We start from the raw sequence: 113,235 nt of genomic DNA, 5'->3' as shown, positions 1-113,235 counted from the left end.
TCTGATCCTGAGTGAAGCCCATCAAGTCGTAATCCTGGCTGCCGTTGTGCAGGTACACCTCGGCGCGGTAGTAACGTGCGCGCGGCTCATCAGCGCTTTCAGCAGACACCGTGTCACTCGCCGCCGCCAGATAACCGTCCAGGCTCACTTCGTAGACAAAAGGGTTGCCCTCTTCCATCTCGATCCGTACGCCCATGCAGCGTTTCGACTTGCCCAGCAACGTCTGCACATCCAGACCCTGAGCACGCAATTGCACAGCCGCATCTTCCAGCGCCGGGCTGACTTGCTTGTCCATGAAACGCTGAACGATCGACTGGCTCGGTTGCAGATCCAGCTGGGTCAGGCGCTCGCTGAAACCACGACGACCACGCGCCGCCAGCTCCGCTTGCTCCTGTTCGATTTGCACGTCCTGGCGCATGGCCTTGTGCAAGCCAAACATGAAGAACACCAGCACCACAGAGAACGGCAGACCGGCCAGTACCACCATGGTTTGCATGGCTTCGAAGTTACCGGCGAACAGCAGACCGATGGTCACCAGAGTGATCACTGCCGACCAGAAAATCCGCAGCCAGTGCGGTGCATCTTCGTCAACGTTGCCGCCCTTGCACGAAAGGTTGGCCATCATCACCGCGCCGGAGTCCGCCGGGGTCAGGAACAGCACGAAACCGACAAAGATCGACACGCCGATCACGATCTTCGACGCCGGGTAATGCTCAAGCAACTGGTAGATCGCCATTGACGGCTGTTCCAGCGCCGTCTTCCCCAGTTCCACCGCCCCATGGTTCATCACCAGGTCCAGGGCCGAGTTACCGAAGATCGACAGCCATGCCAGGGTGAAGCCCAGCGGAATCAGGAGCACGCCGGCCACCAGTTCACGCACCGTGCGACCACGGGAAATACGCGCGATGAACATGCCTACGAATGGTGCCCAGGAAATCCACCAGGCCCAGTAGAACAGAGTCCACAGGCCCAACCAGCGGTCGGACTTCTCACTGTCGCCTTCATACACATAGAGATCAAAAGTCTTCAGCACCGCACCGTTCAGGTAGTCGCCGATGTTCTGCACAAAGCCGTTGAGCAGGTGCAGGGTCGGACCAAACAACAGCACGAAAATCAGCAGACCGCTGAACAGCACGATGTTCAGGTTGGACAGACGACGAATGCCGTTTTCCACGCCAGACACGGCGGCGATAGTCGCCACGGTGCTCATCACGATGATCACGATCAGCAGGTTGGTATTGCTGTGTTCCATGCCGAACAGGTTTTCCAGCCCCGACGACACTTGCAGCGAACCGATCCCCAGGTTCGTCACCAGCCCCAGCAGGGTCACGAACATGCCGAAGCCGTCCACCGCATGACCGGCCGCGCCTTTGACCCAACGCTCGCCGACCAGCGGATACAACGCCGACCGCAACGCCAGCGGCTGGTTATGACGGTAAGCAAAGTACGCCACGGCCAAGCCGACCAGTGCGTAGATCGCCCAACCATGCAGGCCCCAATGCAGGAATGTCAGTTGCACCGCCTGACGGGCCGCAAGGTTGCTGCCGGCCACGCCTTCCGGCGGATTGAAATAGTGGTCCAGCGGCTCGGAAGCACCGAAGTACAACAACGAGATGCCGATACCCGACGAGAACAGCATCCCCGCCCAAGCGCCGTAGCTGAAATCCGGGGTGTCGTCCTTGCTGCCCAGTTTGAGTTTGCCGTAGGACGAAAACGCCAGGCCAACCACAAAAACCAGATAAGCGGCGATCACCACCATGTAGTACCAGCCGAAGCTGCGGGACAACCAGGCCTGGGCAATGCCGAGCATTCTGCCGGCCTCTTGCGGGGCGATGATCAGAATGGCGGTCAACAGCAGAATCAGCGCGGTAGAGGTGTAGAACACCCAACCGTTGACCGTCACCTTCTCGGGTGGGGTCTTTATTAGAGAGGCAGAACTCATGGCACAGATGCTCCGGCAGTGCGAGAGAAGAACACAAGGCAACGCGGTACCCGACCAATCGGTTAGTTGGCAGCCGACCGGCGGGTGATATAAAGACACCCCGAAAAAAGCCCGAAACCCTTGGAACGCCAGTGCGTATAGGTTTCGAGCAGATTGGGATGTCGGTTTATCGCCGTTTACACGTAGGAAAAATCTGTAGGTCGCGACGAATTGTCGCAGATCTTATTCTTTGTTGATTGAACGTTCAATCAAAACAAAATAGACTGGCCCTCGATCCGGTAGCCGTTTTTCGTCCACCGGAAGGCCTAAGGAGATGTGCAAGATGCCCAAGGTCGGTATGCAACCCATCCGCCGTCAGCAATTGATCGAAGCCACGTTGCAGGCTGTCGATCAAGTCGGCATGGGGGACGCCAGCATTGCGCTGATCGCCCGTTTGGCCGGTGTCTCGAATGGCATCATCAGTCACTACTTTCAGGACAAGAACGGCCTGATCGCCGCCACGGCGCAGTATCTGATGAGTGTCCTCAGCGAGAACGTCACCGCGCGCCGTCAGGCGCTGGAGGACACCAGCCCACGGGCTCACCTCCAGGTGATTATCGAAGGCAACTTCGACGCCAGCCAAGTCAATGTCCCGGCAATGAAAACCTGGCTGGCCTTCTGGGCCGCCAGCATGCACCACCCGTCATTGCACAGGTTGCAGCGGATCAACGATCACCGTCTGTATTCCAACCTGTGCTGCCAGTTCCGCCGTGTGTTGCCGCTCGATGATGCGCGCACCGCCGCCCGCGGCCTGGCAGCCCTCATTGACGGTTTGTGGTTGCGCGGCGCGCTGTCGGGAGATGCTTTCGACACCGGGCAGGCGCACCAGATCGCTTACGAATACATGGATTTTCAACTGGCCAAACAGGTGAGTTAGAGCACACATAAAACCGCTCAGCCCCTGAACCGCTACCGACCGCGATGCCAATGCTATACGGCACGCCCGGTGGTCAACGCCAACCACTTATGCACTTGCGAGGACTTTATGGCCCGTTTCGAACTGCAAAAACTCTACATCGATGGCGGCTACAGTGACGCCAGCAGCGACGCCACCTTCGAAGCCATCAACCCGGCTAACGGTGAAGTCCTCGCAACCGTACAGCGTGCGACCAAGGAAGACGTTGAGCGCGCTGTGGTCAGCGCCGAAAAGGGTCAGAAAATCTGGGCCGCGATGACCGCCATGGAGCGTTCGCGCATCCTGCGTCGCGCCGTTGACATCCTGCGCGAGCGCAACGATGAACTGGCCGCCCTGGAAACCCTGGACACCGGCAAGGCGTACTCCGAAACCCGTTACGTCGACATCGTCACCGGCGCTGACGTGCTGGAGTACTACGCAGGTCTGGTGCCAGCCATCGAAGGCGAGCAGATTCCGCTGCGCACCACGTCTTTCATTTACACCCGTCGCGAGCCGCTGGGCGTCGTGGCCGGTATCGGCGCCTGGAACTATCCGATCCAGATCGCTTTGTGGAAATCCGCACCTGCCCTGGCGGCCGGTAACGCGATGATCTTCAAGCCAAGCGAAGTCACTTCTTTGACCACCCTGAAACTGGCCGAGATCTACACCGAAGCTGGCGTTCCGGCTGGCGTGTTCAACGTTCTGACCGGCAGTGGCCGTGAAGTCGGCACCTGGCTGACCGAACACCCACGCATCGAAAAAATCTCCTTCACCGGCGGCACCGACACCGGCAAGAAGGTCATGGCCAGCGCTTCCGCCTCGTCCCTGAAAGACGTGACCATGGAACTGGGCGGCAAATCCCCGCTGATCATTTTCGACGACGCCGACCTGGATCGCGCCGCCGACACCGCGATGATGGCCAACTTCTACAGCTCCGGTCAGGTCTGCACCAACGGCACTCGCGTGTTCGTCCCGAGCCACCTGAAAGCAGCTTTCGAAGCCAAGATCGTTGAGCGCGTTGCACGCATTCGCGTCGGCAACCCGCAAGACGAAAACACCAACTTCGGTCCTCTGGTCAGCTTCGCCCACATGGAAAGCGTGCTGGGTTACATCGCCAAAGGTAAGGAAGAAGGCGCTCGCCTGCTGTGCGGCGGCGATCGTCTGACCGACGGCGAATTCGCCAAAGGCGCGTTCGTGGCACCGACCGTGTTCACCGATTGCACCGACGAGATGACCATCGTTCGCGAAGAAATCTTCGGCCCGGTGATGAGCATCCTGGCTTACGAAACCGAAGAAGAAGTGATCCGTCGCGCCAACGACACCGAGTTCGGTTTGGCGGCTGGCGTTGTCACCAAGGACCTGAACCGCGCTCACCGTGTGATCCATCAACTGGAAGCCGGTATCTGCTGGATCAACGCCTGGGGCGAGTCCGACGCCAAGATGCCGGTCGGCGGCTACAAGCAGTCGGGTGTTGGCCGTGAGAACGGCATCAGCTCGCTGAACAACTTCACCCGCATCAAATCGGTACAGGTCGAGTTGGGCGATTACGCCTCGGTGTTCTAAGACCCGGGTTTTGTATTGCTCGCGAAGCCGTCTTCGCGGGCAAGCCTCGCTCCTACAGGTTTTGCGTCGTACACAAAACCTGCGGTAAACCTCGATCCTGTAGGAGCGAGGCTTGCCCGCGAATGAGTGCGCAGCACTCTCCAGGCCAGACCTGACCAACTTCAAAGAGGGTGCATTCAATGTCCCAAGAATTCGACTACATCATCATCGGTGCCGGCTCGGCCGGTAACACCCTGGCGACCCGTCTGACTGAAGACGAAGGCGTCACCGTTCTGCTGCTCGAAGCGGGCGGCCCGGATTACCGTCTCGACTTCCGCACACAAATGCCGGCCGCCCTGGCGTTCCCGCTGCAAGGTCGTCGCTACAACTGGGCGTATGAAACCGATCCAGAGCCACACATGGACGGCCGCCGGATGGAATGCGGTCGCGGCAAGGGCCTCGGTGGCTCGTCGCTGATCAACGGCATGTGCTATATCCGCGGCAACGCGATGGACTACGACGGCTGGGCCAAACTTCCCGGCCTGGAAGACTGGACCTACCTCGACTGCCTGCCGTATTTCCGCAAGGCGGAAACCCGTGACATCGGCCCGAACGACTACCACGGTGGCGACGGTCCGGTCAGCGTGACCACGCCGAAAGCCGGCAACAACCCGCTGTTCCACGCGATGGTTGAAGCAGGCGTGCAAGCCGGTTACCCGCGCACCGAAGACCTGAACGGCTATCAGCAAGAAGGCTTCGGCCCAATGGACCGCACCGTGACGCCGAACGGCCGTCGCGCCAGCACCGCGCGCGGTTACCTGGACGTCGCCAAGAAGCGCTCGACCCTGACCATCGTCACCCACGCCCTGACCGACAAGATCCTGTTCGAAGGCAAGCGTGCGATCGGCGTGCGTTACCTGATCGGCGCCGCTGAAGAGCGTGTTGAAGCCCGCGCCCGCAAGGAAGTGCTGCTGTGCTCCGGCGCGATCGCCTCGCCGCAGATCCTGCAACGCTCCGGCGTTGGCCCGGCGGAATTGCTGAAGAAACTCGACATTCCGGTGGTCCACGACCTGCCGGGCGTCGGCGAAAACCTGCAGGATCACCTCGAGCTGTACCTGCAATACGCCTGCACCCAACCGGTCTCGCTGTACCCTTCGCTGCTGCTGCACAACCAACCGGCCATCGGTGCCGAGTGGCTGTTCAACGGCACCGGTATCGGCGCCAGCAACCAGTTCGAGGCCGGTGGTTTCATTCGCACCCGTCCGGACTTCGAATGGCCGAACATTCAGTACCACTTCCTGCCGGTAGCGATTAACTACAACGGCAGCAACGGTGTGAAAGAACACGGCTTCCAGGCGCACATGGGCTCGATGCGTTCCCCGAGCCGCGGTCGCATCCAGGCCAAGTCCAAGGACCCGCGCCAATACCCGAGCATCCTCTTCAACTACATGGCCACCGAGCAGGACTGGCAGGAATTCCGCGACGGCATCCGCCTGACCCGTGAAATCATGCAACAGCCAGCGCTGGACGCCTTCCGTGGTCGGGAAATCAGCCCGGGCATCGACGTGCAAACCGATGAACAGCTGGACAAGTTCATCCGCGAGCACGCCGAAACCGCGTTCCACCCGTCCTGCTCGTGCAAGATGGGCACCGACGAAATGGCCGTGGTCGATGGCGAAGGTCGTGTGCATGGCATGCAAGCCCTGCGCGTGGTCGATGCCTCGATCATGCCGATCATCACCACCGGCAACCTGAACGCGCCAACGATCATGATGGCCGAGAAAATCGCCGACAAGATCCGCGGTCGCAAGCCATTGCCACGTAGCAAGGCTGCCTATTACGTGGCCGGTGATGCACCGGTGCGTGGCAAGCCGTTGCGGGATGTGAGCCTGACGACGCAGTAAGACCGTTACACCGAGGCGCACCTATCGCGGGCAAGCCCGCCCCTACAGGGAATCGCATCCCCTCTGTAGGAGCGAGCCTTGCCCGCGAAGGGGCCCGACCAACCAACACACAATATCCTGACCCACCCAGGTAATCCCTCCGACTCTGCTCCGCCCTTGATCTACCCCCCGCCCAAGCCTAATCTAGCGCCACGCAAACACTTCACCCCCTCGCAATACCGATACATCGCAACTCCATACCAAGGAGGTTCCCGAATGTTCGATTTCCACCCCCAGCTCAAGCAGCGCTTCGCTGCGTTGCGCACGGGCGCTGAATTCTTTTCGCTGCGTTATGTGCGCGAGTCCGGCCAGTACCTGTCGGTGCGCAAGAACGTCGCCGAACCGCCGAGCCTGAGCCGCGACGAAGGTGCGATGCTGACCGTTCGGGTCAACGGCGTCGAAGCCTATGCCGCCACCAACGACCTGTCCCAATCCGGCCTGCAAGCCGCGCTGGAGAAAGCCGAGCAACAAGCCCGTCGACTCAAGCCTCACGCCCTCCTCGACCTGCGCGAGCAAGCCGTCTCCAGCGACCGCGCCGACTATTTCTCGCCCGACTTCGACCAGCCCTTTCCGTCCCTGAGCGATTGCTACCAATTGCTCGGCGCCGAATCCGCCGCCGTGCCCAAGGACGAGCGGCTGGTGAACTGGCAGGCGAGCATCGGCATCACCAACGTCGAGCAAATCTACCTCAACAGCGCCGGCGCCGAATTGCGTCAGACCCAGCGTTTCGTTTACCCGAGCATGGACGTCACTGCCTACGACGGCAGCGACAGCCAGACTCGCACTCTGGGCCGCGAGAATTTCGGCCAGCAGGGTGGCTTTGATGTGATCCGCCGTTGCGGCTTGGTCGGTGCCGGCCCGAAAATCGCCGATCAGGCATTGCAATTGTTGCTGGCGCCGAACACTCCGCAAGGCCCGCGCGATCTGTTGCTGATGCCCGACCAAATGATGCTGCAGATCCACGAGTCCATCGGCCACCCGCTGGAGCTGGACCGCATCCTGGGCGATGAGCGCAATTACGCCGGCACCAGTTTCGTCAAGGCAGAAGACTTCGGCAGCCTGCAATACGGCTCCGAACTGCTCAACGTGACGTTCGATCCGGACATCCCCGAACAGCTCGCCAGCTATGGGCATGACGACGACGGCAGCGCCGCCAGCAAGCAATTTCTGATCAAGGAAGGTTTACTGCTGCGGCCATTGGGCGGCGCACTCTCGCAATTTCGCGCCGGCATGGATGGCGTTGCCAACAGCCGCGCCTGCGGCTGGAACCGTCCGCCGATCGACCGTATGGCCAATCTCAATATCGAGCCAGGCGATCAACCGCTGGAGCAGATGATCGGCAATATCGAGCACGGCATTTTGATGAGCACCAACCGTTCGTGGTCCATCGACGATGCGCGCAACAAGTTCCAGTTCGGTTGCGAATGGGGCCAGTTGATCGAAAACGGCGAACTCAAGGGCGTGGTGAAGAACCCGAATTACCGGGCGATTTCCGCACAATTCTGGAAAAGCCTCAGCGCTGTCGGCGATGCCAACACCGTCAAAGTGCTAGGCACGCCGAACTGCGGCAAGGGCGAACCGAACCAGGTGATCCGCGTCGGCCATGCGTCGCCGGCCTGTGTGTTCAGCAATGTTGATGTGTTTGGAGGAGACGCCTGATGAGTACTTCCACGAGCACTTCAAATAGCCAGGCCGAGTCATTCAAGGACCTGGTCAATTGGCTGCGCGATGCACTGCGCACGCCGGAGCAATTCACCCTCAGCTACGCCGCCGAGTCGTCAGCCTTCGTGCGCTTCAACCACGCCAAGGTTCGTCAAGCCGGGCAGGTGCAGCAGGCGAGTGTCAGGTTCAAACTGATTAACGATGGTCGTCATGCGGATCTGAATATCACCCTGTCGGGCGACGCCGAAATCGACCTTCAGCGTCTGGCCGAAGGTCTGCAACAGTTGCGCGAAACCCTGCCACTGTTGCCTCAGGATCCGTATCTGCTGCTTAACCAGAACGACTGGCAAAACAACAACGTGCAGGAGCATCCGCTGCCGGACACCGAGCAAGTGGTTGCTGAAATCACCCAGGCTGCCGAGGGGCTGGACCTGGTCGGTTTCTATGCCGCAGGTCCCATCAGCCGTGGTTTTGCCAGTTCAGCGGGCGCGTTCGGCTGGCATCAGGCCAACAGTTTCAACTTCGACTTCAGCCTGTTCCATGAAAACGGTCAGGCAGTGAAAGCCAGCTACGCCGGGCACGACTGGAACAGCGAAGGGTTTGCCAGGCGCTTCCAGCAGGCCCGCGAGCAATTGGCATTCCTCGGGCGGCCGTTGCGCACGTTGGCGCCCGGCGAGTACCGCGCCTACCTGGCGCCGGCAGCGCTGGAAGAAATCATGGGCATGCTCAGCTGGGGCGGGTTTTCGGCGCAGGCGATTGCCAGTAAACAGAGCCCGTTGCAGAAGTTCTACGCCAGCGAAGCCTGCTTCAGCCCCAACGTATGGTTGAGTGAGCAGGTCAGCGGCTCCTTGAGCCCGGCGTTTTCCGACGAAGGTTATCCTCGCGATGATCTGGGGTTGATCGCCAAAGGCATGGCCAATGCCCGACTGATCAATTCCCGTAGCGCCGCCGAATACGACCTCACTGCCAATGGCGCCAGCAGCCATGAATACCCGACGGCGCTGGTCATGAAAGGCGGCAACCTGGAGCAGGCAGACATCCTCAAGCGCCTCGGCACCGGGCTCTACATCAGCAACCTGTGGTACCTGAACTACTCCGACCAACCGGCGGCGCGCCTGACCGGCATGACCCGGTTTGCGACCTTCTGGGTCGAGAACGGCGAGATTCAGGCACCGGTCAGCACCATGCGTTTCGATGACAGCGTCTACAGCCTGCTTGGTTCACAGCTGGAAGCGTTGACCGAGGAACGCGAGCTGATGTTATCGGCCAGCACCTATAGTCAGCGGGCGACTGCTTCGGCGTTATTGCCGGGCGCGCTCGTCAGTCGACTGACGTTGACGCTCTGACACAGATCGTTCCCACGCTCTGCGTGGGAACGCCGCCCGGGACGCTCCGCGTCCCATTGCAGGCGTGACGCAGAGCGTCACAGGATGCATTTCCACGCGGAGCGTGGGAACGATCATCTCCGCCAACAAGAGGTCCCATGCCCAACCGCCCACCTCTCGACGCTGTCACCGCCCGCTGGGTACCGTGGGTTGTGGCCATTGCCTTCTTCATGCAGTCCCTCGACGGGACGATCCTCAACACCGCCCTGCCCGCCATGGCCCGGGACTTGGCCGAAGACCCGCTGCGCATGCAGGGCGTGATCATCGCCTACATGCTCACCGTCGCCTTGTTGATCCCCGCCTCTGGCTGGATCGCCGACCGCTTCGGCACCCGGAAAATCTTCTTCGGCGCGATCCTCCTGTTCAGCTTCGGCTCATTGCTCTGCGCCTTGTCCAACACCTTGAGCATGCTCATCGGCGCCCGGGTGATCCAGGGACTGGGCGGTGCCTTAATGCTGCCGGTCGGACGATTGGTGGTGCTGCGCGCGTATCCGCGTTCGGAGCTGGTGCGGATCATGGGGTTCATTACCATTCCCGGCCTGCTCGGCCCGCTGATCGGCCCGACCATGGGCGGCTGGATGGTGCAATACCTGACCTGGCACTGGATCTTCCTGATCAACCTGCCGGTGGGTGTCCTCGGTTGCTACGCGGTATGGAAATTCATTCCCGACCTGCGCGGCAGTGAGCGCACCCGCTTCGATAGCCTGGGCTTTTTGCTGTTCGGCGCGGCGATGGTATTGATCACCATCGCCATGGAAGGCCTCGGCGAACTGCACATGCCACACTTGCGGGTGATGTTGCTGCTGTTTGGCGGCATGGCGTGTCTGGCGGCGTATTGGCTGAGGGCCGGGCACATCGACAATCCGCTGTTTGCGCCATCGCTGTTCAAGACCCGAACCTTCGCCGTGGGCATCCTCGGCAACCTGTTCGCTCGCCTCGGCAGCGGCGCATTGCCATTTCTGGTGCCATTGCTGTTGCAAGTGGCGCTGGGTTACTCGCCGTCACAGGCCGGGATGAGCATGCTGCCCCTGGCGGCGGCGGCGATGGTTGCGAAGTCGGTGGCGCGGCCGTTGATCGAACGTTTCGGCTACCGCACCGTGCTGACCGGCAACACATTGGCTCTGGGGATCATGCTGGCAAGCATGGGCCTGGTCAGCGAGCAGACGCCGTATTGGCTGCTGCTGGCTCAGTTGGCGGTTCTGGGGGCGATCAACTCCTTGCAGTTCACCGCGATGAACACCGTCACCCTGATCGATCTCGACGACGCCAGCGCTAGCAGCGGCAACAGTTTGCTGTCGGTGGTCGCGCAATTGTCCTTGAGCCTCGGTGTGGCCTGCGCCGGCGCCCTGCTCGGCGGCTTCACGGCGGAGATCGGCAATGACGGCGTAGACACGGTCCTGGGCGCGTTCCAGCTGACGTTTGTGACAGTCGGAATCATGGCGATGCTGGCTGCAACGATCTTCTCGCAACTTTCACCCAAGGATGGCCGACGGATGGTCAGCCGCGAGCACGACATAGAGCACTGACTTGTAGCAGCTGCCGAGGCACGAGGCTGCGTTGGGCTGCTCAGCGGCCCCCGGGGGCGGTCCTGCGGACACGCAACGCAGCCTCGTGCCTCGGCAGCTGCTACACGCTATTCGTCCAGAATTTGCAGGTGGAGAGCCCGAGACTGATACACTGCGCGACATTTTGTTTTGCAGGCCAGTCCCGTGACCACCATCGCCACCGCTTTTAATACTTTGCCGCTGTCCGCCGCCATGCTGGCTAACCTCGACTCCCTCGGTTATGCCCAGATGACGCCGATCCAGGCGCAAAGCTTGCCGGTGATCCTCAAGGGGATGGACCTGATCGCCCAGGCCAAGACCGGCAGCGGCAAGACCGCCGCCTTCGGTATCGGCCTGTTGAACCCGATCAATCCGCGCTACTTCGGTTGCCAGGCCCTGGTCATTTGCCCGACTCGCGAGTTGGCTGACCAGGTCGCCAAGGAAATCCGTCGTCTGGCCCGTGCCGAAGACAACATCAAGGTGCTGACCCTGTGTGGCGGCGTGTCCTTCGGCCCGCAGATCGGCTCGCTGGAGCACGGCGCGCATATCATCGTCGGCACCCCGGGGCGTATCCAGCAGCACCTGCGCAAGGGTTCGCTGGTGCTTCATGGCCTGAACACCCTGATCCTCGACGAAGCCGACCGCATGCTCGACATGGGTTTCTACGATTCCATCGAAGAAATCATCATGCAGGCTCCGGAGCGTCGCCAGACCCTGCTGTTTTCCGCCACTTACCCGGTGGGTATCAAGCAGCTGGCGTCGAAGTTCATGCGCAACCCGCAGCAGGTGAAAGCCGAGGCTTTCCACGACGATACGCAGATCGAACAACGCTTCTACGAGATCTCCCCGGAAGAGCGCATGAGCGCTGTGACCAAGGTGCTCGGCCACTTCCGTCCAGCGTCTTGCGTAGCGTTCTGCTTCACCAAGCAGCAGGTTCAGGAAACCGTCGATCATCTGACCGCTAAAGGCATTTCTGCGGTCGGCCTGCACGGCGATCTGGAACAGCGTGACCGCGACCAGGTATTGGCCATGTTCGCCAACCGCAGTACTTCGGTATTGGTCGCCACCGATGTCGCCGCTCGCGGCCTGGACATCGATGCGCTGGACATGGTGATCAACGTCGAACTGGCCCGTGATTCGGAAATTCACATTCACCGTGTTGGCCGTACCGGTCGCGCCGGTGAGAAAGGCATCGCGATCAGTCTGGTTGCACCGTCCGAAGCGCACCGCGCCCAGGCCATCGAGCAGTTGCAGAAGTCGCCGTTGAGCTGGGATCAGCTGGACAGCCTCACGTCCCAGGGCGGTGGTCCGCTATTGCCGGTGATGAGCACGCTGTGCATTGGCGCCGGTCGTAAAGACAAGGTTCGCCCGGGCGACATTCTCGGCGCACTGACCGGCGATGCCGGCATTCCGGGCGCTCAGGTCGGCAAGATTGCGATTTTCGACTTCCAGGCTTACGTGGCCGTGGAACGCGGGATCGCCAAGCAAGCCTTGCAGCGCTTGAACGACGGCAAGATCAAAGGCCGCTCGTTGCGCGTGCGCATCCTGTAAGAACACCACCGCCCCGTAGGAGCGAGGCTTGCCCGCGAAGAACGATAACTCGGTCTACCTGATTCACCGTGTAATCGTTCTTCGCGGGCAAGCCTCGCTCCTACAGGGTCTGGGTTAGCCCTGAGATTTGTGTGAGGACACTGTTTTGCGCTCTACCGAAGTCGTGATCATTGGCGCTGGCGCCGCAGGGTTGATGTGTGCGCTGACCGCCGCCGGGCGCGGGCGCAAAGTGATGTTGCTTGATCACGCGAACAAGGCCGGCAAGAAAATCCTCATGTCGGGCGGCGGCCGCTGCAATTTCACCAACATGTACACCGAGCCGAGCAACTTCCTGTCGCAGAACGCCCACTTCTGCAAATCCGCGCTGGCGCGATACACCCAGTGGGATTTCATTGGCATGGTCGCCAAGCACGGCGTGCCGTACCACGAGAAGAAACTCGGCCAGTTGTTCTGCGATAACAAATCCAGCGACATCCTCGAAATGCTGCTCAACGAGTGCGATCAAGTCGGCGTCAGCCTGCACCTGGACACCTCGATCCAGACGATCGAAAAACTCGAAAGCGGTTACCTGCTGGACACGACGCTGGGGCAAATCACCTGCGAATCGCTGGTAATCGCCACCGGCGGCCTGTCGATTCCGACCCTCGGCGCCACCGGTTTCGGCTATCAGGTAGCCAAGCAATTCGGCCACGACCTGCTGCCGACCCGCGCCGGTCTCGTGCCGCTCACCATCACCGATCAGCTCAAGGAGCTTTGCACCGAGCTGTCCGGTACGTCGGTGGACTGCCTGGTGAGCTGCAACGACCAGAGTTTCCGCGAGAACATCCTGTTTACCCACCGCGGCCTCAGCGGACCGGCGATCTTGCAGATTTCGTCGTTCTGGGAATCCGGCGACACGGTGGAAATCAACCTGATGCCGGATCACGACGTGCCGAACTGGCTGCAACAGCAGCAGGCCGAACGCCCGAATAGCGAGTTGAAAACCTTGCTCGGTGAAATCTTCACCAAGAAGATGGCCAATCTGTTGGCGGACAACTGGTTCGTCTCCAAACCGATGAAGCAGTACACCCACGCCGAACTGGCGGACATCGCCGAAAAACTGGCGAGCTGGAAAGTCGTGCCGGCCGGCACTGAAGGCTACCGCACTGCGGAAGTGACCCTCGGCGGTGTAGATACGCGCGAGGTGTCGTCCAAGACCATGGAATCGCTGAAAAGCCCTGGCCTGTATTTCATCGGCGAGGTGCTCGACGTCACCGGGCATCTCGGTGGTTTCAATTTCCAGTGGGCCTGGGCTTCCGGTTACGCCGCCGCGCAGTACGTCTGATCGACCGCGTTATCGTTCTTCGCGGGCAAGCCTCGCTCCTACAGGTTCCCGGTGTTCGCGAATAATACTGTGGACCAGGAGCGAGGCTTGCCCGCGAAGGCGTCCTGACAGGCAACACAGAACGAGGAAGGAACAGATTTTGCTGTCAGATGTGATCGGCGCCATTGCGTCGGCGTCATTAGTGGCTCAATTTAGCGTCATTGCCTCGGAAGGCCTTCGCACTTCATGTCATCGACCACATTTCGGCAATCTCTGCGCCGCCTCTGGGCGCTGGATAAATTCAGTTACAGCGTGCGGGTATTCATCGCCCTGACCGGCACCATGGCGCTGTGTTGGTACCTGGACGAGATGGGGCTGCTGATCCCGTTGTTCCTGGGGATCATCGCCAGCGCCCTGGCTGAAACCGACGACAGTTGGCAGGGGCGCCTCAACGCACTCGCAGTGACGCTAGTGTGTTTTATGGTCGCCGCCCTGTCCGTCGAGCTGCTCTTCCCCTATCCCATCCTCTTTATCATCGCCTTTGCACTGGCCAGCTTTTGCCTGACCATGCTCGGCGCGCTGGGCGAACGTTACGGCGCGATTGCTTCGGCGACGCTGATTCTGTCGGTCTACACAATGATCGGCGTGGACCAGCGCGGCGGCGCGGTCACTGATTTCTGGCACGAGCCGGTGCTGCTGGTGGCCGGTGCGGCGTGGTATGGCTTGCTCTCGGTGCTGTGGCAGGCAATGTTTTCCAACCAACCGGTACAGCAAAGCCTGGCGCGGTTGTTCCGCGAACTGGGATATTACCTGAAACTCAAATCGTCGCTGTTCGAACCGATCCGGCAGATGGACGTGGAAGCACAGCGGCTGGAACTGGCACAGCAGAACGGTCGGGTGGTGGCGGCCTTGAACGCCGCCAAGGAAATCATTCTGCATCGGGTCGGCGACGGTCGGCCGGGCGTAAAAGTCAGCCGTTATCTGAAGCTGTACTTCCTCGCCCAGGACATCCACGAGCGCGCCAGTTCCTCACACTACCCCTATAACGCGCTGGCCGAAGCGTTCTTCCACAGCGACGTGCTGTTCCGCTGTCAGCGCCTGCTGCGCCAGCAAGGCAAGGCCTGCCGCGCGCTGGCCGAATCGATCCAGATGCGCCAGCCGTTTACCTATGACGCAAGCTTCGCCGGGGCCCTGAGCGACCTGCATGCATCCCTCGAACACCTGCGCATCCAGAGCAATCCGGCCTGGCGCGGTCTGTTGCGTTCGTTGCGAGCGCTGGCTGCCAACCTCGGCACTCTCGACCGATTGCTCAGCGACGCCAGCAACCCCGATACGCTGGCAGACGCCTCCGACAGCAGCCTGCTGGACCGTTCACCGCGTAGCCTCAAAGACGTCTGGATACGCTTGCGCACGCAGCTGACGCCGACCTCGTTACTGTTCCGCCATGCCCTGCGCCTGCCCCTTGCGTTGAGCATCGGCTACGGCATGGTGCATTTGATCCACCCGTCGCAAGGTTACTGGATCATCCTCACCACGCTGTTTGTCTGCCAGCCGAACTACGGCGCCACTCGCCGCAAACTCGGGCAGCGGATCATCGGCACCGCCATCGGCCTGACCGTGGCCTGGGCGTTGTTCGATCTGTTTCCAAACCCGCTGGTGCAGTCGAGCTTCGCCATCCTTGCCGGGGTGGTGTTCTTTACCAACCGCACCACTCGCTACACTCTGGCGACTGCCGCGATCACGCTTCTGGTGCTGTTCTGCTTCAACCAGGTGGGCGACGGTTATGGGCTGCTTCTGCCACGACTGTTCGATACCTTGCTCGGTAGTCTGATCGCCGGTCTGGCGGTATTCCTGTTTTTGCCGGACTGGCAGGGTCGACGCCTGAACAAAGTGCTGGCCAACACCCTGACCTGCAACAGCATTTACCTGCGCCAGATCATGCAGCAATACGCCGCCGGTAAAAGTGACGACCTGGCTTATCGCCTGGCCCGACGCAACGCGCACAACGCCGATGCCGCGTTGTCGACAACGCTGGCCAACATGCTGATGGAGCCGGGGCATTTTCGTAAGGAAGCCGATGTTGGTTTCCGTTTCCTGGTGCTGTCACACACTTTGCTCAGCTATTTGTCGGGGCTGGGGGCACACCGCGAAACCCAACTACCGTCGGACGTGCGCGAGCATTTGATCGACAGCGCCGGCGTGAACCTGGCTGCCAGCCTTGACGAAATCGCTCAAGGCCTGGCGAGCAAACAGCCGATTGCTATTCAGAGTGATGAGGAAGAGGCCCTGGCCAATGGGCTTGAGCAGATGCCGGATGAGATCGATGAAGGCCAGCGGTTGGTGCAGACGCAACTGGCGTTGATCTGTCGGCAACTGGGGCCGTTGCGGACGCTGGCGGCGCATCTCATTAAAGACACTAGCGAAGCCTGAGATTTGTAGCGACTGGGCCGGCCTCTTCGCGGGCAAGCCTCGCTCCTACAGATTCAATGTCGGCCACGGGATTTGTGCCCGACACTAAATCTGTAGGAGCGAGGCTTGCCCGCGAAGGCGTCAGTTCAGACACCGCAAGCCTTTCAGATCACATCCCATGCTGCTTGAGCAATTTCTCATAACTCCCATCGGCCTTCATCGCCGCAATTTCACGGTCGAAGCCGGCGACGATCTGTTCATGCTGCGGGTTCTTCAGGCTCACCAGAATATGCAGGCTATTCTCGCTCAACGGCTTGGGCAAAAACTCCACGGCGTTGCGTACCTTGGATGACTCCCGAGCGAGGTAATAGCGGGCGACGAACTCGTCTTCCAGAGTCAGTTTGACCCGGTCGGCCGCAACCATCCGCACGGCCATGGCAAAGTTATGCACCGGGACTTTCTGCAACGACATATCGTCATCGAATGCTTGCGAATAGGCATAACCGCGAACCACCGCTATCGGGTAAGTGTGCAGTTGTTGCAGGTTGCTGAATTCGATCGGCGTGTCCTTGCGCTTGAGAAAGCGCACACGATTGAGCAGGTACTCACCGGAAAACTGCCCCAGTTTCGTGCGCTCGTCGGTGTACCAGGCGTTAACCAACACGTCATAACGCCCCTCGCCTATTCCAAACAAGGCCCGCGCCCATGGCACCTGCTCAAAATCGCTGGCATAACCGGCCCGGGCCAGCGCGGTACTGACGATGTCGGTGGCTAACCCCCCCTTGACCAGGGTGGCGTCAGTAAAGGGGGGCCAGGCATCGGCGACCAGACGCAACTTTTGCGCCGCCACGCTCTGTGTCAGCAACAGCAATCCAATCAAAGCAAACGCTCGATGCAATCGCGGCATGCCAGAAAAATCCTCAGGAGGGCGAACTGCCGGTGTGTTTTTCAGTAAAACTCCAGGGCCCTTTTCCGGCGAAAACCAGGTCCTGACATTAGTTCGTTTTGACCGCTGCACAGACTTCACGCAGATTACACAAAGAAGACAATCTCGCGAGAAATGAATGATGGCATTTTGGCCTTTGTCACAGATTTCTCTGCCATCAAGACATCCCGCGTCAGGACGCTTAGTATCGGAGCAACGTTGTTCAAGGAGTCTGAAGATGACAATCGATTGGGTCTGCAAACATCACAGCGATCTGGGTAAAGAGCAGCTGTATGCCATTTTGCAGTTGCGCGCCGAGGTGTTCGTCGTCGAGCAGAAATGCCTTTATCAGGACATCGATGGCCAGGACCTGGAAGGTGACACCTGCCATTTGATGGGCTGGGACGGGGATAGGCTGGTGGCTTACCTGCGATTGCTCGACCCGGAGTTACAGGGCGGCGACGTGGTGATAGGCCGAGTGATCATTGCTCCCGCTGCACGCGGCACCGGGCTTGGGCATGAAATGATGAGCCAGGCGTTGAAACAGGCCGCCAAACGCTGGCCTGAAGTGCCGATCTACCTCTCGGCCCAGGCGCATTTGCAGGGGTATTACGGGCGGTACGGGTTTGTGGTGGTGGGTGAGGAATATCTGGAGGATGACATTCCGCATATCGGGATGCGTCGTTCTTGAAGGCCTCATCGCGGGCAAGCCTAGCTCCTACGGGGGTTGTGTTGGTTCACGCGATTGCGGCTGGACACAAATCCTGTAGGAGCGAGGCTTGCCCGCGAAGGCGTCAGCCCTGTCACTGCAGGAATTCAGGGATATTCCAGCACCGCTTTGATCTGCCGCAGATTACGCTCGATCCACTCCCGATCAATCGCCCCCCACTCGCGAATCCGATAGCACCCCGCATGGTTGCGCGCACCTTCTTCCTGTTCGAATTCACAAACGATATCCAGATCCGCCAATGCCGAAATGGTGTCCTGGGCCGTGCGCCGGGGCATGCCGGTGACTTCGGTCAGCGCCGGGACGCTGCTGGCCAGCCCGCTGTCGATCAGGTACGCCACGTATAGTCGGCGGTAGAAGCTGCTCTTGGTCTTGCTTACATCCATCTGAATATCCCCGATCACTTGATCCTTCAGTGCATATCCCGCCAAGTCAGGTACACCCGCAGATCGAACTCCACCTGGTGATACCCCGGCAACATGTGTTCGCACAGCTTGTAGAACGCCTTGTTGTGATCCGACTCCTTGAAGTGCGCCAACTCATGCACCACGATCATTTTCAGAAACTCGGAAGGCGCTTCCTTGAACAGCGAGGCGACACGAATTTCTTTCTTGGCCTTGAGCTTGCCGCCCTGCACCCGCGAGATCGTGGTGTGCAGGCCGAGCGCGCGGTGAGTCAGGTCCAGACGGTTATCGAACAACACCTTGTCGATGGCCGGGGCGTTACGCAGGTATTCCTGCTTGAGGTCCAGGGCATAGGTGTATAGCGCCTTGTCGCTCTGCACCCCGTGCTTTTCCGGATACCGCTGGTTCAGGTAATCGCCCAGCCGACCTTCGGCGATCAGCTGGCGCACCTGGTCCTGCAATGTAGCGGGATAGGCCTGGAGGTATTTCAACGCGGTCATTGGGGCGGCAACACGAGTCACGAAAAGGTCGCCAGTGTAACGAATTCAACTCGTCAGCGCGCTCCAGTCGAACGGTTCAACAAAGTGACGGGTGTCTTCGGCCATCAACGGCCGCGCGACCAGAAACCCCTGCACATACTGGCAACCGTTGGCTTGCAGCCATTCATATTGCGCCACCGTCTCCACCCCTTCGGCGATGACCAGCAGACCGAACTGCTTGCACAAATCGATGACACTGCGCGCCAGCGCCGCATCCCTTTCGGACCCTGGCAACCGAGCGATCAAATGCCGGTCGAGTTTGAGCGTGTCCAGTTCCAGGTCTCGCAAGTGCGCCAGCGAACAAGCCCCGGAGCCAAAATCATCCAGTGCCACCCGCACTCCCAAATTGCGCAGCAAACGCAGCTGCTTGCGGGTTTCATCGGCGTTAAGCATCAAGGCCTCTTCCGTGACCTCGACTTCCAGCTGCCGCGGCTTCAAACCATGGCGCTCCAGCACCTGACGCAGCTCGGTGACCAGGTTGGGCAAACCGAACTGCGTGCTGCTCAAACTGACACCCAGCACCAGATCTTCGGCAAACAAGGTTTCCCAGGCTTTTCGTTGTTTGGCCCCGCGATGATAAATCCAGCTGCCCAGGCGACTGATCAATCGCGCCTCTTCCAGCAACGGCAAAAACAGCCCCGGCGGCACATCGCCGACACTCGGATGCTGCCAGCGCAGCAACGCCTCGAACCCGCGAATCTGCCCGTCGGCAATGGCCACCTGAGGCTGATACACCAGGTTGAAATCACGGTTCTCGATGGCCGTGCGCACGCTTTCTTCGAGCATCAGCCGCGAGCGCGCCCGGCCGTTCATTTCATGATCGTAGAAACGATATTGCTGACGCCCGGCGCGTTTGGCTTCGTACATGGCGATGTCGGACGCCCGCATCAACCCGTCGAGATTAGCCCCGCAATCGGGGTAAGTGGCAATGCCGATGCTGGCGCCCAAGGCAATGTCCATGCCTTCGATTTGCTGACAGATCGACACTCGCTCGATGAGCTTTTCGGCAATCTTCGCCGCCTGCTCGGGGAGTTCAAGATCCAGCAGCGCGGTAAACTCATCGCCGCCCATCCGCGCCAGAATATCGAAGGGCCGCAGACACGCCTTCAGCTGCTCGGACACCCATCGCAGTACCCGGTCGCCGGCATCGTGGCCGAGGGAATCATTGACCCGCTTGAAGCCGTCGAGGTCCAGGTACAACAGCACCCACGTACTGTCGGAGCGCTCGCCACGCAGAAGCAAGTTTTCAACGGTCTGGTAGAAACCCCGACGATTGAGCAGCCCGGTCAGCGGATCGGTCACCGCCTGGAACTCAAGCTGCTGATGCAGATGGCGCACCACCGACATATCAAGCACCGTCACCACCATGGCATGTTGTTCGGCGGGTAACGGCGCGCAGGACAACGCCACCGGCACTTGCTGGCCCGGCGCCGTACGCAGCAACGCATCGTGCAGGCGCAGGGTTTCACCGCGCTTGTAGCCGGCAAACAATTCGGAGTCGGCCCAGATCGGGATGTGCGGTTTTTGCAGGAAATCGAGAAACTCTTTGCCTTGCAGCTCGTGCACCGTGGCATTGAGCAGGCGAGACATCGCCGGGTTGGCAAAGCGAATCAACCCGTTCTCGCCCACCACCAGAATGCCTTCGGCGGCGTTATCCAGCACCGAGGCATTGAAGGCACGGGCGATTTCCAGGTCATGACTCAACTGCTGCAGAGCGCGGCGATTACGCTGGTGTTCGAGCAGGGCCTGGACTTTGGGTTTGAGGATTTGCGGGTCGAACGGTTTGAACAGGTAATCCACCGCGCCACTGGCGTAGCCCTTGATCACGGCGTCCTGGGATTGTTCGTTGGCGGTAAGGAAAATGATTGGCGTGAGGCGGGTTCGCTGGCTGCCACGCATCAAGCGCGCCACTTCGAAACCGTCCATACCGGGCATCTGCACATCCAGCAGCACCAGGTCGACATCGTGCTCGAGTAACAAGCCGAGCGCTTCGAAACCGGAAGCCGCGGTAATGACCTGCCAGTCCTGGCGCTGTAACAACGCGCGCATGCTGATCAGATTTTCGGGGTAATCATCAACAACTAAAAGGATTGAGTTGCCTTCAGCTGGCGTAGGTCGTGCGCATTCCATGCTGCATCTCTTGTTCGGGATGTCAGGCCGGCCGTTTGTTAAAACCGGTCACATATTGCGACTTCACTCTAGACCCGGATCCACGAAAGCAGAAGCTGCCAGTGTGCCATCACCCAGGCAAAGTTTCAGAAGCCGACTAACGGTCAGTCCTACAGGCCACGGAAACCGGGAAAGATGGCATTTCGACAGGATGTTGGCGTCAACCATCTGCCAGACGGGCATTAACAAAGATGTCTTCTACGCTTATAAAGTCCCCCCCGAAGGCGCGGGCTAGAGCTTCTGGCACGTGCGTGCAGCAAAAAAAAAACGTGGAAGCTGAATATGATCGATCTCGCAACCTGGAACCTCAGTGTTCCTGTCGGCAGTCCGCCGTATACCGTCGAAACAACCAAACTGGTAGACGGCTTCAAGGATCAATACTTCCACTCCGACACCGGCACCTTGTTTTTCTGGACCCCGGTAACCGGCACCCGCACTGAAAACGCAATCTACCCTCGCACCGAACTGCGCGAAACCTACAGCAATGGCACGCTGAAAAACTGGTACTACCCCGACGCAGATAACTTTCTGCGTGCGACCCTTACGGTCAGCAAGGTACCCAGCACGGGCAAGATCGTCATTGGTCAGATCCATGCCTACAAAAGCCAGAAGCCCATGGTGAAGCTCGAGTATCAATACAAGGACTCCAGCGAAACCGGAAACATCGTCGCCAAAGTCCGCATGCACCCCGACGACGACACCGCCCGGGTCATCACCATCGCCACTGGCGTGAAACTCGATCGGGAATTTTCCTACCTCATCCACCTCAGCCCTGGCGGCGCATTGGGCATCAGCGCGGCGGGTTACCAGTGGGACACCGACATCAGCGCGATGTGGCGTGATAAACCGCTGTACTTCAAGGCCGGTGTCTATGTGCAGGACAATACCGGGTACACCAGTGAAGGCGGAGAAGTGACGTTCAGCAAGCTGGATATCGATCACGATACCTAAGGCGACTCGATCCTCTGTAGCAGCTGCCGAGGCTGCGTTCGGCCGCGAAGCGGTCGCAGTCCGGCGCATACGTTTTAGCTGAAAAAACGCGGAGTCTGATTTTGCGACTGCTGCGCAGCCGAACGCAGCCACGCAGGCTCGGCAGCTGCTACAGGGCAAAGAACGATCCAGGCATCTGCAAAACTCGTAGCCATTCACTGCTCACAGAAAAAATCATCGCCCATAAAAAACCCGCATCGCTGCGGGTTTTTTATTGCCACTCAAACACTAAAGGCTCAATTCACCTTAGCGTTCAACTCACCCTTCAGATAACGCTGATACATCGCTTCCAACGAGATCGGCTTGATCTTCGAAGCATTACCGGCAGTACCAAACGCTTCATAGCGAGCAATACACACATCACGCATCGCCGTCACAGTCGCACCGAAGAACTTACGCGGATCGAACTCGCTCGGGTTGGTAGCCATCAGGCGACGCATCGCACCGGTGGAGGCCAGGCGCAGGTCAGTGTCGATGTTGACCTTACGCACGCCGTGCTTGATGCCTTCGACGATTTCTTCAACCGGTACGCCGTAGGTTTCTTTGATGTCGCCGCCGTACTGGTTGATGATCGCCAGCCACTCTTGCGGAACCGAAGACGAACCGTGCATTACCAAGTGGGTGTTCGGAATGCGTTTGTGGATTTCTTTGATGCGGTCGATGGCCAGCACATCGCCGGTAGGCGGCTTGGTGAACTTGTAGGCTCCGTGGCTGGTGCCGATGGCGATGGCCAGGGCATCGACTTGGGTGCGTTTGACGAAGTCAGCGGCTTCTTCCGGGTCGGTCAGCATTTGGCTGTGATCCAGAACGCCTTCGGCGCCGATGCCGTCTTCTTCACCGGCCATGCCGGTTTCCAGCGAACCCAGGCAACCCAGCTCGCCTTCTACCGAAACGCCGCAGGCGTGAGCCATGGCTACGGTTTGTTGGGTAACGCGGACGTTGTAGTCGTAGTCAGTCGGGGTCTTACCATCTTCGCCGAGGGAACCGTCCATCATTACCGAGCTGAAGCCCAGTTGGATCGAGCGCTGGCAGACGTCAGGGCTGGTGCCGTGGTCCTGGTGCATGCACACCGGGATGTGCGGGAATTCTTCGATTGCCGCCAGGATCAGGTGACGCAGGAACGGTGCACCGGCGTATTTGCGAGCACCGGCCGAAGCCTGGACGATCACCGGGGAGTCAGTCTTGTCAGCGGCTTCCATGATGGCGCGCATCTGCTCAAGGTTGTTGACGTTGAAGGCTGGAACGCCGTAGCCGAACTCGGCTGCGTGGTCCAGCATCTGGCGCATGCTGATAAGTGCCATTGTGTGTGTCTCTCCCGGTTGAGGGTCGTTAATCGTGCCAGCCTGCCGTAGCGGCGGCGGCTATTCAAGTTATTGCAGATCGGGGGTTGGCCCGGGCTGCGAATTCGGTGTTGCATCAATCTCTACGAGCTGTCGATTTCCTGTAGGAGCGAAGCTTGCTCGCGAAAGCGGTTTAACTGACAACACATTAGTTGAATGTGATGACCTCTTCGCGAGCAAGCTTCGCTCCTACAGGTTTGGCGCAAGCCTTCAATTACTCGGTTTTACAACCGCGGCCGATCAAATCATTGGTGGCGACCCAGTACACCAGGCCTTCCTCACCTTTTACGTGAAACGCCAGCATGTCGTTGCTGTACAGCGAACCTTCGGCGCCCGGTTCAAGCTTCAAGCGGTAAACCTGATCGGCACCGCCCAGGCGAACGTCGACTTCCTTGCGGTTGATGTCAGTGTAGCGCCAGAGCACTTTGGCCTGACTGTCGCAGGTCCAGGTGGTCCAGGTGGTCCAGCTGTCCGCTGGCTCGGCAGCGTTGAACAGGTTCAGATTGGTGCAACCTGCCAGCAATGCCAGTGCCGCAACGGCGATAAAGCGTTTCATCCGTGTTCCTCGACTGACAGCGCACGCCGCCTGCCTTGAGTAAAGAGTCAGACCCCTCAAGGGCAACCATGTTCCTTGGCCGGGGTTTGTGTCTCGTACTTGTCCAGGCCATCCGGCCCGGAACGCTTGTTGATCACCGGGTTGGTTTCCGCCTGCCAATCGGCCTGGTAGCAGCCTTTTCCTGGCGCACGCGGCTCGGGTTCCGGCGTGGCTTTCGGGTTACTCCCGCAAGCCGCCAGCGAACCCGCGACGATCAACAGCGCTAAGGTCTTGACCATGTAAACACTCCTTTGCCCGGCCAAATGGACGGCCTCAGGCCTTGGCCCGGCTTTCCAGGACTTCAACGGCCGGCAGCACTTTGCCTTCGACGAACTCGAGGAACGCGCCGCCGCCGGTAGAAATGTAGGAGATCTGCTCGGCAACGCCATATTTATCGATGGCCGCCAGGGTATCGCCACCGCCAGCGATGGAGAACGCCGAGCTTTCAGCGATGGCCTGGGCCAGCACTTTGGTGCCGTTACCGAACTGGTCGAATTCAAACACGCCCACCGGGCCGTTCCACAGAATGGTCTTGGACGACTTCAGCAGCTCGGCGAAATTCGCCGCGGTCTGTGGGCCGATGTCCAGGATCATGTCGTCTGCGGCCACGTCGGCAATCAGCTTGACGGTCGCGGTGGCGCTTTCAGCGAATTCCTTGGCAACCACCACGTCCACCGGCAATGGCACGCTGACCTTGGCGGCGATTTCACGGGCGGTGTCCAGCAGGTCCGGTTCGTACAAGGATTTGCCGACCGGGTGACCGGCAGCAGCCAGGAAGGTGTTGGCGATGCCGCCACCGACGATCAGTTGGTTGCAGATCTGGCTCAAGCTGTTCAGTACGTCGAGTTTGGTCGACACTTTGGAGCCGGCAACGATAGCGGCCATTGGCTGAGCCGGGGCGCCCAGTGCTTTGCCCAGTGCGTCCAATTCGGCAGCAAGCAACGGGCCAGCAGCGGCGACTTTGGCGAACTTGGCCACGCCATGGGTCGAACCCTCGGCGCGGTGAGCGGTGCCGAAGGCGTCCATCACAAACACGTCGCACAGGGCGGCGTATTGCTTGGCCAGTTCGTCAGCGTTCTTTTTCTCGCCCTTGTTGAAGCGCACGTTTTCGAACAGAACGATGTCGCCGGCTTTCACGTCGACGCCGCCCAGGTAATCGGACACCAGCGGCACTTCGCGGCCCAGCGCCTTGCTCAAGTAGTCGGCGACTGGCTTGAGGCTGTTCTCGGCCGAGAACTCGCCTTCGGTCGGACGGCCAAGGTGCGAGCAGACCATCACGGCCGCGCCTTTTTCCAGAGCCAGCTTGATGGTCGGCAGCGAAGCCAGGATTCGCGCATCGCTAGTGACAACACCGTCCTTGACTGGGACGTTGAGGTCTTCGCGGATCAGTACGCGCTTACCTTGCAGATCGAGGTCGGTCATCTTCAACACGGTCATGGGTCGCAATTCCTGGATAGCTGTTTTAGAGAGCAGGTTTTGGTTGTGGTGCAGCTGTTTGCAAATAGTGTTCTGCAACGTCCAGCATTCGATTGGCAAAACCCCATTCGTTGTCGAACCAGGCCAGGATGTTTACCAGCCGTGGGCCGGAAACTCGGGTCTGGCTGGCATCGACGATGGCCGAATGTGGGTCATGATTGAAATCACAACTGGCGTGAGGCAACTCGGTGTAGGCCAGAAGGCCTTTGAGCGGGCCATGGGTGGCGGCCTCGCGCAGAATCCGGTTGACCTCGGTGGCGTCGGTATCGCTTACGGTCTGCATCGTAATGTCGAGGCAGGACACGTTAACCGTTGGCACCCGCACGGCTTTGGCCTGAATTCGCCCGGCAAGTTCCGGCAGCAGGCGTTCAATGCCTCGCGCCAGACCAGTGGACACCGGAATCACCGACTGGAACGCCGAACGGGTGCGGCGCAGGTCTTCATGGTGATACGCGTCGATCACCGGCTGATCGTTCATCGCCGAGTGGATGGTGGTGATCGACACATATTCCAGACCAATGGCCTGATCCAGCAGGCGCAACAGCGGCACGCCGCAGTTGGTGGTGCAGGAGGCGTTGGATACCAGCAGCTCGTCGCCGGTCAGGCAATTCTGGTTCACTCCGTAGACGATGGTGGCGTCGACATCCGCCTCGCTGGCCATCGGCTGGGAAAACAGCACCCGTGGCGCACCAGCGTCGAGGAAACGCTGGCCATCCTGACGGGTGTGGTAAGCGCCGGAGCACTCCAGCACCAGATCGACGCCCAGTGATGCCCAATCGATGCCTTCGGGGGTGGCACTGCGCAGGACCTTCACGCAGTCGCCATTAATATGCAGACAATCGCCCTCGACCCTCACTTCGCCGGGAAAGCGCCCGTGAGTGGAGTCAAAGCGTGTCAGGTATTCGATGCTGGCCATGTCGGCCAGATCGTTGATCGCGACAATTTCAAACCCGGCCGTCGAGCCTCGCTCAAACAACGCACGCAAGACGCAACGACCAATCCGGCCGTAGCCGTTGAGTGCAACTTTGTAAGGACGCGGTTGAGGCATGGGGGTTCTCGATTAGGCGCAAGTACGACACAACCCTTGTAGGAGCTGGCTTGCCAGCGAAGAGGCCATCAGGTTCAACATTGCCGTCGACTGAACAGATGCCTTCGCTGGCAAGCCAGCTCCTACAGGGGACCGCGGTGGTCGTGAAACCACCGCGTCGTGCTTAGTCTTCCAGCAGCTCTTCAGCCTGACCCAGGATGTTTTCCAGGGTGAAGCCGAACTCTTCGAACAAGGCAGGCGCAGGCGCCGACTCGCCGTAGGTGGTCATGCCGATCACGCGACCTTCCAGGCCCACGTACTTGTACCAGTAGTCCGCGTGGGCGGCCTCGATGGCGATACGCGCGCTGACCTGCAATGGCAGAACCGCTTGCTTGTAGCCAGCGTCCTGGGCTTCGAAGACGCTGGTGCACGGCATCGAAACAACGCGCACCTTGCGGCCTTGCTCGGTCAGTTTGTCGAAGGCTTGAACGGCCAGGCCGACTTCCGAACCGGTGGCGATCAGGATCAGCTCAGGCTCGCCTGCGCAATCTTTCAGCACGTAGCCGCCGCGATTGATGCACTCGATCTGCACGGCATCACGGGTTTGGTGCTGCAGGTTCTGACGGGAGAAGATCAGTGCCGATGGACCGTCGTCACGCTCCAGAGCGCATTTCCAGGCCACTGCCGATTCAACGGCATCGGCTGGACGCCAGGTATCGAGGTTCGGCGTGCAGCGCAGGCTGGCCAGTTGCTCGATCGGCTGGTGAGTCGGGCCGTCTTCGCCCAGACCGATGGAGTCGTGGGTGAACACATAGATGATGCGTTTCTTCATCAATGCCGACATGCGCACCGCGTTGCGGGCGTATTCCATGAACATCAGGAAAGTCGCGCCGTAAGGCACCAGGCCGCCGTGCAGGGCGACGCCGTTCATGATCGCACTCATGCCGAACTCGCGAACGCCGTAGTACATGTAATTGCCGCTGGCGTCTTCGGCGGTGACGCCTTTGCAACCTTTCCACAGGGTCAGGTTGGAACCGGCCAAGTCAGCCGAACCGCCGAGCAGTTCCGGCAGCAGCGGGCCGAATGCATTCAGGGCGTTCTGGCTGGCTTTACGGCTGGCGATGGTTTCGCCCTTGGCCGCGACTTCAGCGATATACGCCGAGGCTTTTTCAGCGAAGTCAGTCGGCAGATCACCGCTCAGACGACGAACCAGTTCGTTGGCCAGCTCCGGGAAAGCAGCGGAGTAAGCAGCGAAACGCTGATCCCACTCGGCTTCGGCAGCGCGACCGGCTTCCTTGGCATCCCACTCGGCATAAATGTTGGCCGGGATTTCGAACGGGCCGTGGTTCCACTTCAGTGCTTCACGGGTCAGGGCGATTTCCGCGTCACCCAGCGGGGCGCCGTGGCAGTCTTCCTTGCCTTGCTTGTTCGGCGAACCGAAGCCGATGGTGGTCTTGCAGCAGATCAGCGTCGGCTGCTCGCTTTTGCGCGCTGTTTCGATGGCGATCTTGATTTCTTCCGGGTCGTGACCGTCAACGTTACGGATCACTTGCCAGTTGTAGGACTCGAAACGCTTTGGCGTGTCGTCGGTGAACCAGCCTTCGACTTCGCCGTCGATGGAGATGCCGTTGTCATCGTAGAAGGCGATCAGTTTGCCCAGGCCCAGTGTACCGGCCAGGGAGCTGACTTCGTGGGAAATGCCTTCCATCATGCAGCCATCACCCAGGAACACGTAGGTGTGGTGATCGACGACGTTATGGCCGGGACGGTTGAACTGCGCCGCCAGGACTTTTTCTGCCAGGGCGAAACCCACGGCATTGGCCAGGCCTTGGCCCAGTGGACCGGTGGTGGTTTCGACGCCTGGGGTGTAACCGAATTCCGGGTGACCCGGGGTGCGGCTGTGCAGCTGGCGGAAGTTTTTCAGGTCATCGATCGACAGGTCGTAGCCGGTCAGGTGCAGCAGCGAGTAGATCAGCATCGAACCGTGACCGTTGGACAGCACGAAGCGGTCACGGTCGGCGAACGATGGATTGCTCGGGTTGTGCTTCAGGTAGTCACGCCAAAGTACTTCGGCGATATCCGCCATACCCATAGGGGCACCGGGATGGCCGCTGTTGGCTTTTTGCACGGCATCCATGCTGAGGGCACGAATGGCGTTGGCACGCTCACGACGGCTGGGCATCGCTGTTCTCCTGCGGATATTGAATCGAGAGTGAATAAAACGAAACGGAAAAAAGGCGAGCATTTTCCCTCACCGACCGCCCTCGGGGCAATGACAGATAGTCATCCGAAGACTTTTTTCCAATCGATAACGACGTATTCGACGGGTGAAACCTTTCCGCCGTTCGTTTGCTGACTGAACCTAACGCTGAGAAGTGCCATCTATCGAGCAATATCAAAACTTTTTGATATTGCTCTTGCGGTGATTTCTGAGCGTCACTAGACTGCTGGCCTTATGAATTTACGCGCACCTTCCATTCGACATGACGATTGCGATGAGCTGGCGGCCTTGTGCAAGGCCGGCGGCGATCCTCTGCGGCTGAATGTATTGCGCGCGCTGGCCAACGATTCGTTCGGCGTACTGGAACTGGCGCAGATCTTCAGCATTGGTCAGTCCGGCATGAGTCATCACCTCAAGGTTTTGGCCCAAGCCGATCTGGTGGCGACCCGCCGTGAAGGCAATGCGATTTTCTATCGTCGCGCCCTGCCCCACACCGATCTGTTAGGCGGCAAGCTGCACGCCGCGCTGCTGGAAGAAGTGGACAACCTGACCCTGCCGACTGACGTTCAGTCGCGGATCGGTCAGGTCCATGGACAACGGGCGGCGGCCAGCCAGGACTTTTTCTCACGGGTTGCGGAGAAGTTTCGCGCCCAGCAAGACTTGATCGCCGGCCTGCCGCAATATCGCGAAAGCGTGGTGGCACTGCTCGACAAGCTGAGTTTCGGCCCTGGCGCCACAGCCATCGAAGTGGGTCCCGGCGATGGCGGCTTTCTGCCGGAACTGGCGCGTCGTTTTGCTCAAGTCACGGCGCTGGACAACAGCCCGGCGATGCTCGATCTGGCCCGCCAGGTCTGTGAACGTGAAACGCTGGCTAACGTCAGCCTGCAATTGGCCGATGCATTGAACGGTGTAAACCTCAAGGCTGATTGCGTTGTACTGAACATGGTACTGCACCATTTCGCCGCACCGGCCGAAGCGCTCAAGCACATGGCCGACTTGCTGCAACCAGGCGGCAGCCTGCTCGTGACAGACTTATGTAGCCACAATCAGAGTTGGGCCAGGGAGGCCTGCGGTGATCTCTGGTTGGGGTTTGAACAGGACGATCTGGCCCGCTGGGCCACCGCTGCGGGACTCGTTCCCGGGGAAAGTCTCTATGTAGGCTTACGTAATGGTTTCCAGATTCAGGTCCGCCATTTTCAGCGACCGGCTGGCGACACTCACCATCGGTAAATTCAGGAAAAAATCGAGATGAGCGAATACTCCCTCTTCACCTCCGAGTCAGTGTCCGAAGGGCATCCGGACAAAATCGCCGACCAGATTTCCGATGCGGTGCTGGACGCCATCATTGCTGAAGACAAGCTCGCCCGCGTGGCGTGCGAAACGCTGGTGAAAACCGGCGTGGCAATCATCGCAGGTGAAGTCACCACGTCGGCCTGGGTCGATCTGGAAGACATCGTCCGTAACGTGATTCTCGACATCGGCTACAACAGCTCCAATGTCGGCTTCGACGGTGCAACTTGCGGCGTGATGAACATCATCGGCAAGCAGTCCCCTGACATCAACCAAGGCGTTGATCGTGCCAAGCCTGAAGACCAGGGCGCCGGCGACCAAGGCCTGATGTTCGGCTACGCCAGCAACGAAACCGACGTGCTGATGCCAGCACCTATCACCTTCTCGCACCAGTTGGTTCAACGTCAGGCGGAAGCCCGTAAATCCGGCCTTCTGCCTTGGCTGCGCCCGGACGCCAAGTCGCAAGTGACTTGCCGTTACGAAGGCGGCAAGGTTGTCGGTATCGACGCCGTTGTACTGTCGACCCAGCACAACCCTGAAGTGTCCTATAAAGACCTGCGCGAAGGCGTGATGGAGCTGATCGTCAAGCACGTACTGCCTGCCGAGTTGCTGTCCAAGGACACCCAGTTCCACATCAACCCGACCGGCCAATTCATCATCGGTGGCCCGGTTGGCGACTGCGGCCTGACCGGTCGCAAGATCATCGTCGACAGCTACGGCGGCATGGCCCGTCACGGCGGCGGCGCGTTCTCCGGCAAGGATCCATCGAAGGTTGACCGTTCGGCGGCCTACGCCGGTCGTTACGTGGCCAAGAACATTGTCGCTGCCGGCCTGGCCGAGCGCTGCGAGATTCAGGTTTCCTACGCGATCGGTGTTGCCCAGCCTACGTCGATTTCGTTGAACACCTTCGGCACCGGCAAAATCAGCGACGACAAGATCGTCAAACTGGTTCGCGAAGTGTTTGACCTGCGTCCATACGCGATCACCACCATGCTCGACCTGCTGCACCCGATGTACCAGGAAACCGCTGCGTACGGCCACTTCGGTCGCACTCCGGCAACCAAGACTGTGGGCGACGATACGTTCACCACCTTCACTTGGGAAAAAACCGACCGCGCCGATGATCTGCGCGTCGCGGCTGGCCTGTAAGACTGTTCCTGCGGCACCCAAAGCCCCGCCCGGTTCGCCGTGCGGGGCTTTTTATTGCCCGTGTCTTTTGCAGGAGCGACACACACTGAAAAACAGTCAGCCTCGTCATTGTAGAAATCCGTCCTAGCCTTCAAGCATCCCACTGAGCAAGGACGCTCTCGATGCTGCCCGACCTGCGCCTGTTTTTTTCCTTCCTGCTGACCTTCGCCTGTCTGACTACCAATGCCGCCGAATGCCCCGACTGGCCGCCCGCCCGCGCACAGGAAGAAATCACCACACTGCAACTGCAAATCGATCGTTGGGACGACAGCTACCACCGTGAAGGCCAATCGCTGATCGCCGATGAACTCTACGATCAGTCCCGCGCGCGAATGACCGAATGGCGCGAGTGTTTTGATTCAGGGTCCTCTGCCGAACCATTGCGTACGGCCGGCGGCACGCTTGCCCACCCCATCGCCCATACCGGCCTGGAAAAACTGCGCGACGGGCGCGCCGTCGAAACCTGGCTAAAAGATCGGGGAGATATCTGGATTCAGCCCAAAGTCGACGGCGTGGCGGTAACGTTGATCTACCGCAACGGCTGGCTGCACCGGGCGATCAGTCGAGGGGACGGGGTAAACGGCCAGGACTGGACTGCCTCGGCGCGCCAGATCGCCGCCATCCCTCAAAAGCTTTCGCAGCCATTGGATCTGTTGTTGCAAGGCGAACTCTATTGGCGCCTGACTGAGCACATACAAGCCCAGGCCGGCAGCCTCAATGCCCGCGCCACGGTGGCCGGGTTGATGGCGCGTAAAGCGCTGAGCCCTGAGCAAGCCGCCGGTATCGGGCTGTTTGTCTGGGACTGGCCGCAAGGCCCGAAAAGCCTGCCGGCCCGCGTGGCTACTCTGGATGAGTTGGGATTCCCGAGCACGGCGCCCTACAGTCAGCCGATCGAGGAATTTGCCGATGCCGAACGCTGGCGCGACCACTGGTATCGCTCGCCCCTGCCCTTTGCCAGCGATGGGGTCGTCTTGCGTCAGAGCCAACGCCCACCGGCCGAGCGCTGGCAGGCGAAAGCGCCTTACTGGAGCGTCGCCTGGAAATACCCTTTTGCCCAAGCGCTGGCCGAAGTTCGCAAGGTCCACTTCAAGATCGGGCGGACCGGCCGGATCACACCCGTGCTGGATCTGGCACCGGTGATACTCGATGACCGGCAAATCAAGCGCGTGAGTGTCAGCTCCCTGCAACGCTGGGAAGCGCTGGATATTCGCCCGGGCGATCAGGTCGCCATCAGCCTGGCGGGACTGACCATCCCCAGACTCGATGGTGTCGTATTGCGCAGCACCGAACGTCCTGATTTGAACGTACCACTGGCAGCAGACTTTCATCCGTTAAGCTGCTGGCAACCGACACCAGGATGCGAAAGCCAATTCCTCGCACGCCTGAGCTGGCTCAGCGGCAAACAAGGGCTGGCCTTGCCTCACGTCGGGCCGGGCACTTGGGAGAAACTGCTCAAGGCTGAACGCCTTGGTAACCTGCTCGATTGGTTGACCCTCGATGAGCAAGAGCTTGCTACCATTGACGGCTTCGGCGAGCGCAGCAGTGCTCGTCTTTTGAACAGCTTCAACAGCGCCCGGCAACGCCCGTTCGCTCGCTGGCTGAAAGCCCTGGGCTTGCCACCGACCGGCCAGGCACGTCTCGCCGATTCATGGCAGGCGCTGGCGCAACGAAACACCGAACAATGGCAGGCCGAAGCCGGCATTGGCCCGGGACGCGCAGCGCAATTGAGCGCATTTTTCCGCGACCCGCAGGTCCTGGCCTTGAGTGAGACATTACGTGTTGCCGGAATTGAGGGTTTCTAGCTGCCAGCCCTGCCTGAGAACCGGGAACCCAAAGGGGCCGATGCGCTCAAACAGCCCATCGCTACATCGAATTTTTCACCTGGAGCTTTTATGAAACTTCTTTCACCGCTCGCCTTGTTGACCCTGTGCAGCGTGATGGCCGCTCCATTGATGGCCGCCGAAGACGCACCTGGCCTGACCGGCTGCGCCGCCAAAAAACAAGGCATCATCAACCAGATCGAACTGGCCAAGTCCCGCGGCAACGCCGATCAACAGGCGGGTCTGGAAACCGCCCTGAGCGAAGTCACCGCCCATTGCACCGACGCCTCCTTGAAGAAGGAACGGGAAAACAAGGTGCTCGATGCCAAGCACGAAGTCAGCGTACGTCAGGCCGATCTCGACAAGGCGATGAAAAAAGGCGACGCCGAGAAAATCAACAAGCGCAAAGAAAAACTGGCGCAATCGCGCAAGGAATTGCAGGAAGCACTGGATGAGCTGGACAAGTAGGAGCTGGCTTGCCAGCGAAGCTTCTGGCGGTCTCAAGAACCATTCGCTGGCAAGCCACGGTCAATGATCCCGAAACTCCTTATGGCACGCACTACAGGCATCTTCGACTTTCTGCACCGCCGGCCCCAGATTGCCGATCTTGTAGGGTTGAACCTGGCTGGCGATCACCAGTTCACCGGTGGCACCCTCAAGGGTGCGGGCCATCTCCTGGAAACGTGCCTGCTTCTGCCAGACATCATCCTTGGCGCTGGTGTGATCCTCTTCGCGTACCTGCGGGAAGTGTTTCCACGGTTCATGGGACAAAGTGTCGAGCTTCACGGCACCATCAGCGAATTTCGGACCATCGAATGGAATACGCCCACGCAACATGCCGCCCAGGTCTTCGCCGGTCTTGAGCATCTGCTTGAAGATCGCCTTGCGCTGACCCAGCGGCGAATTCGGATCGACACCGCCGCAGGCGGACAAGGTCAGGCAGGCCAGCAATAAAACAAAAAGTCTTTTAAGAGTCATGGTGGCTTCAGGTCACTGGAAACGGCGGCCAGTATCCTCGCGTCACCGGCAAAGACCAATAGCCCTATTATCAATACGGGTTGTTTGAGCGCATGGAGCACTCAGGCAACCGACAAAGGAATTACTCCATGAACAGCCGTTTCAAGGCATGGCGTCACAATCTGGCCTGGACCCTACCGATGGTGGCCGTGCTGACAGGTTGCACCGGCGGCGACAGCAGCAAACCAAAAACCCACGCCCTGGCGACCTACTCCAGCGCCACCTGGGAAGCGCTTCCGGCGGTGTCCGACAACGACCTCGTCGCCGGCTTCGGCTCGTGGCGCAGCGCCTGCACCCGACTCAAGGCCGACCCGGTCTGGGGCGGCACCTGTGCGGCTTCCGCCAATGTGCAGCCAAACGCCAATGACATCCGCGGTTTCCTCAAACAGAACCTGGACGTCTATGGCCTGCGTGCCGCCAATGACAACCCCAACGGTCTGATCACTGGCTACTACGAACCGGTGTACCCCGGCAGCCTGACTCAAACCGAAGACGCCAACATCCCGGTCTACGGTGTGCCAGAGGACATGATCATCGTCTCGCTGGACAGTATCTACCCGGAACTCAAAGGCAAGCGCCTGCGCGGACGACTCGAAGGTCGCGTGCTCAAGCCATATGACGATGCGGCAACCATTGAAACCAAAGGCGTGAAAGCGCCGGTAATTGCCTGGCTGACCGACCCGATGAACCTGCAGTTCCTGCAAATCCAGGGCTCAGGTCGTATCCGGCTTGATGACGGTCGCCAATTGCGTATCGGTTACGCCGATCAGAACGGCCATCCCTATCGCCCTATCGGCCGCTGGCTGGTGGACCAGGGTGAACTGAAGAAAGAAGACGTGACCATGGGCGCTATCAGCACCTGGGCCAAGGCCAATCCGACGCGCATTCCCGAACTGCTCGGTAGCAATCCCAGCTACGTGTTCTTCACCCGCAACCCCGACAGCAATGAAGGGCCGCGCGGTTCGCTGAATGTACCGCTGACCGCAGGTTATAGCGCGGCGGTGGACCGCAAGGTGATTCCGCTCGGCAGCCTGTTGTGGTTATCGACCACGCGCCCGGACGGCAGCGCATTGGTACGCCCGGTGGCGGCTCAAGATACTGGTGGCGCAATTGCCGGCGAGGTCCGCGCGGACCTGTTCTGGGGCACGGGCGATGCGGCCGGGCAATTGGCCGGCGACATGAAACAGCAGGGTCAGATCTGGATGCTGTGGCCTAAAGGGGCGGCGTTGCCGCAAGTGCCGCAGGTGGCTGACAAACTTTAAAAGCAAAAGATCGCAGGCTTCGCCAGCTCCTGCATTGACCGCGTTCGTCGCGATATCGCGGATGAACATCGATCCCTGTAGGAGCTGCCGAAGGCTGCGATCTTTTGATCTTGCTTTCTTAAACAGACACAACAAAGAAACTGACGATCAACCCCATGCCAATGGCCCACACCAGCGACCGCAGAATCGCCCAGTCCGCCAGATAGCAAATGATGTACAGCAGCCGACTGGTGATAAATAACACCGCCAGCACATTGATCGTCACCAGATCGGCATTACCGGCCAGGTGCGCGACGATTACCGCTGCAGCAAACGCCGGTGTCACTTCGAAGCTATTCAACTGCGCCGAATGCGCACGCCTGGCCACCCCTTCGAGCGAATCCAGAAACGCCCGCGGGTCGTGATTCTGTTTCAGCCCGAACTTGCCGCCGCTGAACTTGGCGACGCCTGTGCACAAGTAAGGCAAGCAGATCGCAATCAAAATGCACCACAGAGCAACCGTCATAACGCAGTCCCTTTTTCAAGTTATAGAGAATCGAATTCCATCAGGGGTGACTAAAACTTCATCACCAACATGCCGATCAGCACCAACCCACAGGCCAAGAGCCGGGGCCTGCCGAAAGGTTCTTTCAGGTAGCGCATACCGAACAGCACCACCAGAATCACACTGATTTCGCGCAGCGCCGCCGCTTCGGCAATCGAGCCGATCTGCATGGCCCACAGCACCAGAGCGTAGCTGAACAGCACGCAAAACCCGACCGCCAACCCCAACCGCCACTGCTCGCGCCAGAACAGCATGAACGCCGGGCGCTTGCGCACCATCGCCAACAATGGGAACGGCCAGGCGCTGAACAAGGTGACCCACATCAGGTAATCCAGCAGATGGGACCAGCGCCGCAAGGCTTGGCCATCGATGAAGGTGTAGCAACCGATGCACAGTCCGATCAGCGCCACCACCGGCAGCATTGACCACGGCAGACGCACCCCGCCACCGCCCTGCCAAAGCAGGCACAACATGCCGAACGGGATCAGCAAAATCCCGAAGATCTGCTGAGCCGTCAGCACTTCCCCGGCGAAGATCAGCGTCAGTGCCAGTACCACCAGCGGCGACAGGCCGCGCATCAAGGGATAGACCAGACCCAGATCGCCGACCCGATAGGCCTGGATCAGCAGGTAGCGATAGAGCAACTCAAATGCCGCTGAAGCAAGAATCCACGGCCACATTTCCAGTGGCGGCAGCGCCACGAAGGGCAGCATCAGGGCGACAAACAGCAGGGCCACGCTGTCCATGCAGGCCACTACCAACAGCCGCTCCGCGCTGAATTTGATCAGGGTATTCCACGCCGCGTGCAACAGCGCCGCCACCAACACCAGAACCGTCGCAAGCACGGCACACTCCTTTTTGTTGCCCGCCTCTTCCTTGTAGGAGCACGGCTTGCCGGCGATATCGTTCTGGAGATCGCCATCGCCGGCAAGCCGTGCTCCTACCCAAAGCGGGGCAGAGAATTGATTCACCATATTTCCGCAGCTGTTTATACTGCAAGCGACCACGCCGCACTCAGTTGCGCACAGACTAATTCCAATAATTCCTGCCTCTGCCCGCTCTCACCGAGAACGGTCGTCGGCCTGCGTATGCCTGATCAAAGCGTCAAGACTACCGACAGAGACCTTGCGCATGCCACTCGCCTTGCTTGCACTGGCCGTTGCCGCCTTCGGCATCGGCACCACTGAATTCGTCATCATGGGCTTGCTGCCCGATGTCGCCCGCGACCTCGCCGTGAGCATTCCTCATGCGGGCTTGCTCATCACCGGTTATGCCCTGGGGGTGGTATTTGGTGCTCCGATCCTCGCGGTCGGTACCGCCAATATGCCGCGCAAAGCCACGCTGTTGGGCATGACGCTGATGTTCATTCTCGGCAATATCCTCTGCGCCCTGGCGCCGAACTACGCCACTTTGATGGCCGCGCGGGTGATCACCGCGCTGTGCCATGGTGCGTTCTTCGGCATCGGCTCGGTGGTCGCTGCCGGTTTGGTGGCACCGAACAAACGAGCCCAAGCCATTGCCATGATGTTCACCGGTCTGACGCTGGCCAACGTGCTGGGCGTTCCATTGGGCACCGCGCTCGGGCAATACGCCGGCTGGCGTTCGACATTTTGGGCCGTGTCGGTGATCGGCGTGATTGCGGCCATCGCGCAGTGGGTCTGGCTGCCCAAGGAAATCCCCATGGACAAGGCCAACCTGGCCAGCGAGTTCAAAGTGCTGGGCAAGGTCAACGTGCTGATGGCGCTGGGCATGAGCGTGCTGGCGTCCACCAGTCTGTTCAGCGTGTTCACCTATATCGCACCGATTCTGCAAGACATCACCGGTGTCAGCCCGCATGGCGTGACGATCATGTTGCTGTTGTTCGGGGTCGGTCTGACGGCGGGCAGCATGCTTGGCGGCCGATTGGCGGACAGTCGTTTGCTGCCTTCTCTGGTGGGTATGGCCCTGGCCGTGGTCGTCGTGCTGGCCGCTTTCAGTCAGACCAGTCACTCAGTGATCCCGGCAGCGATCACACTGGTGTTGTGGGGAATCTTCGCGTTCGCGCTGTGCCCGATCCTGCAATTGCTGATCATCGATCAGGCCCATGAAGCGCCGAACCTTGGGTCGACGTTGAATCAAAGCGCATTCAATCTCGGCAACGCAGCGGGGGCATGGATTGGTGGGCTGGTTGTGGCCAGTGGCGAGGACCTGGCGGATTTGCCATGGACCGGCGCACTGATCAGCGGGTTGACGGTACTGACGGCGCTGTTTTTCATCTACCTGCAACGTCGCAGTGCCGCTGCGATTGATGTGGCCGGCTGACACTGCTGTGTCATAGCAAACAGCCGAAGAGAAAAGCGGAATTGAATGCCCAGACAAATTGGACGCAAGCTGTATGACGTTTCCTCAAACCTTTACACCAACCCTATGATGTTCACCTGAAAGGTTTATTCCAGAGCCTTTCAGTCATGCCCCGTCGCCTTTCACAGCAGTTTCGGGCATTTGTCCCAAGCCATTACCCAGTGTTCTCGAGTCCCCCTCGACTCTCCTAAAGTGCAGCTTCCACATTAGCTCTCAAAGGAAGAGACACTCATGCTCAGCATATCCGCGCCCCAAACATCTTCAGTGCGCCAATCGAGCAACTCGGAAAATGCCATTCGAGGCCCATCGTCAGGCCCTGCTGACCATGATTGGGGCGATTTCACGACGGGCTCCAAGCACATCGGTCAAGGTCCGTCCGAAACCCTGGTGCAATCATTAACCGAGCGAGAGATGACAATCCGCCGCTATGACGATGGCGTAGTTGAAATAGACCTCAAGCGTCCCGACATCGACCGCTTGGTCCTCAGCGGCGGGGGGGCCAAGGGCGTGGCGTTCTCAGGGATGGTGAAAGCACTGGAGCAGCATCAGACGCTGGACAAGATCCGAAGTATCTTCGGCTCATCAGCCGGCGCAATTTCGGCAGCTTTTCTGGCCAGCGGCATGGGCCATGCAGACTTCGACAAGATGTCGGACGAGACCAACCTCGTTTCCCTGCTCGACAGTCACAACAAGGTTGTGGGACCGATTCAGCACGTCAGTTCCGTCATCGGCAAAGGCATCGCGAAAATCCCGGGAAAGACTGGCACCATCGGACGACTGCTGTTCGATCTGATGCCTCGCCTCCAGTCCAAAGCCGTGCCGCTGGAAGAACTGCTTCACGAGAAAATGGTCGAGTCGATTCAATCACGCTTCACCCAGGCCCTTCACGACCCACAACGACAGCTTTCGCAGGCGACCAAGGACTGTGTAGAAAAAATAAACACCAACGGTTATGTGACATTTGGTGATCTGGCGACGCTGAGCAAAGACATGCCTGAAATAAAGCAACTGCATATTACCGGAACGGCCATGTTCGACGAACGTCCCCAAATGGTAGTGTTCAACGCCAGCCTGACCCCGGAGATGGACGTGGCTCGCGCCGCCCATATTTCAGGTTCGTTGCCCGTCGTTTTCCAAAAGCCCTCGGAACAAGGATTGCCCTTTCAGACTGACGAGGAGCGAACTTCCTTCCAGGACGGCGGAATCATGCTCAACACACCAGTCGTGGACCTTTACGAGCCTCAATTCCCAATGAGCCCAATTTCCGAAAGCGATCAGTTGATCCTCAAGTTCGAGAGCGGGAATGGCGGCAATAAAAAAGATCGTGGAACGCTGACCTCAGCACTGGCCGACAAATTTGTCGGCGTGAGCTATGCAGCTCGGGATGCACAGGAAGCGAGCGGCATCAAAGCCTTTGAAAAGCAGACAATCATCGTTCCATTGAAGACTGAAAAAGGTGATTTTACGGGCACGTTGAACGGCACCGTCAACTTCAGCATGCCGTTAGAACACAAAAACAACCTGCAACAGAAACTGGACATTGAGGTGAGTGAATACCTCAAACGTCATGAAAGCAGCGAGACGTATACATTCAACTCAATCGGCGGCGCACTACTGGCCCTCGATGATCGAATGTTCGACGCTGCAGCGAATGAGCTGCAAAACGATCCGGCTTGTGCAGAAGTCATCAACTTCCGCCAGCAAGCTCAACAGACAATGGCGAATTTAAGCCAGGCCCTGATCGAGGCGAAAGCCACAAGCCCCGACAAGTTGGACCTTACTGCTCCACTGAAAGATGCCATCAACCGTTTTGATCAACTCGACAATACGCCGGGCAAGATTGAATGGCTGGCGAAAAAGCTCAACCATGGAAACGTTCCGAATTACATGGAGCTGCTTCAAGTGGTTAAACGCATTGACGCGGAGACTGCGGGGCCAAAATCCGTTGTGCTGACTAAAGCGATCGAGGAAATGGGTGTCCGCGACATCAAAACCAAGAGCGAAAACTTCATTCGCGAAGTGATCTACCCCTCCTTATACCGTCTCGACCAGCCTGATTCGAACGTCAAAGTGCTGACAAGGGCAATCTCCGATTTGCGAGAGTCGAAGAACCCCGCGGACTTCAACGCTGTACTCAATCGGATCGCCGACTCATACGTCTCGCGCAACTTCCCGAATTCGTCGCGCCCCTTCAAATCGACCACGGTCGATCAAGCGCGGGCATGGCTGATTCCTGACCGATAAACACACATTGCAGAATGAATCGGGTAAGCAACTACCAATGCCTTGCCCGACTTTACTGTTTAGCGCTTGGGTGATTCCGGCCCAGCCTTGCTGCCATCGTCTTTCGGTACGCCGCTTTCACTGCGAATCTGCGCATGACTGATCAACGCGAAAATAAAACTGCCACCAATGATGTTTCCCACCAGCGTGGGGCCTGCGAATACCAGCCAGAAATCCCTCCACGGCAACTCGCCGGCAAACACCAGGTACGAAACCTCGACCGATCCGACCACGATGTGAGTGAAATCTCCCAGGGCCATGAAATAGGTGATGAGGATGATGATCCACATCTTGGCGCTTTCCATGGATGGGATCATCCAGACCATGGTGGCGATCATCCAGCCGGAGATGATGCCTTTGGCGAACATTTTGCTGGCATCGTTCTCCATGACCTTGCGCCCGATGTCGAGGAAGGCCAGATCGGTCTTTGTGTCGAAAATCGGCAAGTGCAGCATCACATACGCCACCAGTAAAGTGCCGCAGAGGTTGCCCACCAGCACTACCGACCACAGCCGAAACAACCGACCGAAATTACCCAGCGTAGGCTTGCTCATGATCGGCAGCACGGCAGTCAGGGTGTTTTCGGTGAAGAGTTGCTGACGGGCGAGAATCACTGCGAGAAAACCTGCGCAGTAGCCGAAACTGGCGATCACCTTGAAGCCTTCGCCGTCCGGCAGACGCGCGTTGAGCAGCCCCATGCCCATCAGTGACAAACCCATGGTCAAACCCGCAGCCAGGGCTGACCACCACAGCGCCGCGACGCTACGCTCGAGTTCCTTATCGCCTTGGGTGCGAATGATTTCGTGCAGCACCGCCGCGCGCGGTGGCTGGTTCTTGTCGACCTCGCGCTGCTCTTGCGCCGAGAGGTCCGGGGTCTTGCCGTCTTTGGGCGTGTCCATAAAGCTCCTGAACCGGTGGCGTGTCGTTTAATTACGACACGCGGGGTTCGGAGCTGTTCACTCGCCATAGGGCGGCAATCACCCGCCGATGGCATCATCCTTGAACTGGTCTTTGACGTACCTGATCTCGGTCCGGCCATGCGGCGCGGGCAGGCCGTCTTCACCGAGGTTCACGAAGACCATCTTCTCCACCGTCAGGATGCTCTTGCGGGTGATTTTGTTGCGCACTTCGCAAGTCAGCGTGATCGAGGTGCGACCGAACTCGGTGGCGGTGATGCCCAGCTCGATGATGTCGCCCTGGCGCGAGGCACTGACAAAGTTGATTTCGGAAATGTACTTGGTGACCACGCGCTGATTACCCAGCTGGACAATGGCGTAGATCGCCGCTTCTTCGTCGATCCAGCGCAACAGGCTGCCGCCGAACAGTGTGCCGTTGGGGTTGAGGTCTTCGGGTTTTACCCATTTGCGGGTGTGGAAATTCATGTTCACTCCTGACCGTCTTGCCGATTGATGCCGGGCATCATGGCAGAGCCCGCCCCAAGCCTCTATTAAGCATCGACTATGGTCTCGATTACCGTTCGGACGTTGACCAACAGAAACACTTTGGAAGTATCGTCTACACGGCTATAATCGCCACCGTTTCAAAACGGTCATCTTCGGTTGCTACCGTTTTCCCGCCACCTGTCCGAGGGGCGCTGCAGCAGGTTCGACCTGTCAGGCTCGGATGGGGCGTTGCCTGGCCACGGCCAGACACTAAACGCACAACGGCGCCCATTCGCATACATTACGAATGGAGGCTCTTCATGAGCGCTGTTATCACGCCTGTAGATTTTAACGATTACAAAGTCGCCGACATGTCCCTGGCTGCCTGGGGCCGTCGTGAAACCATCATCGCCGAATCCGAAATGCCAGCCCTGATGGGTCTGCGCCGCAAATACTCCGCCGAGCAACCGCTCAAAGGCGCGAAGATTCTCGGCTGCATCCACATGACCATTCAGACTGCCGTGCTGATCGAAACCCTGGTAGCCCTGGGTGCCGAAGTGCGTTGGTCGTCCTGCAACATTTTCTCGACTCAGGACCAGGCCGCTGCCGCTATCGCTGCTGCCGGTATCCCGGTTTTCGCCTGGAAAGGCGAGACTGAAGAAGAGTACGAGTGGTGCCTGGAGCAAACCATCCTCAAGGATGGCGCGCCTTGGGATGCCAACATGATCCTCGATGACGGCGGCGACCTGACCGAGCTGCTGCACAAGAAATACCCGGCGATCCTGGACCGCGTCCACGGCGTCACCGAAGAAACCACCACCGGCGTTCACCGTCTGCTGGACATGCTGGCCAAGGGCGAGCTGAAAATCCCGGCCATCAACGTCAACGACTCGGTGACCAAGAGCAAGAACGACAACAAGTACGGCTGCCGTCACAGCCTGAACGACGCGATCAAGCGCGGCACCGACCACCTGCTGTCCGGCAAGCAAGCGCTGGTCATCGGTTACGGTGACGTGGGCAAGGGCTCGGCCCAGTCCCTGCGTCAGGAAGGCATGATCGTTAAAGTCTCCGAAGTCGACCCGATCTGCGCCATGCAAGCCTGCATGGACGGTTTCGAACTGGTTTCGCCGTTCATCGACGGTATCAACAACGGTACCGAAGCGAGCATCGACAAAGCGCTGCTGGGCAAGATCGACCTGATCGTGACCACCACCGGCAACGTTAATGTTTGCGACGCAAACATGCTCAAAGCCCTGAAGAAGCGCGCTGTGGTCTGCAACATCGGTCACTTCGACAACGAAATCGACACCGCTTTCATGCGCAAGAACTGGGCATGGGAAGAAGTGAAGCCACAGGTTCACAAGGTTCACCGCACAGGTGCAGGCAGCTTCGACGCTCAGAACGACGACTACCTGATCCTGCTGGCCGAAGGCCGTCTGGTTAACCTGGGTAACGCCACTGGCCACCCAAGCCGCATCATGGACGGCTCGTTCGCCAACCAGGTGCTGGCTCAAATCTTCCTGTTCGGCCAGAAGTATGCCGACCTGTCGCCAGCCCAGAAAGCCGAGCGCCTGACCGTTGAAGTACTGCCGAAGAAACTCGACGAAGAAGTGGCCCTGGAAATGGTTCGCGGTTTCGGTGGCGTGGTCACTCAACTGACCAAGCAACAGGCTGACTACATCGGCGTGACCGTCGAAGGCCCGTTCAAGCCGCACGCTTACCGCTACTGATCGGTCCTGCTGTCCGCTCCCCATCGGAGCGGACTTATGCAGGAACCACGCGCGCTCTCTAGGAGCGAAGCTTGCTCGCGAACGCTCGACCACGGTGCTGCTGAAACACCGCGGCGCCAGTTTCGCGAGCAAGCTTCGCTCCTACAGAGAACGTAGCGTCCTGCAAGGCTTATACGCTTCCAAGGATATGACCATGTCCCAAGACCGTCGCTACAGCTTCGAGTTCTTCCCTACGAAGACCGATGCTGGGCATGAAAAACTGATCGCCACTGCCCGTCAGCTGGCGACCTACAATCCCGACTTCTTCTCCTGCACCTACGGCGCTGGCGGTTCGACCCGTGATCGCACCCTCAACACCGTGTTGCAGCTTGAAAGCGAAGTCAAAGTCCCTGCCGCACCGCATTTATCTTGTGTGGGCGACAGCAAGGACGATATTCGTGGCCTGCTGAGCCAGTACAAGGCAGCCGGCATCAAGCGTATCGTTGCGCTTCGCGGTGACCTGCCCTCAGGCATGGGCATGGCCAGCGGCGAGATGCGTCATGCCAATGACCTGGTTGAATTCATTCGTGAAGAAACCGGCGATCATTTCCACATCGAAGTCGCCGCTTACCCGGAAATGCATCCGCAAGCACGCAATTTCGAAGACGATCTCAACAACTTCGTGCGCAAGGCCAACGCCGGTGCCAGCAGTGCGATCACCCAGTATTTCTTCAACGCCGACAGCTATTTCTACTTTGTCGAGCGTATACGGGCGAAAGGTGTGAACATCCCGATCGTGCCGGGGATCATGCCGATCACCAACTACAGCAAGCTGGCGCGATTCTCTGACGCTTGCGGTGCGGAAATCCCGCGCTGGATCCGCAAGCAACTGGAAGCCTACGGCGACGACACCCAGAGCATCCAAGGCTTTGGTGAGCAAGTCATCACCGAGATGTGCGAACGCCTGCTGCAAGGTGGCGCTCCAGGGCTGCATTTCTACACGCTGAACCAGGCTGAGCCGAGTCTGGCGGTGTGGAATAACCTGAAGTTGCCGCGTTAAAAGTCGTTAAAGCAAGATCAAAAGATCGCAGCCTTCGGCATCTCCTACAAAGGTACGTATCCCCCTGTAGGAAATGTCGAAGGCTGCGATCTTTTGCTTTCCGGCGCCCCTTTATTGTGCAGCCATATCCTGAATCAGAGCTTCTGGATCCGGTTTCTGGCTCTTTATGATTTCTCGTCGTAATCTCAAGCCATGCCCTTGATCGTCCAGTTACTGACCGTGCTTCTATTCACTTGCCTGAGCTTCACCGCTCGGGGCGAGAAGTTGCGTATTGTCACCGAACCCTGGGCACCTTATGTGTATGAGGAAAACGGTAAGTCTCTGGGACTCGACTACGAAGCCACGGCCATCGTCTTCAAACGTCTGGGAATCGACGTGGAATGGCAGTTTCTGCCATGGAAACGCTGCCTGTCGATGCTTGAGCAAGGCCAGGCGGATGGCGTGCTGGATATTTTCCACAGCGATGAACGCGACGCGACCCTGCTCTACCCCAGCGAACCGCTCTCGCAAGTCGAATTCGTGATGTTCTACGCCAACGAGCGACCGTATCCGTTTCGCACGCTGGACGATCTGAAAGGCCTGACCATTGGCACCTCGCCGGGCTATCTGTACAGCAAGGACTTCAGCGAATCGACGCTGTTCACCCAAGAGTCGGCGCCCACCCATGAAGCCAACTTCGGCAAACTGGTGCGCGGCCGCATTGACCTGCTGATCACTGATCGCCGGGTCGGCCAGTACTTGCTCGATCAACTGAACATCCGCGACAAGATCACCGAGAACCCGATCATCATCAGCCAGCAGAGCCAGTTTCTGGCGGTGCGCCGCAATGCCGGGATGGATTTGTTGGTGCAGCGTTTCGGTGCCGAGCTCAAACGCTTCAAGCGCGAGCCGGCCTATGCAGAACTGAGCGCCCGCTATGGCGCCGGCCCGATTACCGAAGCACGGGCCGCCAGCGCCACCGCAACCGGCGGAAAAACCGTTGAGCAGCAGGAAAGCGGCGCGCAGTGATTGCTCTGTTATACTCCGGCCTTCCCGCCAGGCTCACGCCCGGACGCTCGGACTCGTTCAAGGCATCTCGACCCCGCTACAGCGCAGCTTTTCAGCCCGCGCGAGCGCTCCAGACGAGCCTTCGAGGCCCAGCAGGACCGGACGGGATTGCGTCCTCTTAAACGCGATTCGCGCCAGGCAAGACTCCCATTGGGCCAAGCCCTAACTAAAACAGGATTACTCATGTCCTTTGCTTCCCTCGGTCTCTCCGAGGCTTTAGTCCGCGCCATCGAGGCAGCGGGCTATACCGAGCCTACTCCGGTGCAACAGCGGGCCATTCCCGCCGTGTTGCAAGGTCGCGACCTGATGGTTGCGGCACAGACAGGTACTGGTAAAACCGGCGGCTTTGCCCTTCCGATTCTGGAGCGGTTGTTCCCCAACGGTCACCCGGACAAATCCCAGCGTCACGGCCCGCGCCAACCGCGCGTACTGGTCCTGACCCCTACTCGCGAACTCGCGGCCCAGGTGCACGAGAGCTTCAAGGTCTATGCCCGTGACCTGAAGTTCGTCAGCGCCTGCATCTTCGGCGGCGTCGGCATGAACCCACAGGTTCAGGCCATGTCCCGCGGTGTCGACGTGCTGGTAGCCTGCCCAGGTCGCCTGCTCGACCTCGCCGGCCAAGGCAGCGTCGACCTGTCCCACGTGGAAATCCTCGTGCTGGACGAAGCCGACCGCATGCTCGACATGGGCTTTGTCCATGACGTGAAGAAGGTTCTGGCCCGCCTGCCAGCCAAACGGCAAAACCTGCTGTTCTCGGCGACGTTCTCCAAGGACATCACCGACCTCGCCGGCAAGCTGCTGCACAACCCGGAACGCATCGAAGTCACGCCGCCGAACACCACGGTCGAGCGGATCGAACAGCGCGTATTCCGCCTGGCTGCCAGCCACAAGCGCTCGTTGCTCGCGCACCTGATCACCGCCGGTGCCTGGGAACAGGTGCTGGTGTTCACCCGCACCAAACACGGCGCCAACCGTCTGGCCGAGTACCTGGACAAACACGGCCTCACCGCCGTCGCGATCCACGGCAACAAGAGCCAGAACGCCCGCACCAAAGCCTTGGCCGATTTCAAGGCCGGGGAAGTACGCATTCTGGTCGCCACCGACATCGCCGCTCGCGGCCTGGACATCGACCAATTGCCTCACGTGGTCAACTTCGAATTGCCGAACGTCGACGAAGATTACGTGCACCGTATCGGTCGTACCGGCCGCGCCGGTCGTTCGGGCGAGGCGATTTCGCTGGTGGCCCCGGATGAAGAAAAACTGCTGAAAAGCATCGAGCGCATGACCAAGCAGAAGATTGCCGACGGCAACCTGATGGGCTTCGATTCCAGCGCCGTGGAAGCCGAGAAACCTGAAGTCCGCGAGCGTCCGGATGTGCGTAACCCGCGCAACCCACGTGGCCCGCGCGGCGATGGTCCGAACGGCAGCGGTGGTGGTGGCGGTCGTAAAGACAAAGGCAAGGACAAGGGCGGCAAGGAAAAACCTGCTGCTGGCCGTGGCGAGCGTCCTGCACGTGAACACAAGCCTCGCGAAGGCACCCCGGCCCGTGAACAACAGCGCCCGGCACCTCGCGCCGCCGCTGACCGTGCTCCGGACGAGTTCCTGGACGACGATGTCGATAACTTCGGCAACCGCGTCGACTACGTGCCTCAAGCCAAACCTGCTCAGGGCCGTGGTCGCCGTCCGGGCGCTCCGGCACAAGGCGCAGGCGCAAGTGCTCCGCGCACCGGCCAGCCACAAGGTCGCCAGAGCGGTCCGCGCAACAGCAGCGGCGCAACCACCGGTACGCCACCGGCCAAGCGTAGCGGCCCACGCAGCGGTGCTCCACGTGATGGCCAGGCCCGTCGTGAAGAGTCCCGCAACCGCCGCCCGGCCCGTGACGAACAATCTCGTTCGGAACCGGCCGTGCAGAACCCGCGGGGCCCGGCACCGAAGATCATTCACAAGGAGTCGAAAAGCGATCGCTTCCCGACACCTGAGCAACTGGATCAACTGCCAGGCCGTCCGCGCGGCGAAAAACCAGCGTTGCTGACACGCAATCGCTGAGTTTTTCAAAGCCATGAAAAATGCCCCGGATCGCGAGATTCGGGGCATTTTTTTATGCTTCAACATAACCCTGTAGGAGCGAGCGGTGCGGCGATCCGACTTGCCCGCGGAGACGTCATCCGCCACACCGCAAAAACCGAGTCGCCCCTTCGCCGGCAAGCCTGGCTCCTACAGGGTCATGTGTCGATCGGCCCGAACCCGTCAGAAACAAAAAACGCCCCTGATCGTTAGAGCAGGGGCGCTTTTTATTCAAACAGCGAAATTCACTTCGCTTTCACACCTTCAAATGTAACGTACAACTCGACCACGTCGGACGCTGGACCCAGATCTTTCTGTTTGCCGAAGTCGGAACGTTTGATGCTGGTGGTGCCTTCGAAGCCGGCACGGTAGCCGCCCCATGGATCCTTGCCTTCACCCAGGAAGGTGGCCTTGACCACGATTGGCTTGGTCACACCCAGCAGGGTCAAGTTACCGGTGACGTCGGCAGTGTCTTTACCCGCGGCGTTTTTGCCGGTGGATTTGACGCTGGTGGAGACGAACTTGGCGTCGGCGAATTTGCCCACGTTCAGGAAGTCACCGCTGGCGATGTGCTTATCGCGTTCGGCGTGGTTGGTGAACACGCTGGCGGTGCGCACATTGAACTCGATCTTGCTATCTTCAGGCTTGGCAGCGTCGAAGTTGAACTTGCCGTCGATATCCTTGAAGGTACCGGTGATGTAGCTGTAACCCAGGTGGCTGATCTTGAAGTCAACGAAGGCGTGTTGGCCTTCCTTGTCGACCACGTAGTCGGCCGCCATCACGTTAGCGGACAGCAGAGCAGAACCGATTGCCAGAGCGGCGAGAGTCTTTTTCAACATGCTTTCTATTCCTTGGGAGTCGAGGTTGAATATCAGGCTTTGCGTCCCAGCATTCGCGTCAGGGTCGCATCACGATCGATAAAGTGGTGTTTCAATGCTGCCAACGCATGGAGGCCGGAAAAAATTACCAGCACCCAAGCCAGGTACAAATGGATCACACCAGCGGTGTCTGCCTGGTCCGGTAGTCCGGAAACCAGTGCAGGAACTTCAAACAGGCCAAACACCGGGATCCCGACACCGTCTGCGGTGGAAATCAGGTAACCGGCAATCATCACAGCGAACAGCCCGAGATAGAGGAAGGCATGGCCGAACACAGCGCCAAGGCGCGTCATGCGGCTATAACTTTGCAGGGGCGGCGGCGGTGGGCTGAGAAAGCGCCACAACACCCGCAGCAACATGACCGCGAACAACACCAGACCAATGCTCTTGTGCAAATCCGGCGCATCTTTGCGCCAGGTGCTGTAGTAGTCGAGACCGACCATCCACAGCCCCAATGCGAACAGGCCGAAGACGGCGAGCGCCACACCCCAGTGCATGAAGATGCTGACCCAACCGTAGCGGGAAGAAGAGTTACGTAGCTGCATTGCCCAAATCCTGTAAGAACTGCGACCAAGACTATCGAGTTATCTATCGATTTAAAGCGGAAAATTTCGCTCTGAAATATCGAGAAATACGATCAAGACCTTGGATTCGAGATGTTAAGAGAGTGTTAACCGGGTGAAAAACCTTCAGCCATCGTTCCCATTTTCACTGCCAGCGCCTTACCACTCGTCAGAACTGTCATATCTGGCAGTAGTGCCATTTCGGGTCATTGATGAATCTGGACTCGAATATTTGCTCGAGCGGCCGAAAAGGAGTTTTACGATGAGTCACAATTCGAGTTCCCCCCCGTGATAATGAGCAATCAATCCAATTCGATACCCGTAGGAGAAGGACCGCGAGGGATAGCCATCAGCAGTGATGGGGCTCGTGTGCTTGTTTGCAATTACATTTCAGGCAATGTCTCAGTCATCGATACCCGGAGCAAAAAGGTAATCCGCACCATTGCCGTCGAGCGTTACCCCCAAAACATCACCCTTAGCCCTGGCGGAAAAAGAGCTTACGTAACCAACTACGGTTCGGGCTCGGTTTCAGTGATTGATACCGAAACATACGAAATGGGTAACGTCACGGTGGGGAGACACCCTTGGGGAGTCGTCGTGAGCCGCGACGGGAAACAGGTTTACGTCACGGTTCGACAGGATAAAGAGTGGTTGGCAATTATTGACGCCCGCACTTACGCGGTGAGCAGAGTGCGAGGATTACCCTCACCGTCCATCAGTGTGGATATCAGCCAGGACGATTCGCGTCTTTATATTTCCAGCACCAACCCCCCTGGCGCCCCTTATCAGGACGCGCTCACGGTCATCGACAGCAAGACGTTCGAAGTCATCGACATCATCAAAACCGCACTATATCCGTCAGCGGTTACCGTCAGCCCCGACGGCAGAGAAGTGTATGTCGTGGGTCAGGACGCTCGAAAACTTACCGTGCTGGACACTCGGTCATTGACCACCCGGCATTTCGACTTTGTGGCTTGCGAAGGGAAGATTGTATTCGGCGAAAAAAGCGCTTATGCCGTCGATCAAACCAACAAGGAGATCGTGGAAGTGAATACCGCCACGCACAAGATTATTCGCAGGGTTCCCATCCCTGGTGCTTGCGAACCGTATGACATGGTGCTTGATCGACACCGTGCGTATATCAGCGACTATCAGAACGACGAAGTCCATATCGTCGATCTGCCTCAGATATAAGCCGCGCCCTGTAGGCGCGCCCGCGAAACCGGTGTGTCAGGCAACATCAATGTTGACTGTACCGCCGTCTTCGCGGGTAAGCCCGCTCCTACTGCGTCTTGGTTTCAGTCGTTGCCGGGATCTTCGCAGCGGTACTGGCCACCGGTTTCTTCACGGGTTCAGTCTTTTTCGCCGTCGCCTTGACCGGCGCTTTTTTGGTCTCGGTTTTAGCCGCCGGCTTTTTCACGGGAGCTTTCTTGACCGGTTCGGCTTTCACCGGCACCGCTGGCTTCGGTGGCTCAACCGGTACTGGTGCTGGGGCCGGCGCAGCTACTGGGGCCGGCACGGGAGCAACCGGTGCCACTGGTTCTGGCGCCTTGGTCGGTGCCGGTTTGTCGTCAGAACCACCGAACAGATTGCTGAAGAAGTTGCCTTTCTTCGCCGCCACTGCACCTGCCGCTGCTGCGGTCGCCGCCGGAACAACTTTCGCCGGCTCAAACGATTTGCCCGCCGCCAGGTCTTCTACCTGACTGGCCGCACGCTGACCGGTGCGCAACGCGCCTTCCAGAGTGCCTGGGTACAAGGTATCAGTGTGCTCGCCGGCAAAGGCTACACGTTGCAGCGGACGCTCCCACAGGCGCCAGTATTTACTGATCTGGCCCGGGCCGAAGGCCAGGTAAGCGCCACCCATCGATGGGTCGGTGCTGTAGCGACGGATTTCATAACCGGTGAACGAACCGCGTGCCTGTGGATAAAAGGCGTGCAGACGAATCAGTACCTGATCGACCATCTGCTTGTCGCCGAAGGCCTGCATCACGCGCGCGTTGTCGCCGGACAGGTTGATCACCACGTTGGCGCCACCCTTCAGGGCCGGCTCGATCCACAACATGCCCAGACCGGCGTTGCTGTAGATCTCGCCTGACATGCGCGCCTTGCTTTCCCACACCGGCGTCTTGAACTTCAGCATGATCTGGTCGCGCCAACCGTAGTTGGTGCCTTTGATCGCGCCCAGGTGCTGAGCATCCAGCGCCGGGGTCATCTGAATCTTGTTCAGTGCGCGCAACGGCACGGCCAGCACGACGTAGTCCGCGTGATAGCCAACGCTGCCGACTTTGACGGTCACCCCGTCCTTGTCCTGAGTAATGGCCGAAACCGGGGAGCTGGTCTTGATGGTTTTCAGTTGTTTGACGAAAGCCTGGGCCAGCACCGGGCTGCCGCCAGGCAGACGCGAGGCGCGCAGGTCACGGTCGGCAACGCCACGGTAGACGCGGCTCTGTTGCGCGAAGTACAGCAGCGACAGGCGCGAAGGTTCGTCATAGCGGGTACGAATCTGCTGATTCACCAACTGACGCGCAGTGGTCGGCAGATTCAGACGATCGAGCCAGTTGGACACGTTGATCTGGTCCAGGGCAAACAGCGTGCTGTTGGCGGCCGGGTTTTGCGGGTCCTCGATCGAGCGCGCCAGATCATCCAGGGTCTTTTCGTAGCGTTTCAGCGCTTCGGCGGTGGCCGGCTGTTTAGTCGCCAGATCGGCGGCGGTGAAGTATTCACCATCGATCAGATAGCCTGGGGTGCGTACGAATTCAGGGGCTGGCGTGGTGGTCAGCTTGAACGTCGAGATGTACTTGTTCAGCACCGGCTGGGTCTTGTCGTTGCCGACCCACTCACTGGTGGCCATGCCGGAGCGACCGCCCAAAGTCGGTTTGGCTTCCAGCAGGGTGACCTGCCAGCCTTTGTTCTGCAGTTCGTACGCCGCGGTGAGGCCCGAAAGCCCGCCGCCGACCACGATCACCGTTTTATCCTTGGCCAGCGCCGAAACGCTGAACAGCCCCAACATCACCAGCGCACAGGCGCGCAGCCAACCAGCAGACATTCAGCGAACTCCGGAAATACACGAGGAAATAGCGGTTTTACGAGTCAGACGACTCAAAGAACCGCGAAGAATACGTCAGCCATCAAAAGGCCGCCAGCGACGTCTATCCACCTATACAAAGTAGCTCAATCGACACAATGGGTTGTCCCGATGACGCGCATTGCATAGGCTTGCGCGATTGTTTGCCCGCGCACCAAGCGAGCCGCCTCGAGGAGACTGAACATGGGCCTGAATAATCAGTGGATGCAACGCGATCTCGCGGTGTTGTGGCATCCCTGCACCCAGATGAAAGACCACGAACAGCTGCCGCTGATCCCGATCAAGCGCGGCGAAGGCGTCTGGCTGGAAGACTTCGAAGGCAAACGCTATCTCGACGCGGTCAGCTCCTGGTGGGTCAACGTGTTCGGTCACGCCAACCCGCGGATCAACCAGCGCATCAAGGATCAGGTCGATCAGCTGGAACACGTGATCCTCGCCGGTTTCAGCCATCAGCCGGTGATCGAACTGTCGGAGCGTCTGGTGAAGATGACGCCTGAAGGCCTGACCCGGTGCTTCTACGCCGATAACGGTTCGTCGTGCATCGAAGTCGCGCTGAAAATGAGCTTTCATTACTGGCTCAACCGCGGCCAGCCGAACAAGAAGCGCTTCGTCACCCTCACCAACGGTTACCACGGCGAAACCATGGCGGCGATGGCGGTGGGCGACGTGCCGCTGTTCACCGAAACCTACAAAGCCCTGCTGATGGACACCATCAAGGTGCCGAGCCCCGATTGCTACATGCGCCCCGAGGGCATGAGCTGGGAAGAACACTCGCGCAATATGTTCGCCGCCATGGAGCAGACGCTGGCCGACAACCACGACACCGTGGCCGCCGTGATTCTGGAGCCGCTGATTCAGGGCGCCGGCGGGATGCGCATGTATCACCCGGTGTACCTCAAGCTGCTGCGCGAAGCCTGTGATCGTTATGGCGTGCACTTGATCCACGATGAAATCGCCGTCGGCTTCGGCCGCACCGGAACGATGTTCGCCTGCGAACAGGCCGGCATCCGCCCGGACTTCCTCTGTCTGTCCAAGGCCCTGACCGGCGGTTACCTGCCATTGGCGGCCTGCCTGACCACCGATGAGGTCTACAGCGCCTTCTACGACGACTACCCGACCCTGCGCGCCTTCCTGCATTCCCACAGCTACACCGGCAATCCGCTGGCCTGTGCGGCCGCATTGGCGACCCTGGATATCTTCGAAGAAGACAACGTCATCGAGAACAACAAGGCCTTGGCCCAGCGCATGGCTTCCTCCACCGCGCACCTGGCCGATCACCCGAACGTTGCCGAAGTGCGCCAGACCGGTATGGTCCTGGCCATCGAGATGGTCAAGGACAAAGCCAGCAAAACCGCTTACCCGTGGCAGGAACGTCGCGGTTTGAGAGTGTTCCAGCATGCGCTGGAGCGTGGTGCTTTATTGCGGCCGTTGGGCAGCGTGGTGTATTTCCTGCCGCCGTACGTGATTACCCCGGAGCAGATCGACTTTCTGGCCGAAGTGGCCAGCGAAGGCATCGACATCGCCACCCGTGACAGCATCAGCGTGGCGGTGCCGAAGGACTTTCATCCGGGCTACCGTGATCCGGGCTAGTTTCTCTCGTTCCCACGCTCTGCGTGGGAATGCAGCCGGGGACGCTCCGCGTCCCAAAAGCGGACGCGGAGCGTCCGGTGAGGCATTCCCACGCAGAGCGTGGGAACGATCAGTTCAGACGAATTACAGAGACCATTGATGAGACTGTCCCGCTTCTTTATCGACGCCCCCTTGAGCATCGGCGAACACGAGCTTCCCGAAGCCCAGGCCCATTACATCAGCCGCGTGCTGCGCATGGCCGAGGGTGATGCGGTGCAATTGTTCGACGGCTCGGGCCATGAGTTTCGCGGCACGTTGGCGGAAGTCGGCAAGAAGCGCGTCTCGGTGCGCATCGATGAAAGCTTCGCCGGGCAGGTCGAGTCGTCGCTGGCGGTCCATCTCGGCCAGGGCTTGTCCCGTGGTGAGCGGATGGACTGGGCAATTCAGAAAGCCACCGAATTGGGCGTCAGCGAAATCACCCCGATCTTCACTGACCGCTGCGAAGTCCGCCTCAAGGACGAGCGCGCCGACAAGCGCCTGATGCACTGGCGTCAGGTGGCGATCAGCGCCTGCGAGCAATGCGGGCGCTCATCGGTGCCGGTGATTCATCCGCCGCTGCTGTTGGCCGATTGGCTGAAGCAGACCGAGGCCGAATTGAAGCTGGTGCTGCACCCGGTGGCCGAGCCGCTGGTGAGCCATGCGAAACCGGCGACGCTGGCGTTTCTGATCGGCCCGGAAGGCGGGTTGTCCGACGCTGAAGTCGAGCAGGCCAAGGCCGGCGGTTTTCATGCCGCCCGCCTCGGCCCTCGCGTGTTGCGCACCGAAACCGCGCCGGTGGTGGCGTTGGCGGTAGCCCAACAGTTGTGGGGCGACTTCTAACCCCATGATCGTTCCCACGCTCTGCGTGGGAACGATCCTACTGCACCGGATCACTCACCGGTTTGGCGATAATCGCTTTCAACTCACTGGTCATCGGAAACTCAAGGTTCAAACCTTTAGGCGGAATCGGCTGCTGGAACCAGCGGTTGTAGATGCCGTTGATTTCCCCTGAGCTGTACAAATCGGCAAGCGTCGAATTCACCAACTCGAGAAATTGCGGATCGCCCTTGCGCACCATGCAGCTATAGATTTCCCGCGATTGCTCCTCGCCCACCACGACCCACTTATGCGGATCACGAGCCTTGGCCCGCTCACCGTAAAGCAGCGCATCGTCCATATAGAACGCCGCTGCCCGCCCTGACTGCAGCATCTGGAATGCTTCGCCGTGGTCCTTGGCGCTGATCACGAACATATCGATCTTGTGATCGACGTTGTAGCTCTTCAGAAACCGCTCATTGGTGGTGCCGGCGGTGGTCACAACGTTCTTGCCGCGCAGGTCGGCGAAGCGCTTGATGCCGCTGTCCTTCGCCGTGAGCAATTGCCCCTTCACGTAGATAAACCCGTAAGAAAACGCCACTTGCTGCATGCGCTCGGCGGTCACGCCGGTGGAGCCGCATTCAAGGTCAACCGTGCCGTTCTGCACCAGCGGAATGCGTGTTTGCGAGGTCACCAGGTTGTACTTCACCTGCAGATCCGGCAGCTCGAGTTTTTGCTTGATGCGCTCGACAATCTTGCTCGCCAGATCCACCGAATAACCCATCGGCTGCCCCGTGTGATCACCCACGTAAGAGAACGGCACTGACGCGTCGCGATAACCCAGCGTGATGCTCTTGGCATTGGCGACCTTGTTCAGCGTGCCGGTCAGTGGCGCTTCATTGGCCTGGACCTGACTGCCAAGCAGCAGGCCGAGGGTGCAGCCGATCAACGTGATTTTTTGCATTGTTATTCTCCGTTGTGGGTAGGGTGATTAGCGGCGGGCGGCGATCACGGTGATTTCCACCAGAACCTCTGGACGGGCCAGTTGCGCCTGCAATGTGGTGCGGGTCGGCGCCTTGTCAGGCGACAACCATAGTGACCAGACCTCGTTCATGGCGGCGAAATCGCGGCCTATGTCGCTCAGGTAAATGGTCGCGCTGAGCAAGTGATCCTTGTCGCTGCCAGCCTCGGCCAGCAACCCATCGATTTTCGCCAGCACCTCTGCGGTTTGGCCAGCAGCGTCGTGGCTGTCACCCGGCACCTGGCCCGATAGAAACACCAGCTCGCCATAGGTCACGGCGCCAGAGAGTCGACTGTTGCTGTTGAAACGCTTGATGCTCATCGGTTCTTCTTCCTTTGCAAGTCAGGCGACGCGGGGTGCGAGGCCCTGCATTTCGATCGAGGGTGCGCGCCGGGCAATCAACTCACTCAGCAGCCGAGCGCTACCGCAGGCCAAAGTAAAGCCCAAGGCGCCATGGCCGAGGTTGAGCCAGAGGTTGCGGTACGTCGTGGCACCAATCAACGGCACGCCGCTGGGAGTCGCCGGGCGCATGCCGGCCCATTCGATGGCGGCGTCGTAATCGCCGGCAATGGGCAGTGTTTCCTGCGCCTGGCGCTTGATCAGCGCCAGACGCTTGGGATCGAGTGCCGGGTCGAAACCGACAATGTCGACCATCGCCGCTATGCGCAGTTGTGCCCCGATCCGGGCGTAAACGATCTTGCGGTTGTAATCGGTGATGCTCAGCTCTGGCGCGCGATGTTCGGCGCGGATCGGCAGGGTCAGGCTATAGCCCTTGAGTGGATACAGCGGCAGGCTCATGCCCGGCAACGCCAGCGCCGGACTGCGATGACCGGCAGCGATCACCAATTGCTCAACCGGCAATACCTGCGCGCCCATTTCGATGGCCTGTACCGCGCCGTCTCCGTGACGAATGCCGGTAACCGTGCGGCCCAGCAAAAACTCGCAACGCCCCGACGCCTTGAGCCGGGCCACCAGTTGCTGGCAGAACGCATGGCAATCGGCGACTTCTTCATCGGGCGTGTAGATCGCGCCCACGAACGGCGCCTCGGCGAGTGCCGGCTCCAGCTGAGCGCACTCGGCCCGGGACAACACCTGTTGCTGTCGCGGATCGGCCAGCCCTTGGCGCGCATGCTCGAAACTCGCCGTTTCACGAAACGTCACCAGTTTGCCGTTGCGCCGCCAGTCGAAACCGTCGAGGCGGTCTTCGTCGCGCCAGCCTTGCAGCGTGGCCTGGCTCAGCAACGCCAGGCGCAGCAGATGTGCGCCGTTGCGCTGATTCACCGAACGACGGCAAGCCGCCAGAAAGGACGCCATCCAGCGCCACTGGGCTGGGTCCAGACGCGGACGCAGCTTCAAGGGCGAATCACCGCGCAACATCCAGCCCAGCGCCTGCAACGGTACGCCGGCATCGGCCAGTGGCGCGACATAGCGGTAGGACAACTGGCCGCCGTTGGCGAAACTGGTTTCGCTGGCAAACGAATCCCGGGCCTCGATCAGCGTCACGTCGACGCCGTCGCGAACCAGTGCGTAAGCCGTTGTCAGTCCGATGACGCCGCCACCGATGATGCAAACCCGCTGAGCCATGTCTGTCCTTAAGCGTTGTTGGAACGTGCTTCAGGTTAGGACCAGGTGACAGCCGTTGAACAATGCATAAAGATGGCTGACCCATAAACAAAGGTTATGGACTTGCCATGCGACTGCGACACATCGAGATTTTTCAGGCCATTCGCCAGACCGGTTCGGTCAGTGGCGCCGCCCAGTTGCTGCACGTGTCGCAGCCGGCGGTGAGCAAAGTGCTGCAACACGCCGAACAGCAACTGGGCTTTGCGTTATTCCTGCGGGTGCGCGGTAAATTGCAGCCGACGCCCGAAGCCCTGGAACTTGAGCGCGAAGTCGACAAGGTCACCGAAAGCCTGCAAGGCGTGCGACGTCTGGCCCAGAGCCTGCGCCGCGAGCCCGGCCACAGTGTACGGATTGGCGCGATCCCGGCGCTGGCCTTGTCGCTGCTGCCTCCGGCGATCAACGAATGGACGCAACGCTACCCGGAAATCGCCTGCGAACTGTCCAGCGCCCACAGCCGCGAGCTGATGCAGAACCTGTTGATGCGCGAAGTGGATGTCGCCCTGACGCTGCAACTGCCCGATCATCCGGGCCTGAAGGCGCAGGCCTTGGCCTGTGGGATGCTGGTGGCGCTGGCGCCGAAGGGCTTTTGGCCTGACGACACTCACGGTAAACCGCTGCCGTTGATTGAACTGGCCGGCGCGCCGCTGATCGGTCTGTCCAGCGCCGACCCGCTGGCCGCCAGACTCGACAGCTACCTTGAGGCGGTCGATCCGCCGCCAAAGGTACGCATCGCGGTGCAGACCTATTCGCTGGCGCGGGCGATGGTTGAATCCGGTGCCGGGCTAGCAGTGATCGACCCGTTCACCGCGCTCGGCGCGTCCCCTGCCGCCACAGCGATTCGTCCTCTGGCCCCGGCGCTACCGATCACCCTGTACGCAGTGACCCGCGCCGATGAACCGCCGCCACACACCTTGAGCGATTTGTTGCAGGTGTTCAGCCGACGGGCTCAGGCGCAATTGGATCGCTTGATCCCTTAGAAGCCTCAAAGGACATAAAACAAAATCGCCACAAAGTGCAGCAAGCTCCCGGCAATCACAAACAGATGCCAGACCCCGTGGGCATGGCGCAAACGGCTGTCCAGCGCAAAAAAGACAATCCCCACGGTGTACAGCACCCCGCCCGACGCCAGCCAGGTAAAGCCGACTGGCCCCAGTGCCGCCAGTAACGGCTTGACCGCCACCAGCACGATCCAGCCCATCACCGCGTAAATAACGATCGACAGAATCCGCGCTTCCGAGCGGGGTTTGATTTCTTGCAGGATACCGATCAGCGCCAGCCCCCAGACAATTCCGAACAGTGTCCAGCCCCATGGCCCGCGCAAGGTCACCAGGCAGAACGGTGTGTAACTGCCGGCAATCAGCAGGTAGATCGAAAAATGATCGACCTTCTGCATGATCGCTTTCTTGCGCCCGCGCACGCTGTGATAAACGGTCGACGCGCTGTAGAGCACCAGCAAGGTGAACGCGTAAATTGCCACGCTGACGATCTTCCACGGACTGCCGTCCATACTGGCGATCACCAGCAGCCACACGCCCCCGACAAACGCCGCCACCGCCCCGACCAGATGCGTCCAGGCATTCAATCTTTCCCCGTGATACATGTGTTGCTCACCTCAAATTCGTTACCGCAGCGCGCAAGGCTCAGGCCTCAAGGTTAAAAGCGCAATGTTTCAGAACACGACACCCCCGTAGGAGTTGCCGAAGGCTGCGATCTTTTGATTTTGATTTTCGGCCATGTCGCCTGCATCGCGGGCAAGTCTCGCTCCAGGTATATGTCGTTCACAGAAACCGCATATCACACCAATCCGTAGGAGCGAGCGGTGCGGCGATCCGACTTGCCCGCGAAGAGGCCAGAAATAATCCCCGCAGTTTTCAATGGCGGAGCATTACAGTCCGGTCAACTGCTGCACACGAATCTGCAGCTGCGCGGTGCTTTCCAATAGCTGCGTCAACAACGCCGGATCTTCATCCATATAGCCTTCGTACTCCGCCAGGTTTCGTCGCTCATGACACAGGGCGAATAGCCGAACCTGTACTTTGCCAATATCAGCGGTTTGAACCAGGCACTGAAACACCAGATATCGCTTGTCTGAACGGTAGCCGCACAAGCGAAGAGCCGTCAGTGCAAGGGCATGGGCAGCGTTGTAAGCCAGGTCGAAACGACTCGCGAAGGAAAGCGAAGACGTTTGCGCGTCTTTCAATCGATCCACAGCCGAACGCATCAGCCCTTCGCACTCCTTGCGATCCGGCGGCTCAGCTTTCAGCCCACCGCTACGTAACAGGTTTTCCAGGTTCTCGTTGCTGCCCATCCTTGGACTCCAAAGGGTTTCCCCCCATCAGGTTGATCTTGTCCTGCTGCGCTACCCGCACGACAAAACTATTTTCAGCCGCCAGTTTTGCGGCCCAGTCGTCGGGGGTGTAGAGCGTCGGGTTGAGGACGCGGCCCAACTGCTCTTCCATCGGTATAAGCCGCTCCATCACTTCACTGTAGTGCAGGCCCTCGCCGATCAGCATGAGATCAATGTCACTGGATGCGTTTGCCTGATCCTTGGCGATAGAGCCGTACACAAATGCCCAAGTAATCTGTTCGGCAAAGGGTTGGAGCGCCTGACGCAGAGGTTCGGCAATACCAAAGGTTTTGCGGGCGATGCCCAGCAGTTCCGCATAGATCGGGCAGTCGGGATTGGCTTGATAGTGGGTCTGGTTGCCCTGACGGGTCATGGTCAGCACGCCTGCCCGCTGCAACCGATCCAGCTCGCGCATGAGGCTGCCTTTACCCACTTGAGCCCAGCGGGCGATTTCGTTGGCATAAAAACTACGGTCGGGTTTACCAAACAGCAGGCCCAGCACTTTTTGCTGGGTGGTGGTGAACAAGGCTTCGCTCAATGACAGGTTTTTCACGGCAACGACCGATAAGTCCCAAAAAAGGAACGATAGGTCCCTTTTTGGGAATCTTCAAGCCAGAAACCTTTGTGGCGAGGTCCGACCGCTTGGGGTTTTGTGTTTAAAAGTTTGTCCGCAGGAACGGTGTGAGGCTACGCAATCTGGCGTCGCTGCCTACAGCAATGCCGGAACCCGCTGACTGGTGCGGTTTTGCGTTGATCTCTATCGTTTGGAGGTCGCTGCAAGCTCAGCGACCGGGATTGGAACCCCGTGGTGTTAACGAGGCAAAAGCGCCTTTCATAACGTATGCTTGCGCACCTTTAATGTGTGCATTCCGTTATGGCGGCTGTGCGCGGGAGACCTTAGTGTCTGTCGGGTTTTGTCCGTTTGCCCGGGTTCCAGCCCGCGTACAGCTGCCACCCCTTCGATTGGAACCCGATGGAGCAGCTGAAACTCATTAAATGGAGCTTCACTATGTTCAAAGCTACTCCCAATCCCCCGGAAACCGGCGTCGATTCCCAAGCATCCCTCGAAGCCGAGAAATTCAAGGAAGCCGCCGACCGCGCCTTCTCCCATTACTTCCCGTCACCCCACGAAAAACCGGCCAAACGCCGCAAGTCCCAGCTCTTCACCGTCTCCCCCGATATCGACACCGAAGCCCTTCTGGCCAATGCCTCCGAAGACCTGCTGTCCATCAGCGCCATTGCGGCCGATCTGGCGGACGATGTGGAGGGCTCACGCCGCTCTGTCGCCTTGGCGCTCAGCCGTTTGGCAGATGGCGTGCAGTTGTTGGTGGAGCGGGTGCTGGATCATCATGAGTCGTTGCAGATGAAGGCTCAGGCCGGGGTTTAACGCACAAACCCCTGTGGCGAGGGGGTCCGGTCAGACCAGACCAGCACTTACAAGCAACTCCTCCAGCGCGAGCAAGTCAGGCACCTTCGCCACTTGCTCCCCCACCTGCACCGCCGCCTGCTCCAGCGAACACAACGGCACATCGACATAGCTCAACTGGCTATCCAGCTTGTAAGACCGCGGAATCCCCTGCACCAGCAGTGCAATGAACTTCAGCTCAGGCCGCCCGCCGAGGGCGTTGAGGATGACGATCCGTGCTCGCTCACCGATCACCACTTTGTTGCCACACGCCGACTCGAAACTGAGCAACGGAATCTGCCGATCCCGCCACTTCACCAACCCCAGATACCACGGCGGTGTGTCGAGGTCGAAGGCGCCGGGTTGGTAATCGATCAGTTCAGCGACAGCAACGTTGGGCAGGATCAGGTTGCGATCAGCCAAGGGCAATAAAAGCCCAGTGAGATTGCTGGAGCGGTGTTCATGCATGGGTTTTGCTCCACCGGGCGATGCTGTCGAGCAGCACCGATTCCTGATACGGCTTGCCGAGGTAGTCGTTGACGCCAATGGCCATGGCGCGGTCGCGGTGTTTCTGGCCGGTACGGGAGGTGATCATGATGATCGGCAGATGCTGCAAGCGTTCGTCGGCGCGTACCTGGGTCGCCACTTCGAAGCCGTCCATGCGCGGCATTTCGATGTCCAGCAGCATCAGGTCGGGCATGTGTTCTTCGAGCAGCAACATGGCGTCGACACCGTCCTTGGCGGTCAGCACGTTCATGCCGTGGCGTTCCAGCAAACGGCTGGTGACCTTGCGCACGGTGACCGAATCGTCGACCACCAGCACCAGCAACGGTCGTTGCGATTCGGGCTCTACGTCCTGCGTCACAGGCCGTGACGGCACCTGCGCTTGCATGGCGCGGATCGGCGCCAGCAAGTCGAGAATCAGCACCACCCGGCCATCACCGAGAATCGTCGCGCCGGACAAACCCTGCACCGCGGCGAACTGCGGGCCAAGGCTTTTGACCACGATTTCCCGGGTGCCGGCCATGGCATCCACCTGCACCGCGACGTGCCGCTCGTTGCATTGCACCAGCAACACCGGCAACGGCAGGCTCTGGCCCAGCAGTTTCGGGCGGGAGCTGGTTTTCAGCAGCTCGCCGAGATAGCACAACTCGTAACGTTGCCCGGCATATTCGTAGGTCGGCGGATCGAGCCGGTAATGCCCTTCGAGTTCGTTGGGCAATACACGCACGATGCCGTCGATAGTGTTCAGCGGGATCGCGTATTGATCCTCTGCGCACTGCACCATCAGCGCGCGGTTGACCGACACGGTGAACGGCAGGCGAATCCGGAAGTGCACGCCCTGCCCAGGCACAGAGTCGATGATCATGCCGCCGCCGAGCTGCCGGACCTCTTCGTGAACCACGTCCATGCCGACGCCACGCCCGGAGATCTGGGTGATTTTTTCGGCGGTGGAGAACCCCGGTTGCAGGATGAATTGCAGCACGTCGCGGTCGCTGATATCGCTGTCCGGGTGGAGTAATCCGCGCTTGATCGCCTTGCGCCGCACGGCATCCAAAGGCACGCCGGCACCATCGTCGCGGATGTCGAAAATGATGTCGCCGCCCTCTCGGGACAAATCCAGAGTGATCTTGCCCTGAGCCGGTTTGCCGGCCGCAATACGCACCTCGGCCGATTCCAGCCCATGGTCGACGGCGTTGCGCAGCATGTGCTCCAGCGGCGCGGCCATGCGTTCGAGGACGTTGCGGTCCATCTCGCCTTCGGCGTTACCGACGACGAAGTCCACGTCCTTGCCCAGCTCGCTGGCGACCTGCCGAACGATGCGCTTCAAACGCGGCAGCATTCGCTCGAACGGCACCATGCGCGTACGCATCAGGCCTTCCTGCAATTCGGTGTTGATGCGGCCCTGCTGTTGCAGCAGGTTTTCCGCGTCGTGATTACGCTGCTCGACGGTTTCCTTGAGGTCGAGCAGGTCGGAGGCAGACTCGAACAGCGCCCGAGACAACTGTTGCAGCTGCGAGTGACGGTCCATCTCCAGCGGGTCGAACTCTTCGTACCCCAGGCGTTCGGCTTCGACCTGCTGACGGCTGAGAATCCGCCCCTGGGTTTCGGTATCGAGGCGACGCAACTGGTCGCGCATGCGCTCGATGGTGGTTTCCATCTCGCTCAGGGCCACCCGTGCGTCGTTGACCTGTTGTTCGATGCGCCCGCGGAAGATCGAGGTTTCCCCGGCCAGATTGACCAGGTCGTCGAGCAACTCCGCCGAGACCTTGACCGTATCGGTGCCTTCCGGTTGCAGCGCGGTTGGCTCGGCTTTGGGCGCTACGGGCAGCGTTACGGGTGCCGATGTTTCGGGCACTGCCGGATGGCTGAAATTCTTGATCGCGTCGATCAACCGATCGGCCGGCGGCAATGGCTGACCGGCGCGGGTGGCGTCGAGCATTTGCGCCAGTCGGTCATGGCTGCGTTGCAACAACGAGAACAGCTCGGCGGTGGGTTGCAGCACGCCCGCCGACAAGCCTTCGTAGAGGAATTCCAGTTCATGGGCCAGATCGCCAATCGGCACAATCTCCACCATCCGCGCGCCACCCTTGAGGGTGTGCAGATCGCGCAGCAGGGTTTCCACTTCCTGGCGATTCGACGGCTCGGCCTGCCAGCGCAACAGCGCCGCGCCGGAATTTTCGATGATGTCGAAACCTTCCTCGAGGAAGATCTCTAGAAGCTCGGGATCATGACCCGCCGAGTCATTGCTGGCCGCTGGTTCGATCGCCTCGACGCTGCCAGCATTGCCCTGACGAAACTCACGAATGGCTTCGATCAATTCGCGCGGGTCACCCAATGGACGATTGTGCTGCAACTGATCAAGGAACATGGCCAGTCGGTCATGGCTGTGTTGCAGCAACTGCGCCAGCGCTTCGCTGTGGCTGTAACGGCGGTCCACCAGGCCTTCGTAAAGGCTTTCCAGTTCATGGGCAAGATCGCCGACCGGCTCGACCTCGGCCATCCGCGCACCGCCCTTGAGGGTGTGCAAATCGCGCTGCAAGGACGACAGCGGCGCGGCGTTGTCCGGGTCACTCAGCCAGCGCTGCAAGGCCTGGTCGGCGCTTTCGAGGATATCCACCGCTTCTTCAAGGAAGATCGAAACGATTTCGTCGTCCAGCTCAACCTGGGTCGCGCTCTGCTCCAGTTCGGCGGTGGCGCTGCCCAATTCGCGGATGCTCAGGGTGCGACTGCCGTCACTACGAATCAGGCCCATGGAGGATGGATCGAGACTCTCATCGAGCAAGCCGCGCAAGGCCCGAACGCGCTCCGGTTGCGCAGTGACTTCCTGGCCGGCGGCCAGTTCGTCGAGCATGTTGATCAGCGCTTCATGGGCACTTTGCGCCTCGTGGAAAAACCTGTCGCTGACCGCCAGGCTGCTTTCTTCCACCGCGCCATACAGGTCGAGCAATGCTTCGCAGAGCTCATCCACCGGATGCAGATCGGCCAGGTGCGCGCCTTCGCCGAGGATGGTCAGTTCGTCCAGCAGCGCACTGAGTTCCTGCCGCTCGCCGGGATGCTGTTGCCAGCGCTGCAACAGGCTTTCGGCGTCCAGCAGGATGTCCATGCCCTGGGCGAGAAAGTTGTTGATCAGTTGCGGGTCGCGCTTGATGCGCAGTCCCGTGCTGGGCGCGCTCAAGAGGCTTTGCAGACGCTCGGTCAGCACTGTGTGGGTTCGCTCGATCAACGAGCGGGCGTCGGGAATTTCGGCCAGCGGATCGCTCTTGAGTTGTCGCAGCCCAAGACGGAACAGCCCTTCGGCTTCCAGCAGCAATTCGACTTCGTCCAGGTCGAGGGCAATTCGGTGCGCCTTGTACTCTCGGGCCAGTTGATCCAGCGATGCCGCCAGCTCGGCAATCGGCAGCACGCCAGCCATCGAGGCGCTGCCCTTGAGTGTGTGCAAGGCTCGCTGCAACTCGTCGCTGGCCTGAAGCGGCACATGCTCGGCGGCCTGATCGAGGAAGCGATTGAGGCTGCTCAAGTGGGTTTCGGCTTCGTTGCGGAAGATCTCCAGCAACAGTGGATCGAGCGCCGCGACATCCTGCACGTCCTCATCGGACACCGGCTTATCACCCTTGGCCAGGGCATGGGCGCGGGCGGCCAATTGATCGACATCGTTGCATTGGCGCTGGGCATTGGCGGCGAACTCGGCCACCAGTTCCGGCAGCAGCTTCAGCGCATCGCCCACCAGTTGTTGCACCGCAGGCGAAGGTGCGACGCTGTGTTCAAGCACACGGTTGAGCAGGTTTTCCACCGCCCACGCCAGTTCGCCCAGCACCAGCGCACGGACCATCCGGCCGCTGCCTTTGAGAGTATGGAAGGCGCGGCGTAATTCAACCAAGGCTGATGTGTTGTCGGGATTGGCCGACCAGCGCGGCAGATACTCCTCAAGGATTTCCAGCACCTCGTCAGTCTCTTCGAGGAAGACTTCCCGCAGCTCATCATCCACCGGTTCTTCACCGGCGGGTGGCGGCAACAGGCTACCCGGCGTGATCAGCGCTGGTGGGTTGACCGACGACACAGGACTGGCCAGCACATCGGCCAGGGACTGAACGATTTCGGGGTCGTCCAGTTCCTGCATGTCCTGCATGACCAGGGCTTCACTGGGGTTGAGCACATCCTTGAGCATCGGCACCTGCTGTTCGCGGGGGAAGAAGCCGAGTGAGGCCAGGCCTTTTTCCGCGACATCAAGCAGGTGTTCCCCCGGTGCTTCGGGGTCGTCGCCGAGGCGCTCCAGGTAATACTCGATGCTGGTGATGACGTCGGCCAGGCTGTCCAGTTGCTGCCAGCCGGGCTGGCCCGGGTCCACCAGCAGATGCTCGCGGATGAAGCCGTTGCAGGTCTCGACCAGGCTCGCCGCGCGGGCTAACGGAATCATCGCCAGCGCGCCGCGCACTTGGGTCAGCAATGCCGGCAAGGATTGCAAATGCTGGCGGTCCCAGTCGGCGTCGATGTAGTCGACGATCATGTCCTTGGCCTGTTGCAGACAGATGCGCGCTTCCTTGATCACGATCTGGTGGATCTGCGTCAGGTCGGTGGTCGGCAGACGGCTGTCTTCCTGGCTTTCCGGCTCCACGGTGCCGACCATGCCGGCCAAGGTCGCTTCGACATAGAGCAAGGCTCCGGCGACATCCATAAGGGTCGCGTCGTTGGGTTCGCGCTGGCCCTGGGCGAGGCTCAGCACCACCGCCAGTTGATCGATGATGACCTTGCGCGGCTGGCCGAAACCGAGCACCGCCAAGGTGTCGGCGATTTGCCGCAGGGGCGCCAGCAGGCTTTCGAGGTCCGAGGTGTGCTGACGGTCGCTGCGCACGAACAGGTCCAGGCGCTCCTTGACCCGCACCAGCTCTTCGCACAGCGCCGCCAATACCGAGCGCATGGCATCGCGATCAGGGCCGGCCAGCCTTGCCCGTTCTTCATCGACCATCGCGCCGTCGGGTAGCGCGTCGTCAAGTGAGTAGCGATCTTTCATGGTCAGCATCTGCCCGGTGAGGTGTTCGGCCTTGGCAATATAGAACAACAAACTTTTGAGCAGCTCGGACGGCGCCGGTTGATTGATGCCGGGCATGCCCTGTTCGAGCAAACGCTTGAGCTCTTTGTCGGCGTCCTTGAACAGGCTGCGCAACGCCGGGCTGTTGGCTATCGAGCCATTGCGCATACCTTCGACCAGCGCCGAAGCGACTTGCCATAACGGGCTCAGGGGCGCATTGCCGCACAACGCTTCGAGGCGCGCAAACACCCTGGCCAGATAACCGAAGTGGGTTTCGCTATCCTGCTCGCGCAGCAAGCCGACCAGCGCCATCTGCAACATCTGCCGCAACTTGCGCAGTACATTCGGCAAGTCGGACGGTTCCAGCAGCGCCAGGGCTTCTTCGCTCAGGGGCGGCAGGTCCGGCAGTTGCGGGCTGAACAAACTGGTTTCCGACAACAGGCTTTCGCCGCGGGCGCTGCGCAGGTCATTGATCAACGGCAACACGACTAGCGGCAAATCACGACGGGCGCTTTGCACCCGGTCGAGGTAAGTCGGCAATTGCCCCAAGGCGTGCAGCAACAGATGGATCGCCTCGTCGCGATGGCTGATGCGGTTTTGCTGCAAGGCGCTGGTCAGCTTCTCGATTTCTTCGGCGAGCAGGGCCGCGCCGTAGAACTCGACCATCTGCAAACTACCGTGAACCTGATGGACACAGGCCAGACACTCACTCAGCGTGTGCGTCGCCTGCGGGTCGTCGATCAGGGTTTCGATCGCCTGATGAGCCTGTTTCAGCGTTTCGGCAATCTCGCCTTTGACCCATTCGAGGGCCACATAGTCGTGCCGATCACCCATAACCACTCCAATCAAGATGCATCCGCCTTGGGGCGGTTCAAGCGTTGTCCGCAGCGTTGTCCGCAGATCTGGCCGGCAAAGTGAAACCGGACACCGAACGCCGCAGCTGGCTGGCCATTTTCGCCAGGTTGCCAATGCTCTCGGCGGTGGCGGTGGAACCGGACGAGGTCTGCGTAGTGATTTGCTGGATCACGTTCATCGTCAGAGAAATCTGGCCGGCCGACGAAGTCTGTTGCTGTGCGGCATTGGAAATACTCTGGATCAATGCCGCGAGGGTTTTCGATACACCTTCGATTTCTTCCAGGGCCACCCCGGCATCCTGCGCCAGACGCGCGCCGCGCACCACTTCGGTGGTGGTCTGTTCCATGGAAATCACCGCTTCATTGGTGTCGGTCTGAATCGCCCGCACCAGCGTTTCGATCTGCCGGGTCGCCGCGGACGAACGCTCGGCCAGGCGCTGCACTTCGTCGGCCACCACCGCAAAACCGCGCCCGGCGTCACCGGCCATGGACGCTTGAATCGCCGCGTTGAGGGCGAGGATGTTGGTCTGATCGGCAATGTCATCGATCAGGCTGACAATGTCGCCGATTTCCTGAGAAGACTCACCCAGCCGTTTGATGCGCTTGGCGGTGTCCTGAATCTGCTCGCGAATATTGTCCATGCCGTGAATGGTGTTGTGCACCACTTCGTTGCCCTTGTTGGCGATTTCCACCGAACGTTCGGCCACTGCGGAGGATTCGGCAGCGTTGGCCGAGACCTGATCGATGGACTGGGCCATGTCGTTGATCGCCGTGGAGGCTTCGGATATTTGCTGGGCCTGATGCTCCGAGGCCTGGGCCAGGTGCATGGCGGTGGCCTGGGTTTCCTGCACGGCGGCGGCGACCTGGCCGGCGGTGAGGTTGATGGTCGCCACCAGATCGCGCAGTTGGTCGACGGAATAGTTGATCGAGTCAGCGATGGTGCCGGTGAAGTCTTCGGTCACCGAGGCGGTCACGGTCAGGTCGCCGTCGGCGAGGTCTTCGATTTCGTCCAGCAGGCGCATGATCGCGTTCTGGTTACGCTCGTTCTTCTCGGCGGTTTCACGCAGCTGACGGTTGGTTTCACGCACCATCACCAGGCCGATGAGGATGATCGACATCAACGCGAGCAGGCCCAGCACATAGCCGCCGATGGTATCGGTGTTGCGCCCGCCGGCGAGGTTTTCGAAACGGCTGGCAAGGTGCGAGGCTTCATCGAGCAGGGTTTGCGACAAGGTAAAGATGTTGGTGGCCGATTCGCGGACCTTGAACAGCTGCGGCGAGGTTTCGAGGATTTCGTCCACGGAACCCGATACGAATTCGAACAGTTCGGAAATCTCGGTCAACCGGGCGCGCGCATCGCGGTCTTCGACCTGGCTGATTTTCAGTGCCGCATTGCCTTGAAGCATGCCGTTGAGCACCAGGCCGAAACGCGCCGCGTCGCGACCGAAAGCGTCGGCCGCCTGCTGCGAATTTTCATCGCCGGACAGCACGGTATTCACCGCACCAAGAATCCGCTCGGCCAGCAGCGACTGACGCTGGGCCATCGCCACCTGAGCCGCCGGGGCGCCACGTTGCAGCAGGGTTTCGACGACCTTTTCATACTCAATCTGCAACTGCGGCACGGTTTCGGCCAGGGTCGCGGCCACTTGATGCAAGGACAGCACGGTCTGTTCGCTGGAGAGGATGGCGTCGGTGTTTTTCAGCAAGCGCTCCCAATCCAGCTGCACGGCGCGCATTTCCGGGCGCACGGTGGACGGTGCCGGCGGCAGGCCGGTGGAAGGATCGCCTTTCTTCAGGTAGCCCCAACGCTGGGCGAAGTCGTTGCGCGCATCGCTGAGCAACTTGAACGCCGCGGCCTTGCCGGCGGCGGCTTCGGTGGCGTTCTTGGCGATGCGTTGGGACAGCACGCGCAGCTCACCGGCGTGGCCGATGTACTGTTTGTCGTAATTGGCCTGGGTGTTGAGGTACGCGAAGTTGGCGAACAGCAGCATGATGAAGACGATCAGCGCGATGAACAGCGCGATGATCTGCGACCGACTGCGCGACCCTTCTGGCTTGCCTGTTTTTGCTTTAATCATCGGTCCTCGCCTGTCCTGCCCAATTCACTCTATGCCCTTGTAGGAGCGAGGCTTGCCCGCGAAGCAGGCGCTGCGGTCTTGCAGGAACACCGCGTTTTCGTTCTTCGCGGGCAAGCCTCGCTCCTACAAGGGCCGCGTCGCGTCCATTACAGCGCTACGTTCATGAATCCTTGCGACTGCGCCAACGCAAACGGGCTGAACACCTGCCACTTCTGCTCACGCTGAAACCGGCCTTTGACGAACGCCGACATCGGCCCTTGCACGTCATCGGCCGACACCGGCTCCAGACTGTCCTGGGCAAAGTGCTGCAAGCCGAAGACCTCATCGACCATCAACCCTGCAAACACGTCCTTGTGCTCCACCACCAATATCCGCCGTTGCTTGCGCAAGGCTGGCAGTTCATGGCCGGGCTCATAACCATTAAAAAAGCCATATAAATCCATGATCGGCAGCAGGCGCCCGCGCAGGTTAGCCACGCCTTTGACCCAGGGCTTGACCCCGGGCAACTGTGTAACGCGTGGCTCGTGCAGGACTTCGCTGACTTCGCCCATGGGGGCGACGTACCAATGCTCGCCCAAGCGAAAACCGATGCCGCTCCAGCTGTCCTGTCGGGGCGGCTGGGACGGCAGGTCCGCCGCCAGCAGACGACAGCGCTGGTCAATCTGCAGCAGCAGTTCGAAAGCCGTCAGCGACTCGGTCATGGCCGGACGATCAACCGGCCAGCACGCTGTTCAGGGTCTTGATCAGGGTCTCTTCATCGACCGGTTTGGTCAGGTAGTCCTTGGCGCCCTGGCGCGTGCCCCAGACTTTGTCGGTTTCTTGATCCTTGGTGGTGATGATGATCACCGGAATGTGCCCGGTTTCCGGGTCTTTGGTCAGCTGACGGGTCGCCTGGAAACCATTGAGGCCGGGCATGACGATGTCCATCAGTACCGCGTCGGGTTTTTCCTGACGGGCCAGGGCCACGCCATCGGCGCCGTTTTCGGCTTTCAATACCTCATGACCGTGCTTTTCGAGCATGCCGGTCAATTTGTACATTTCGGTCGGCGAGTCATCGACGATCAGAATACGTGCCATGGTCTTCCCCATTCTTGTCGACACCAGGCCCCATGGCCGAGCGTCACTGTGCGTGTCCTACTGCGGCGAAACGGCGGCGAAGCCCGGTACATGGGCCTGAATCGCGTTCAGCAGTTCTTCCTTGCTGAAAGGCTTGGTCAAAAACTGGTCGGAGCCGACGATCCGCCCCTTGGCCTTGTCGAACAACCCGTCCCTGGACGACAGCATAATCACTGGCGTGGACTTGAACGCACTGTTGTTCTTGATTAAAGCGCAGGTCTGATAGCCATCCAGACGCGGCATCATGATGTCGACAAAGATGATGCCGGGGTGATTGTCGGCAATCTTGGCCAGGGCATCGAAACCATCGACTGCGGTGATGACTTCACAGCCCACGTTTTTCAACAGCGTTTCGGCGGTGCGACGAATCGTTTTCGAATCATCGATCACCATGACCTTCAAGGCGCTGGAATGCTGTTCCATAGTGGCTCTACCGTCGCCTTTGTGAATCAATTTGTCCGTTTGCCGCTCATCGCTGGCTCGAAACCCTTGATACTCAAGGGCCAACACGGCATGGCAGCCTTTTTAGCACAGTCTCCCCATCCAATCTATCGGGCGACCCTGGCGGTGGTTTTTCCTTGACCGGGAACACACTCAGCGCCACTCTGACGCCACTTTTTCACAACACTTTCCACCCCAATTTCGAGGAAAACCCCATGAGCGTTCGCGTCGGGATTGTCATGGATCCTATCGCCAGCATCTCCTATAAAAAGGATAGCTCGCTGGCCATGCTGCTGGCCGCGCAAAAGCGTGGCTGGGAACTGTTCTATATGGAACAGCGCGATTTGTATCAGGCCGAAGGCGAGGCCCGCGGACGGATGCGTCCGCTGAAGGTGTTCGCCAACCCGGAAAAATGGTTTGAACTGGGCGCCGAAAGCGATGCGCTGCTGAGCGATCTGGACGTGATCCTGATGCGCAAGGATCCGCCGTTCGACATGGAGTTCGTCTACTCCACTTACCTGCTGGAGCAGGCCGAGCGCGCCGGCGTGTTGGTGGTCAACAAGCCGCAAAGCCTGCGTGACTGCAACGAGAAACTGTTCGCCACGCTGTTCCCGCAGTGCACGCCGCCGACCATCGTCAGCCGTCGCCCGGACGTGCTGCGTGAATTCGCCGACCATCACGGTGACGTGATCCTCAAGCCGCTGGATGGCATGGGCGGCTCGTCGATCTTCCGTCACACCGCTGGTCATCCGAACCTGTCGGTGATCCTCGAAACCCTGACCTTGCATGGTCGGCAGCAGATCATGATCCAGGGTTACCTGCCGGCGATCGTTGATGGCGACAAACGCATCCTGATGATCGACGGCGAGCCGGTGGATTACTGCCTGGCACGAATTCCCGCGCTCGGTGAAACCCGTGGCAACCTCGCCGCCGGTGGCCGTGGCGAAGCCCGACCGCTGACCGAGAAGGATCGCTGGATCGCCGCGCAAGTCGGCCCGACCCTACGTGAAAAGGGCCTGCTATTCGTCGGCCTCGATGTGATCGGTGAGCATCTGACCGAAATCAACGTCACCAGCCCGACCTGCATTCGCGAGATCGATAATGCATTCGGCACCGACATCGGTGGCCTGCTGATGGATGCCATCGATCAGAAGCTCAAGGCTCGTTGATAAGCCAAACCAACATTGCGTTATCATGCCCGGCCTGTGAAAACGCGATGTTGGTTTCCTTGTTATGACTCTCCCGTCCGATCTGCCCGCTGAACTCGCCCATCGTGGCGTGCGCCCGGCCGATCGCCTCGGCTTTACCCTGTTTCTCGCGGCGCTGATTCACTTGGCCTTGCTGTTGGGCGTCGGGTTCACCATGGTCGAACCCCAGCAAATCAGCAAAACCCTGGAAATCACCCTCGCCACTTTCAAAAGCGAAAAGAAGCCTGCGAAAGCTGACTTTCTCGCCCAGGAAAATCAGGAAGGCAGCGGCACCCTGGAGAAGAAGGCGATTCCCAAGACCACCGAGGTCGCGCCATTCCAGGACAACAAGGTGCAGCCAGTTACTCCACCGCCGGCGGCCAAGCCTCAAGTGCAGGAAGCCGCGCCCAAGGCGTCTGTGACCACCGTCGCGCCGAAGCCGAAAAAAGCCGCCACCAAGACTGAAGAACCCAAGCCCCTGACCAAACCCCAAGTGGCGGCACCGACGTTCGACAGCGCGCAGTTGTCCAGCGACATCGCCAGCCTGGAAGCGGAACTGGCCAATGAACAACAGCTGTACGCCAAGCGCCCGCGCATCCACCGTTTGAGCGCCGCTTCGACCATGCGCGACAAGGGTGCCTGGTACAAAGATGAATGGCGCAAGAAGGTCGAACGCATCGGCAATCTCAACTACCCCGACGAAGCACGGCGCAAACAGATTTACGGCAATTTGCGACTGATGGTCTCGATCAACCGCGACGGCTCGCTGTATGAAGTGCTGGTGCTGGAATCATCCGGCCAGCCGCTGCTGGACCAGGCGGCGCAGCGCATCGTAAGACTCGCGGCGCCGTTTGCACCGTTTACCGGGGATTTGTCGGACATCGATCGGCTGGAAATCATCCGCACCTGGAAGTTTGCGCGTGGAGACCGGTTGTCCAGTAATTGACCGATTGATTTGTGGTGATTGAGCCGGCGCCTTCGCGGGCAAGCCTCGCTCCTACAGGTCATGCGCCATTTTCAAAGTGCATGCCAAACCTGTAGGAGCGAGGCTTGCCCGCGAAGAGGCCCTCAAGCAAAACTCCATCAAAAAGACATTCATGCGGGCATTTCCTGTGCATCCCCGGCTTGTCAGTTCGCCCCTCCAACGCCACACTAGCGCTCATGAAGAACGTCAGCCCCAGCTACCTCAAGCATCACTTCCTGATCGCCATGCCTCACATGGCCGACCCGAACTTTGCGCACACCTTGACCTACATCGTCGAGCACACGGCCAATGGTGCCATGGGGCTGGTGGTCAACCGTCCGCAGGACCTGAACCTGGCCGATATCCTCGAGCAATTGCGCCCCGATATCGAGCCGCCGGTACTCTGCCAGCACGTGCCAATCTTTATTGGCGGCCCGGTGCAAACCGATCGCGGCTTTGTCCTGCACCCGACGGGGAAAACCTATCAGGCGACCGTTGATCTGGACGGCGAGTTATCGCTGTCGACCTCGCAGGACGTGCTGTTCGCCATCGCCGACGGCGTCGGCCCCGCGAAAAGCCTGATCACCCTCGGCTACGCCGGTTGGGAAGCCGGGCAATTGGAAGCCGAACTGGCTGACAACGCCTGGCTGACTTGCCCGTTCCACGCCGACATCCTGTTCAACACCAGCAGCGAATTGCGCCTTGAAGCGGCGGCCAAACATCTGGGTATCAATCTCAGTTTGCTCACCAGCCAGGCGGGGCACGCCTGATGGCCCTGCGGCTGATTTTGGGTTTCGACTACGGCACCAAACAGATCGGCGTTGCGGTCGGCCAGGTGATTACCGGCCAGGCCCGCGAGCTGTGCACCTTGAAGGCGCAAAACGGCATTCCCGACTGGAATCAGGTCGAAGCCCTGATTAAAGAGTGGAAACCCGACGCTGTGGTGGTTGGTCTGCCGCTGAACATGGACGGCACGCCGAGCGACATGTGCCTGCGGGCCGAGAAGTTCGCCCGGCGCCTGAACGGCCGCTACAACCTGCCCTTTTATACGCACGACGAGCGCCTGACCACCTTCGAGGCCAAAGGCGAACGCCTGGTCCGTGGCGGCCAGAAGGGCAGTTACCGCGACAACCCGGTCGATGCCATCGCCGCCGCGCTTCTGCTGCAAGGCTGGCTCGACGAAAACACCGCACTGTTCGAATCCTGACCGCACCTAATTCTGAAGAGCCGCTGCGGCGTCTCCCTTAGCTACAACCCGAGCCACCACTCAAGCAGCATTCGGCTCGGGACAAAGAAGGAGCAAACCATGAGCCTGCCCAATCCCGCCGAACTGATCAGCCAGATGGCGATCCGTCTAGACACCTATCTGGCCAAACGGGGCATCAGCGAACCGCGCTATATCGGCATTCGGACCGGTGGCGTCTGGGTCGCGCAGGCGTTGCTCGATGAATTGGGCAGCGATTCGCCCCTGGGCACCCTGGACGTTTCGTTCTACCGCGACGATTTCAGCCAGAACGGCCTGCATCCACAAGTACGCCCATCGGCGCTGCCGTTCGAGATCGAAGGCCAGCACCTGGTGCTGATCGATGACGTGCTGATGAGCGGTCGGACCATCCGCGCCGCGATGAACGAACTCTTCGACTACGGTCGCCCGGCCAGCGTGACGCTGGTGTGCCTGCTGGACCTGGACGCCGGTGAGCTGCCGATCCGCCCGAACGTGGTCGGCGCGACCCTGGCATTGGCGGCCCATGAACGGGTGAAGCTGTCCGGCCCGGAACTCAAGCTCGAACTTCAAGACCTCGCCCTTTAATTCGCCCTATTGAGAGTCCCCCTCGCGATGACGCCTCTAGAAACCAAGCGCCCGCTGCAGCTCAATGATCAGGGCCAGCTGCGCCACTTCCTCTCGCTCGACGGTTTGCGCCGCGAGCTGCTGACGGAAATCCTCGACACCGCCGACTCATTCCTCGAAGTGGGCGCCCGGGCGGTGAAAAAAGTCCCGTTGCTGCGCGGCAAGACCGTGTGCAACGTGTTCTTCGAAAACTCCACCCGCACCCGCACCACCTTCGAACTGGCGGCCCAGCGGCTGTCGGCCGACGTGATCACCCTGAACGTGTCCACGTCGTCGGCGAGCAAGGGCGAAACCCTGCTCGACACCCTGCGCAACCTGGAAGCCATGGCCGCCGACATGTTCGTCGTGCGTCATGGTGATTCCGGCGCGGCGCACTTCATCGCCGAACATGTCTGCCCGCAAGTGGCGATCATCAACGGCGGCGACGGCCGTCACGCCCACCCGACCCAAGGCATGCTCGACATGCTCACCATCCGTCGGCACAAGGGCGGCTTCGAGAATCTCTCGGTGGCTATCGTCGGCGACATCCTGCACTCGCGGGTCGCGCGCTCGAACATGCTGGCGCTGAAAACCCTCGGCTGCCCGGACATCCGTGTGATCGCGCCGAAAACTCTGCTGCCGATCGGCATCGAGCAGTACGGTGTGAAGGTTTACACCGACATGACCGAAGGCCTGAAAGACGTCGATGTGGTGATCATGCTGCGCTTGCAGCGTGAACGCATGACCGGCGGCCTGCTGCCAAGCGAAGGCGAGTTCTATCGCCTGTTCGGCCTGACCACCGCGCGTCTGGCCGGAGCCAAACCGGATTGCATCGTCATGCACCCGGGCCCGATCAACCGCGGGGTGGAAATTGAGTCGGCGGTGGCCGACGGCCCGCACTCGGTAATCCTCAACCAGGTGACCTACGGCATCGCGATTCGTATGGCCGTGCTGTCCATGGCCATGAGCGGGCAGACTGCCCAGCGCCAATTCGAGCAGGAGAACGCCCAGTGAAGCTCAGCATTCTCGGCGCACGCGTTATCGATCCAGTCAGTGGTCTGGATCAAGTTACCGATATTCATGTTGAAGCCTGCAAGATCGTCGCCCTTGGCGCCGCTCCGGCCGGTTTTGTCGCCGTCGACACCATCGACGCCAAAGGCCTGGTGGCGGCCCCCGGCCTGGTTGACCTGAACGTCGCCCTGCGCGAGCCGGGCTACAGCCGTAAAGGCTCGATCGCCAGCGAAACCCGCGCAGCTGCTGCCGGGGGCGTGACCAGCCTGTGCTGCCCACCGAAAACCAAACCGGTGCTGGACACCTCGGCCGTGGCCGAACTGATCCTCGACCGCGCCCGCGAAGCTGGCAATACCAAAGTCTTCCCGATCGGCGCCCTGAGCAAAGGCCTGGATGGCGAACAACTGGCCGAACTGGTCGCCTTGCGCGATGCCGGTTGCGTGGCCTTCGGCAACGGTCTGGAGAGCTTTCGCAACACTCGCACCCTGTGCCGAGCGCTGGAATACGCGGCGACGTTCGACCTGACCGTGATTTTCAACTCGCAAGACCATGATCTGGCCGAAGGCGGCTTGGCTCACGAAGGCCCAACCGCCAGTTTCCTGGGTCTGCCGGGCATTCCGGAAACTGCCGAAACCGTGGCCCTGGCCCGGGATCTGCTGCTGGTCGAGCAAAGCGGCGTGCGTGCGCACTTCAGCCAGCTCACCAGTGCCCGAGGTGTGGCGTTGATCGCCCAGGCCCAGGCTCGTGGCTTGAAGGTCACGGCGGACGTGGCGTTGTATCAGCTGATCCTCACCGACGAAGCACTGATCGATTTCAGCAGCCTCTATCACGTCCAGCCGCCGCTGCGCACCCGCGCCGACCGCGACGGCTTGCGGGCAGCGGTGAAGTCAGGGGTGGTGTCCGCCATCTCCAGCCATCACCAGCCCCATGAACGTGATGCCAAACTGGCGCCGTTCGGCGCGACCGAGCCGGGCATCAGCAGTGTTGAATTGCTGCTGCCGCTGGCGATGACCTTGGTGGAAGACGGTTTGCTGGATCTGCCAACGCTGCTCGCACGCTTGGGCGCCGGTCCTGCCGAGGCATTGCGTCTGCCGGCGGGCAAGCTGGCGGTGGGTGGGCCTGCAGATATCGTGCTGTTCGACCCTGCGGCCTCGACCGTGGCCGGTGAGACCTGGCTGTCCAAGGGCGAAAACTGCCCGTTCATTGGCCATAGCTTGCCGGGCGTGGTGCGTTACACCTTGGTGGATGGGCGGATTAGTCACCAGGCGTAAGCGCAATCTGATCGTTCCCACGCTCTGCGTGGGAACGATCATCATTAATCAGCTGTTCTGCGCGTTGCGAATCGACACTTGGTCATTCAACGTCCAGAAGTCATACAACACCCCCAGAAAGAACAACCCGCCCGTCACCAGGTACAGCAAGCCGCTGATCCACTTCCCCTGATACATCCGGTGCACACCAAAGATTCCCAGAAACGTCAGGAGAATCCACGCCACGTTGTATTCGATGGGTCCGGCGGTAAAGCGCAGGTCCGCTTCACGATCCATGGCCGGGATCAGAAACAGGTCAATCAGCCAGCCAATGCCCAGCAAACCGAAAGTGAAAAACCAGATCGTCCCGGTCACCGGTTTGCCGTAATAGAAACGATGAGCCCCGGTAAAACCGAAAATCCACAGTAGATAACCGATCACTTTGCTATGGGTGTCTTGCTGTGAAACGGGATGTCGATAGGTATTCATGGATGACCTCGATTCACGCGATAGAGAAATATTCTTGAATTTCTTGTGACTTTTTTACCAATGACCGACATACGGCAAATATGAGCTGCATCCCCTTCAAACCCTTATGCTCACTGACTTCTGTCCGACAATCACGTCAATTTTCTGCTTATTTGGTTCCGTTGCCAGCAAAGTGAATCGACCAACGGCCACGGGAGGGGAAAAAAAGCTGTTATAAAGTTGCGCGTTCACTATCTACGAGCCTTGCTGATGCGTTCATTTTTCAAGACCTGGCTAACCATTTGCCTATTATTGCCTCTGGCCGCCCACGCCACCAATCGTGAGCAACGTCTTCCTAACGTTAATGGTTTCACCCCGAAATCTCATGTTTCTGCTCCTGCAAGCAAAAACAAACAGACTGTAAAACGCCCTCCTCAATTGAGCGATGCCAACCGCAAGCTGGTCCCGCCGATGGCCACCAAGGAAAGCAGCAACGTATTGAGCCGTGCGGTAAACGTGCTCGGTACGCCTTATCGTTGGGGTGGCAGCAGCCCAAGTAAAGGGTTCGATTGCAGCGGCCTGGTAAAATACGCGTTCAATGACGCCACGTTTGACCTGCCTCGTACCTCCAATGCGATGGCCAGCGGTCATGGCGAGAAAGTCGATCGCAACGATCTGAAGCCAGGCGACCTGATTTTCTTCAAACTCAAGAGCCGCCGGGTCAATCATGTTGCCATCTACTTGGGCAACGACCGCTTCATCCACGCTCCACGCCGTGGCAAGTCGGTGAGCATCGACACCCTGAAGAAACCGTACTGGGAAAGCCACTACGTAGTTGCCAAGCGGGTTCTGCCGAAAGAACAGAATGCGTTGCGGGTTGTTCAGCGTTGATCCGACACTGATCGTTCCCACGCTCTGCGTGGGAACGATCAACTTCCTGTCAGAAATTATCCGGCGACCGCGCCTTCTCCCGCGCATGCTCGCGGCTGATCACGCCCTTGGTCACCAACTCCTTCAAGCACATATCCAGCGTCTGCATCCCCAGCGACCCTCCAGTCTGAATCGACGAGTACATCTGCGCCACCTTGTCTTCGCGGATCAGGTTACGGATCGCCGAAGTGCCGATCATGATTTCGTGGGCGGCAATCCGCCCGCCGCCGATTTTCTTGATCAGTGTCTGGGACACCACCGCCAGCAATGATTCAGAGAGCATCGAACGCACCATCGATTTCTCGTCGCCCGGAAACACGTCCACGACTCGGTCGATGGTTTTCGCCGCCGATGTGGTGTGCAACGTGCCGAACACCAGATGCCCCGTCTCGGCGGCGGTCAAAGCCAGCCGGATAGTCTCCAGATCACGCATTTCCCCTACCAGAATCACGTCCGGATCTTCGCGCAGGGCCGAACGCAGGGCCGTGGCGAAGCTGCGGGTATCCCGATGGACTTCGCGCTGATTGATCAGGCATTTGCGTGATTCGTGGACGAACTCGATCGGGTCTTCGATGGTGAGGATGTGATGATGGCGATGGTTGTTCAGGTAATCGATCATCGCCGCCAGCGTGGTGGATTTACCGGAGCCGGTTGGGCCGGTCACCAACACCAGACCCCGGGGCGCTTCAGTAATCTTGCGAAACACTTCCCCCATGCCCAGGTCGTCCATGCTCAGAACCTTGGACGGGATGGTCCGGAATACCGCGCCAGCACCACGATTCTGGTTGAAGGCATTGACCCGAAAGCGCGCCACACCGGGCACTTCGAAGGAAAAGTCGGTTTCAAGATGCTTCTCGAAGTCCACCCGCTGGAGGTCGTTCATGATGTCGTAGATCAGATCATGCACCTCCTTGTGGTCCAAGGCCGGCAGATTGATCCGGCGCACATCGCCGTCGACACGAATCATCGGTGGCAGGCCGGCGGACAGGTGCAGGTCGGACGCGCCCTGTTTGGCGCTGAAAGCCAGCAGCTCAGTGATATCCATAGCGCTCCTCAATTCCAGTAGAATGCCGCGAACCTCAGACCCGCTGGCGCCTCTTGAATGTCCACGATAGCAGACAACATCCTTCAGGTTAGTTCGCGTATCCAGGCTGCGACCGAAGCCGTCCACCGCGACCAAGGCAGCGTCCAGTTGCTGGCCGTGAGCAAGACCAAGCCCGCCGAGGCCTTGCGTGAAGCGTATGCCGCCGGCCTGCGCGATTTTGGCGAGAACTACCTGCAGGAAGCCTTGAGCAAACAGCTCGAATTGGCCGACCTGCCCTTGATCTGGCACTTCATCGGCCCCATTCAATCGAACAAGACTCGCGCTATCGCCGAGCATTTCGACTGGGTGCATTCCGTGGATCGCTTGAAAATCGCACAACGCCTGTCCGAACAACGCCCTGCCGATTTGCCGCCATTGAACATCTGCATCCAGGTCAACGTCAGTGGTGAAGCCAGCAAGTCCGGCTGCACCCCGGCCGACCTGCCCGCCCTGGCCAATGCCATCAGCGCTCTGCCGCGCTTGAAATTGCGCGGGCTGATGGCGATTCCCGAGCCGACTGAAGATCGCGCCGCCCAGGATGCAGCCTTTGCTGCCGTACAGAGCCTGCAAGCCAGCCTGAATCTGCCACTCGACACACTTTCCATGGGCATGAGCCACGACCTCGAGTCGGCCATTGCTATGGGCGCCACTTGGGTCCGTATCGGTACGGCCTTGTTTGGCGCCCGCGACTACCACCAGCCTTGAAACAATGGCTGACACCACTCTTTATAAGGACCTGACATGAGCAAGACTCGTATTGCCTTTATCGGTGCCGGCAACATGGCCGCCAGCCTGATCGGCGGCCTGCGCGCCAAAGGTCTGGACGCCGCGCAGATCCGCGCCAGCGATCCGGGTGAAGAAACCCGTGCCCGCATGAGCGCCACACACGGCATCGAAATGTTTGCCGACAACGCCCAAGCCATTGAGGGCGTGGACGTGATCGTGCTGGCGGTCAAACCCCAGGCGATGAAAACCGTTTGTGAAGCCATTCGCCCAAGCCTCAAGCCGAATCAACTGGTGGTCTCGATTGCGGCCGGCATCACCTGCGCCAGCATGAACAACTGGCTTGGCGCCCAGCCTATTGTGCGCTGCATGCCCAACACCCCGGCGCTGCTGCGTCAGGGCGTGAGCGGTTTGTTCGCCACCCGCGAAGTGAGCGCCGCACAGCGCCAGCAAGCGGAAGAGCTGCTGTCGGCGGTTGGCATCGCCCTGTGGCTGGACGAAGAACAGCAACTGGACGCGGTGACCGCCGTTTCCGGCTCGGGCCCGGCGTATTTCTTCCTGCTGATCGAAGCCATGACCGCCGCTGGCGTGAAGCTCGGTCTGCCAGCGGACATCGCCGCACAACTGACCGTGCAAACCGCGTTGGGCGCGGCACACATGGCGGTCGCCAGTGATGTCGACGCGGCTGAACTGCGTCGTCGCGTGACGTCGCCTGCGGGCACCACCGAAGCGGCGATCAAGTCATTCCAGGCCGGCGGCTTCGAAGCCCTGGTAGAAAAAGCACTCGGCGCCGCTGCGCACCGCTCGGCCGAAATGGCCGAGCAACTGGGTCGCTAATCAGCTCTTACAAAGGAATTCAACGATGCTCGGACTCAATGACGCTGCCATTTTCATAATCAAGACCTTGGGCAGCCTGTACCTGCTGATCGTGCTGTTGCGCTTCATCCTGCAATTGGTCCGGGCGAATTTTTACAACCCGCTCTGCCAATTCATCGTGAAAGCCACTCAACCGCTGCTCAAGCCCTTGCGCCGGGTCATCCCGAGCATGTTCGGGCTGGACATGTCGTCACTGGTACTGGCGCTGATCGTGCAGATGGTGCTAATAGCCGTCATCCTGCTGCTCAAAGGCTTCGAGGTCGATTTGCTGCTTTTGGTGCCTTGGGCATTGATCGCAATCTTCTCGCTGTTTTTGAGTGTGCTGTTCTACGCAATGATCATCAGTGTGATTCTGTCCTGGGTCGCCCCGGGCAGCCACAATCCGGGCGCAGAACTGGTCGCGCAGATTACTGAACCGGTACTCGCCCCGTTCCGCCGGATCATTCCAAACCTGGGCGGCCTCGACATCTCGCCAATCTTCGCGTTTATCGCGATCCAGCTGGTGCAAAGCTGGCTGATCCCACGCCTTGCGTACTATGCCCTCATGCCACAGGGGCTGCTCGGGCTCATCTGATGAGCTACTTTCGCTGGGACGGTGATGACCTGATTCTGGAATGTCACCTGCAACCGGCGGCCCGCAGCGATGATTTCTGCGGGCTGCATGGCGATCGATTAAAAATTCGCCTGACGGCGCCACCGGTTGAAGGCAAGGCCAATGCGTACCTGATGGCGTTTCTGGCCAAGGCGTTCGGGGTTTCCAAGAGTCAGGTGAGTTTGATCAGCGGAGAGCTGAACCGGCAAAAGCGGGTGCGGATTTGTTCGCCGAAGAAGCTGCCGGATTTGCCCGATCTTGTGCGCCCGGCAGGCTGACCGCGTCATCGTTCTTCGCGGGCAAGCCTCGCTCCTACGGGTTTGTGTTGTTCATATAATTTGGGAACGACCTCAACCCTGTAGGAGCGAGGCTTGCCCGCGAATGCCGCACCTCGGTCCGACAGAAAAAAACAGGCCCGGCCTTTGCTTGCCGCTAGCCACAGCGGTCTTTAGACTTACGCCTCATTTCAATGAGAGCAGGGTCGATGCCAGCTGCCTTCCCCCACGATTCTGTTGGTCTGGTGACGCCGCAAGTGGCGCACTTCAGTGACCCCCTGGCCTTGGCCTGCGGCCGTTCGCTGCCCGCCTATGACCTGATCTACGAAACCTATGGCACGCTGAACGCCAAGGCGAGCAACGGCGTGCTGATCTGTCACGCCTTGTCCGGTCACCATCACGCTGCCGGCTTCCACAGCCCCGACGACCGCAAACCCGGTTGGTGGGACAGCTGCATTGGGCCCGGCAAACCGATCGACACCAACAAGTTCTTCGTGGTCAGCCTGAACAACCTCGGCGGTTGCAACGGCTCCACCGGTCCCAGCAGCGTCAATCCGGAAACCGGCAAGCCATTTGGCGCCGATTTCCCGGTACTGACCGTAGAGGACTGGGTGCATAGCCAGGCACGCCTCGCCGACCTGCTCGGCATCCGCCAATGGGCAGCGGTGATCGGCGGCAGCCTCGGCGGCATGCAGGCCTTGCAGTGGACAATCACCTACCCGGACCGCGTGCGGCACTGCCTGGCCATCGCCTCGGCGCCGAAACTGTCGGCGCAGAACATCGCATTCAACGAAGTCGCACGCCAGGCGATCCTCACCGACCCGGAGTTCCACGGCGGCTCGTTCCAGGAAGCGGGTGTGATCCCCAAGCGCGGGCTGATGCTGGCGCGGATGGTCGGGCACATTACCTACCTGTCCGACGACTCCATGGGCGAGAAATTCGGTCGCGGCCTGAAGAGCGAAAAGCTTAACTACGACTTCCACAGCGTCGAGTTCCAGGTCGAAAGCTACCTGCGTTATCAGGGCGAGGAGTTTTCCGGGCGTTTCGACGCCAACACCTACCTGCTGATGACCAAGGCTCTGGACTACTTCGACCCGGCGGCGAACTTCGACGATGACCTGGCGAAAACCTTCGCCAATGCCCAGGCCAGGTTCTGCGTGATCTCTTTCACCACCGACTGGCGCTTCTCCCCTGCCCGCTCGCGGGAACTGGTGGACGCGCTGATGGCGGCCAGGAAAGACGTCTGCTACCTGGAGATCGACGCTCCGCAAGGCCACGATGCCTTCCTGATTCCGATCCCGCGTTACTTGCAGGCCTTCAGCAATTACATGAACCGTATAGCGCTTTGAGGAAGACATGAGAGCCGATCTGGAAATCATCCAGGAATGGATCCCCGCCGGCAGCCGCGTGCTCGACCTCGGTTGCGGTGACGGCGAGTTGCTGACCTGGCTGCGCGACCACAAACAGGTTACCGGCTATGGCCTGGAAAACGACCCGGACAACATTGCCGAATGCGTGGCCAAGGGCATCAACGTCATCGAGCAGGATCTGGACAAGGGCCTGGGCAACTTCGCCAGCAACAGCTTCGACGTCGTGGTCATGACCCAGGCCCTGCAAGCGGTGCATTACCCGGACAAGATCCTCGACGAAATGCTGCGGGTCGGTCGCCAGTGCATCATCACCTTCCCCAACTTCGGTCACTGGCGCTGCCGCTGGTACCTGGCGAGCAAGGGCCGGATGCCGGTCTCCGATTTTCTGCCATACACCTGGTACAACACGCCAAACATTCACTTCTGCACCTTTGAAGACTTTGAGGCACTGTGTCGCGAACGAGAAGCCAAGGTCATTGATCGGCTTGCCGTGGATCAACAGCATCGACACGGGTGGGCCAGTAAGCTATGGCCTAATCTGTTAGGTGAGATCGGCATCTATCGCGTCAGCAGCCCCGGTCTGCCGGACCACAAGGTTGCGGTCTGAATCACGACACTTCGAGGAGAACGATCATGGGTCGTCTAGCACTGTTTTTACTTACTGCCTGCCTGAGCGTCACCGCCATGGCCGCCGATGTCATCAAGGGCGAGCGCAAGGAAACCTTTGGCGATGTGACGGTGCACTACAACACCTTCAACTCCACCTTCCTGACGCCGGAGATCGCCAAAGCGGCCGAACTGACCCGCAGCAAGAATCAGGGCGTGATCAACGTCTCGATACTAAAGGAAGGTAAACCACAGACAGCTCAGGTCAGCGGCACGGTCAAAGACCTGACCAGCCAAAGCATCCCGCTGAAGTTCAAACAGATCACTGAAACAGGCGCGGTGTACTACATCGCCCAGTTCCCGGTGGATCAGCAGGAAATCCGCACCTTCGACATCAAGGTGCAGACCGGCGACAAAACCAACACCATCAGTTTTCAACAAGAGCTTTTCCCCGGCCAATGATGAATTTCACCCAACTCGTACTGGCCAGCCATAACGCCGGCAAACTCAAGGAACTCCAGGCCATGCTCGGCGAATCGGTGCATTTGCGCTCGATCGGCGAGTTCAGCAGCGTCGAGCCTGAAGAAACCGGCCTGTCGTTCGTCGAGAACGCCATTCTCAAGGCCCGCAATGCCTCGCGCATTTCCGGTCTGCCGGCCTTGGCCGACGATTCGGGGCTGGCAGTGGATTTCCTTGGCGGTGCGCCGGGTATCTATTCCGCCCGCTACGCTGACGGTAAAGGCGATGCCGCGAACAACGCCAAACTGCTCGACGTGTTGAAAGACGTGCCCGAAGCCGAGCGCGGTGCGCAGTTTGTCTGTGTGCTGGCGCTGGTGCGTCATGCTGACGATCCGTTGCCGATTCTCTGCGAAGGCCTATGGCATGGGCGCATCCTGACCCAGGCCAGCGGTGAGCACGGTTTTGGCTACGATCCGCTGTTCTGGGTGCCGGAGCGCGAGTGCTCCAGCGCCGAGTTGAGCCCGAGCGACAAGAACCTCATCAGCCACCGCGCCCGTGCAATGGATCTGCTGCGCCAGCGTCTGGGCCTGAAATGATCCATGACTCGTCCGCGTCGCCGCTGATCTTCGGCGGCGCCGCACAATCGCCTCGAGCGGCCCTGCCCGTGTTGCCGCCACTGGCGTTGTACATCCACATCCCGTGGTGTGTACGCAAATGCCCTTATTGCGACTTCAACTCCCACACCGCCAGCCCCGTGCTGCCGGAAGAAGAATATGTCGACGCCTTGCTGGCCGACCTCGACCAAGACTTGCATGCGGTTTATGGCCGTGAGCTGAGCTCGATTTTCTTCGGTGGCGGCACGCCAAGCCTGTTCAGTGCCGAGGCTCTGGGCCGTTTGCTCAAGGGCGTCGAGCAACGCATTCCGTTTGCCAGCGACATCGAAATCACCCTGGAAGCCAACCCCGGGACATTCGAGCAGGAGAAATTCCGTGCCTACCGGGCGCTGGGCATCAATCGCCTGTCGATCGGCATCCAGAGCTTTCAGGAAGAGAAACTCAAGGCCCTGGGGCGGATTCACAACGGCGACGAAGCCGTGCGTGCCGCCGGCATGGCCCGTCAGGCCGGCTTCGACAACTTCAACCTGGACCTGATGCACGGCTTGCCCGATCAGTCCCTGGACGACGCCCTGAACGACCTGCGCCAGGCCATTGCCCTGAAGCCGACGCACCTGTCTTGGTATCAGCTGACGCTGGAACCGAACACGGTGTTCTGGAACCAGCCGCCGACGCTGCCGGAAGACGACACCCTGTGGGACATTCAAGAGGCCGGCCAGGCGCTGTTGGCCGAACACGGTTACGCGCAATACGAAGTCTCGGCCTATGCCCAGCCCGGTCGTCCGGCACGGCATAACCTCAATTACTGGAGTTTCGGCGACTTCATCGGCATCGGCGCCGGCGCCCACGGCAAGCTCAGTCACCCGGACGGGCGCATCGTGCGCACCTGGAAGACCCGCCTGCCGAAGGACTACCTCAACCCGGCCAAGAGCTTTCAGGCCGGCGAGAAAGCCCTGACCAACGAAGAGCTGCCGTTCGAGTTCCTGATGAACGCCTTGCGCCTGACCGAGGGCGTCGAAGCGCGGCTGTATCCGGAGCGCACCGGGCTGTCTCTGGAAAGCCTCGCCGAAGGCCGTCGCGAGGCCGAACAAAGTGGCTTGTTGCAGGTCGAACCGTCACGTCTGGCGGCCACGCTACGCGGACAACTCTTTCTCAATGACTTGCTGCAGAATTTTCTGACATAAGGAAATCGAATGGATCTGGTACTCGACCTGCTCGCCACCGTGTCCCGCTGGAGCCGTAGCAACCTGTCGGAAATCTCTCTGGCGCTGGTGGGCTGTTTGCTGGTGCTGTTTGGCGCCGACATCAAAGGCTGGGTCGACCAACGCCTGGGCAGCATCGCAGGCGCCTTGCGCGTCCCGCTGATGGCCCTGCTGTGCTTGGTTGGCAGCGGCGTGGCACTGATCTATGCCACGCCATGGATCATCAAAGGCCTGAGCCAGTTCAACAACTACAGCCTGGCGCCGGTGCTGTTGGTGGTGCTGGTGTTGATTGGCGTCGTAGCCGACCGCCGCTGAGGGCTGATGATCGTTCCCACGCTCTGCGTGGGAATGCATCCAGGGACGCTCCGCGTCCCATTCAGAGCCGAACGCGGAGCGTCCATTGAGGAATTCCCACGCGGAGCGTGGGAACGATCAGTACACGCTTAAGCCTGTTTTTCGAACTTCAAATCCCACACGCCATGCCCAAGGCGTTCGCCGCGGCGTTCGAACTTGGTGATCGGGCGTTCGGTCGGGCGCGGGACGCATTTGCCGTCTTCGGCGAGGTTGCGATAGCCCGGCGCGACGCTCATCACTTCCAGCATGTACTCGGCGTACGGTTCCCAGTCGGTGGCCATGTGCAACACACCGCCGACCTTCAACTTGCTGCGCACCAGTTCAGCGAACGATGCCTGCACGATACGACGCTTGTGGTGACGGCTCTTGTGCCACGGATCCGGGAAAAACAGCATCAGGCGATCGAGACTGTTGTCGGCGATGCAACGGTTGAGCACTTCGATCGCATCGCAATCGTAGACGCGCAGGTTGGTCAGGCCCTGAGTCAGCACACCATTGAGCAGCGCGCCGACACCCGGACGGTGAACCTCAACGCCAATGAAATCCTGCTCCGGCGAGGCTGCGGCCATTTCCAGCAGCGAATGGCCCATGCCGAAACCGATTTCCAGCGAGCGCTTTGCTGCGCGCCCGAACACCTGATCGAAATCCACCGGCGCATCGGCCAAAGGCAGTACGAACAGCGGCGCGCCCTGCTCCAGACCTTTTTGCTGGCCTTCAGTCATGCGCCCGGCGCGCATCACGAAACTCTTGATGCGGCGGTGTTGGCGCTCTTCGCCTTCTTCCGTCTGGATTGGCGTGTCGTTTGATTCAGTCATCAATGGCTCTTACTTGATCAGACCATCCAGCGGCGAGGAGGCGCTGGCATAGAGTTTTTTCGGCATGCGGCCGGCGAGGTAGGCCAGACGGCCCGCGACGATGGCGTGTTTCATGGCTTCAGCCATCATGATCGGTTGCTGGGCATGGGCGATGGCCGAGTTCATCAGCACCGCTTCGCAACCCAATTCCATGGCGATGGTGGCGTCGGAAGCGGTGCCGACACCGGCATCTACCAGCACGGGAATCTTGGCTTCTTCGAGGATGATCTGCAGGTTGTACGGGTTGCAGATGCCCAAGCCCGTACCAATCAGACCGGCCAGCGGCATGACCGCGATGCAGCCGATTTCCGCCAGTTGACGGGCAATGATCGGGTCATCGCTGGTGTACACCATCACGTCGAAGCCTTCCTTGACCAGCACTTCGGCGGCCTTGAGGGTTTCGATCACGTTGGGGAACAGGGTTTTCTGGTCCGCCAGCACTTCCAGCTTCACCAGGTTGTGGCCGCCGAGCAGCTCACGGGCCAGGCGGCAGGTGCGCACGGCCTCGGTAGCGTCGAAGCAGCCGGCGGTGTTAGGCAGGAAGGTGTAGCGATCTGGCGACAGGACTTCGAGCAGGTTCGGTTCGCCCGGGTTCTGACCGAGATTGGTACGGCGCACGGCGAAGGTAACGATCTCGGCACCCGAGGCTTCGATGGCCAGGCGGGTTTCTTCCATGTCACGGTACTTGCCGGTGCCTACCAGCAAACGCGACTGGTAGGTACGACCGGCCAGGACGAAAGGCTTGTCGCTACGAACGATGCTCATGGGAAATCCTCTGTAGGGGTGAGGTTCTTGCACAATAATTCTGTGGCCGCTCAGGCCGGAGGGCTAGCCGCCGCCGATGGCGTGTACCACTTCGACGGAATCGCCGTCGTTCAACGTGGTTTCTGCATGCTGGCTGCGCGGGACGATATCCAGATTGAGCTCGACCGCCACCCGGCGCCCGGTCAGTTCCAGGCGAGTCAGCAGGGCCGCAACGGTTTCACCGTCGGGCAGTTCAAGGGATTCGCCGTTCAATTGAATGCGCATACCGAATGCCGCCATCATTTTTAGGGGCTGGCATTCTAGCCCGATCAGTCAGGCCGACCCAAGCCATTCGTCACGAAATGGACCGCGTGGTCAGCTCAACCGCCAGGCGGCAAGCCCCAGGCAAACCCAGCCGACCAGGAACGCCAAGCCACCGAAGGGCGTAACGATCCCGAGCTTGCTGATGCCCGTTATCGTCAGCAGGTACAGGCTGCCGGAAAACAACAGAATGCCGATAGCAAATGATGCTCCGGCCCAAGTAATCAGTCGACCGGGAATCTGCGCGGCCAGCAGCGCCACACCCAGCAACGCCAAGGTGTGCACCAGTTGATAGGTAACGCCTGTATGGAAAATCGCCAGATACTCGGCGCTCAGCCGGCTTTTCAGGCCATGAGCGGCGAACGCGCCCAAAGCAACACCGGTGAAGCCGAAAAAGGCAGCCAGCATCAGGAAGCCACGCAACATGAAGAACTCCAGTCAGACTCGATCAACAGGGTCTGTATAATGGCCGGCTCAACGGGTTCGGCCAAGCCATCTCTATGCTGCAGTTATTTTTCCGTCGTTTCACGAAGGCCCTGCTCTGGTTCGCGGGCGGCAGCGTATTGCTGGTATTACTGTTTCGGGTGGTGCCGCCACCGGGAACGGCGCTGATGGCCGAGCGCAAGATCGAATCCTGGTTCGATGGCGAACCCATCGACGTGCAACGCACCTGGAAACCCTGGGATGAAATCTCTGACGACCTGAAAGTCGCGGTGATTGCCGGTGAAGACCAGAAGTTTCCCGAACATTGGGGCTTTGATATCGGCGCGATTCAGGCGGCGTTTGCGCATAACGAACGCGGTGGTTCGATTCGTGGCGCCAGCACTTTGAGCCAGCAAGTATCGAAGAATCTGTTTCTGTGGTCTGGTCGCAGCTGGCTGCGCAAAGGTCTGGAAGCCTGGTTTACCGGGCTGATCGAGGTGCTCTGGCCCAAGCAGCGGATTCTTGAGGTGTACCTCAACAGTGTCGAGTGGGATGAAGGCGTGTTTGGCGCCGAAGCGGCGGCTCGGCATCACTTTGGTGTGGGTGCTCGCTCGATATCTCGACAGCAGGCGAGTTTGCTGGCGGCGGTACTGCCGAACCCGCGGGTGTGGAGCGCCAGCCATCCAACCTCTTACGTTGCAAGACGGGCCGGGTGGATTCGGCAGCAGATGAGTCAACTGGGTGGTGACAGTTATCTTGTAGGGCTCAACGATTCGCGCCGGGCGCCATGGTCTCAATAACTTGACGCAAATCCTGTAGGAGCGAGGCTTGCCCGCGAAGGCGGTGTGTCAGTCGACATCATTGCTGAATGACATACCGCCTTCGCGGGCAAGCCTCGCTCCTACAGAGGTTTTGTGGTGTGGCGAAAATATTGGGCACCAACAAAAACGCCCCGATCCATAATGATCGAGGCGTTTCTTATTGCCGGCGCGCAGGTTATGCGGCGATCGACAGCTTGAGCTTGTTCATCGCGCTCTTCTCAAGCTGGCGAATACGCTCGGCCGACACGTTGTACTTCTGCGCCAGGTCGTGCAGCGTGGCTTTTTCTTCTGCCAGCCAGCGCTGGTAGAGGATGTCGCGGCTGCGGTCGTCCAGCACTTCAAGCGCTTCGTGCAGGTTGTGGTTCGAGTTGTCGCTCCAGTCAGCATCTTCCAGTTGACGGGCCGGATCGTACCGGTGGTCTTCCAGGTAGTTGGCCGGAGACTGGAATGCACTGTCGTCGTCCGCTTCCGCGGCCGGGTCGAAAGCCATGTCATGGCCGGTCAGGCGACTTTCCATCTCGCGAACTTCCCGCGGCTCTACGCCGAGGCTTTCCGCCACGCGATGGACTTCCTCGTTGTTCAGCCAGGCCAGGCGTTTCTTCTGGCTGCGCAGGTTGAAGAACAACTTGCGCTGAGCCTTGGTGGTCGCGACTTTCACGATCCGCCAGTTGCGCAGGATGAACTCGTGGATTTCCGCCTTGATCCAGTGCACCGCAAAGGACACCAGGCGTACACCCATTTCCGGGTTGAAACGCTTGACCGCTTTCATCAGGCCGACGTTGCCTTCCTGAATCAGGTCAGCCTGGGCCAGGCCGTAGCCGGAGTAACTGCGGGCTATGTGCACGACAAAACGCAGGTGGGCGAGCACCATCTGCCGAGCCGCCCCCAAATCCTGCTCATAATAGAGACTCTCGGCCAGTTCACGCTCCTGCTCCGGCGTCAGCAATGGAATGCTGTTCACCGTGTGCACATAGGCCTCCAGGTTCGCACCCGGGACCAGAGCATATGCAGGTTGCAAAGAATTGGTCATACGAAAAAACCTCCGACTTACCTAACTCGTGCAGTTCAGCACTGCGAAAATTGACCGGAAACCAAAAAACAAGTTCCCATAAACGCTGAAAGGTCAATACGAGCAAAATGATATTACTTTGGCGCAAGCTCCCGCAGGTGGCGTGCGACTGCAATCCATGCACCGATATACCCCAACAGCACCGCGCCAAGCAAGAGCGATAGACCGTCGGCAGCTGGCACTCCAGCCAGCGCAAAATCACTGCCGTACAAACCGGCCAATCCAACCACCGCGTCATTCAGCCAGTTCAGGCCGAACGCCAATACGCCCCAGGAAAGTATCCCCGCACCGAAGCCATACAACGCGCCCATATACAGAAAGGGCCTGCGCACATAGCTGTCAGTGCCGCCGACGAGTTTAATCACTTCTATCTCTGTGCGGCGGTTTTCAATATGAAGACGAATGGTATTGCCTATCACCAAAAGTAATGCAGAAACCAAAAGCACGGTCAGACCGAAGACAAAACGGTCGCCCAGCTTGAGGATGGCTGCCAGACGCTCGACCCAGACTAGATCAAGTTGGGCCTGTTGTACCTTCGGCAATTCGGAAAGTTTTTGTCTCAATGCTTCAAGCGCGGGCTTGTCGACCTCGTTTGGAGTCACCAGGACCACGCCCGGCAGCGGGTTTTCCGGGAGCTCCTTAAGCGCTTCGCCCAGTCCGGACTGCTGCTGGAATTCTTCCAGCGCCTGATCACGACCCACGTATTCGGCGTCGGCCACGCCCGGCATGCCTTTGATCTGCTCACGTAACGAGTCGCCCTGTTCAGGGCTGGCATCGAGTTGCAGATACAGGGAAATCTGCGCCGCACGCTGCCAGGAACCGCCGAGACGCTCGACGTTACTTAGCAGAAGTGACAGGCCCATCGGCAAACTGAGTGCAACAGCCATCACCATGCAGGTGAAAAAGCTACCGATCGGGTGTTTGCCCAAGCGACGCAAGCTGTCCAGCAGACTGGCACGATGGCTTTCGACCCAGGCGCGGAACAGCGTGGAGAAGTCCGGGCCATCGTCATCGTCGCGCTTTTTCTTCTGCGGCTGCGGATCGGCGGGTTTCGGGGCCACGCGCTCGGAAACCTTGGGGCTACGTGTTGCACTCATACGCCAGCCTCCCCGTCGCCGATCAATCGGCCACGCTGCAGGGTGAGCATGCGGTGACGCATGCGGGCAATCAGTGCCAGGTCGTGACTGGCGATCAGCACACTGGTACCCAGACGGTTGATGTCTTCGAACACGCCCATGATTTCTGCCGCCAGACGCGGGTCGAGGTTACCGGTGGGTTCGTCCGCCAGCAGCAAGGCCGGACGGTGAACGATGGCGCGAGCGATGCCGACGCGCTGTTGCTGGCCGGTGGACAGGTCACCGGGGTAGAGATCGGTTTTGTCCGAGAGCGCCACGCGCTCCAGGGCCGAGTCCACGCGCTTGGCGACTTCGGCTTTGGACAGGCCAAGGATCTGCAGCGGCAACGCGACGTTGTTGAACACCGTGCGATCGAACAGCAACTGGTGATTCTGAAACACCACACCGATTTGCCGACGCAGAAACGGAATCTGCGCATTGCTGATGGTACTCAGGTCTTGCCCTGCCAACAGCAATTTGCCGGTGGTCGGACGCTCCATCGCCAACAACAGCCGCAACAAGGTGCTTTTGCCAGCGCCGGAATGGCCGGTGACAAACAAGAATTCGCCCCGACGGACTCGAAAGCTCAGCTCATGCAAGCCGACGTGACCATTCGGGTAGCGTTTACCGACCTGCTCGAAACGAATCATGAACGCTCCCGCTCGGCAAACAATGCCTGGACAAAGGGTTCTGCTTCAAAAGTACGCAAATCGTCGATGCCTTCGCCGACGCCGATGTAACGAATCGGCAAGCCAAACTGCTTGGCCAGGGCGAAAATCACCCCGCCCTTGGCGGTGCCGTCGAGTTTGGTCAGTGCCAGGCCGGTCAGTTCGACGGTCTGGTTGAATTGCTTGGCCTGATTGATGGCGTTCTGGCCGGTACCGGCGTCGAGCACCAACAACACCTCGTGCGGCGCATCGGCGTCGAGCTTGCCGATCACCCGGCGAACTTTTTTCAGTTCTTCCATCAGGTTGTCTTTGGTATGCAAACGACCGGCGGTGTCGGCGATCAGCACATCAATACCCCGGGCCTTGGCGGCCTGCACGGCATCGAAGATGACCGAAGCCGAGTCGGCGCCAGTGTGCTGGGCGATGACCGGAATCTTGTTGCGCTCACCCCAGACCTGCAATTGCTCGACCGCGGCGGCGCGAAAGGTGTCACCGGCGGCAAGCATGACTTTCTTGCCGTCGAGTTGCAGTTTCTTCGCCAGTTTGCCGATGGTGGTGGTCTTGCCGGCGCCGTTGACGCCCACCACCAGAATCACGAATGGCTTGTTCTGCGAGGTGATTTTCAGCGGCTGCTCAACCGGTTTGAGCATCGCTGCCAGTTCGGCTTGCAGAGATTTGTACAGCGCGTTGGCATCGGCCAGCTCTTTGCGGGCGACTTTCTGAGTCAGACGCTGAATGATCACCGACGTCGCTTCGACGCCGACATCGGCGGTCAGCAGACGGGTTTCGATGTCTTCGAGCAATTCGTCATCGATGATTTTCTTGCCAAGGAACAGGCTGGCCATGCCCTCGCCAATGCTGGCGCTGGTCTTGGACAGGCCTTGTTTGAGGCGGGCGAAGAAACCGGCTTTGGACTCTTCGGTACGCACAGGCTCGACGGGAGTTTCCACAGGAGCAACGGGCGTGGCGGAGACAGGAGCGATGACCGGTGCAGGTGCAGGTGCAGGTGCAGGTGCAGGCTCTGGCGCTTGAACAATCGGAGCAACCGGAGCAACCGGAGAGGGAACAACAAATACCGGCACTTCTGGTTCTGGAACAACCGGTGCAGGCTCGGCCACGAACACGGGCTCAACGACCGGCTCAACCACTGGTGTCTGAACCGGCTCAGGAGCAAATGCGGCCTGGGCCGGAATCGGTGGCGTGATGTGAACCGCTTGCTCATCTTCGACCAACGCCACCGGCTCTTCCGCCACCGGCAACGTCAGCCATGGCTCGGCGGCTGGCGTCAGTGGCAACGGGGCCACGACTACGGTTTCAGGCTCAGGCGCAGGCTCGGCCGCGGGTTGCAGCACCGGCTCGGCGATCGGCAGGGCAATCGGCGCAGGCACTTGTTCCATGACCGGCGCAGGTGTTGGCTCAGGAAGTGGCTGTGGCTGTTCGATAACGGGTTCCTGCGGCTTTTTGCGCAGCCATCCGAACAGGCTTTTCTTCTCGCCAGCCGCAGCTGGGGTCTTCTTGTCGTCGTTGGAACCAAACATGGAGGACGGCTATCTCACAGTAGCGACGCGCCAAAGGGCGCCTCGGCAATAAATAATTCGATGCAGAACAGACTGCGATTCATCCAGCTTGTTCGCGCGCAACATTTTGTCGAGGTACGAACGGCACCTCAAAGATACGATTTCACGAAGGACTAGACCGGCAAAATCGGCGAAAAAGCAGAGTTTAGCTGCTAAACACATGCCTTCCGTCGCAAACCTATACAGCCTGATCAAACACAAAGGCCTGATAGGCGTGGCCGCCAGTAAAACGGATCAGTATCCTAGCACCCTCTCGCCCGCCGACGCTAAGACCAAGCGGGCAGCCCAACAGGTTTAAAAACGAATGAATGCTCTAGCCCGCCGCGCTGCAGGCCTGCTGTTCAGCACAGTTTGTCTGCCCCTTTCAGCCCTGGCTGCCGATCCACAACCCACCCACGAATTCACCCTCGACAACGGCCTGAAGGTTGTCGTGCGCGAAGACCATCGTGCACCGGTCGTCGTTTCCCAGGTCTGGTACAAGGTTGGCTCAAGCTATGAGACCCCGGGCCAGACCGGGCTGTCCCACGCGCTGGAACACATGATGTTCAAGGGCAGCGAGAAAGTCGGCCCCGGCGAAGCGTCGCTGATCTTGCGCGACCTCGGTGCCGAAGAGAACGCCTTCACCAGCGATGACTTCACCGCGTATTACCAAGTGCTGGCCCGTGATCGTCTGGGCGTGGCCTTCGAGCTGGAAGCCGACCGCATGGCCAATCTGCGCCTGCCAGCCGACGAGTTCACCCGCGAGATCGAAGTCATCAAAGAAGAACGTCGCCTGCGCACCGACGACAAGCCGATGTCCAAGGCCTACGAACGCTTCATGGCCATGGCCTACCCTGCCAGCGGTTATCACACGCCGACCATCGGCTGGATGGCGGACCTCGACCGCATGAAGATCGAAGAACTGCGCCACTGGTATCAATCCTGGTATGTGCCGAACAACGCTACCCTGGTAGTGGTCGGTGACGTGACCCCGGACGAAGTCAAAACCCTGGCCCAGCGTTACTTCGGCCCGATCGCCAAGCGCGACGTGCCATCCGCGAAAATCCCGCTGGAACTGGCCGAGCCCGGCGAACGGAAAATCACCCTGCATGTGCAGACTCAATTGCCGAGCCTGATGCTGGCCTTCAACGTGCCGAGCATCGCCACCGCCGAAGACAAGCGATCGGTGAATGCCCTGCGCCTGATCTCCGCACTGCTCGACGGCGGTTACAGCGGCCGGATCCCGACGCAACTGGAACGCGGCGAAGAGCTGGTGTCCGGCGGTTCGTCGAGCTACGACGCCTATACCCGTGGCGACAGCCTGTTCACTTTGTCGGCCACGCCGAACACCCAGAAGAAGAAAACCATGGCCCAGGCGGAAGCCGGCCTGTGGAAACTGCTCGAACAGCTGAAAACCACCGCGCCATCCACTGAAGAACTGGAGCGCGTGCGAGCGCAGGTCATTGCCGGCCTGGTCTACGAGCGTGACTCGATCACCAGCCAGGCCACCGCCATCGGCCAACTGGAAACCGTCGGGCTGTCCTGGAAACTGATGGACACCGAACTCGCCGAACTGGAAAGCGTGACCCCGCAAGACATCCAGAAGGCCGCCAAGCTGTATTTCACCCGCGCACGTCTCAGCGTCGCCCATGTACTGCCCGAGGAGACGACTCATGAGTGAGCGTAAAAAACCGCGCCTGGCCCTGATCGGCCTGATCGTCATTGCAGTGCTCGGCTCCGCCGCCTTCTATTTGTCCAAGCCTGACGAAACCAGCGCCAGCGAAGCCCTCGACAAAGCCAAGTCCAGCCAGAAACTGCAATCGTTGGCAGAACTCGACGGCAAAGCCCCAAGCCGTCGCTCGCTGAACGTGCAGACCTGGAACACCGCCGAAGGCGCCAAGGTATTGTTCGTCGAAGCCCGTGAACTGCCGATGTTCGATATGCGCCTGATTTTCGCCGCTGGCAGCAGTCAGGACGGCGATGCTTCCGGCCTGGCACTGTTGACCAACGCCATGCTCAACGAAGGTGTGGCCGGCAAAGATGTCAGCGCTATCGCCCAGGGCTTCGAAGGCCTGGGGGCCGACTTCGGTAACGGCGCCTATAAAGACATGGCGATTGCCTCGCTGCGCAGTCTCAGTGCCGCGGACAAACGCGAGCCTGCCTTGAAGCTGTTCGCTGAAGTCGTCGGCAAACCGACCTTCCCCGCCGATTCGTTTGCGCGCATCAAGAACCAGATGCTGGCCGGTTTCGAATACCAGAAACAGAACCCCGGCAAACTCGCCAGCCTGGAGCTGATGAACCGCTTGTATGGCGATCACCCGTACGCGCATTCCAGCGACGGCACGGCGAAAAGCATCCCTCCGATCACCCTGGCGCAGTTGCGGGCCTTCCATCAGAAAGCCTACGCCGCCGGCAACGTGGTGATTGCGCTGGTGGGCGATCTGTCCCGCGCCGAGGCCGAGGCGGTTGCCGCACAAGTGTCCGCCGACCTGCCTAAAGGGCCGGCCTTGGCAAAAATCGAACAACCGACCGACCCCAAGTCCAGCATCGGCCACATCGAATTTCCGTCCAAGCAGACCAACCTGATGATCGCGCAACTGGGCATCGACCGTGACGATCCGGACTACGCTGCGCTGTCCTTGGGCAATCAGATCCTTGGCGGCGGTGGCTTCGGCACCCGGTTGATGAGCGAAGTGCGCGAGAAGCGCGGCCTGGCCTATGGCGTGTATTCGGGTTTCAGCCCGATGCAGGTTCGCGGCCCGTTCATGATCAACCTGCAGACCCGCGCCGAGATGAGCGAAGGCACGCTGAAACTGGTGCAGGACGTGCTCGCCGACTACCTTAAAACCGGCCCCACCGAGAAAGAACTCGACGATGCCAAACGTGAACTGGCCGGCAGCTTCCCGCTGTCCACCGCCAGCAACGCCGATATCGTCGGGCAGCTTGGCGCCATGGGTTTTTACAACTTGCCACTGAGCTACCTGGAAGACTTCATGCAGCAGTCCCAGAGCCTGACCGTCGAGCAAGTCAAAGCCGCATTGAACAAACACCTGAGCACGGACAAACTGGTCATCGTCAGCGCTGGCCCGACCGTGCCACAAAAGCCGTTGCCGGCCCCTACTGACAAACCTGCCGAGCAACCGCTCGGGGTTCCGGAGCATTAATGGCCACTCGCCCGAAAAAACCTGTCCACAACGTGCATAACGGTGTGAATCAATTGCGCATCATCGGCGGCGAATGGCGCAGCCGAAAGCTGAGCTTCCCGGACGCCCCGGGCCTGCGACCGACCCCGGACCGGGTACGTGAAACCCTGTTCAACTGGCTCGCGCCTTATGTCGCCGGAGCCAAGGTGTTCGATCCGTTTGCCGGCAGCGGCGCGCTATTTCTGGAAGCCTTGTCCCGCGGCGCGGCCATGGGCCAGGCGCTGGACGCCAGCAACATCGCGGTGTCCAGCCTGAAAGAACATCTGGGCACCCTGCGCTGCACCACCGGCCAGGTACAGACTGCCGACGCCTTGCGCTATCTGGAAACCCAGCCGGCCACTGCGTTCGATCTGGTGTTTCTCGACCCTCCATTCAATCAGAACCTGTTGCCGGTCGTTTGCACTTTGCTCGAAGAGCGTCATTGGCTGAGTGACGATGCGTGGGTCTACACTGAAAGCGAAACGGCACCGTCGATGTTGGGTTTGCCAGAAAATTGGCGCCTGCATCGGGAGCAAAAATCCGGACGGGTGTATTACGCGTTGTGGCAACGTATGGCAGGGATCGCCGGTTAGTCCGGCCTGAAAGAACGGTGCGAAACTCAGTCAGCTAACGCTGCGGGTAAGCACCGCTGCATCGAGAGCAATCGTGTCCCATCTGCCAGAACGTTTCACCCCCGCCTTCACGCCCGCCTACGGTCTGGGTAATCCGCACTTACAAACCCTGTGGGGACCGCTTTGGCGCAAAACCACGCATATCAACCGCGAACGCGAACGTTTGTGGCTCGAAGACGGCGACTTCCTTGACCTGGACTGGCACGGCCCCCACAGCACGAATGCGCCACTGGTGTTGGTGCTGCACGGCCTGACCGGCTCATCGAACTCGCCTTATGTGGCCGGGGTGCAAAAGGCGCTGGGTGCCCAGGGTTGGGCCAGCGTCGCGCTGAACTGGCGAGGCTGCTCCGGCGAGCCCAATCTGTTGCCACGCAGTTACCATTCCGGGGCTAGTGAAGACCTGGCAGAGACTATTAAACATCTGCGGAGCCAACGCCCTCTCGCGCCGCTGTATGCGGTCGGTTATTCCATGGGTGGCAACGTTTTACTCAAGCATCTGGGCGAAACCGGCAGCAACAGCGGCGTACTCGGCGCCGTGGCAGTGTCGGTGCCGTTTCGCCTCGATCACTGCGCCGATCGTATCGGCCAGGGTTTTTCCAAACTCTATCAAGCGCATTTCATGCGAGAGATGGTCGCCTACATCAAGAACAAGCAGCGCAGGTTCCAGCATGAAGGGCATCAGGATGGCCTGGCGGCATTGGAGGCGCTGGGCTCACTGGAGAATATGCGCACCTTCTGGGATTTCGATGGCCGGGTGACCGCACCGCTGAATGGTTTCGCCGATGCCGCGGATTATTATCGCCGCGCGTCGAGTCGTTATTTCCTCGGAGAGATTCGCACACCGACCCTGATCATCCAGGCGGCCGATGACCCGTTTGTCTTTCCTCATAGCCTGCCGCAAGCCGACGAGTTGTCTGCCTGCACGCAATTCGAGTTGCAGGCCAAGGGCGGGCATGTCGGCTTCGTCGACGGCTCGTTCCGGCAACCGGGTTACTACCTGGAACGGCGCATTCCCCAATGGCTGGCCACCACAGGGCGCAAGTAAACATGGGTTCCGATCAGGGTGAGTCGATTCACTTCTGGCAAACGGCGCCGTTGGCTGGCGTCGAGTTGTTGTCCGCACGCTACATCGAACACCGCTTCGCCCCCCATGTGCATGACGGCTATGTAATCGGCATGATCATGGCCGGCGCCCAGCGTTATCGCTATCGAGGCGCCGAGCATCTGGCGGGCAGCGGCACGCTGGTGCTGATCAATCCGGATGAACTGCACACCGGCCACAAAGGTACGGAGGACGGTTGGTTGTACCGGGCGTTTTATCCCGACAGTGGGCAGATTCTTTCACTGCTGGAGGAACTCGAACTGCCGACCGATACCTTGCCGGCGTTTGGCGCCACGTTGTATCGCGATCCGGATCTGGTGAAGGGGTTCTGCCAATTGCATTGTTTGCTGGAGAGCCCGTCCACGGCCCTGCAGCAACAAACCGTCTGGCGGGAAATGATGCTGTCGCTGTTGCAACGTCACGCAGCCGTTCCGATCGCCAGCAGACCCGGCAAGGAACATCGGGCGGTGACCCTGGCAAAGGAACTGCTGCAATCACGATTGGCGGCGCCGCCTTCGCTGGAAGAACTGGCGTCGACGGTGAACCTGTCGCCCTTTCACTTCGCCCGGGTATTCCGCAGAGCCACCGGCATGCCGCCACACACCTGGTTGATGCAGCAACGTATTGCCCGGGCACGGGCACTGTTACAGCGCGGCTGCCTGCCGCTGGAAGTCGCGACGCGGCTGGGCTTTGCCGACCAGAGCCATCTGAGTCGGCAATTCAAGCAGGTTTACGGGGTTGGGCCGGGGGCGTATCGCAGCGCGCGGCAGCTGTGAAATCCCAAGAGCACCTTATTACCCCTGTGGGAGCGAGCCTTTGTGGCGAGGGGACTTGCCCCCGTTGGAGTGCGAAGCGCTCCCGAAGCCAGCGGATGCGGTGCTTCAGTTAAACCTCGTCGTCCGATTTGCGACTGCTTCGCAGCCGAACGGGGCGATGCGGCGTTCCGACAAGCCCCCTCGCCACAAGAGGCTGGCTCCCACAATGGATTGGGGATTACTCGCCCTTGGCGACGCCTCGCGCAGGATCGTTGATCCACTCGCTCCACGACCCGGCATACAACGCTCCCAACGGATAACCCGCCAGGCACAGGGAGAACAAGTTGTGGCAAGCGGTCACACCGGAACCGCAATACGCGACCAAGTCCGCCGGTGAACGATCACCGAGCTTCGCGGTAAACCGCTGCTTGAGCTGTTCGGCCGACAGGAACCGCCCGTCGCTGCCCAGGTTATCGGTGAACGCGGCACATTGTGCGCCGGGGATGTGCCCGGCAACCGGATCGATCGGCTCCACTTCGCCCTTGAAGCGCGGCAAGCCGCGGGCGTCGAGCAAGGTCAGCGCGGGCTGGCCGAGACGTTGCTGGAGTTGTTCGGCGCTGAGCACCAACGAAGCATCCGGCGTCCCGGTGAAGGTGCCACGGGTAACCGACGGCGAATCAAGACTCAGGGGCAACCCGGCGGCATGCCAGGCTTTCAGCCCGCCATCGAGAATGAACACGCCATCGCGCTTGCCCAGCCACGCCAGCAACCACCAGGCCCGCGCCGCGTAGGCGCCGGGACCATCATCGTACAAAACCACTTCGCTGTCGGCGTTGATGCCCCAGGTTTGCAAGCGTTCGATCAAGTCGGCGGGGTCGGGCAATGGATGACGCCCGGTAACCCCCTTGACCACTGCCCCGCTCAAATCACGCTCAAGATCGGCAAAGCTCGATCCGGCAATATGCCCTTCGGCGTAGCTGCGCTGACCGTAATCAGGGTCTTCGAGGGCAAACCGACAATCCAGAATCACCAGCCCAGGCGTTTCCTTTTTCAGGTCCAACGCTTGCGGGCTGATCAGTTGCGCAATGGGCATAACGGGCTCCTGTGATGTTGTCGGCTTCAATCCTACCGCACTCTTTATCCCACTTCTTTATCCCGCTTCTTCCAGCGCCTGGGCCAGCGGCACATAAAACTCTTCGAACAGTGCATTCACTGCATTGCGAGATTGATCGGTGACGAACCCGGCCTCCAGCACCAGCACCTGATAAACGCCACGTTTGATGGCCTGTTCGCTCAGATGGTTGGAATTTTCCCGCGTGGTGCACAGAAAACGCACCCACGAGGTGAGGATGATCCAGGCATTGAGGGTCAGGGATTCGATCTGAACCTTATCCATGCACAGAATGCCCGCCTCGACGAAGCCCGCGTAGATGTGCGTGCCCTGGATCAGGCAGCGCTGGGAAAAACGCCGGTAACGGGCGGCCAGCTCGGGATCGCTGTCGAGCAAATGCTCAAGGTCGCGATGCAGGAAGCGGTAGCGCCACATGGCAGAGAGCAATTCCTTGAGGTAGAAGCGCTTGTCTTCGACTGTCGCGGCCCGCCCCTGGGGCGGGCGCAGGAAGCTGTCCACCAGGCTTTCGTACTCACTGAACAATACGGCGATGATCGCCTGCTTGTTGGGGAAGTGGTAGTACAGGTTGCCCGGGGAAATCTCCATGTGGGCAGCAATGTGGTTGGTGCTGATGCTGCGCTCGCCCTGCTGATTGAACAGCTCCAGGCTGTTCTGCACGATGCGCTCGCTGGTTTTGATCCGAGGGGCCATGGCTTGAGCTTTAATTCAGAGTGCGGTGATGGGCATCTTACGACCTATCCGCGGATGGATAAACAAGCTGCACCAGGATGGCATTTGACTTTATAGAGCATAGACTCTAAAAGTGCCTCATTCCAATAAATCCGGAGCCGACCATGCCTGCTGACATCGCCTACCTGAAAAACCTGCAGCAGCCCCTGGACGAGCTCCAAACCCTGTTCGACGCTCAACGCGCGGCATATGCGGCCCATCCGATGCCCCCCGCGGCTCAGCGCCAGCAATGGCTAAAAGCGTTGCGGGATCTGCTGAGCAATGAGCGCCAGGCCCTGATCGATGCCATCAGCCAGGATTTCAGCCACCGCAGCGCCGATGAAACCCTGCTCGCCGAATTGATGCCCAGCCTACACGGCATTCACTACGCCAGCCGGCATCTCAAAACCTGGATGAAAACCTCGCGACGCAAAGTCGGCATCGCCTTTCAGCCGGCGTCGGCCAAAGTCGTTTATCAGCCGTTGGGCGTGGTCGGAGTGATCGTGCCGTGGAACTACCCGCTTTATCTGGCCATCGGGCCGCTGGTGGGCGCGTTGTCGGCGGGCAACCGGGTGATGCTCAAACTCAGCGAATCGACCCCGGCCACCGGTTTGTTGCTCAAGGAACTGCTGGGTCGAATCTTTCCCCAGGACCTGGTCTGCGTGGTACTGGGTGAGGCCGATATCGGCGTGGCGTTCTCCCAACTGCGTTTCGATCACTTGCTGTTCACTGGCGGCACCAGTATCGGCAAACATGTGATGCGCGCGGCGGCCGAGAATCTGACCCCGGTGACCCTCGAACTGGGCGGCAAGTCTCCGGCCATCGTTTCCCGCGATGTGCCACTCAAGGATGCCGCCGAACGCATCGCTTTCGGCAAGACCCTCAACGCCGGGCAAACCTGTGTCGCCCCGGACTATGTGCTGGTGCCGGAAGACCGCGTCGGATCTTTCGTCGAAGCCTATCGTCAGGCGGTTCGCGGTTTTTATCCGACGCTGGCCGACAACCCGGACTACACCGCCATCATCAATGATCGACAACTGGCGCGCCTCAACGGCTACCTCAGCGACGCCACCAGCAAGGGCGCGCTGCTGATTCCACTGTTCGATCAGGGCCAGGGCCGACGCATGAGTCATAGCGTGCTACTCAACGTCAGCGATGAGATGACGGTGATGCAGGACGAAATCTTCGGCCCGTTACTGCCGATCGTGCCGTACAAGGATCTTGATGAAGCGTTTGCCTACATCAACCAACGGCCTCGTCCGCTGGCGCTGTATTACTTCGGCTATGACAAGCGCGAGCAAAAACGCGTCCTCGACGAAACCCATTCCGGCGGCGTTTGCCTCAATGACACCTTGCTGCACGTGGCTCAGGACGACATGCCGTTCGGCGGCATCGGTGCCTCGGGCATGGGCCACTACCACGGCCACGAGGGCTTCCTGACCTTCAGCAAGGCCAAAGGCGTGCTGATCAAACAGCGTTTCAATGCGGCGAAGCTGATCTATCCGCCCTACGGAAAATCCATTCAGAAACTGATCCAGAAGCTGTTTATCCGCTAACGATCATCACCGCCGGGTAATAACAATAATGAGCCCAAGCCTGTCCGACACACCCGCGCTGTCACGGCGCGGCCTGCTTAAATTCAGCCTCGGCGCCAGCGCCTTTCTGGCCACCGCCGGATTAGGCGCGAGCCTCAGCGGCTGCTCGTCGAGCAACCCGGCCAGCGGTTTCGCGATTCTGCGCAGCAGTGACCTGGAGTTTCTGCGGGCAGTGATTCCGGTGATGCTCGATGGCGCCGTGGCCGTCGACAAAATGCCGGCCGCCGTCGACCAGACCCTGCACTGCCTGGATAACGGTCTGAATCACCTATCGCCGGAAATGCTCAAACTGACCCGGCAATTGTTCGATGTGTTGGGGATGGCCGTGACTCGCGGCCCATTGACCGGGATCTGGGGCAGTTGGGAAAACGCCAGCAGCGAAGAGATCCAGCGCTTTCTCGACCGCTGGGAAAACAGCTCGTTGAGCCTGTTGCGCATGGGCCATAGCTCGTTGCTGCAAATGGTGATGATGGCGTGGTACAGCCGGGCGGAGTCGTGGGCGCATTGCGGGTATCCCGGGCCGCCAACCGTTTGAAATCGTGGTGACGCCTTCGCGGGCAAGTCGGATCGCCGCCCGCTCGCTCCTACAAGGTTTGAGTCGTTCACAAAAGGGTGGTCTACCTCAGACTCTGTAGGAGCGAGGCTTGCCCGCGAAGACGTCAGCTACCTCACCACCGAATCCAAAATAATAAGAGACCCCAAACATGCCCGTACCCGATCCATTCCGCGAAGGCCTCGCCCGTGGCTGGAAAACCTACAACGGCGCCCGACTGACCCAGGACCTGACCTTAGACGCGGATGTAGCGATCATCGGCAGCGGTGCCGGCGGCGGGACGACCGCCGAAATCCTCAGCGCCGCCGGCTACAAGGTGTTGCTGATCGAAGAAGGTCCGCTCAAGACCAGCAGCGACTTCAAGATGCTCGAAGACCAGGCCTACACCAGCCTCTATCAGGAAGGCATCGGCCGCATGAGCAAGGACGGCGCGATCACCATCCTCCAGGGCCGGGCAGTGGGAGGCACCACGCTGATCAACTGGACCTCGAGCTTCCGCACCCCGGATCCGACATTGGAGCACTGGGCCAAGGAGCATGACGTCAAAGGCCACACGTCGGCCGAGATGGCGCCCTGGTTCGAGCAAATGGAGCAGCGCCTGGGTGTCGCCCCATGGCTGGTGCCGCCCAACGCGAATAACGACTTCATCCGCAAAGGCTGTGAAAAGCTCGGTTACGCCTGGCATGTGATCCCGCGCAACGTGCGCGGCTGCTGGAATATCGGCTACTGCGGTATGGGTTGTCCGACCAACGCCAAGCAATCGATGCTGGTCACGACCATTCCGGCGACCCTGGAAAAAGGTGGCGAGCTGCTCTATCTGGCCCGCGCCGAAAAGCTGTCGATCAAAGATGGCAGGGTCACTGACTTGCAATGTGTGGCGATGGATGAACGTTGCGTTGCGCCCACCGGACGCACGATTACGGTCAAGGCGCGGCATTACGTGTTGGCCGGCGGCGGGATCAATAGCCCGGCGCTGCTATTGCGCTCCGAAGCGCCGGATCCGCACGAGCGGCTGGGCAAACGGACCTTCCTGCACCTGGTAAACATGTCCGCCGGGCTGTTCGATGAGGTGATCAACCCGTTCTACGGCGCGCCGCAGTCGATCTATTCCGACCATTTCCAGTGGCAGGATGGCACTACCGGCAAGATGTCCTACAAGCTGGAAGTCCCGCCGCTGCACCCGGCGCTGGCCAGCACTCTGCTCGGCGGTTTCGGCACGGAAAGCGCCCGGCATATGGAAAACCTGCCGCACACCCACGCCATGCTGGCGTTGCTGCGGGACGGTTTTCACCCGGACAGCCCCGGCGGCAGCGTCGAATTGCGCGGTGACGGCACACCGGTGCTCGATTATCAGGTTTCACCTTACGCCTGGGACGGGTTGCGCCGGGCTTTCCACAGCATGGCCGAGATCCAGTTCGCCGGTGGCGCCAACGCCGTGATGCCGATGCACGCCGACGCTCGTTACGTGAAAACCCTCGCCGAAGCTCGCGCATTGATCGACGATTTGAGCCTTGAGTTGTATCGCACGCGACTGGGCAGTGCCCATGTGATGGGCGGTTGCGCCATGGGTGAAGACCCGAAAAAAGCTGTGACCGACAGCCTCGGCCGACATCACCAGTTGGGCAATTTGTCGATTCACGACGGCTCGCTTTTCCCCACCAGCATTGGCGCAAATCCCCAATTGTCGGTCTACGGGTTGACGGCGCAATTGGCGACTTTGCTGGCCGAACGCTTGAAAAACCCATGAAAACGCGGAATATTCCCATCGTCTATAGTGCTTTCTTACCCAAAAGGCGACTTGGCCGACCGGGAAGGCTGCGATACCATCCGACTCCCCAACGGATTCCCGCCAGGACGACGCGATGAACCGAGTGTTGTACCCAGGTACCTTCGACCCTATTACCAAGGGCCATGGCGATCTGGTCGAACGCGCCTCGCGCCTGTTCGATCACGTGATCATCGCCGTCGCCGCCAGCCCCAAAAAAAACCCGCTGTTTCCCCTGGAACAACGTGTGGAGCTGGCCCGCGAGGTCACCAAACATTTGCCGAACGTTGAAGTCGTCGGCTTCTCGACGTTGCTCGCGCATTTTGCCAAAGAGAAGAATGCCAACGTATTCCTGCGTGGTTTACGCGCGGTATCGGACTTCGAATACGAATTCCAGCTGGCCAACATGAACCGCCAACTGGCGCCGGATGTGGAAAGCCTGTTTCTTACCCCATCCGAGCGTTATTCGTTCATTTCCTCGACGCTGGTTCGTGAAATCGCAGCCTTGGGTGGCGATATCACCAAGTTCGTCCACCCGGTGGTGGCCGACGCCCTCACCCTGCGCTTCAAGAAATAACCCCCGTTGCAGGAGGTGCGGTGCGGCGGTTCGACTTGCCAGCGAACGAACCACGCAGTGCACCTGATACACCGCCTTCGCCAGCAAGCTGGCTCCTACAGCAACAATGCGGCACAATTGTGCGCATTGGTTTATTGCGCCCGGGCCTGCCGCCCTGGCTGGAGTTAGCATGTCCCTGATCATCACCGACGATTGCATCAACTGCGACGTCTGCGAACCCGAGTGCCCGAACGCCGCCATCTCCCAGGGCGAAGAGATCTACGTGATCGACCCGAACCTGTGCACACAATGTGTCGGCCACTACGACGAACCGCAGTGCCAGCAGGTCTGCCCGGTAGATTGCATCCCGCTGGACGAGGCTCATCCGGAGACTGAAGAACAGTTGATGGAGAAATACCGGAAGATTACCGGCAAGGCTTGATTCATTTGGCGCCTGTCAGGGCGTCTTCGCGGGCAAGCCTCGCTCCTACAGAGTTCCATCGTTCACGAATGCCGGGTACGACTCGAACCTGTAGGAGCGAGGCTTGCCCGCGAAGCTCTTAGAGTTCACTCCCGCTGCTCAAACCCCTCCCCGATACACCCCAGGCACCGCACAAATGCGGCTTTCGCCGGATCGACCACCAACGCCTGCCCCGCATCGCCAATGCCGCCACCCAGCGCGGTAAACGGCAACGACAGCACAAACGCCCCGGCGCCGATCACCGTCGCCGCGACCAGTAATGGTCGGGCAATCAGTAAATCGCCAAGCATGGCGTAAGCCGGTGGGTTCTGAATGGTGTAACGAGGATCGCCGCTGCCGTTCTCGGCCGCCAGCGTGGGCGCACCGACGCTCAGCAGCAGCGCAACGACAAGGGTTCGAAACAGATTCATGGCACGGTCCTTCGGCTAGGCAGTGAGAACACTGACTATAGACCGTAGCCGATATCAGCTCTGACAGCGCGGACAAAAAACACTGGCGCGCTGCCCCAGTTTGACCTCCCGCAGGCCTGTGCCACAGACCTTGCAGTGTTCACCTCCACGGCCGTACACGAACAGTTCCTGCTGGAAGTAACCCGGCTGACCGTCGCCACCGATAAAGTCGCGCAGCGTAGTGCCGCCCCGTTCGATAGCGGCGGCCAAGATCCGCTTGATCTCGATCGCCAGCTTCAAATAGCGCGTCCGGGAAATGCTCTTGGCTTCGCGCCGAGGGTCAATGCCGGCCGCAAACAGTGCTTCGGTCGCGTAGATATTGCCGACGCCGACCACCACCGCGTTGTCCATGATGAACGGCTTGACCGCCATGGAGCGTCCGCGGGATTGCTGGAACAGGCGCTCGCCGTCAAACAGATCGGTCAACGGCTCCGGCCCCAGGCGAATCAGCAGTTCATGGTTCAGCGGATCGAGACTCCAGAGCATCGCCCCAAACCGTCGCGGGTCGGTGTAACGCAGCGCCAGGCCTGATTCCAGTTCGATGTCCACATGCTCATGCTTGGCCGCCGGCATGCCGACTTCCACCAGCCGCAGATTCCCCGACATCCCCAAGTGACTGATCAGCGTGCCGACTTCGGCATTGATCAACAGGTACTTGGCACGCCGTTCCACCAGTACGATACGCTGGCCGGACAGCCGCACATCCAGGTCTTCGGGGATCGGCCAGCGCAGACGGCGCTCACGCACGATCACCCGGCTGACACGCTGGCCTTCCAGGTGCGGTGCAATTCCGCGGCGGGTGGTTTCGACTTCCGGCAGTTCAGGCATGGGGTTCTCGAATCAGGCGAAGGTTCGACACTCAACGCGTGGAGAGGTCGCGAATCTCTTGTTTCTGGGTTTCGAAATCGTATTCCGATAGCCCCATGTAATCGAGCACCAAGGGCCCGACACTGTTCCATTCATGGTCTTCGGACTGGTTGCCCAGCACCCGGAAGGAGGCGCAAATGTGCTCGGCCATCTTCAGGATCGCCAGCAGGTTTTTCAGCGGCGTGTTGCGCGACGACTCATCGCTGAAAATGGCCAGGGCGTTGTGATGGTTGGCAATGGCCTGGGTGACATGTTCCGGCAGGCGCCAGGATTTGGCGGTGTAATACCCGACCACGGCGTGGTTGGTGTTGTATTGCCTGTTCTCGGTATCCACCACACGGCATTCGGCGCTGGCGTTGCCATAGGCCTGTTCCAGCACTTTCATGTAATCGGGGAATTTCTTGAGCATCAACGGGATGCCGCAATCGTGGAACAACCCCAGCGCATAGGCTTCATCACCGGCCTGGACACCGACGCGCTTGGCCAGGGTCAGGCACGTCATCGCCACGTCCTGCGCCGTGTCCCAGAAACGGTTGAGGGTGACGATGGCGTCGTCGTTCAGCTCGCCCTTGATCGACTGCGCATTGATCAGGTTGATGATCGAACGGCTGCCCAACAGGTTCACCGCCCGCTGGATCGCGGTGATTTTGTTACTCAAGCCGTAGTACGGCGAGTTGACGATTTTCAGCAAGGCACCGGAAAGGCCTGGGTCCTGGGAGATCAGCTTCGCGATCACTTCCAGGTCCGGGTCAGGCATGTACTGCTCCATCTGCAGATCCACCATGATCTGCGGCTGGGGCGGCACGCTGATGCCTTGCAGGGACTGTTGAATCTGTTCGGTCGTCAACTCTTGGGACATAAGTACGCACTCCGGGTCAGGCGGGGATTCTAACCCTGTAGGAGCGGGCTTGCCCGCGAAAGCGTGGGCACAGTCAACATTGATGTCGCCCGACATACCGCTTTCGCGGGCAAGTTCGCTCCTACAGGCCTCATCCGCGTTTCATCGACCACCAAACCCGCTACTCCCTCAACACGCTATACTCCCGCTCTTTTTTCCGGAGCGACGTCATGTCCCTGCCTAGCCTGCGCCTCAAAGCCAACGCCGACCGTCGCCTGCGAAACGGCCATCTGTGGGTCTACAGCAACGAAATCGATGTAGCCGCCACCCCTTTGCACGGCTTCAAGGCCGGCGATCAGGCAATCCTCGAAGCCGCCGGCGGCAAGCCGCTGGGCATCGTTGCCATGAGCCCGAACAACCTGATCTGCGCTCGCCTGCTGTCGCGCGACATCAAGTTGCCGCTGGACAAGTCGCTGCTAGTGCATCGCCTGAACGTTGCCCTGTCCCTGCGCGATCGCCTGTTCGACAAGCCGTTCTATCGTCTGGTCTATGGCGATTCCGATCTGCTGCCAGGCCTGGTGGTCGACCGTTTCGGCGATATCCTGGTAGTCCAGATCGCCTCGGCGACCATGGAAGCTCACAAAGATGACGTGATCGCGGCGCTGACCCAAGTGCTCAAGCCAAGCGGCATTCTGTTCAAGAACGACTCCGCCGCCCGTGATGCCGAAGGCCTCAACCGCTACGTCGAAACCGTATTCGGCCTCGTGCCCGAGTGGGTTGCGCTGGAAGAGAACGGCGTGAAATTCGAAGCGCCCGTCATCCAGGGGCAGAAAACCGGCTGGTTCTACGACCACCGTATGAACCGCGCGCGCCTGGCACCTTATGCCAAGGGCAAACGCGTACTGGACTTGTACAGCTACATCGGCGGCTGGGGCGTTCAAGCGGCTGCCTTCGGCGCCAGTGAAGTGTTCTGCGTCGATGCTTCGGCCTTCGCCCTCGACGGCGTCGAGCGCAACGCCGCACTGAACGGCGTCGCCGAAAAAATGACCTGCATCGAAGGCGACGTGTTCGAAGCCCTGAAGGAACTGAAAGCCAGCGAAGAGCGTTTCGACGTCATCGTGGCCGACCCTCCTGCCTTCATCAAACGCAAGAAAGACATGAAAAATGGTGAAGGCGCCTACCGTCGCCTGAACGAGCAAGCCATGCGCCTGCTCAGCAAGGACGGCATCCTGGTCAGCGCTTCGTGCTCGATGCACCTGCCGGAAGACGATCTGCAGAACATTTTGCTGACCAGCGCCCGTCACCTGGACCGCAACATCCAGATGCTGGAGCGCGGCGGCCAGGGGCCGGATCACCCGGTACACCCGGCGATTGCCGAGACTCGGTATATCAAGAGCATCACCTGCCGTCTGCTGCCAAACAGCTAACCCCCCTCCTGTAGGAGCAATCGAGCGTCGGCCGGCTGCTCCTACAACAGATACAGAAAGGGCCTACGCTCGCCTGCATTGACTTGCCTCTTCGTCAAATCAATCCTCGTCCACCCCTCACGGAACGAGCGCGTTGATTGATGACCCACGCCAAAAACACCCAAGAAAAGCCGTTAATCGTCCTGTTGCTGATGACCATGACACTGCTGGGTGTTTTCCCATTGGACGTGGTTCTTCCTTCCTTTCCCGACATGTCGGTCTATTTCCAGACCTCGCCGCCCGACGTTGCCCTCTCCGTCAGTGTGTTTGCCATCAGCCTGGCGTTTTCCGTGATGCTGGTGGGGCCGCTTTCGGATAGGTGGGGTCGCAAAAAACTGTTGCTGGGAGGTATCGCCATCGCGGCCATTGGCGCGGTTGGATGCGCAGTTTCCAGCGAATACAGCTGGTTTCTGTTTTTTCGTGTGGTCCAGGCGATCGGTTGCGGGTCCTTCTCGCTGTCACAGGCGCTGGTGCAGGATTTATTCATCGGCCATGAAAGGCAGCGGCTCAGGATCTGGATGGTGACCGGAAGCGGCGTCTTCATTTCAATTTCCCCCCTGCTGGGGACTTGGCTGCAATTGCAGTTTGGCTGGCAAGGCAGCTTTTATGTGTTTGTCACGCTAGCCGTTTTTGGCGGGTTAAGCGCTTGTTTGCTACTCAAGGAATCCTCGTCTAGCCGCACGGCATCGATTGGGGGATTTTTCCGTGTTTACGGGTATGTGTGTTCGGATGCTCGCTTCATGAGCTATTGGCTGATTTCAGCCTTGGCCTTCGCCTGTCATTTCTCGTTCATCGTCACTTCACCCAATATTTTCATGGAGAACCTGCCCCTTTCACCGTACGAATTCGCTTGGACGTTGTTGCTGTACGGCGTTGCCTATGTGGGCGGCGGCGGTGTAGCCAGCGTTTTGCATCGACACCTGCAAGCCAATACCCAGATCATTATTGGCCTGGTGCTGATCGCTGCTTCAGGTGTGGTGATGCTATGGCTGACTCACCACTTCGGTCTCTCTGCCGCCACGGTGCTGATATCCATGCTGATTTGTACGATCGGAACCACCATCGTCAGGCCAGTCGTCAACTGCGCAGCCATGAATATCCACCCGCAATACGCCGGAACATCGACGTCGGTCGGCGCCGTGCTGATCTTCATGTGCGGCGGCGTGATCAGCGCGGTGATCAATCTATCGCCCGAAGACCTGACCACGACATTAGCCCTGTGCTTTCTGACATCGAGCTTCGCAGGCCTTGGACTGAATGCATTGATCATCCAACGGAATAAACAGGCACTCGATATCGGGTAGTAACCCGCCGATCGTCACCCCACACGCTCCATCAGTGCTGGATCAACATTTTCCGGCATTCCCTCCAGCCGCCAGCGGTGTAGAATCGCGAGATTCATCGCCAGTCATCCCCCGGCGGGTTTATGAGCTCAAGCTGAAGCGCGCGGCGATCCCGCAAAGTTATCGGCAACTTCCGGACACACGGCCATTTCTGAGTGTTCCAGACGTCAATAGAAGCTCACTTCCCTTTTGATACCTGATTAGCCGCCCGGAGTGCTTCATGCCTGATTACCGCTCGAAAACATCCACCCACGGCCGCAACATGGCCGGTGCCCGCGCACTGTGGCGCGCCACGGGGATGAAAGATGACGACTTCAAGAAGCCGATCATCGCCATTGCCAACTCCTTTACCCAGTTCGTACCGGGCCATGTGCACCTCAAGGATCTGGGGCAACTGGTCGCTCGCGAAATCGAACGGGCCGGCGGCGTCGCCAAAGAATTCAACACCATCGCCGTAGATGACGGCATCGCCATGGGCCACGACGGCATGCTCTATTCGCTGCCGAGCCGCGAGATCATCGCCGACTCCGTCGAATACATGGTCAACGCCCACTGCGCCGACGCCATCGTGTGCATCTCCAACTGCGACAAGATCACCCCTGGCATGTTGATGGCGTCTCTGCGCCTGAACATCCCAGTGATCTTCGTGTCCGGCGGTCCGATGGAAGCCGGCAAGACCAAACTGGCCAGCCACGGTCTCGACCTGGTCGATGCCATGGTGATCGCCGCCGACTCCAGCGCGTCCGACGAGAAAGTCGCCGAGTACGAGCGTAGTGCCTGCCCTACTTGCGGCTCCTGTTCCGGCATGTTCACCGCCAACTCGATGAACTGCCTGGTTGAAGCCCTGGGACTGGCATTGCCGGGCAACGGTTCGACCCTGGCCACCCACAGCGACCGCGAACAGCTGTTCCTGCAAGCCGGCCGCACCATCGTCGAGCTGTGCAAGCGTTACTACGGCGAGAACGATGAGTCGGTGTTACCGCGCAACATCGCCAACTTCAAGGCGTTTGAAAACGCCATGACCCTGGACATCGCCATGGGCGGTTCCACCAACACCATCCTGCACTTGCTGGCCGCGGCCCAGGAAGCCGAGATCGATTTCGACCTGCGCGACATCGACCGTCTCTCCCGCCATGTACCGCAATTGTGCAAGGTCGCGCCGAACATCCAGAAATACCACATGGAAGACGTGCACCGTGCCGGCGGGATCTTCAGCATCCTTGGCTCTCTGGCCCGTGGTGGCCTGCTGCACACCGATCTGCCGACCGTGCACAGCAAGACCATGGCCGAAGGTATCGCCAAGTGGGACATCACCCAGACTAACGACGAAGCGGTGCATCACTTCTTCAAGGCCGGTCCCGCGGGTATCCCGACGCAAACCGCGTTCAGCCAGTCGACCCGTTGGGAAACCCTGGATGACGACCGTGAAAACGGCTGCATCCGCAGTG

Annotated in this window: 105 protein-coding genes and 1 riboswitch (2 of these 106 only partly in view); of the genes, 59 read left to right on the top strand and 46 right to left on the bottom strand. The window is 59.8% G+C overall.

All coding sequences use genetic code 11. The features are described from left to right. Positions 1–1,885, bottom strand: the 5' portion of a protein-coding gene (locus tag CKW20_RS08815) for a BCCT family transporter (protein ID WP_256585015.1). 65 nt of this gene lie to the left of the window's left edge; the window shows 1,885 of its 1,950 coding nt (coding positions 1–1,885); its start codon is at positions 1,883–1,885; its stop codon lies beyond the left edge, outside the window. A gap of 379 nt (positions 1,886–2,264) precedes the next feature. On the opposite strand from CKW20_RS08815, the gene betI reads away from it, so the two are divergent. From betI to yccS, 9 genes are all read left to right on the top strand, one after another. Next, positions 2,265–2,858: a transcriptional regulator BetI gene (gene betI, locus CKW20_RS08810; protein WP_095052581.1), complete on the top strand. Its 594-nt coding sequence runs from the start codon at positions 2,265–2,267 to the stop codon at positions 2,856–2,858. 108 nt (positions 2,859–2,966) lie between these two features. Next, positions 2,967–4,439 carry a betaine-aldehyde dehydrogenase gene (gene betB, locus CKW20_RS08805; RefSeq protein WP_095052580.1) on the top strand — a complete coding sequence of 491 codons (1,473 nt, stop codon included), beginning with the start codon at positions 2,967–2,969 and terminating at the stop codon, positions 4,437–4,439. Positions 4,440–4,618: 179 nt separating this feature from the next. Continuing rightward, positions 4,619–6,322, top strand: coding sequence for a choline dehydrogenase (gene betA, locus CKW20_RS08800; protein ID WP_095052579.1), 1,704 nt, complete (start codon positions 4,619–4,621; stop codon positions 6,320–6,322). 255 nt (positions 6,323–6,577) lie between these two features. Beyond that, the gene (locus tag CKW20_RS08795) at positions 6,578–8,020 is read left to right on the top strand and encodes a TldD/PmbA family protein (protein ID WP_095052578.1); all 1,443 of its coding nucleotides are present in this window, start codon (positions 6,578–6,580) and stop codon (positions 8,018–8,020) included. After that, entirely contained in the window at positions 8,020–9,369 is a 1,350-nt protein-coding gene (locus CKW20_RS08790) for a TldD/PmbA family protein (RefSeq protein ID WP_095052577.1), read from the top strand. Before CKW20_RS08795 ends, CKW20_RS08790 begins: the two co-directional genes overlap by 1 nt. Positions 9,370–9,506: 137 nt before the next feature. Then, on the top strand, positions 9,507–10,934 hold the full coding sequence (mdtD, locus tag CKW20_RS08785; protein ID WP_095052576.1) for a multidrug transporter subunit MdtD: 1,428 nt from the start codon (positions 9,507–9,509) through the stop codon (positions 10,932–10,934). A 231-nt stretch (positions 10,935–11,165) separates the two neighbouring features. Beyond that, entirely contained in the window at positions 11,166–12,503 is a 1,338-nt protein-coding gene (gene dbpA / locus CKW20_RS08780; protein ID WP_256585014.1) for an ATP-dependent RNA helicase DbpA, read from the top strand. 145 nt (positions 12,504–12,648) lie between these two features. Further along, positions 12,649–13,827, top strand: coding sequence for an NAD(P)/FAD-dependent oxidoreductase (locus CKW20_RS08775; RefSeq protein WP_095052575.1), 1,179 nt, complete (start codon positions 12,649–12,651; stop codon positions 13,825–13,827). A gap of 225 nt (positions 13,828–14,052) precedes the next feature. After that, positions 14,053–16,236 (top strand): YccS family putative transporter, encoded by a 2,184-nt coding sequence (gene yccS, locus CKW20_RS08770; RefSeq protein ID WP_095052574.1) that lies wholly within the window; start codon positions 14,053–14,055, stop codon positions 16,234–16,236. A gap of 148 nt (positions 16,237–16,384) precedes the next feature. On the opposite strand, the gene CKW20_RS08765 is transcribed toward yccS, so the two are convergent. Beyond that, complete coding sequence (locus tag CKW20_RS08765; RefSeq protein ID WP_095052573.1) at positions 16,385–17,122, bottom strand: ABC transporter substrate-binding protein; 738 nt, start codon at positions 17,120–17,122, stop codon at positions 16,385–16,387. Between the two features lie 256 nt (positions 17,123–17,378). Between CKW20_RS08765 and CKW20_RS08760 the strand changes: the two genes are divergently transcribed. Further along, positions 17,379–17,831, top strand: coding sequence for a GNAT family N-acetyltransferase (locus CKW20_RS08760; protein WP_095052572.1), 453 nt, complete (start codon positions 17,379–17,381; stop codon positions 17,829–17,831). Positions 17,832–17,956: 125 nt separating this feature from the next. Here CKW20_RS08760 and CKW20_RS08755 read toward each other — a convergent pair whose 3' ends face one another. The 3 genes from CKW20_RS08755 to CKW20_RS08745 are packed head-to-tail and all read right to left on the bottom strand — an operon-like array spanning position 17,957 to position 20,940. Then, positions 17,957–18,253 carry a helix-turn-helix domain-containing protein gene (locus CKW20_RS08755; RefSeq protein ID WP_095052571.1) on the bottom strand — a complete coding sequence of 99 codons (297 nt, stop codon included), beginning with the start codon at positions 18,251–18,253 and terminating at the stop codon, positions 17,957–17,959. Positions 18,254–18,279: 26 nt separating this feature from the next. Further along, on the bottom strand, positions 18,280–18,771 hold the full coding sequence (locus CKW20_RS08750; protein ID WP_095052570.1) for a M48 family metallopeptidase: 492 nt from the start codon (positions 18,769–18,771) through the stop codon (positions 18,280–18,282). Between the two features lie 45 nt (positions 18,772–18,816). Next, entirely contained in the window at positions 18,817–20,940 is a 2,124-nt protein-coding gene (locus CKW20_RS08745) for a bifunctional diguanylate cyclase/phosphodiesterase (RefSeq protein ID WP_095052569.1), read from the bottom strand. Between the two features lie 321 nt (positions 20,941–21,261). Between CKW20_RS08745 and CKW20_RS08740 the strand changes: the two genes are divergently transcribed. Then, positions 21,262–21,930 carry a polysaccharide lyase family 7 protein gene (locus CKW20_RS08740; RefSeq protein ID WP_095052568.1) on the top strand — a complete coding sequence of 223 codons (669 nt, stop codon included), beginning with the start codon at positions 21,262–21,264 and terminating at the stop codon, positions 21,928–21,930. A 275-nt stretch (positions 21,931–22,205) separates the two neighbouring features. On the opposite strand, the gene fba is transcribed toward CKW20_RS08740, so the two are convergent. The 6 genes from fba to tkt all read right to left on the bottom strand — a co-directional run bounded on the left by fba (position 22,206) and on the right by tkt (position 28,589). Next, positions 22,206–23,270, bottom strand: a complete 1,065-nt coding sequence (gene fba, locus CKW20_RS08735) for a class II fructose-bisphosphate aldolase (RefSeq protein ID WP_008081027.1) — start codon at positions 23,268–23,270, stop codon at positions 22,206–22,208. Positions 23,271–23,523: 253 nt separating this feature from the next. Continuing rightward, positions 23,524–23,865 (bottom strand): MliC family protein, encoded by a 342-nt coding sequence (locus tag CKW20_RS08730; protein ID WP_095052567.1) that lies wholly within the window; start codon positions 23,863–23,865, stop codon positions 23,524–23,526. Between the two features lie 56 nt (positions 23,866–23,921). Next, positions 23,922–24,143: a hypothetical protein gene (locus CKW20_RS08725; RefSeq protein ID WP_095052566.1), complete on the bottom strand. Its 222-nt coding sequence runs from the start codon at positions 24,141–24,143 to the stop codon at positions 23,922–23,924. 34 nt (positions 24,144–24,177) lie between these two features. Next, positions 24,178–25,341: a phosphoglycerate kinase gene (locus tag CKW20_RS08720; RefSeq protein ID WP_007894933.1), complete on the bottom strand. Its 1,164-nt coding sequence runs from the start codon at positions 25,339–25,341 to the stop codon at positions 24,178–24,180. 25 nt (positions 25,342–25,366) lie between these two features. After that, positions 25,367–26,428 (bottom strand): erythrose-4-phosphate dehydrogenase, encoded by a 1,062-nt coding sequence (epd, locus tag CKW20_RS08715; protein ID WP_095052565.1) that lies wholly within the window; start codon positions 26,426–26,428, stop codon positions 25,367–25,369. A 163-nt stretch (positions 26,429–26,591) separates the two neighbouring features. Beyond that, positions 26,592–28,589, bottom strand: a complete 1,998-nt coding sequence (tkt, locus tag CKW20_RS08710) for a transketolase (protein WP_095052564.1) — start codon at positions 28,587–28,589, stop codon at positions 26,592–26,594. A 273-nt stretch (positions 28,590–28,862) separates the two neighbouring features. Here tkt and CKW20_RS08705 point away from each other — a divergent pair, with 273 nt between their 5' ends. The 4 genes from CKW20_RS08705 (at position 28,863) to CKW20_RS08690 (ending at position 33,394) form a co-directional block, all read left to right on the top strand. Continuing rightward, positions 28,863–29,858, top strand: coding sequence for a metalloregulator ArsR/SmtB family transcription factor (locus CKW20_RS08705; protein ID WP_095052563.1), 996 nt, complete (start codon positions 28,863–28,865; stop codon positions 29,856–29,858). Positions 29,859–29,876: 18 nt separating this feature from the next. Next, positions 29,877–31,067 (top strand): methionine adenosyltransferase, encoded by a 1,191-nt coding sequence (gene metK, locus CKW20_RS08700; RefSeq protein ID WP_095052562.1) that lies wholly within the window; start codon positions 29,877–29,879, stop codon positions 31,065–31,067. Between the two features lie 161 nt (positions 31,068–31,228). Continuing rightward, entirely contained in the window at positions 31,229–32,908 is a 1,680-nt protein-coding gene (gene ligB, locus CKW20_RS08695) for an NAD-dependent DNA ligase LigB (RefSeq protein WP_095052561.1), read from the top strand. A 90-nt stretch (positions 32,909–32,998) separates the two neighbouring features. Next, positions 32,999–33,394 carry a DUF1090 domain-containing protein gene (locus tag CKW20_RS08690; RefSeq protein ID WP_095052560.1) on the top strand — a complete coding sequence of 132 codons (396 nt, stop codon included), beginning with the start codon at positions 32,999–33,001 and terminating at the stop codon, positions 33,392–33,394. A 60-nt stretch (positions 33,395–33,454) separates the two neighbouring features. Here the strand turns inward: CKW20_RS08690 and CKW20_RS08685 are convergent, their stop codons facing one another. Continuing rightward, a complete protein-coding gene (locus CKW20_RS08685) occupies positions 33,455–33,904 on the bottom strand; it encodes a cytochrome c (RefSeq protein ID WP_095052559.1) in 450 nt (149 codons plus the stop codon). A gap of 128 nt (positions 33,905–34,032) precedes the next feature. Here CKW20_RS08685 and CKW20_RS08680 point away from each other — a divergent pair, with 128 nt between their 5' ends. Beyond that, positions 34,033–35,205: a murein transglycosylase A gene (locus CKW20_RS08680; RefSeq protein WP_095052558.1), complete on the top strand. Its 1,173-nt coding sequence runs from the start codon at positions 34,033–34,035 to the stop codon at positions 35,203–35,205. Positions 35,206–35,323: 118 nt separating this feature from the next. On the opposite strand, the gene CKW20_RS08675 is transcribed toward CKW20_RS08680, so the two are convergent. Both CKW20_RS08675 and CKW20_RS08670 read right to left on the bottom strand, forming a co-directional pair. Then, entirely contained in the window at positions 35,324–35,710 is a 387-nt protein-coding gene (locus CKW20_RS08675; RefSeq protein WP_095052557.1) for an MAPEG family protein, read from the bottom strand. A gap of 50 nt (positions 35,711–35,760) precedes the next feature. Next, entirely contained in the window at positions 35,761–36,594 is an 834-nt protein-coding gene (locus CKW20_RS08670) for an EamA family transporter (protein ID WP_095052707.1), read from the bottom strand. Positions 36,595–36,880: 286 nt separating this feature from the next. Here CKW20_RS08670 and CKW20_RS08665 point away from each other — a divergent pair, with 286 nt between their 5' ends. Together CKW20_RS08665 and CKW20_RS08660 are read left to right on the top strand one after the other, a co-directional pair. Further along, a complete protein-coding gene (locus CKW20_RS08665; RefSeq protein WP_095052556.1) occupies positions 36,881–38,050 on the top strand; it encodes an MFS transporter in 1,170 nt (389 codons plus the stop codon). A gap of 270 nt (positions 38,051–38,320) precedes the next feature. Then, a complete protein-coding gene (locus CKW20_RS08660; protein ID WP_095052555.1) occupies positions 38,321–40,333 on the top strand; it encodes a patatin-like phospholipase family protein in 2,013 nt (670 codons plus the stop codon). Positions 40,334–40,392: 59 nt separating this feature from the next. On the opposite strand, the gene CKW20_RS08655 is transcribed toward CKW20_RS08660, so the two are convergent. Together CKW20_RS08655 and CKW20_RS08650 are read right to left on the bottom strand one after the other, a co-directional pair. Beyond that, positions 40,393–41,271: a formate/nitrite transporter family protein gene (locus CKW20_RS08655; RefSeq protein ID WP_095052554.1), complete on the bottom strand. Its 879-nt coding sequence runs from the start codon at positions 41,269–41,271 to the stop codon at positions 40,393–40,395. Between the two features lie 78 nt (positions 41,272–41,349). Then, positions 41,350–41,754 (bottom strand): acyl-CoA thioesterase, encoded by a 405-nt coding sequence (locus CKW20_RS08650; RefSeq protein ID WP_095052553.1) that lies wholly within the window; start codon positions 41,752–41,754, stop codon positions 41,350–41,352. A 198-nt stretch (positions 41,755–41,952) separates the two neighbouring features. Then, positions 41,953–42,051: riboswitch (S-adenosyl-L-homocysteine riboswitch) on the top strand. 23 nt (positions 42,052–42,074) lie between these two features. On the opposite strand from CKW20_RS08650, the gene ahcY reads away from it, so the two are divergent. The 4 genes from ahcY to CKW20_RS08630 all read left to right on the top strand — a co-directional run bounded on the left by ahcY (position 42,075) and on the right by CKW20_RS08630 (position 47,616). Next, positions 42,075–43,484: an adenosylhomocysteinase gene (gene ahcY, locus CKW20_RS08645; RefSeq protein ID WP_030130196.1), complete on the top strand. Its 1,410-nt coding sequence runs from the start codon at positions 42,075–42,077 to the stop codon at positions 43,482–43,484. A gap of 193 nt (positions 43,485–43,677) precedes the next feature. After that, a complete protein-coding gene (metF, locus tag CKW20_RS08640) occupies positions 43,678–44,523 on the top strand; it encodes a methylenetetrahydrofolate reductase [NAD(P)H] (protein ID WP_095052552.1) in 846 nt (281 codons plus the stop codon). Between the two features lie 192 nt (positions 44,524–44,715). Further along, on the top strand, positions 44,716–45,531 hold the full coding sequence (locus CKW20_RS08635; RefSeq protein ID WP_095052551.1) for an ABC transporter substrate-binding protein: 816 nt from the start codon (positions 44,716–44,718) through the stop codon (positions 45,529–45,531). A 222-nt stretch (positions 45,532–45,753) separates the two neighbouring features. Further along, entirely contained in the window at positions 45,754–47,616 is a 1,863-nt protein-coding gene (locus tag CKW20_RS08630; RefSeq protein ID WP_095052550.1) for a DEAD/DEAH box helicase, read from the top strand. A 263-nt stretch (positions 47,617–47,879) separates the two neighbouring features. On the opposite strand, the gene CKW20_RS08625 is transcribed toward CKW20_RS08630, so the two are convergent. Then, on the bottom strand, positions 47,880–48,473 hold the full coding sequence (locus tag CKW20_RS08625; protein WP_095052549.1) for a YceI family protein: 594 nt from the start codon (positions 48,471–48,473) through the stop codon (positions 47,880–47,882). A gap of 32 nt (positions 48,474–48,505) precedes the next feature. Then, positions 48,506–49,057, bottom strand: a complete 552-nt coding sequence (locus CKW20_RS08620) for a cytochrome b (protein ID WP_095052548.1) — start codon at positions 49,055–49,057, stop codon at positions 48,506–48,508. 312 nt (positions 49,058–49,369) lie between these two features. Here CKW20_RS08620 and CKW20_RS08615 point away from each other — a divergent pair, with 312 nt between their 5' ends. Beyond that, positions 49,370–50,269 (top strand): YncE family protein, encoded by a 900-nt coding sequence (locus tag CKW20_RS08615; RefSeq protein ID WP_256585006.1) that lies wholly within the window; start codon positions 49,370–49,372, stop codon positions 50,267–50,269. An 88-nt stretch (positions 50,270–50,357) separates the two neighbouring features. Here CKW20_RS08615 and CKW20_RS08610 read toward each other — a convergent pair whose 3' ends face one another. Beyond that, on the bottom strand, positions 50,358–52,121 hold the full coding sequence (locus CKW20_RS08610) for a flavin monoamine oxidase family protein (RefSeq protein WP_095052547.1): 1,764 nt from the start codon (positions 52,119–52,121) through the stop codon (positions 50,358–50,360). A 222-nt stretch (positions 52,122–52,343) separates the two neighbouring features. On the opposite strand from CKW20_RS08610, the gene CKW20_RS08605 reads away from it, so the two are divergent. Then, positions 52,344–53,750 (top strand): adenosylmethionine--8-amino-7-oxononanoate transaminase, encoded by a 1,407-nt coding sequence (locus CKW20_RS08605; RefSeq protein ID WP_095052546.1) that lies wholly within the window; start codon positions 52,344–52,346, stop codon positions 53,748–53,750. A 138-nt stretch (positions 53,751–53,888) separates the two neighbouring features. Further along, positions 53,889–54,608: a 16S rRNA (uracil(1498)-N(3))-methyltransferase gene (locus CKW20_RS08595; RefSeq protein ID WP_095052544.1), complete on the top strand. Its 720-nt coding sequence runs from the start codon at positions 53,889–53,891 to the stop codon at positions 54,606–54,608. A 37-nt stretch (positions 54,609–54,645) separates the two neighbouring features. On the opposite strand, the gene CKW20_RS08590 is transcribed toward CKW20_RS08595, so the two are convergent. Genes CKW20_RS08590 through CKW20_RS08580 form a run of 3 tightly spaced genes read right to left on the bottom strand, consistent with a single transcriptional unit; the run spans position 54,646 to position 57,189 of the window. Then, positions 54,646–55,548, bottom strand: coding sequence for a transporter substrate-binding domain-containing protein (locus CKW20_RS08590; protein ID WP_052965021.1), 903 nt, complete (start codon positions 55,546–55,548; stop codon positions 54,646–54,648). A gap of 27 nt (positions 55,549–55,575) precedes the next feature. Then, complete coding sequence (locus tag CKW20_RS08585) at positions 55,576–55,926, bottom strand: RidA family protein (protein WP_095052543.1); 351 nt, start codon at positions 55,924–55,926, stop codon at positions 55,576–55,578. 21 nt (positions 55,927–55,947) lie between these two features. Then, positions 55,948–57,189, bottom strand: a complete 1,242-nt coding sequence (locus CKW20_RS08580) for a D-amino acid dehydrogenase (RefSeq protein ID WP_095052542.1) — start codon at positions 57,187–57,189, stop codon at positions 55,948–55,950. Positions 57,190–57,296: 107 nt separating this feature from the next. Between CKW20_RS08580 and CKW20_RS08575 the strand changes: the two genes are divergently transcribed. Further along, a complete protein-coding gene (locus CKW20_RS08575) occupies positions 57,297–58,205 on the top strand; it encodes a LysR family transcriptional regulator (protein WP_095052541.1) in 909 nt (302 codons plus the stop codon). Between the two features lie 5 nt (positions 58,206–58,210). Here the strand turns inward: CKW20_RS08575 and CKW20_RS08570 are convergent, their stop codons facing one another. From CKW20_RS08570 to CKW20_RS08560, 3 genes are all read right to left on the bottom strand, one after another. Beyond that, positions 58,211–58,828 carry a hemolysin III family protein gene (locus CKW20_RS08570; RefSeq protein ID WP_038981005.1) on the bottom strand — a complete coding sequence of 206 codons (618 nt, stop codon included), beginning with the start codon at positions 58,826–58,828 and terminating at the stop codon, positions 58,211–58,213. A 285-nt stretch (positions 58,829–59,113) separates the two neighbouring features. Next, positions 59,114–59,536: a hypothetical protein gene (locus CKW20_RS08565; protein ID WP_095052540.1), complete on the bottom strand. Its 423-nt coding sequence runs from the start codon at positions 59,534–59,536 to the stop codon at positions 59,114–59,116. Then, a complete protein-coding gene (locus CKW20_RS08560) occupies positions 59,499–60,128 on the bottom strand; it encodes a nucleotidyltransferase domain-containing protein (protein ID WP_095052539.1) in 630 nt (209 codons plus the stop codon). The genes CKW20_RS08565 and CKW20_RS08560 overlap by 38 nt, the downstream gene beginning before the upstream one ends. Before the next feature lie 456 nt (positions 60,129–60,584). On the opposite strand from CKW20_RS08560, the gene CKW20_RS08555 reads away from it, so the two are divergent. Next, positions 60,585–60,962 (top strand): DUF6124 family protein, encoded by a 378-nt coding sequence (locus CKW20_RS08555; RefSeq protein ID WP_095052538.1) that lies wholly within the window; start codon positions 60,585–60,587, stop codon positions 60,960–60,962. 30 nt (positions 60,963–60,992) lie between these two features. Here the strand turns inward: CKW20_RS08555 and CKW20_RS08550 are convergent, their stop codons facing one another. The 6 genes from CKW20_RS08550 to pilG form a co-directional block, all read right to left on the bottom strand. Further along, complete coding sequence (locus CKW20_RS08550; protein ID WP_095052537.1) at positions 60,993–61,448, bottom strand: chemotaxis protein CheW; 456 nt, start codon at positions 61,446–61,448, stop codon at positions 60,993–60,995. Beyond that, on the bottom strand, positions 61,441–67,344 hold the full coding sequence (locus tag CKW20_RS08545) for an Hpt domain-containing protein (protein WP_095052536.1): 5,904 nt from the start codon (positions 67,342–67,344) through the stop codon (positions 61,441–61,443). Before CKW20_RS08545 ends, CKW20_RS08550 begins: the two co-directional genes overlap by 8 nt. Before the next feature lie 37 nt (positions 67,345–67,381). After that, a complete protein-coding gene (locus CKW20_RS08540; protein WP_095052535.1) occupies positions 67,382–69,442 on the bottom strand; it encodes a methyl-accepting chemotaxis protein in 2,061 nt (686 codons plus the stop codon). Positions 69,443–69,588: 146 nt separating this feature from the next. Next, the gene (locus CKW20_RS08535; RefSeq protein WP_095052534.1) at positions 69,589–70,143 is read right to left on the bottom strand and encodes a chemotaxis protein CheW; all 555 of its coding nucleotides are present in this window, start codon (positions 70,141–70,143) and stop codon (positions 69,589–69,591) included. A 10-nt stretch (positions 70,144–70,153) separates the two neighbouring features. Continuing rightward, entirely contained in the window at positions 70,154–70,519 is a 366-nt protein-coding gene (gene pilH, locus CKW20_RS08530; RefSeq protein WP_034147541.1) for a twitching motility response regulator PilH, read from the bottom strand. A 57-nt stretch (positions 70,520–70,576) separates the two neighbouring features. After that, positions 70,577–70,981, bottom strand: coding sequence for a twitching motility response regulator PilG (gene pilG, locus CKW20_RS08525; RefSeq protein WP_095052533.1), 405 nt, complete (start codon positions 70,979–70,981; stop codon positions 70,577–70,579). 233 nt (positions 70,982–71,214) lie between these two features. Here pilG and gshB point away from each other — a divergent pair, with 233 nt between their 5' ends. The 7 genes from gshB to CKW20_RS08490 all read left to right on the top strand — a co-directional run bounded on the left by gshB (position 71,215) and on the right by CKW20_RS08490 (position 77,260). Next, positions 71,215–72,168, top strand: a complete 954-nt coding sequence (gene gshB / locus CKW20_RS08520) for a glutathione synthase (RefSeq protein ID WP_095052532.1) — start codon at positions 71,215–71,217, stop codon at positions 72,166–72,168. Between the two features lie 64 nt (positions 72,169–72,232). Continuing rightward, positions 72,233–73,132 (top strand): energy transducer TonB, encoded by a 900-nt coding sequence (locus CKW20_RS08515; RefSeq protein WP_095052531.1) that lies wholly within the window; start codon positions 72,233–72,235, stop codon positions 73,130–73,132. Positions 73,133–73,347: 215 nt separating this feature from the next. Next, positions 73,348–73,920: a YqgE/AlgH family protein gene (locus CKW20_RS08510; protein WP_095052530.1), complete on the top strand. Its 573-nt coding sequence runs from the start codon at positions 73,348–73,350 to the stop codon at positions 73,918–73,920. Next, a complete protein-coding gene (gene ruvX / locus CKW20_RS08505) occupies positions 73,920–74,357 on the top strand; it encodes a Holliday junction resolvase RuvX (RefSeq protein WP_007897947.1) in 438 nt (145 codons plus the stop codon). The genes CKW20_RS08510 and ruvX overlap by 1 nt, the downstream gene beginning before the upstream one ends. A 99-nt stretch (positions 74,358–74,456) precedes the next feature. Continuing rightward, positions 74,457–74,960: a bifunctional pyr operon transcriptional regulator/uracil phosphoribosyltransferase PyrR gene (gene pyrR, locus CKW20_RS08500; protein WP_095052529.1), complete on the top strand. Its 504-nt coding sequence runs from the start codon at positions 74,457–74,459 to the stop codon at positions 74,958–74,960. A 27-nt stretch (positions 74,961–74,987) separates the two neighbouring features. After that, the gene (locus tag CKW20_RS08495) at positions 74,988–75,992 is read left to right on the top strand and encodes an aspartate carbamoyltransferase catalytic subunit (protein ID WP_007897943.1); all 1,005 of its coding nucleotides are present in this window, start codon (positions 74,988–74,990) and stop codon (positions 75,990–75,992) included. Continuing rightward, on the top strand, positions 75,989–77,260 hold the full coding sequence (locus CKW20_RS08490) for a dihydroorotase (RefSeq protein WP_030130172.1): 1,272 nt from the start codon (positions 75,989–75,991) through the stop codon (positions 77,258–77,260). Before CKW20_RS08495 ends, CKW20_RS08490 begins: the two co-directional genes overlap by 4 nt. Before the next feature lie 48 nt (positions 77,261–77,308). On the opposite strand, the gene CKW20_RS08485 is transcribed toward CKW20_RS08490, so the two are convergent. Continuing rightward, complete coding sequence (locus CKW20_RS08485) at positions 77,309–77,728, bottom strand: TM2 domain-containing protein (protein ID WP_095052528.1); 420 nt, start codon at positions 77,726–77,728, stop codon at positions 77,309–77,311. Between the two features lie 249 nt (positions 77,729–77,977). Between CKW20_RS08485 and CKW20_RS08480 the strand changes: the two genes are divergently transcribed. Then, positions 77,978–78,598, top strand: coding sequence for a C40 family peptidase (locus CKW20_RS08480; RefSeq protein WP_095052527.1), 621 nt, complete (start codon positions 77,978–77,980; stop codon positions 78,596–78,598). A 49-nt stretch (positions 78,599–78,647) separates the two neighbouring features. Here the strand turns inward: CKW20_RS08480 and CKW20_RS08475 are convergent, their stop codons facing one another. Beyond that, positions 78,648–79,682 carry a type IV pilus twitching motility protein PilT gene (locus tag CKW20_RS08475; protein ID WP_095052526.1) on the bottom strand — a complete coding sequence of 345 codons (1,035 nt, stop codon included), beginning with the start codon at positions 79,680–79,682 and terminating at the stop codon, positions 78,648–78,650. A gap of 57 nt (positions 79,683–79,739) precedes the next feature. Between CKW20_RS08475 and CKW20_RS08470 the strand changes: the two genes are divergently transcribed. From CKW20_RS08470 to CKW20_RS08425, 10 genes are all read left to right on the top strand, one after another. Then, complete coding sequence (locus CKW20_RS08470) at positions 79,740–80,426, top strand: YggS family pyridoxal phosphate-dependent enzyme (RefSeq protein WP_095052525.1); 687 nt, start codon at positions 79,740–79,742, stop codon at positions 80,424–80,426. A gap of 36 nt (positions 80,427–80,462) precedes the next feature. Then, positions 80,463–81,281 (top strand): pyrroline-5-carboxylate reductase, encoded by an 819-nt coding sequence (gene proC, locus CKW20_RS08465; RefSeq protein ID WP_095052524.1) that lies wholly within the window; start codon positions 80,463–80,465, stop codon positions 81,279–81,281. Between the two features lie 25 nt (positions 81,282–81,306). Next, positions 81,307–81,894: a YggT family protein gene (locus CKW20_RS08460; RefSeq protein ID WP_095052523.1), complete on the top strand. Its 588-nt coding sequence runs from the start codon at positions 81,307–81,309 to the stop codon at positions 81,892–81,894. After that, a complete protein-coding gene (locus CKW20_RS08455; RefSeq protein WP_046039238.1) occupies positions 81,894–82,190 on the top strand; it encodes a DUF167 domain-containing protein in 297 nt (98 codons plus the stop codon). Before CKW20_RS08460 ends, CKW20_RS08455 begins: the two co-directional genes overlap by 1 nt. A gap of 206 nt (positions 82,191–82,396) precedes the next feature. Next, positions 82,397–83,536: a homoserine O-acetyltransferase gene (locus tag CKW20_RS08450; protein ID WP_095052522.1), complete on the top strand. Its 1,140-nt coding sequence runs from the start codon at positions 82,397–82,399 to the stop codon at positions 83,534–83,536. Positions 83,537–83,543: 7 nt separating this feature from the next. After that, a complete protein-coding gene (gene metW / locus CKW20_RS08445) occupies positions 83,544–84,164 on the top strand; it encodes a methionine biosynthesis protein MetW (protein WP_038980968.1) in 621 nt (206 codons plus the stop codon). Between the two features lie 26 nt (positions 84,165–84,190). Then, the gene (locus tag CKW20_RS08440) at positions 84,191–84,625 is read left to right on the top strand and encodes a DUF4426 domain-containing protein (RefSeq protein WP_095052521.1); all 435 of its coding nucleotides are present in this window, start codon (positions 84,191–84,193) and stop codon (positions 84,623–84,625) included. After that, complete coding sequence (gene rdgB, locus CKW20_RS08435) at positions 84,622–85,218, top strand: RdgB/HAM1 family non-canonical purine NTP pyrophosphatase (RefSeq protein WP_048396340.1); 597 nt, start codon at positions 84,622–84,624, stop codon at positions 85,216–85,218. The genes CKW20_RS08440 and rdgB overlap by 4 nt, the downstream gene beginning before the upstream one ends. Continuing rightward, positions 85,215–86,420, top strand: coding sequence for a radical SAM family heme chaperone HemW (hemW, locus tag CKW20_RS08430; RefSeq protein ID WP_095052520.1), 1,206 nt, complete (start codon positions 85,215–85,217; stop codon positions 86,418–86,420). Before rdgB ends, hemW begins: the two co-directional genes overlap by 4 nt. A 9-nt stretch (positions 86,421–86,429) precedes the next feature. Continuing rightward, positions 86,430–86,753: a DUF3392 domain-containing protein gene (locus CKW20_RS08425; protein ID WP_095052519.1), complete on the top strand. Its 324-nt coding sequence runs from the start codon at positions 86,430–86,432 to the stop codon at positions 86,751–86,753. Between the two features lie 128 nt (positions 86,754–86,881). On the opposite strand, the gene trmB is transcribed toward CKW20_RS08425, so the two are convergent. The 4 genes from trmB to CKW20_RS08405 all read right to left on the bottom strand — a co-directional run bounded on the left by trmB (position 86,882) and on the right by CKW20_RS08405 (position 89,137). Continuing rightward, on the bottom strand, positions 86,882–87,607 hold the full coding sequence (gene trmB, locus CKW20_RS08420) for a tRNA (guanosine(46)-N7)-methyltransferase TrmB (protein ID WP_095052518.1): 726 nt from the start codon (positions 87,605–87,607) through the stop codon (positions 86,882–86,884). Positions 87,608–87,616: 9 nt separating this feature from the next. Further along, positions 87,617–88,411 carry a thiazole synthase gene (locus CKW20_RS08415; RefSeq protein WP_007897902.1) on the bottom strand — a complete coding sequence of 265 codons (795 nt, stop codon included), beginning with the start codon at positions 88,409–88,411 and terminating at the stop codon, positions 87,617–87,619. Between the two features lie 63 nt (positions 88,412–88,474). Further along, positions 88,475–88,675 carry a sulfur carrier protein ThiS gene (gene thiS / locus CKW20_RS08410; protein WP_007897898.1) on the bottom strand — a complete coding sequence of 67 codons (201 nt, stop codon included), beginning with the start codon at positions 88,673–88,675 and terminating at the stop codon, positions 88,475–88,477. A 90-nt stretch (positions 88,676–88,765) separates the two neighbouring features. Then, positions 88,766–89,137, bottom strand: coding sequence for a DUF423 domain-containing protein (locus CKW20_RS08405; RefSeq protein WP_095052517.1), 372 nt, complete (start codon positions 89,135–89,137; stop codon positions 88,766–88,768). Positions 89,138–89,211: 74 nt separating this feature from the next. On the opposite strand from CKW20_RS08405, the gene mtgA reads away from it, so the two are divergent. After that, a complete protein-coding gene (gene mtgA / locus CKW20_RS08400; protein WP_095052516.1) occupies positions 89,212–89,934 on the top strand; it encodes a monofunctional biosynthetic peptidoglycan transglycosylase in 723 nt (240 codons plus the stop codon). A 196-nt stretch (positions 89,935–90,130) separates the two neighbouring features. Here mtgA and rpoH read toward each other — a convergent pair whose 3' ends face one another. From rpoH to ftsY, 4 genes are all read right to left on the bottom strand, one after another. Continuing rightward, the gene (gene rpoH / locus CKW20_RS08395) at positions 90,131–90,985 is read right to left on the bottom strand and encodes an RNA polymerase sigma factor RpoH (protein WP_007897890.1); all 855 of its coding nucleotides are present in this window, start codon (positions 90,983–90,985) and stop codon (positions 90,131–90,133) included. Between the two features lie 113 nt (positions 90,986–91,098). Next, positions 91,099–92,121 (bottom strand): permease-like cell division protein FtsX, encoded by a 1,023-nt coding sequence (gene ftsX / locus CKW20_RS08390; protein ID WP_095052515.1) that lies wholly within the window; start codon positions 92,119–92,121, stop codon positions 91,099–91,101. Further along, the gene (gene ftsE, locus CKW20_RS08385; protein WP_007897888.1) at positions 92,118–92,789 is read right to left on the bottom strand and encodes a cell division ATP-binding protein FtsE; all 672 of its coding nucleotides are present in this window, start codon (positions 92,787–92,789) and stop codon (positions 92,118–92,120) included. Before ftsE ends, ftsX begins: the two co-directional genes overlap by 4 nt. After that, positions 92,786–94,345, bottom strand: a complete 1,560-nt coding sequence (ftsY, locus tag CKW20_RS08380) for a signal recognition particle-docking protein FtsY (protein ID WP_095052514.1) — start codon at positions 94,343–94,345, stop codon at positions 92,786–92,788. The genes ftsE and ftsY overlap by 4 nt, the downstream gene beginning before the upstream one ends. Before the next feature lie 343 nt (positions 94,346–94,688). Here ftsY and CKW20_RS08375 point away from each other — a divergent pair, with 343 nt between their 5' ends. The 5 genes from CKW20_RS08375 to CKW20_RS08355 all read left to right on the top strand — a co-directional run bounded on the left by CKW20_RS08375 (position 94,689) and on the right by CKW20_RS08355 (position 100,055). After that, positions 94,689–96,044, top strand: coding sequence for a pitrilysin family protein (locus CKW20_RS08375; protein ID WP_095052513.1), 1,356 nt, complete (start codon positions 94,689–94,691; stop codon positions 96,042–96,044). Then, positions 96,037–97,527: a pitrilysin family protein gene (locus tag CKW20_RS08370; RefSeq protein WP_095052512.1), complete on the top strand. Its 1,491-nt coding sequence runs from the start codon at positions 96,037–96,039 to the stop codon at positions 97,525–97,527. The genes CKW20_RS08375 and CKW20_RS08370 overlap by 8 nt, the downstream gene beginning before the upstream one ends. Beyond that, entirely contained in the window at positions 97,527–98,138 is a 612-nt protein-coding gene (gene rsmD, locus CKW20_RS08365; protein ID WP_095052511.1) for a 16S rRNA (guanine(966)-N(2))-methyltransferase RsmD, read from the top strand. Before CKW20_RS08370 ends, rsmD begins: the two co-directional genes overlap by 1 nt. Before the next feature lie 73 nt (positions 98,139–98,211). After that, positions 98,212–99,222: a hydrolase gene (locus CKW20_RS08360; RefSeq protein WP_095052510.1), complete on the top strand. Its 1,011-nt coding sequence runs from the start codon at positions 98,212–98,214 to the stop codon at positions 99,220–99,222. A 2-nt stretch (positions 99,223–99,224) separates the two neighbouring features. Further along, a complete protein-coding gene (locus tag CKW20_RS08355) occupies positions 99,225–100,055 on the top strand; it encodes an AraC family transcriptional regulator (protein WP_095052509.1) in 831 nt (276 codons plus the stop codon). A gap of 217 nt (positions 100,056–100,272) precedes the next feature. Here the strand turns inward: CKW20_RS08355 and CKW20_RS08350 are convergent, their stop codons facing one another. Both CKW20_RS08350 and CKW20_RS08345 read right to left on the bottom strand, forming a co-directional pair. Beyond that, positions 100,273–101,127, bottom strand: a complete 855-nt coding sequence (locus CKW20_RS08350; protein ID WP_095052508.1) for a sulfurtransferase — start codon at positions 101,125–101,127, stop codon at positions 100,273–100,275. Positions 101,128–101,184: 57 nt separating this feature from the next. After that, positions 101,185–101,856: a TetR/AcrR family transcriptional regulator gene (locus CKW20_RS08345; RefSeq protein WP_095052507.1), complete on the bottom strand. Its 672-nt coding sequence runs from the start codon at positions 101,854–101,856 to the stop codon at positions 101,185–101,187. A gap of 143 nt (positions 101,857–101,999) precedes the next feature. Here CKW20_RS08345 and CKW20_RS08340 point away from each other — a divergent pair, with 143 nt between their 5' ends. From CKW20_RS08340 to CKW20_RS08320, 5 genes are all read left to right on the top strand, one after another. Beyond that, entirely contained in the window at positions 102,000–103,430 is a 1,431-nt protein-coding gene (locus CKW20_RS08340; protein WP_095052506.1) for a coniferyl aldehyde dehydrogenase, read from the top strand. A 28-nt stretch (positions 103,431–103,458) separates the two neighbouring features. Beyond that, entirely contained in the window at positions 103,459–104,004 is a 546-nt protein-coding gene (locus tag CKW20_RS08335; protein ID WP_095052505.1) for a twin-arginine translocation pathway signal protein, read from the top strand. A gap of 169 nt (positions 104,005–104,173) precedes the next feature. Continuing rightward, on the top strand, positions 104,174–105,769 hold the full coding sequence (locus tag CKW20_RS08330) for a GMC family oxidoreductase (protein ID WP_095052504.1): 1,596 nt from the start codon (positions 104,174–104,176) through the stop codon (positions 105,767–105,769). Positions 105,770–105,884: 115 nt separating this feature from the next. Further along, the gene (gene coaD, locus CKW20_RS08325; RefSeq protein WP_095052503.1) at positions 105,885–106,364 is read left to right on the top strand and encodes a pantetheine-phosphate adenylyltransferase; all 480 of its coding nucleotides are present in this window, start codon (positions 105,885–105,887) and stop codon (positions 106,362–106,364) included. Between the two features lie 169 nt (positions 106,365–106,533). Beyond that, a complete protein-coding gene (locus CKW20_RS08320; RefSeq protein WP_003195146.1) occupies positions 106,534–106,785 on the top strand; it encodes a YfhL family 4Fe-4S dicluster ferredoxin in 252 nt (83 codons plus the stop codon). 125 nt (positions 106,786–106,910) lie between these two features. Here CKW20_RS08320 and CKW20_RS08315 read toward each other — a convergent pair whose 3' ends face one another. The 3 genes from CKW20_RS08315 to CKW20_RS08305 are packed head-to-tail and all read right to left on the bottom strand — an operon-like array spanning position 106,911 to position 108,945. Then, positions 106,911–107,234 carry a multidrug transporter gene (locus CKW20_RS08315; RefSeq protein ID WP_095052502.1) on the bottom strand — a complete coding sequence of 108 codons (324 nt, stop codon included), beginning with the start codon at positions 107,232–107,234 and terminating at the stop codon, positions 106,911–106,913. A gap of 54 nt (positions 107,235–107,288) precedes the next feature. After that, on the bottom strand, positions 107,289–108,101 hold the full coding sequence (mutM, locus tag CKW20_RS08310) for a bifunctional DNA-formamidopyrimidine glycosylase/DNA-(apurinic or apyrimidinic site) lyase (protein ID WP_095052501.1): 813 nt from the start codon (positions 108,099–108,101) through the stop codon (positions 107,289–107,291). Between the two features lie 31 nt (positions 108,102–108,132). Then, a complete protein-coding gene (locus CKW20_RS08305) occupies positions 108,133–108,945 on the bottom strand; it encodes an HDOD domain-containing protein (RefSeq protein WP_176466876.1) in 813 nt (270 codons plus the stop codon). Positions 108,946–109,208: 263 nt separating this feature from the next. Here CKW20_RS08305 and CKW20_RS08300 point away from each other — a divergent pair, with 263 nt between their 5' ends. From CKW20_RS08300 to ilvD, 3 genes are all read left to right on the top strand, one after another. Then, entirely contained in the window at positions 109,209–110,405 is a 1,197-nt protein-coding gene (locus CKW20_RS08300) for a class I SAM-dependent rRNA methyltransferase (RefSeq protein ID WP_095052499.1), read from the top strand. A gap of 140 nt (positions 110,406–110,545) precedes the next feature. Next, positions 110,546–111,748: an MFS transporter gene (locus CKW20_RS08295; protein WP_095052498.1), complete on the top strand. Its 1,203-nt coding sequence runs from the start codon at positions 110,546–110,548 to the stop codon at positions 111,746–111,748. Positions 111,749–112,007: 259 nt separating this feature from the next. Next, a protein-coding gene (gene ilvD, locus CKW20_RS08290; protein ID WP_095052497.1) for a dihydroxy-acid dehydratase crosses the window boundary here: on the top strand, positions 112,008–113,235 show its 5' portion. Its footprint extends 614 nt past the window's final position; the window shows 1,228 of its 1,842 coding nt (coding positions 1–1,228); the start codon lies at positions 112,008–112,010; its stop codon lies beyond the right edge, outside the window.

The organism is Pseudomonas sp. Irchel s3b2, assembly GCF_900187445.1.
Lineage (GTDB): Bacteria > Pseudomonadota > Gammaproteobacteria > Pseudomonadales > Pseudomonadaceae > Aquipseudomonas.
The sequence above is the reverse complement of the archived record's forward strand: the minus strand, read 5'-3'. Positions and strand labels throughout refer to the sequence as shown.

What these genes read in the sequence shown, in the direction of transcription:
- betI (WP_095052581.1), top strand. Translation starts at nt 2,265, where the DNA reads ATGCCCAAGGTCGGTATGCAACCCATCCGCCGTCAGCAATTGATCGAA.
- betB (WP_095052580.1), top strand. Translation starts at nt 2,967, where the DNA reads ATGGCCCGTTTCGAACTGCAAAAACTCTACATCGATGGCGGCTACAGT.
- betA (WP_095052579.1), top strand. Translation starts at nt 4,619, where the DNA reads ATGTCCCAAGAATTCGACTACATCATCATCGGTGCCGGCTCGGCCGGT.
- CKW20_RS08795 (WP_095052578.1), top strand. Translation starts at nt 6,578, where the DNA reads ATGTTCGATTTCCACCCCCAGCTCAAGCAGCGCTTCGCTGCGTTGCGC.
- CKW20_RS08790 (WP_095052577.1), top strand. Translation starts at nt 8,020, where the DNA reads ATGAGTACTTCCACGAGCACTTCAAATAGCCAGGCCGAGTCATTCAAG.
- mdtD (WP_095052576.1), top strand. Translation starts at nt 9,507, where the DNA reads ATGCCCAACCGCCCACCTCTCGACGCTGTCACCGCCCGCTGGGTACCG.
- dbpA (WP_256585014.1), top strand. Translation starts at nt 11,166, where the DNA reads ATGCTGGCTAACCTCGACTCCCTCGGTTATGCCCAGATGACGCCGATC.
- yccS (WP_095052574.1), top strand. Translation starts at nt 14,053, where the DNA reads ATGTCATCGACCACATTTCGGCAATCTCTGCGCCGCCTCTGGGCGCTG.
- CKW20_RS08765 (WP_095052573.1), bottom strand. Translation starts at nt 17,122, where the DNA reads ATGCCGCGATTGCATCGAGCGTTTGCTTTGATTGGATTGCTGTTGCTG.
- CKW20_RS08760 (WP_095052572.1), top strand. Translation starts at nt 17,379, where the DNA reads ATGACAATCGATTGGGTCTGCAAACATCACAGCGATCTGGGTAAAGAG.
- CKW20_RS08755 (WP_095052571.1), bottom strand. Translation starts at nt 18,253, where the DNA reads ATGGATGTAAGCAAGACCAAGAGCAGCTTCTACCGCCGACTATACGTG.
- CKW20_RS08750 (WP_095052570.1), bottom strand. Translation starts at nt 18,771, where the DNA reads ATGACCGCGTTGAAATACCTCCAGGCCTATCCCGCTACATTGCAGGAC.
- CKW20_RS08745 (WP_095052569.1), bottom strand. Translation starts at nt 20,940, where the DNA reads ATGGAATGCGCACGACCTACGCCAGCTGAAGGCAACTCAATCCTTTTA.
- CKW20_RS08740 (WP_095052568.1), top strand. Translation starts at nt 21,262, where the DNA reads ATGATCGATCTCGCAACCTGGAACCTCAGTGTTCCTGTCGGCAGTCCG.
- fba (WP_008081027.1), bottom strand. Translation starts at nt 23,270, where the DNA reads ATGGCACTTATCAGCATGCGCCAGATGCTGGACCACGCAGCCGAGTTC.
- CKW20_RS08730 (WP_095052567.1), bottom strand. Translation starts at nt 23,865, where the DNA reads ATGAAACGCTTTATCGCCGTTGCGGCACTGGCATTGCTGGCAGGTTGC.
- CKW20_RS08725 (WP_095052566.1), bottom strand. Translation starts at nt 24,143, where the DNA reads ATGGTCAAGACCTTAGCGCTGTTGATCGTCGCGGGTTCGCTGGCGGCT.
- CKW20_RS08720 (WP_007894933.1), bottom strand. Translation starts at nt 25,341, where the DNA reads ATGACCGTGTTGAAGATGACCGACCTCGATCTGCAAGGTAAGCGCGTA.
- epd (WP_095052565.1), bottom strand. Translation starts at nt 26,428, where the DNA reads ATGCCTCAACCGCGTCCTTACAAAGTTGCACTCAACGGCTACGGCCGG.
- tkt (WP_095052564.1), bottom strand. Translation starts at nt 28,589, where the DNA reads ATGCCCAGCCGTCGTGAGCGTGCCAACGCCATTCGTGCCCTCAGCATG.
- CKW20_RS08705 (WP_095052563.1), top strand. Translation starts at nt 28,863, where the DNA reads ATGAATTTACGCGCACCTTCCATTCGACATGACGATTGCGATGAGCTG.
- metK (WP_095052562.1), top strand. Translation starts at nt 29,877, where the DNA reads ATGAGCGAATACTCCCTCTTCACCTCCGAGTCAGTGTCCGAAGGGCAT.
- ligB (WP_095052561.1), top strand. Translation starts at nt 31,229, where the DNA reads ATGCTGCCCGACCTGCGCCTGTTTTTTTCCTTCCTGCTGACCTTCGCC.
- CKW20_RS08690 (WP_095052560.1), top strand. Translation starts at nt 32,999, where the DNA reads ATGAAACTTCTTTCACCGCTCGCCTTGTTGACCCTGTGCAGCGTGATG.
- CKW20_RS08685 (WP_095052559.1), bottom strand. Translation starts at nt 33,904, where the DNA reads ATGACTCTTAAAAGACTTTTTGTTTTATTGCTGGCCTGCCTGACCTTG.
- CKW20_RS08680 (WP_095052558.1), top strand. Translation starts at nt 34,033, where the DNA reads ATGAACAGCCGTTTCAAGGCATGGCGTCACAATCTGGCCTGGACCCTA.
- CKW20_RS08675 (WP_095052557.1), bottom strand. Translation starts at nt 35,710, where the DNA reads ATGACGGTTGCTCTGTGGTGCATTTTGATTGCGATCTGCTTGCCTTAC.
- CKW20_RS08665 (WP_095052556.1), top strand. Translation starts at nt 36,881, where the DNA reads ATGCCACTCGCCTTGCTTGCACTGGCCGTTGCCGCCTTCGGCATCGGC.
- CKW20_RS08660 (WP_095052555.1), top strand. Translation starts at nt 38,321, where the DNA reads ATGCTCAGCATATCCGCGCCCCAAACATCTTCAGTGCGCCAATCGAGC.
- CKW20_RS08655 (WP_095052554.1), bottom strand. Translation starts at nt 41,271, where the DNA reads ATGGACACGCCCAAAGACGGCAAGACCCCGGACCTCTCGGCGCAAGAG.
- CKW20_RS08650 (WP_095052553.1), bottom strand. Translation starts at nt 41,754, where the DNA reads ATGAATTTCCACACCCGCAAATGGGTAAAACCCGAAGACCTCAACCCC.
- ahcY (WP_030130196.1), top strand. Translation starts at nt 42,075, where the DNA reads ATGAGCGCTGTTATCACGCCTGTAGATTTTAACGATTACAAAGTCGCC.
- metF (WP_095052552.1), top strand. Translation starts at nt 43,678, where the DNA reads ATGTCCCAAGACCGTCGCTACAGCTTCGAGTTCTTCCCTACGAAGACC.
- CKW20_RS08635 (WP_095052551.1), top strand. Translation starts at nt 44,716, where the DNA reads ATGCCCTTGATCGTCCAGTTACTGACCGTGCTTCTATTCACTTGCCTG.
- CKW20_RS08630 (WP_095052550.1), top strand. Translation starts at nt 45,754, where the DNA reads ATGTCCTTTGCTTCCCTCGGTCTCTCCGAGGCTTTAGTCCGCGCCATC.
- CKW20_RS08625 (WP_095052549.1), bottom strand. Translation starts at nt 48,473, where the DNA reads ATGTTGAAAAAGACTCTCGCCGCTCTGGCAATCGGTTCTGCTCTGCTG.
- CKW20_RS08620 (WP_095052548.1), bottom strand. Translation starts at nt 49,057, where the DNA reads ATGCAGCTACGTAACTCTTCTTCCCGCTACGGTTGGGTCAGCATCTTC.
- CKW20_RS08615 (WP_256585006.1), top strand. Translation starts at nt 49,370, where the DNA reads ATGAGCAATCAATCCAATTCGATACCCGTAGGAGAAGGACCGCGAGGG.
- CKW20_RS08610 (WP_095052547.1), bottom strand. Translation starts at nt 52,121, where the DNA reads ATGTCTGCTGGTTGGCTGCGCGCCTGTGCGCTGGTGATGTTGGGGCTG.
- CKW20_RS08605 (WP_095052546.1), top strand. Translation starts at nt 52,344, where the DNA reads ATGGGCCTGAATAATCAGTGGATGCAACGCGATCTCGCGGTGTTGTGG.
- CKW20_RS08595 (WP_095052544.1), top strand. Translation starts at nt 53,889, where the DNA reads ATGAGACTGTCCCGCTTCTTTATCGACGCCCCCTTGAGCATCGGCGAA.
- CKW20_RS08590 (WP_052965021.1), bottom strand. Translation starts at nt 55,548, where the DNA reads ATGCAAAAAATCACGTTGATCGGCTGCACCCTCGGCCTGCTGCTTGGC.
- CKW20_RS08585 (WP_095052543.1), bottom strand. Translation starts at nt 55,926, where the DNA reads ATGAGCATCAAGCGTTTCAACAGCAACAGTCGACTCTCTGGCGCCGTG.
- CKW20_RS08580 (WP_095052542.1), bottom strand. Translation starts at nt 57,189, where the DNA reads ATGGCTCAGCGGGTTTGCATCATCGGTGGCGGCGTCATCGGACTGACA.
- CKW20_RS08575 (WP_095052541.1), top strand. Translation starts at nt 57,297, where the DNA reads ATGCGACTGCGACACATCGAGATTTTTCAGGCCATTCGCCAGACCGGT.
- CKW20_RS08570 (WP_038981005.1), bottom strand. Translation starts at nt 58,828, where the DNA reads ATGTATCACGGGGAAAGATTGAATGCCTGGACGCATCTGGTCGGGGCG.
- CKW20_RS08565 (WP_095052540.1), bottom strand. Translation starts at nt 59,536, where the DNA reads ATGGGCAGCAACGAGAACCTGGAAAACCTGTTACGTAGCGGTGGGCTG.
- CKW20_RS08555 (WP_095052538.1), top strand. Translation starts at nt 60,585, where the DNA reads ATGTTCAAAGCTACTCCCAATCCCCCGGAAACCGGCGTCGATTCCCAA.
- CKW20_RS08550 (WP_095052537.1), bottom strand. Translation starts at nt 61,448, where the DNA reads ATGCATGAACACCGCTCCAGCAATCTCACTGGGCTTTTATTGCCCTTG.
- CKW20_RS08545 (WP_095052536.1), bottom strand. Translation starts at nt 67,344, where the DNA reads ATGGGTGATCGGCACGACTATGTGGCCCTCGAATGGGTCAAAGGCGAG.
- CKW20_RS08540 (WP_095052535.1), bottom strand. Translation starts at nt 69,442, where the DNA reads ATGATTAAAGCAAAAACAGGCAAGCCAGAAGGGTCGCGCAGTCGGTCG.
- CKW20_RS08535 (WP_095052534.1), bottom strand. Translation starts at nt 70,143, where the DNA reads ATGACCGAGTCGCTGACGGCTTTCGAACTGCTGCTGCAGATTGACCAG.
- pilH (WP_034147541.1), bottom strand. Translation starts at nt 70,519, where the DNA reads ATGGCACGTATTCTGATCGTCGATGACTCGCCGACCGAAATGTACAAA.
- pilG (WP_095052533.1), bottom strand. Translation starts at nt 70,981, where the DNA reads ATGGAACAGCATTCCAGCGCCTTGAAGGTCATGGTGATCGATGATTCG.
- gshB (WP_095052532.1), top strand. Translation starts at nt 71,215, where the DNA reads ATGAGCGTTCGCGTCGGGATTGTCATGGATCCTATCGCCAGCATCTCC.
- CKW20_RS08515 (WP_095052531.1), top strand. Translation starts at nt 72,233, where the DNA reads ATGACTCTCCCGTCCGATCTGCCCGCTGAACTCGCCCATCGTGGCGTG.
- CKW20_RS08510 (WP_095052530.1), top strand. Translation starts at nt 73,348, where the DNA reads ATGAAGAACGTCAGCCCCAGCTACCTCAAGCATCACTTCCTGATCGCC.
- ruvX (WP_007897947.1), top strand. Translation starts at nt 73,920, where the DNA reads ATGGCCCTGCGGCTGATTTTGGGTTTCGACTACGGCACCAAACAGATC.
- pyrR (WP_095052529.1), top strand. Translation starts at nt 74,457, where the DNA reads ATGAGCCTGCCCAATCCCGCCGAACTGATCAGCCAGATGGCGATCCGT.
- CKW20_RS08495 (WP_007897943.1), top strand. Translation starts at nt 74,988, where the DNA reads ATGACGCCTCTAGAAACCAAGCGCCCGCTGCAGCTCAATGATCAGGGC.
- CKW20_RS08485 (WP_095052528.1), bottom strand. Translation starts at nt 77,728, where the DNA reads ATGAATACCTATCGACATCCCGTTTCACAGCAAGACACCCATAGCAAA.
- CKW20_RS08480 (WP_095052527.1), top strand. Translation starts at nt 77,978, where the DNA reads ATGCGTTCATTTTTCAAGACCTGGCTAACCATTTGCCTATTATTGCCT.
- CKW20_RS08475 (WP_095052526.1), bottom strand. Translation starts at nt 79,682, where the DNA reads ATGGATATCACTGAGCTGCTGGCTTTCAGCGCCAAACAGGGCGCGTCC.
- CKW20_RS08470 (WP_095052525.1), top strand. Translation starts at nt 79,740, where the DNA reads ATGTCCACGATAGCAGACAACATCCTTCAGGTTAGTTCGCGTATCCAG.
- proC (WP_095052524.1), top strand. Translation starts at nt 80,463, where the DNA reads ATGAGCAAGACTCGTATTGCCTTTATCGGTGCCGGCAACATGGCCGCC.
- CKW20_RS08460 (WP_095052523.1), top strand. Translation starts at nt 81,307, where the DNA reads ATGCTCGGACTCAATGACGCTGCCATTTTCATAATCAAGACCTTGGGC.
- CKW20_RS08455 (WP_046039238.1), top strand. Translation starts at nt 81,894, where the DNA reads ATGAGCTACTTTCGCTGGGACGGTGATGACCTGATTCTGGAATGTCAC.
- CKW20_RS08450 (WP_095052522.1), top strand. Translation starts at nt 82,397, where the DNA reads ATGCCAGCTGCCTTCCCCCACGATTCTGTTGGTCTGGTGACGCCGCAA.
- metW (WP_038980968.1), top strand. Translation starts at nt 83,544, where the DNA reads ATGAGAGCCGATCTGGAAATCATCCAGGAATGGATCCCCGCCGGCAGC.
- CKW20_RS08440 (WP_095052521.1), top strand. Translation starts at nt 84,191, where the DNA reads ATGGGTCGTCTAGCACTGTTTTTACTTACTGCCTGCCTGAGCGTCACC.
- rdgB (WP_048396340.1), top strand. Translation starts at nt 84,622, where the DNA reads ATGATGAATTTCACCCAACTCGTACTGGCCAGCCATAACGCCGGCAAA.
- hemW (WP_095052520.1), top strand. Translation starts at nt 85,215, where the DNA reads ATGATCCATGACTCGTCCGCGTCGCCGCTGATCTTCGGCGGCGCCGCA.
- CKW20_RS08425 (WP_095052519.1), top strand. Translation starts at nt 86,430, where the DNA reads ATGGATCTGGTACTCGACCTGCTCGCCACCGTGTCCCGCTGGAGCCGT.
- trmB (WP_095052518.1), bottom strand. Translation starts at nt 87,607, where the DNA reads ATGACTGAATCAAACGACACGCCAATCCAGACGGAAGAAGGCGAAGAG.
- CKW20_RS08415 (WP_007897902.1), bottom strand. Translation starts at nt 88,411, where the DNA reads ATGAGCATCGTTCGTAGCGACAAGCCTTTCGTCCTGGCCGGTCGTACC.
- thiS (WP_007897898.1), bottom strand. Translation starts at nt 88,675, where the DNA reads ATGCGCATTCAATTGAACGGCGAATCCCTTGAACTGCCCGACGGTGAA.
- CKW20_RS08405 (WP_095052517.1), bottom strand. Translation starts at nt 89,137, where the DNA reads ATGTTGCGTGGCTTCCTGATGCTGGCTGCCTTTTTCGGCTTCACCGGT.
- mtgA (WP_095052516.1), top strand. Translation starts at nt 89,212, where the DNA reads ATGCTGCAGTTATTTTTCCGTCGTTTCACGAAGGCCCTGCTCTGGTTC.
- rpoH (WP_007897890.1), bottom strand. Translation starts at nt 90,985, where the DNA reads ATGACCAATTCTTTGCAACCTGCATATGCTCTGGTCCCGGGTGCGAAC.
- ftsX (WP_095052515.1), bottom strand. Translation starts at nt 92,121, where the DNA reads ATGAGTGCAACACGTAGCCCCAAGGTTTCCGAGCGCGTGGCCCCGAAA.
- ftsE (WP_007897888.1), bottom strand. Translation starts at nt 92,789, where the DNA reads ATGATTCGTTTCGAGCAGGTCGGTAAACGCTACCCGAATGGTCACGTC.
- ftsY (WP_095052514.1), bottom strand. Translation starts at nt 94,345, where the DNA reads ATGTTTGGTTCCAACGACGACAAGAAGACCCCAGCTGCGGCTGGCGAG.
- CKW20_RS08375 (WP_095052513.1), top strand. Translation starts at nt 94,689, where the DNA reads ATGAATGCTCTAGCCCGCCGCGCTGCAGGCCTGCTGTTCAGCACAGTT.
- CKW20_RS08370 (WP_095052512.1), top strand. Translation starts at nt 96,037, where the DNA reads ATGAGTGAGCGTAAAAAACCGCGCCTGGCCCTGATCGGCCTGATCGTC.
- rsmD (WP_095052511.1), top strand. Translation starts at nt 97,527, where the DNA reads ATGGCCACTCGCCCGAAAAAACCTGTCCACAACGTGCATAACGGTGTG.
- CKW20_RS08355 (WP_095052509.1), top strand. Translation starts at nt 99,225, where the DNA reads ATGGGTTCCGATCAGGGTGAGTCGATTCACTTCTGGCAAACGGCGCCG.
- CKW20_RS08350 (WP_095052508.1), bottom strand. Translation starts at nt 101,127, where the DNA reads ATGCCCATTGCGCAACTGATCAGCCCGCAAGCGTTGGACCTGAAAAAG.
- CKW20_RS08345 (WP_095052507.1), bottom strand. Translation starts at nt 101,856, where the DNA reads ATGGCCCCTCGGATCAAAACCAGCGAGCGCATCGTGCAGAACAGCCTG.
- CKW20_RS08340 (WP_095052506.1), top strand. Translation starts at nt 102,000, where the DNA reads ATGCCTGCTGACATCGCCTACCTGAAAAACCTGCAGCAGCCCCTGGAC.
- CKW20_RS08335 (WP_095052505.1), top strand. Translation starts at nt 103,459, where the DNA reads ATGAGCCCAAGCCTGTCCGACACACCCGCGCTGTCACGGCGCGGCCTG.
- CKW20_RS08330 (WP_095052504.1), top strand. Translation starts at nt 104,174, where the DNA reads ATGCCCGTACCCGATCCATTCCGCGAAGGCCTCGCCCGTGGCTGGAAA.
- coaD (WP_095052503.1), top strand. Translation starts at nt 105,885, where the DNA reads ATGAACCGAGTGTTGTACCCAGGTACCTTCGACCCTATTACCAAGGGC.
- CKW20_RS08320 (WP_003195146.1), top strand. Translation starts at nt 106,534, where the DNA reads ATGTCCCTGATCATCACCGACGATTGCATCAACTGCGACGTCTGCGAA.
- CKW20_RS08315 (WP_095052502.1), bottom strand. Translation starts at nt 107,234, where the DNA reads ATGAATCTGTTTCGAACCCTTGTCGTTGCGCTGCTGCTGAGCGTCGGT.
- mutM (WP_095052501.1), bottom strand. Translation starts at nt 108,101, where the DNA reads ATGCCTGAACTGCCGGAAGTCGAAACCACCCGCCGCGGAATTGCACCG.
- CKW20_RS08300 (WP_095052499.1), top strand. Translation starts at nt 109,209, where the DNA reads ATGTCCCTGCCTAGCCTGCGCCTCAAAGCCAACGCCGACCGTCGCCTG.
- CKW20_RS08295 (WP_095052498.1), top strand. Translation starts at nt 110,546, where the DNA reads ATGACCCACGCCAAAAACACCCAAGAAAAGCCGTTAATCGTCCTGTTG.